This is a genomic window from Streptomyces sp. SAS_272 (assembly GCF_052543235.1).
In genome coordinates this window covers 1-89,171 of record NZ_JBMNDR010000028.1, presented here as the reverse complement: position 1 = coordinate 89,171, position 89,171 = coordinate 1, and the positions used below count along the sequence as shown (strand labels likewise).

Here is an 89,171-nt window from a genome sequence, read left to right as displayed (position 1 = left end):
GGGGGGCGGAGAGCCTGATGGCTCTTCAGTTGGCCTGACGGCCAACTACGGGCCTGACGGCCCGTAAGGTGACGCGCCGTCATGCCTGGCGGCATGACTGTGTGTTGGCTGGGTTGGCCCTGACGGGCCAACAGGGAAAGAGGAGCGGGGCCTGGCGGCCCCGCTGTCGCATGTTCAGGTGTCATGCCTGGCGGCATGACGGTGGGGTGCCGGGTGAGTTCGGTCCCTGCCCTGCCGGGCAGGTTCGGGGACAGTGCGGGCTTGGCGCCTACGGCGCCGTGATGTCGTAAGGGTTTTTTAGACAGTTATCCGGTTCCTCTCCCCCTCTGGCCTACCCGGGCTGGTGGGCTTTGGCCCTGACGGGCCGACAGGGCGGGGCTCCGAGTCACGCCTGCCGGCGTGTCCGGTTTCTTGTAGCGCCCCGCTGCCGCGGGGGATGTCTTCGCCAGTTTTGGAGTGCGTTGTCAGTCCCGGCCTGTATGTTCCGGAAGCTGTTGGCCCGTCTGGAATGAGCCCCGAATACCACTGGTGGGGCGTGGAGGGGTGGTGAGCTGTGCCTGTCAGTCAACACGTTGCCGCTCGGAGGATCATTACCGCTGTTCTGCGAGTCGGTGCGGCGTGGATCAACCGGGTTGAGGAGCCTCGCGCGTGGCGGGAGCTGTCTCGTATGCACGGGGTGCTCTTGTCGAGTCTGCCTGTGGGGGCAGGCCCTTCGACTCCTGCCGAGATGATCGATTTACTGCCGGTGCGCTTACGGGAGTGGGTGCCGTTGGCGTGGGACGAACTGCCTTCTGGCATGGGCGATTTGGTTGTCCTGACGGACAACGATGAGCTGACCGAGGAGGCCTTCAAAGCGGGGATGAACTATCTGGAGGCCCTGTACGGGGACGACGGATACTTCGATCTGGGCGGGACGTGGCTTCCTGCATGGGTTCGGCAGACGGCTGAGCAGACGGAGCGGGCCGCCTTCCGCCACATCCGCTCCAATGGACAGGCCGGCTATGTGGCCGCTCGGACCATGCTGACCGAGGTGCCCTACGGCACGGAGCGCGCGTTGGTCGAGGAGTACTCACGCCGTAGCGCGGCCCGGATGGACGTGTATCGGCCTGTTCCCTCAGACCGGGTGTGGGCGGCGGGGGCGTCGTCATGGTTGTGGCCGTGCCCGCAGTGCCGGTATCCGATGGTGCTGCGGGGTGGGCAGTTGCGGTGTGAGTATCCGCCGCATCAGAGCCGGCTCGGCCTTGTCCTGGACGGTGGCAGGCGGGGTGGGCCGCCTGCGGTGACTGGTGAGCGGGGCCGGTTGGCGACAGCTGCGGAGCCGGCGGAGGGCGTGTTCTGCCTGGACTGGGGGGTGTGGCGGTACATCACCTGTCCCGGACTGAGTGAGGTGAGCCTGATGCAGTGGCTGGAGAAGCAGCAGGGGGTGCGCGTCGAACGCTGGGAGAACCTGGACGAGTGGGATGTCGGCGTCTACCTGGCGGACGGGCACCGCTGGCGGGTGGACGTCAAGGACCACCAGGACGCGCAGACGATCATCGACCGGCCGCCTGCTGGGGAGACGGTGGTCGTGCCCAACTACCGGCGTAGCCAGGTCAATCAGCTGCAGTCCGGGCTCGATGCTCTGCGGACTGCTGACGGGCAGCGCTACAGCGTGTTCACGGTCAGCCGTTTCAAGGCTGCCGTGACCCGGCGGTTGAAGGGGGCGGGCGCATGACGTCGCCGAAGAACGCGAAGTACTCCGTCAGCGTGCCGCTGACGCTGCGGGCGGCGATCATGCTGGCCGCTCGGGTGTTCCCCAACCGGGCGCTGGAGGATCAGGCGGCGTGGCGGCGTGTGGTGGATCTTGCTGATGCGCACTTCCTGGCTACGGGGCAGATGCATCTGTGGGACGGCTGGCCTGCTCTGGCGCTGGCCGATCAGGTGCGGATCACGCGGATGCTGCGGCAGCGGCCGGCGGTCCTTGCCCACCATTCGGTGTTTGTCACGGAGACGACAGCGGTCCTGGACAGTGGTGAGGCGGTTGAGTTCGCCCCGGCCGACGGGAAGGAGCAGGTGCTGATCCTTCCCGTCGGCGACGACGAAGTCCTCATTGATGCGTTGCTGGACGAGCTTGAGGACAACGCGGCCAAGGGGCAGGTGCTGCCCAAGCCTGCGCCGCCCGGCTCCTACGTCAGTGACCTGCGGATCAAGGATCCGCTCAGCCCGTCCGGCCGGGTGGTGGACGTCTTCTACGACCTCGATTACCAAGGGTCGCCGGCTCCCAGCGTCGTGCAGGAACTGGGTGACGCCCCGGTCGCGGACGAGGTGGTGATCCCCTTCGCCGACCTGGAGGAGATCGCGGGCCGGCTCGATGAACTGCGCGGGCAGAACTACCGGCGCAAGGCGGTCGCGGACATCAGGCGCCACGCCCGCGGCCGCAACGGCACGGACGTGGGCGAGCTCCTGCGCGTCCAGGCCGGGCCGCTGCAGGTCTTCCACGCCCCCACCGGCATGGGCAAGAACGTCCTGAGTGAACTCGTCGCAGTGTGGTGCGCCCAGCAGGGCCGGGTGATCTCGCTGGTCGTTCCACAGAGCGCGCAGGTCCTGGCCACGGTGTACCGGCTGCGGCAGGATCTGGCCGACTTGGAGGTCTCCGCGCAGGTCACGCCGGTCGTCTCCCCCGCCTCCATGATGGATCTGGCCGAGCAGACGGCTGGCAACCCGCACGACGATGCGGACTTCAGGACCTGGGTGTACCGGGAGATGTCCTACAGCTGCCCCCTGACCGGGCATGCCACCACCTCCTCCGAAGCGGTGGACGCGTGGACGCCGGGCCAGGAGCCGTGTGACCAGCTCAAGCCCAACGGGCCGAGAGCGGATAAGGCTCTGGCCTGCCCTTGGCGGGGAGGCTGCGGGAAGTTCCGCCACCACCGTGCCGCGGCGTCGGCGGACATCCTCGTCACCAACCATGCCAACTTCCTCACGGGACACATCCATGCGCCGGTGGCGGGCCGGGCTGCCCCGGGACGGCGGATGACCACCGAGCAGTTGCTGCTGCACCGCAGTCATCTGGTCATCATCGACGAGGCCGATGCGCTGCAGGCGCAGGCTTTCGACCAGGCGGCCCGTCAGGTGCTGCTGGCCCAGGACGGTGCGGAGCGCACTCCGGTGCGCGAGCTCGACAGCCAGTTCCGGCGGCACTGCCACCGGCTGCCTATGAGCCTTGAACAGTACCTGCGGCCGCTGATCAACCACCTGGTGTGGCTGGCCGAGTCCTACGTGTCCCACCTCGTCGGCGGGGTCATCCATCCCGACCGGGAGCGGCGCAGCATGGTGGTGCCGCGTCGCTGGGACGGGATGTTCGCCTCCCGGATCTTCGGGCTGGAGGCTGGGGAGCGGCCCACGGAGCAGCAGATGGAGGCGGTTAACCAGCTCTACAAGCGGGAGGGGCCGCTGGAGTTCGCCGATGAGGTCGAGGGACTGGCCGAGCTGCGGGAGCTTTTGTCCTCGGTCACGGATCTGGTCGGCGGGTCGGACCGGCTCACCCACGCCACCTTGAAGCGCATCGGGGAAGCGTTTTCGGCGATCACTGGTGAGACGGACGAGAAGCGGCTGTCCTCGCTGGCGCTGCTGGCGGCCCGGCGCGCGTATCTGGAGGAGATGCGCAGCATCCTGCACCGCATCGTCGGTGTCGCTGCACCGTTGCAGGGGGCGGGGATCTCCGCCGGCAACGGCCTGGTGGACGCGCTGGCCTCGCACGTGCCGTGGCGGGCTGCCCCCTACGGTCCTTTGGGGCGTGCGCTGTTCGCATTCTCCGAGACGTTCGATCCTGGCGACCGGCACCAGACGGCGCTGCGACTGAAGTCCTATGTCGGGGACCCGCACGCTCACCTGGCCTACCTGGGCGAGGTGACCGCGCTCGCCCATACCGGCGCCCGGCGGGCGGTGATCGGGATGTCCGCCACGGCGTTCATGCCGTATGCGCCGCGTCATCACCTCCTGCCGGAGCCGGCCTGGTACGTGCCGGACGACGTCAACGGAAGCCTCACCGTCGAGCTGCAGGCCGGCCAGGACAACGGGGCGGGCATCGTGGTGTCCGGCACAGACGGAGTGAACCGGGAGCGGGCCTATACGGCCATGGGGCGCAGCGTCGGCCAGGACCTTCCATCGCAGCTCGACGCGGTGGCCGCCGACCCTGCCACCGCGCACCGGGCGTATGCGCTGCTCGCGCCGACCGCCTACGACGCCGGTCCCGCGCTCGCCCGCGGCATGATCGAGGTGGGGGTGGCAGCGTCAGAAATCTGTGTGGCGGTGCGGCCGCAGGAGATGGCGTCGCTGGAGCGGATGCCACCTGGCTGGGTGCCGATCCCGAGCAACCGGCTTGAGCAGTTCCCCCACGCTGTGGGGCAGGGCCGGTGCCGGTATCTGATCGCCCCTATGGCGCGGGTCGAGCGTGGTCTGAACATCGTCGACCGTGACGGGCGCTCTCTGCTGCATGTGGCCTGTCTGGTCAACCGGCCCATTCCGGTGATGGAAGACCCTCCGGTGCTGCTGTCTCTGGTCAACTCTCTGGCCTATCGACGGCGGCGGCCCGGTCCGGAGCCCGCTGCGGAGCTGGAGCGGCTACGGATCGTGGCGGGGCAGATCTTCGATGACATCCGCAGCGGACAGGGCTACTTTAAGTCGCTGGGCGAGGACGTCAAGCTCGCCGTGGTCGCGGAGATCTTGACCCGGCTGATCCAGCTGGGCGGGCGCACCCGGCGCGGCGGGGACCCGGGGCGGCTGCGGCTGCTGGATGCCGCCTTCACCCAGACCGCCGCCGACTCCACGCTGCCCGGCCTCCTGGAGCAGTTGCGCGGGAAATGGCAGGCCGAGGACCACATGCCGCTGATCGACGCCGTCTACCGCACCACCATGACCGATGCCCTGCTGGGGCTCACCGAGCACTCCCCCACCGGATATGAGGAAGAGGAGATGGGCGAATGGTGAGTGACGACCGCGGCCGCCTGTTCACCCTGTCCTTCGAGCTGGACGACCGGCTGCTGGGCGGCGTGTACGTCTATCCGCAGGATGAGGCGTTCGCGCCGGCCTGGCGGCGGCTGCCGAAGCCGCGGGGCAAGGACGCCGTGCAACCGATCGTGTCCCTGCAGACGGCGGCGCGTGCCGTGACCGGGGAGCGGCTGGTGTTCACCAACCCCGACCGGCCCGCCAGGACGGGACAGTGGGCCGGGCGGAGTGTGATCGTCACGCCCGGGGCGCTGGACGGGGCTGTGGTGCGCACTTTGATGCGGGAGTGGGAGACGCGGCTGGAGGGGCATGACGGCCGTGACACCCTCGCCGCCCTGCTGCAATTGTCCGACGACGGGCCCCAGCCGCTCGGTTCGCTGCTGCACCGCGACGCCATGGGGCGGATCACCGGTCCCCGCTGGGCGTTTCGGGTGGCCGGGTGGCGGCTGGCGAGCATGCTGGCCGCCCAGCCGCTGCCGCTCGACGAGTCGCTGCCCGCGCTGCGGTTCCACCTCGACAGTGAGGGCGACCTGCTGGCGTGGCAGGCCCCGCTGGTCCACGAGCGAACGTGGATCGACGAGGAGAGCGGCAAACGCCGGCGCATCGCCGGCTACGCCATGGAGCGCATCCACATCGAGGTCGAACCCGCCCTCGGCGGAAAGACTCTCATCGCGCATCTTTCGGCGCGTATCTCGCGCGTCGCCACCCATTACAAGGGCATCCGCAACGTCCTGCTGCGCCATCCCGTCAACCCGGACATCATCCTCAAGGCGCCGATCTCCACACGGTGGGAGAAGGGTCCGGACGGATTCATGCAGCCTTCGGCCGTCCTCTACCGCGGGGCGGCGGCACAGATCGTCGAGGCTTGCGGTGTCGGCCGCCTGCCCCAGCCGCCCCTGACGGGGCTGGACGAACTGGCAGAGGTGCGCGGGGTGCACCGCACGGGCAAGCACCCGATCGACAAGGGCGCCGGCGCGATGTTCCACGCTCGGCTCGAGGAGCACGCCGGGCAGGTTCTGGGCAAGGAGCCGCTCGTCTACTCCGGGACCTCCGTCAAGATCAGCAAGCCGGGCGGGAGCCTGCCGCCCTACGTGCCGGCCGACAAGATGGCCGACGCCATGGTCAGTGCCTGCCTCGATACGGTGCGCATCGTCGTGCTGTACGAGTCGGCGCAGTGGCACACGCGGGTGATGGGGCAGTTGGCCCGCGACTACGCGCGGCCCGAACTGGCCGGGCTGCCCGATGAGCAGCCGGTGGTCCTGTCGCCCGGGTATGAGCTGGTGGCGGTGCGGCTACCCGAACTGGTCCGCCACGGCAGCCACGACCGCAGCCTGATCCTGAACACGCTGCCCTGGTTCAAGCCCGGTGCCGGGCGGTCCCTGGTCGCGGCCCTGTGCGAGACGCGCTACCCCAGTGAACAGGAGAAGGAAGCGGGAGTGACGGATGCCAAGCACGCGCTGAAAGGGCTCTTCGCCGAGCGCGGGATCCCCTCGCAGTTCATCACCATGGACTCCGATCCCGGCGACCCCTTCCGGCTGAACACGCCCGAGAAGGTCGCGCGGTCCAGGGCCCTCAAGGCGGGTCTGCCGGAGCCGGACGTCGCCTACAAGGACGATCATGCGGTGCAGATCGCGCTCGGCAGCCTGCACTCCGACTCCGGCATCATCGACAACCGTCTGGCCGCCACCGCCTTCCACCGCAATGCGAAGGACACGGCTCTGGACCGGGAGGCTGTGGCGGTGGGTCTGTGGACGCGCTACCACCGCTTCGACCAACGTCCCGGCCGTCCCCACAAACCGGCCGTGCTGGCCATCACGCTGGTCGCCATGCGGATCCCGCTCGGCGAGGACGCTTACTGGCCCACGCTCATGTACGGCGACCGGGGCTGGCTTCCCCTGGCCCAGGCCCGGGCCCTGCATCATGCCGGTCCCATCGGCAAGAGAGGGCATCATCTGCGGGAGGACCACGGCGGCCCGGAGAACGTGCGCATCTACGTGGACCGGGCGCTGGCCGCTCTCAGCAACCGGTATCCGATCATCCTCTTCACCGAGGAGCGTGAGCGGATCTGGCCCGGGCTGTGCAACGACCGGCTCGGGGACGGTGCGCTTCCCGGGCAGAGCCTGCTCGCCCAGGGGTGGGATGTGGCGATCGTGCGGGTCGGCAACGGGCAGGGCACACCCCAGCCGTCACGGCGCACCGGCGGCGTGAGCAGGCTGCCGGCCAACCCGCTGCAGCCGGTCATGCCGGAGAAGATCCTCTACCGTCACGATCACGGGGATGTGGTGTCCTGGCTGTTTTCCGGGCAGTCCCGCCAGCACGCCGGCGGTCAGCGCACCGGTACCCAGTACACGCGTCGCACCCTGCCCAGCGGGCAACTGGCCCAGATGGGCGCTCCCTTCCACGCCATGACCCGCACCGAGTACGTGGTCGCCCACCGTGGCGGCTGGCGCGAGGAGCAGCTGGCCGGTCTCGCCGCGCGGGCCTCGGAGCAGGCGGCGATGTGGGACGGGCGCACCAACCTTCCTGCGCCGCTGCATCTGGCCAAGAGCGCCGATGACAAGCATCCCGGCTTCATCGATCAAGAAGGATTCGGCGGGTAGCGCGTAGGGCGTGGGCGTCGCGCGGGCTGCGGCCGGAGCGCCTCGCGGCGGTGCGGGACTGGCTCACGTCAGCCAGGCCCTTACAAACCGCGGCTTGATGACCGCCGCACGCCTCTACCTCTCGGCTTCCGCAAGCGCGAGCAGCCGCCCAACGGAGATCTGCGCCGCGTCAAAGGTCTCCTTGTAGCCGCCGACCGGCATCTGTGCGTCGCGGAGGAACACCGGGTGCCCCTCCGCTCTGATCAGCTTGATCACCTTCTGCTCCACGCGGTAGGCCTCCGCGCCCGTGGCGAACTGGATCTGAGCGAACGGCACCCAGCCGTGGCTCTGGAACCGAGCGACGCGGTCCTCGCGGGTCCGCAGTCCAGTGATTCCGATCTTCACGGCGGCGTACTCGGCGTGGGAGAGGATGTATAGGCGGGCCGGGGCGCCCGGGTCCAGCCCATAGCGCGCGCAGTGCTGGCAGCACTCGCCTCTGTTCCGGACGTTGTTCAGTCTGGGGGTTGAGATCTTCTGGCACCGCTCACAGAGCGAGAGCCAGGGCGAGGAAATGTTCTTGAACGGCTCCAGGGGGCGGAAGCCGACGGCGCGCATGTCGGCAACCGCCTCGTGCGGGTCTCCTGGACCGTACCGCTTGCAGAACCGGCAGCCGCCGGCGCGGCCGGTGACGTTGTCGTACCGGGGAGCCACGATGTGCCCGGCCTCGACGCACTGCGACAGCCACGGCTTACCGGTCCCGAGGAAGTCCACCAGCACGATGAGGCCGTGTTCCAGCATCGCCGCCGCAGCCGCTTCCGGGTTCTTCGGGGCATTGGGCGCGCACCAGATGCAGGCTCCCTGCCCGTTCATCACGTTGTTGCGGTTCGGGTAGATGATCTGGTTGCACGGGATGTGACGGCACATCCAGGGGTCGCGGGCCCGGCCCGGGTAGGGCTCCAGGGGCTCGGCGTTGCCCAGCCGACGCATGTCAGCGGCCGCGACGTTGGCAGAAATCGAAGGGGGCATCGCCATCCTTCTTCTGGGGGCTGAGGTGGTCTTGATCGGCGGCGGGCGGGCCGCTGTCAGGGGCGCGCTCTGGCTTGGCCTACTGTTTTGGGTAGGTGGCGAGGTATTCCAGGAGGGCGGAGAACGCCGTGACCATGTCGTTCAGGTCGACCGCGTCCTGGAGTACTACAGAGCTCCCGTGCCCGCCACCCTCGTATCCGTAGTACTGCGGATGGCCCTTCGCTCCTGGCTTCTTCTTGAATCCGTCGTCCTCTGGATTCACCACCAGTGCATGCACGCTGTGGCCTGCGTGCTGGACGAAGCTGTTGCGGGCGAGCCATTTCTGATGCCGGTCCGCGAGGGATCCGTTGGCGGCGGAAGTGGCCTCCGGCGTCTGCACCATGATGCGGATCTCGAAGGGGCTGTCCGTTCCGCGTCTGGGCTGCAGGCGCTGGATCTCGGTGACGACATAGCCGTCTTCCGTCTCCCGCCAAGCGCAGATGTTCGGAGTTCCCATCTGAGAGTGCTGCCGCAAGTTGAACACTGTGCCTTCTGGGGCGGCAGCCTGCGTGCGGCGCGCCAGTCGCCGCAGCCGCAGTGCGTCGCTGAGCGCAGTCGAGGCCTGGTCCGCCGGGCCGGTAGCCTCGGCCTCCAGCGCCACGAGCTGCTGATGCGCCCGGGCAGCCAGCAGTCGGGCGAGGTCGTCCGAGGAACTGTTCCAGCCGTTGAGGAGAGTGTCGAAAGTGAGCCGACGGGACCAGGTATTCGGGCCGTCCGGGATCGGATCGGCATTCGGGCCCACCAGGTAGCGGTCAGCTGCCGGTATGCCCTTCGTCTCCGCCCAGGCGTCGTACACCGCGAACTGTTCGCCGTGCGCACCGGCGCCGAGCTTCATCTCCATCAACGCGCGCTCGACGCCGTCCAGCAGGATGACGAAGTCGACCCGGCCGGTAGGCGCACCTTTGCGTTCCTTCACCCGAACCTCGCGCCGTACGGTGATCGTGCCCTGAGCTAGGCGCAAGGCCGACCTGAGCGGCTCGGGATCAAGCTCGGCGAGGAAACACAGCAAGTCCGACCAGTCGTCTTCGGTACGCAGCAGACGCGTCAGTCCGTAAGTCACGGCCGGACGCTACACGCTGCCTCTGACAACGGGTCTTCTGCATGATCGGGTGATATCTGAACTGGCTTGCTCTGCAGGGCGGGTGGGAAGGATGTCGCTGTGCCCAAGCCTTGTCCGGAAGAGTTCCGCGAGGACATAGTGCGGGCAGGTCGCGACTTTGAGGCTGGGTGGGCCGCGGGCCTCGGGCGGCCCACCCAGTTCCTCGCTCAGACTTTCCGTCTCGCCGCTCACGGGCCCGGTATGAGGTCACTTGGAGTAGGTCTGTTTCCAGCGTGACCGGTGGCTGGCTCCTCCTTGTCCGCGTCCGTTGACTTCGGCCAGCGACAACAGGGGTGTCCCGTTGTTCCACAGGCCGAAGAAGTCACGGTGCAGGGTGAGGATCTGGTGGCCGACGGCGAACGCTTCGGCCTGGCGGCTGAAGCGTGTGGTGGCGACGAAGATGGCCACATCGGCAGCGAAATGCACCTTCGCTCCGAGCAGATCGCGTACTTCGCGGCTGGCGATCGTTCGGTGGGGTGCGTATCGCTTGCACTGGATCACCATGCTCCGGCCGTCTGGCAGTCGACCGAGTACATCGGCTCCATTGTCTCCGGTACCGCCGACTGTGCGTACCTGTGTGCAGCCGTCACGGCGGCACAACTCTGCGACCACTTCCTCGAACTGAGTTCCGGACAGTGTGTCGATCACAGCCAGCGTCCGCTGTCCCGCTGCGATCTGGTCCTGTCGTCTCCACGTGGCGTCCTTGCTGCGCAGCAGCCTGTCGGTGCGCCAGAGCCGCCAGGCCATCCAGCCGACTCCCGCGGCGGCAAGGGCTGAGCCGATATACAGCCAGATCATGGGGCGCAGCAGGGCCAGCAGGATCAGTGCAGCAAGCGCGCCTGCTGCCGCCTTGTACCGGGCGGTGCGGAGTCTGCGGGCAGTTCTGCTGTTGCGTTTGGCCGCCATGTACGCCCCCTCTTGCGCCGAGCTGGACCGGTTCCTCCCTCCTGTGCAGTGTGGGCATGCTGAGCAGCTTCACCAGGCCGCGGTTCTGGCCATTGGCTTGAACTTCTCGTCCCATGTAGGCGCCGGTCGTTGTCCTTGGTGGTGGGCTCGCCCTGTTTACAGGCCGAGTTCGGCCAGTGCTGCCTGCTTGTGCTGGCTGAGGCCGGAGCGGCGGCGGCGCAGGTTGCTCAGCCACTGGCCCAGGCGCACGGGGTCGCCTTCGATCTTCTCGATGTGGCGCTGGGGAACGTTGAGGTGGCCTTCTCTCGCGCGGAATGCCTGTGCGGCAGCCAGTCCGCGCTGGAAGGCACGTTCTCGTGCCGGCAGGTGGCTCTCCCCGGCCGATGGGGCAGACGTGGCGGGCAGGTCGGCGAGTCCGAGCTCCTTCAGCAGGCTCTTCTGGTCGGGGTGAAGACGGTCGGATCGGGTGTGCTGGGTCTCGAGCCACTTCTCTTCCTCGGTGGCCGTCCCGTTGTGTTCCAGGCTCTGGCGGGCGGCGTGGTAGGTCCGCTGCCAGGTGATCGGCCAGGGCGGGTTCCACCAGCGGTCCAGAGCGATGAGGGCGGCGGCACGCTGGTCGGTGAGCGCCCCCGCGCGAGTGCGCTGGGTGGCGAGCCAGCGGCCGAGGGGGAAGCCGTCGTGGATTTCCTCGACGGGGGCGGCGAGGTGGCCGTGGCGGGTGGCGTAGGCGGTGGCGTGGGCCAGGGCGCGGTCGAAGGCCTGCTGGCGGGGGTCCCAGATGATGCCGAGGCGTTCGAGGGCGTGGACGCGTACAGGGTCGAGGGTGTTCTTGGCGTGGAGGTGGCGTTGCCAGGTGAGCCAGCGGCCCAGGGGGTAGCCGGTGGGGTCTCGGTAGGTCTGGGGGACATCGAGGTGGTGGTGGGTGTGGCGGTAGCTGCGGGCTGAGGTCAGGCCTCGCCGCCATTCGGCGCTCTTGGGGGCAAGGACGCGTAGGGAGAGGGCGAGGGCGACTTCTTCTGTTTGGGTGGGGCGGTCGAAGCGGAGCCAGGCTTCGGGGTCTTCGCCGGGCATGGTGGGGCGGTGGGTGCGGGGGTCTGACAGGCGGGCGTCGAGGCGGTCGTCGTGGGCGCGCAGGGCTTGGATGGTGCGCCACAGGGGGGTGTAGGCGTCGGCGCCAAGGAGGTCGTCGGGGTCTTCGTCGGGGGTGAGGTAGACGGGGACGACGAGGGTGGCCTTCTTGCCTGCGCCGGGTTTTTGGCGCAGGGCGCGGCCGACGGCCTGGACGGTGTCGACGGGGCTGTTCTTGGGGTCGGCGAAGACGACGGCGTCGATGTCGGGGACGTCGATGCCCTCCCCCAGGACGCGGGCGTTCGACAGGACGGCTGGAGTGTCGGGGCTGGTGTGGGAGGTGAATTCGAGGAGGAGGCGGCGGCGGATCTGGGGGGCGTGGCTGCCGCTGATCCAGTCCGCCCACAACCCCTGGGGCCGCAGGTCGGCGGGGAGGGTGGCGGCGGTGTCGGTCAGGGTGGTGGCGAAGGCGCGGGCGTCGGCGACGCGGTGGTGGAAGGTGAGGATGCGGCGTAGGCGGTGGTCGTGGATGGCGCGCAGGGCGGCGACCTGGCGGCCGGCCAGGCGCAGTCCGTCGACGCCGGCTCCAGCTCCGGTGGCGAGCCAGTCGCGCAGGTCCGTGTCGGTGACGACGGGGACGAGGATCTGGTAGTCGGCGAGCAGACCGAGGTCGATGGCGTCGGAGAGGTTGAGGTGGTAGGCGACGGGACCGAAGAGGTCTTCGTCGTCCATGGAGGCCACTGCCTCCGCCCCGTCGCCGTCCGAGGCGTCGTCGGGGTCCCAGATGCGGGGGGTGGCGGTCAGGTAGAGGCGGCGGGCGGCAGGGACCTGGTCGTCGTGGTGGACCGCGGCCCACGCCTTGCCGAGACGGCCGGCCGTGCGGTGCGCCTCGTCGATGACGATCAGGTCCCAGGAGGGCAGTTGGTGGTCACGGTGCGCGGTGACCACTGCGGTCAGGGAGGCGTAGGTGGCGTAGACGGTGACCGGTCCCGTCGTGCGGATGTGGGCGGCCAGTTCGCCGGGGTCGGTGGTCATGGGGACGTCGGCGCCGACTGGCTCGTGGTCGAGGGCCTGCCGGGCGGAGCAGACTGCGATGGTGGTGCCTTTGCGTCCCGCAGTGCGCCAGGAGCGGATCGTCTGGGACAGCAGGTCCAGCGTCGGCAGGAGCACCAGCACGCGGCCGCGCGGGGCGATGCGGGCGGTCGTGCGGGCGGCGATCAGGGTCTTGCCCGTGCCGCAGGCGGCGATCACGCTCGCGCGGGCGTGATCGCGGAGCGTGGCGGTCGTGGCGGCGACGGCCTCCTTTTGGTGGGGCCGTAGCTCGATGTCGGGGGCCATGGAGGTGTCGGACTCCGTGGGGTCGGCTGGGTGCTCCAGGAGGGCGGGGGCTCCGCTCTCCTGGAGTGCAGGTTATTCGGCTGCTTCGGTCAGGTGGGCGAGGGTGGAGCCGGTGGGGCCTTTTCGGACGTGCAGTCGCTGGGTGATGCGGCGGCGTAGTTCGGGGATGTGGCTGATAACGCCGACGGTTCGGTCGTGGGCGCGTAGGGAGTCCAGGACGTCGAGGACGTTGTGGAGGGTGTCGTCGTCGAGGGTGCCGAAGCCTTCGTCGATGAAGAGGGTGTCCAGGGGGTTGCCGCCTGCTTCGTGGGTGACGACGTCGGCCAGGCCTAGGGCGAGGGCGAGAGAGGCGAAGAAGGATTCGCCGCCGGAGAGGGTGTCGGTCTTGCGGGGGCGGCCGGTCCAGGAGTCGGTGATTTCCAGGCCGAGGCCGGAGCGTGCGCCGTGGGCGGCTTGCTGGTCGGAGTGGCGCAGGGTGTAGCGGCCTTCGGACATCAGGCTCAGGCGGGTGTTGGCAGCGGTGACGACTTGTTCGAGGCGGGCGGCCAGGACGTAGGCCTCCAGTTGCATGCGGACTCGGGTGCCGGAGGCGTTGCCGGTGGCCAGGTCGGCGAGGTGGCGGGCGGTGCTGTGGGCCTGCTCGAGTGCTTCCAGGCGTTCGACGACCCCGGCCAGGATGGTGATGAGGTCGGTGAGGTCGGTGGTGCGGGCTCGGGTGGTGCTGGCGGTGGTGACTGCTTGCGCGTGCTGGTCGTCTGCGGCCGTACGCAGGGCTGTCGCAGCTTCGACGTCGGCGGCCGGCTGGGCTGCTGCTTCCTGCAGGACGGGGTCGTTAAGGACGGTCTGGTGGGAGGCGCGGGCCTCGCGCCATTGGTTGATCTCTTCCTCGAGTTCGTGGAGGTCCTTGTCGCTGAGCACGGCTCGTTCGGCGACAGCAAGGGTGTCGAAGCCCTGGGATGTGGCGGCGACGGAGACTTCGCCGGTACGGGTGTGCAGAACCTGGGTGGCGACAGTGGCAGTGCGGGATGCCTCGGCTGCCTGCTCGAGGTGGTCGGCGGTGCGGGTGAGATCGTCGATGCGAGCCGCCAGGGTCAGGGCGGTGCCGCGGGCGGCATCGAGTTTCTCGGTGAGCTCTGCTTGCCGCTGGGACAGGGTGTCGTAGCTGGCGTTACGGGCGGACAGGCCGGCGGTGGCGACACTGTCCTGCTCGGTCATGGTGGTGTGTTCGCGGTCCAGCGCGAGGAGTTCCTCCTCGACGGTTCCGCGGTCGGCTGCACGTTTGAGGAAGTCGGCCAACTGCGCGGCGAGTGTCTTGTGTTCGGTCTTGAGGGCGGCCAGCGGGGTGTCGCCGGCTTCGCCGGTGGCACCGGCGGCGTTCTCGCGAAGCTGTTGTAGTTCGGCCGCGATCTTGTCGCACTGTTGCTGGGCGCGCTGGTGGGTTTTCTCGGCGGCTTGTTCGTCGTCGCGGGTGGGATGCCCGTCGGGAGCCTGGGCGGGTGCCGGGTGGGAGCACGAGCCGCAGACCGGGCATGGTGCGCCGTCGGTGAGGCCGGCGGCGAGTTCGGCGGCCATGCCCTCGGTGCGTCGGCGGCGGATGTCGATGTGGGCCTGGGCTGCCTGTTCGGTTTCCTTGTGAGCGGCGGTCAGGCGCTGCTCGGTGGTGGTGATCTGTGCGAGGTGGGCGTCGCGGCGTTCGGCGGCCGCGACGCGGCCGTTGAGGTTCTCCAGCTGGGTCTGGTGGCGGCGGCCTTCTTCCTCGGCTTCGCGGGCGGCCTCGCGGCGGGCCTGGAGGGTGGTGCGCCGGATGGTCTCCTGCTCGAGCCAGTCGCGGGCGTCGCGCTGCTGGACGGTGAAGTCCTGCCGCTCGGTGTCAATGCGCTTGAGGTCGGCGGTGAGCTGGCGGAGGATGGCTTCCTCGGGAAGCAGGGTGTTCAGCACGGCGATGTCGTCGCGTGTGCGCTGTCCGGCCGCGGCGAGGTCGGCGGCCTGGAGCGTGGCGTGTTCGGGCAGCAGCCGGGTGCGGGTGGCGGTTTCGCTGTCCTGGGCTCGGGTGTGGTCGGTGCGGGCGGTGCTGACGGTGTGGAGCAGCGGTGCCAGCTGCTGGGCGCGTCGAGCTTGTTCCCGGCGCTGGCCGAGGGCTTCTTGGTGGGGGGTCTGCTCGTCCAGCCGGTTGAGCTGGGTGCGTGCGGTGGCGTAGGTGGTCTGCTGCCTGTGCAGTTCGCGGGTGTCGGCTTCGTGGTTCTGGTGGGTGAGCTGGTTCTTCTTTGCCTTCTCAGCCTCGGCCTGAGCGGTGGCAGCGTCGGTCTGGCTGGCCTGGATGAGGTCCTGGGCCCAGGCCAGTGCGGGGCCGGTCAGGGCGTGCGCGGCGTCGGGAGTGGGGGCGTCGTACTGGGACTTCAGGTCCGGGCCGGCGGCCTGGTGGATGCGGGCCGCCAGATGCAGCACCTCGTCGCGGGCGGCGTCGCGGTTCTTCTGGGTGGTGCGGCTGTGGTCGTTCAGCCAGCGTTCGATGAAGGCGTACCGGTCGCTGTGGAAGAGCTTGCCGAGGAGTTCGCGGCGCTTGCCGGCATCGGCGTAGAGAAACTTGGTGAACTCGTTCTGGGGTAGGAGAACCACCTGGCAGAACTGCGTTCGGCTCATGCCGAGCAGGTCCTTGATCTCCTTGCCAGCCTCTTGGTGGGACTTGCTGGAGGCCTCCCAGTGGCCCTGTCCCAGGGCATCGGTCGTGAACCGGCTGAGCCGGGTCTCGGCCTTCTGGACTGTGTCACCCGTGCTGTTCTTCTTGGGGCGCGTCTGCTGGGGGACGCGGTCGATGAGCAACCTCTGGCCAGCGATGGTGACGTCCAGGGTGACCTGGGTGAGCAGGTCGGCCGGGGCGTGGTGGCTGCGCAGCATCAGATCGCGGTCGACCGGGGGTTCGCCGTACAGGGCGAAACAGATGGCGGTGAAGAGGGTGCTCTTGCCGGCGCCGGTGTCGCCGTGCAGGAGGAAGAGGCCGTCGGCGGTCAGAGCGTCGAAGTCGACGGTGTGGGTGCCGGCGAAGGGACCGAATGCCTGCAGGGTGAGGCGGTGCAGGCGCATCAGACGGTTTCCTTCTGCAGTTCGTTCACGCGGGCGGCGTCGACGGCCTGCTGGAGCAGGGCGTGTTCGTCAGGGGTGGGGGCGGTACCGCGCATGTCGGTGATGAAGTCGCTGGCGATGTCGAGTTCGCTGCGGCCGCGGAGGCGCTCGGTGTAGGTGGGGGTGCCGGTGGCCTGGGCGGGGATGAAGGCTCGCTCGTGCTTGAGGCTTAGCGTGTCGGGGAAGCGGCGGCGCAGCCGGGCCATGGCCTCGAAGGGCAGGGCTGTGTCGGTGAGCGTGACCTCAAGCCAGGCGTCCTTCAAGTGTTCGTGGGCGGGGTGAGTGAGGAGGTCCTCGAGGAGGCCTTCGACGCGTTCCAGGCGGTGTGGGGTCGGGCAGTCGAGGCGCCTCACGCCGGGAGCCGTCTTGGCAGAGGTGAGGTCGACCAGGGTGAAGGATTTGGTGTGGGTGGCTTCGGAGAAGGAGTAGGGCAGCGGGGAGCCGCTGTAGTGGACTCGGTCGGTGACCTTCTGGGGGCCGTGGAGGTGGCCGAGGGCGACGTAGTCGATGCCGTCGAAAATGTCCGCGCCGACGTGGGCGACACCGCCGACGCTGAGGTCGCGTTCGCTGTCGGACTCCGTCACCTGCTGGTTTTCGCTCTGGCTGCTGCCGGGGGTGACGAAGGCGTGGGCGATGACTACCGAGCGGGTTCCGGCCGGCTGGCGGTTGGTGAGGTCACTGTGGATCCTGTCCAGGGCTGCGGTCAGCACCGCGTGGTGGGAGGTGGCCTCTGCCTCCAGCTGGGTGCGGACCATCGACGGCTCGAGGTAGGGGATGCCGTACACGGCGACCGGGCCGTCGGCGTCGTCGAGGAGGACCGGGACGTCGCAGGTGGCGGGATCGGTGCGCAGATGGATCCCGGCGCGGGCGAAGAGGCCGGATCCGACACCGAGTCTGTGGGCCGAGTCGTGGTTTCCGCTGATCATGATGATCGGTACGTCGAGGTCGGCGAGCTGGTGCAGGGCGCGGCTGAACAGGCGCACGGCGTCCAGACTGGGGATGGCCCGGTCGTAGAGGTCGCCGGCCACGAGGATGGCGTCGACGTTCTCAGTCCGGGCTGTGTGGACCAGGTGGTCGAGGAAGGCTTCCTGGGCGGGGATCAGGTCTTTTGTGTGGAACCGGCGGCCCAGGTGCCAGTCCGAGGTGTGCAAGAACCGCATGGGCACAGACCGTAACCATTGCGGGGGCAGCTGCGGGAGGTTTTCCTGATAAACGGTGCCTCGGGTGGGAGTGCGGCGACAGGCGATGAATGGTTTCTCTCCCGTTGTCGCCGGGCCTTCCGGACGAGACGGCGCCAGCGGGTGATTGTCAGTGGCAGGGGGCAAGATGGTCGGTAGGGGGAAGGAGGATGTGATGTCGTTATCGCGTTCTACCAATACTGAGTCTGCCGTGGCGCCGAACGGTTGCCGCTGGTGCGGGATCGAGGCCCGAGGTCACGGCCGGCAGCATGTGGCGGAGGCGGGCTGGCACGCGTGGACGGCTCCGACGCTGCAGCAGCGCAAGGAACGCATGCTGCAGCGCCGTGCCGGCAAACCGGTCAAGAAGCCAGGTCCTGGATGCTCCTGAAAGCGCTCCTCAGCTGTGGCGGGACGTCCTCGGCCCTGGCGAGGGTGGTCACCAGCGCGTAGAGCATGTCGTCCTTGCCGTCGGGGCTTGTCTGCGCCGCCTGCTCTTTGATCATGGTCAGGACGCGGCCGCTGAACTTCCCGCCGCGGTGTGCGGCGAAGTGCTCGGTGGTCCACTGCGAGCCCGTGGGCTGGGGCCAGTGCGCGTTGGCGGCGGTGGCCCACTGGGCGTCGGTGAACAGTTCCTCGAGTTCGTTGAATCCGTCGGCCTCACCGACGTAGGAGACCTGGGTGGCCAGGTCGAGCCCGGTCCGGATGAGCCGTTCGGTCTTGAAGTGCTTGTTGGTGCGGCTGTCCGCGTCGACCATCAGCATGACGGTACGGCGGTTCTTGACGAGGTAGCCGGCCAGGTGCAGGGCTCCTTCGTTGTTGCCGCAGGCCCACAGGGCGATACCGGCTGCCTGGAGGGAGAGTCCCTGGGAGAGGCGGAACAGCAGTGGCAGGCACTGCTGTTCGGTGGGGCCTTCCACGGCGAGGAAGCACCGCTCGTGCAGGAGGACGGAGTTGCGCAGTCCCACCGCGGCGGCGATCTGGCCGAGGTGGAAGTCGACGCCGTCGTGGGACTCGTCCTCCAGACGCTCGACGATGGTGCGGCCGCTCTCGTTGAGGCGGAGGTGGACCACGTCGGCGATGTCGACGCCGTCGATGAGATTCATTGAGTGCGTCGCTACCACGACGCTGACGTGGGGCAGAGCGCACTGCTTGCGGATGATGTCCATGACGGTGCGCTGGTGGCGGTAGTCGAGGTGGGTGTCGGGCTCGTCGTAAACAACGATGGTCTGGGTCGGCTCCTGCTCGCTCCTCTCCCCCGCGGTCAGTTCGCCGTTCTCCAGCAGGTTGCTGGTCCACTCCCACACGGCGAGCGCGATCCGGCGGTTGCTGCCCTGGCCGGAGCGTGTGAGGTCGACGGGTTCCCCGTCGGCCTTGGACACCTCCAGCGGGGCGCGCTTGAAGCCGCCTTTGAAGGAAACTTCCGGCTTGACCTGTACACCGACGAATTCACCGCAGTGCTGGCGGATGTGCTGGCACAGGGAGTCGGCTTCCTTCTCCAGGCGCTGGGTGACTTCCGCTTCGATCTCCCGCACGCGTCCCTGGAGGTTCTCGTCTTCCAGGTATGTCTCGTAGCAGTTGTTCAGCGCGGTGCGGACGGCGGCGTCCGGGCTCTCGTCCCTGCCTCCGAATGACAGCAGGCGGGGCAGTCTCTCCTGGAGCTCCTTGGCGAGGGGCTGCCACTGCTCGACCTGGGGTGCCGTGGCCGCGTAGCCGTTGAGGGCCTGCACCAGGTCGTCCTTAAGGGGCCCAGCCGGGATCAGGGAGAACTCGGCCACCAGTTCGGCCAGCTCAGTCTTCAGCTTTCTCCCGACGTCGTGCAGACGGCTGTCCGCGGGCCGGGAGCCGTAGTACTCCCACCGGGCTGTCTGGCCCTCTTCGGCGATGCGGCGGATCCGGGAGGTCTGCGGCAGGTCGGTGGCCGTCTGCTCGCCTGCATCGAGGGTGAAGACGCCCTCAACCCAGGTCTGGGGGCAGCGGCCGCCCGCGGCACCCTCGGTCTGGAGGTATGTACGGTCTTCGTCCGTCAGCCGGTGGTCTCCCAGGAGGAAGGCCAGTGCTGTCAGTACAGCACTCTTGCCCCCGTCATTGCGGCCGGCCAGGATCGTCGGGCTGCTGACGGGAATGTTCTCCACCTGCGCTAACGAGCGGAAGCCGCACACGGAGAAACGGGTGAGGTACACGGTCGAACTGCTCCGAATCTCCCCCTCCGGACGGAGAGGGTGTGACGTGCGGGAGTGTCTGTACGGGCGGGGCGGATGACCACCCGTAACGGGCCGCCATCCTAGAGGGGCTGTTGGCAACATCCGGGCGGTTTGGGTCAATTCAGCGATCTCAACCTGGCGGGACAGACAGCGGCCGACAGACCGGGTAAAGGGACTCGGCGCTGCTGCAGGATCGCTCCGCAACCAGGCAGCCCTGCCCCTGTAACGGCTGCCGGGGGGGCAGGCCTGCTTCGCTGGCAGGGTGGAGGAAGCGTAGCTGTGTGCCGCGACTGGTTCGTCTCTGATCCGAGCGATGCAGAGCGAGGAAGGGCAATGATCTGTGCCAGCGCCACTCTCGGGCCTCGGCAGCCATTCGGGGCGGACCTGGTCCACTGCCTTGCTGACCTCCTCGGCACCGTTGGGGCTGTGCCAGGCCCGATACCTCGCGGAAGTTCGGGAAATCCTTATGAACACCCGGCTCGGAACTCAGACAGGGCAGGGCCAGATCTGGTGGCAGGCGGGCCAAGGTCTTTCCAGCCGCTACCCGAGGTAGCCATCCGAGAGCCTGTGAACAGGCAGTTCACGTCTTTAAGAACTCGAACCAAGATCGCAAGCTGTGCCATTGGATCGAAGACGCAGTGGCGCAGCAGCGTCTGGGAATCTGAGAGTGTCTGCCAGTCCAGCCCTCACTTCGTGTCGGCGACGGCTTGAAAGGGGACCGCCTTGCGCGCTCGCGCCAGCCGATTGCACGACTCGTTGCTCGTTGTCGTCACGGCTCGGCCGTACCTGTAACACCGCCGTCCTGCACCCGCCTCCGAGCACCCGAACAACCCCGCCATCAGCACATATACCCAAGGAAGGAGGAATTCAGCATTAGGGTCCGGGCACTCTGCCCGAGACAGCCGCCGCCCCACGGTCGACCTGGAATCGACCGACTGAGGGGTCAAGGGCTCGTAGAACTGGCATAGTCGAGGCTGTGGGGGAATATGTGGAGTTCACCTTCGACGACGGCCAGGCGGTACTGCTGGAAGTCTTTCCCAGTCCGCTCGCCAGCTCTGCGGCAGGCAGCTCGGCACCCGGTTCCGCACCGCTCGTGCCCGTTGCGGGCGAGAGGAACGGCCGGGTAGCACGTGCTGCCCACGGCGCACTGCGGCAGGTCCTCAAACCACTGGTTCCCGTTCTGCAGTCCGTACACGACACGGTGTCCGCCATGGACCGGCGGCCCCAGCAACTCACCGTCGACCTGGGCGTCAGGATCGGCAACGATCTGACTCTCGGTATCGTCGCCAACAAGGGCGAGGCGAGCCTGACGGTGTCTGCAACCTGGAATCTCGAAGCACCCGCGCCAACGGAGTAGCGGTGCGCTCGCCGTATGACAACGACCCGGACGCGCCCATCCGCCGGGCGTGGGCCACCGTGCACGCCCGTGGCGCGGCAGGGGCCGGGTTGGGCGCGGGCCTTATCGTCGCGGACGGGTTCTTGCTGACCTGCGCCCACGTGGTCAACGCGGCTCTCGAGCGTCCCAAACTGGCCGCCGCTCAGCCGTCTGCGCAGGACATGCTCCAGGTCACCGTCTCGTTTCCGGGCCTCGGCAGTGAGCAGCGCACTGTGGAGTTGGTCAGCTGGCTGGCCCCGCAGCCGGCGAAGAACGAGCAGTGGTGGAACGGCGATCTCGCCCTGCTGAGAGTCGAGACGGAAGGATGGGGCACCTTCCCTCCCGTGCCGGTGCGGGAGACGTCCAGCCGGCACCTGTCGACCTGGTACGCACACGGCGCTCCGCGCTCCCTCGTGGACGTCTATGTCCAGACCTCCATGGGCCCGTGGTACATCCTGGATCCCGGGCGGGCCCCGCTGGAGATCCTCCCCGGGCACAGCGGAGCGCCCTTGTGGGACCGAGAGCACGGTTGCGTGACGGGTCTGATGGTGTCCACCGAGCCCGACAATTCCCGCTCGTACGCCATCAGGGCGTCCGAGCTGGTGAAGCTGCTCGCCGAGACCCACGTGTTCCCGGCCGTGATCACAGAGATGTCGGACCCACGGACGCGAGCTCGCCGCCGTGAGCTGGTTGACGCGCTCGAGGACCTCGACGAGCAGAAGCTGCAGCGATGCACTCAGCGTTTCGCTCGTGCTCTGCGGCTGGCCTGGACCCCGGGCTCCTGTACGGACCTTGTCGACGCTGCCATGCGCCATCAGCGGGGGCTGCCGACTCTGCTCAGCACGCTCATGGCGCACGGGCCGGTGGCGCAGCGGGTCGCCGATGTCGCGGCGATGCTGGGATCCCTGCGCCTTTTCACCCAGGAGGAGTACGACGAGCTCTGCGCGTTCCTGGGCCCGGACACGTTCCCGGAGGTGCGCGCGGCCGCCCGCCGCGCCGTGCCGCACTTCTCGCTGTCTCAAACCGGGCCGTTCGACGTGGGGGCTCTGATCGAGGACCTGGAGGACCGGGCCAGCGAACCCGGCGTCGTACCGCCCGTGATCCAGGTGATCGAGGAAGTCGCCGCAGCACGGCAGACCAGCGGCGACGGTCTGCGGGAGTGGTCGAACCGCGTGACCGCCCGGCTGGGCGTAAGCCTGGAGGCGATGCGCCAGTGCCGCTGGTCGGCTACGGCCCGTGCTTCTGCTCAGACGGTTCCGCCGGTGCTGCGGGTGTGGCTGTGGACAGCGGACCCCGATGCGGAGACCTTCCACTACATGTTCCGTCTCTACGACGATCATGGGAACCAGGTCAGGGTCTGGACGGACGGGAATGCTCTGTGCAGCCGTGCCGACCTTTGTGCCGCTCTCTCCGAAGCTGTCGACGACCTCGATCAGTATGAGGATTCGGCCGGTGTGGAGTTCCTACTGGAGGAAGGCTTCTTCGGGCTGGCCGTGGACCGGCTGCCCATCAGCGCGGGCCCGTTGGGGACGCGGCCCGTGGGGCTGGACCGGGTCGTGGTTCTGCGTGGGCAGAAAGAGATGCGGGGCGGCGAGTGGAAGACGCGCTGGAAGCAGGGACAGGGCTCCGCGGCAGCGCCCTATGTGCTGCGCGACCTGCATACGGGTAATGGCAGTCTGACGAACAGCCGGGAGATTGCGTGCGTGGTCGCCTGCTGTCCGCCCGGGCAACACGACAGCACCCTGGCCCTGTGCCGTTGGCTGGGGGTTCCCGTGATCTTGTGGCAGCGCGGTACTCACGGTCCGGACACGGCCGAGGCGTTGCGAGACGTCGTGTCCGGGGACTGGCCGCACACGCTTCGAGAAGCGGTCAGACAGCAGCGTGTCCAAGCGATGTTCGACAGCACGCACATGGGCGCTCATCTGGCGCTGATGTGGGAGGACCCGGGCTGGACACCGTCCCGGCAACGGCTGGCCAACCCGATGAAGCGGGAAGGAGGCGCCGTGTGAACAGCGGGCGCCCGCAGGAACGGCTCTTCCGCGGCGGCGGAGGCACATACGACGCTTCCGTCCCGCTGCCGGAACCGCCGCCGTGGCGGCGGCCGCGGCCGGACGGTGAGGCCGTGCAGCGGCGGCCGTATCTGATCGGCGAGAAACAGGTGGAGGTGGTCAACGCTGCTCTGCGTCTGCGCCGTCCCCTCCTGGTCACGGGGGCTCCCGGCACGGGCAAGTCCTCGCTCGCCCACGCCGTGGCAGCGGAACTCGGACTCGGGCCGGTCCTGGTGTGGCCGGTCAACACCCGCGCCACGCTCACTGATGCCCTGTATCGCTACGACGCCATCGGGCGGCTGCGGGAGCGGCAGGACGGCAGTGCCGACATCGGCAGTTTCGTACGTCTGGGGCCCTTGGGCACCGCGCTGGCCACCCGGCATGAGGAGCAGCCTCGGCTGCTCCTGATCGACGAACTCGACAAGAGCGACCTAGACCTGCCCAACGATCTGTTGTTCGTGCTGGAGGAGGGTGAGTTCTCCATTCCCGAACTGGCCCGCCTGCCCGAAGACCAGGCCGAGGTCGCTGTGCATGTGCAGGGCTCGCAGGAGAAGGTGCGGGTGCGGCATGGCACGGTCCGCTGCCGGGACTTCCCTTTCGTCGTGATCACCAGCAACGGTGAACGGGAGTTCCCGGCCGCCTTTCTGCGCCGCTGTATCCGGCTGGAGCTGCCGGAGCCCGGCCCGGATCAGCTCGAGGGCATCGTGCGGGCGCACTTCGCCCAGGACCTGGATCAGTTGCAGGCGCAGTGGCCGCGCGTGCAGGACCTCATCCGCACGTTCACCGACCGGCGCAGCCTCGGCGGCCTGGCCACCGACCAGTTGCTGCACGCCGTCCATCTGCTGCAGCAGGGCATCCGTCCCGAGGCGGAGCACCTCAGGGAGGCGGTGCTGCGTGAGCTCAGGAACGGCGGAGTCCGGTGAAGCGGACGAGCCCTGGGTCGGTGCCCTGCATGCCGCTCTGCGCAGCGCGGGGGTAGATCTCTCCCCTCGGGAGCTGAGCGACGCCCTGTGGCTCGCCCTGCACACTCCGCCGAACCGGGATGCGGCCGTTGTGACGGAGCTCCATGCCAAGCGCCCGCCCGCCTCTCTCCCTCAGGCGGAGCACCCGGACGGCGACGTTGCCGAGTCCTCGTCGGGTGAGAGCCGGCGCGGTGTCTACGCCTTCACCGGTGCCCGTGGCGGCGGGGCTTCCGGTGCGCCGGTCCGTATTCCTGGCGTACGGGGCCTGCGGCATCCGCTGGGCGTCGTGCGGGGTTTACGCGCTCTCAAGCGAAGGGTGCCGTCCGCGCACCGGTACGAGCTGGACGAGAGCGCCACCGTCGGGGCTATCGCCGACAGCGGCGTCCTCGATGCCGTGCTGCGCCCCGCTGCGGGCCGCTGGCTTCACCTCGTGCTCGCCGTCGACGGGGGTCCGTCCATGCGGGTGTGGCGCGACACCGTCAGCGAGCTGACCGACGCGCTTGCGGGCTCGGGTATCTTCCGCTCCGTACGGGTGGGCCCGCTGGAGGAGCCCGTCTCCCTCGTCAGCGATCGAACCGCCGTGCTCGTCGTGACCGACGGGGTAGCTGACCACTGGTACACAGGAACCGCTCACGGGCGTCTGGCCACGCTGGCTCGCAGCGTGCCGACCGCGGTGCTTCATGTGTTTCCTCTCCGGCTGTGGGGCGAGACGGCGTTGGCAGCGGAACCTATGATCGTCCGCACGACCGGCCCGGCGCCGCCCAACCGTCTGCTGACCGCGCACGACCCCTGGCTCCCTGCTGCGTTCGGCCCTCGACCCGGCCTTCCGGTGCCTGTCCTTGAGCTGGACGAGCTGAGCCTGCGTCCCTGGGCGGAGCTGATCGCGTCCCACGGCGGCTTGACCGCTCTGCGTGTCATCGACGCGGAGAGTCCTCCCGGCGCGGCGCTCTTCGACGAGGCGGTCGCGGATGAGCCTCCAGCCGCCGCGAAACGTGTGCAGGCCTTCCAGGCGGCAGCCTCTCCGCACGCCTACGACCTCGCAGGGCACTTGGCAGCCGTCGATCCGCTGACGCTTCCCGTGATGCGGCTCATCCAGGCTGCCGCCCTGCCCGACAGCAGCCCGGTCTGTCTGGCGGAGGTCCTGCTCAGTGGTCTCATGCATCTGGACAGCTCGCTGGAGGGGCAAGACGTCTTCGCCTTCGCACCAGATGTGCGCGCGCTGCTTCGCACAGTGATCAAAGCCAGCTCGGCTCAGCGCACGGCTGACGCCGTCAGCGACTTCATCGCACCACGCCTTGGCCGTACCCCGGACTTTCCGGCGATCATCGCCGACCGTTCGGGGACGCTGGCTCTTCCCCAGGGCAGCGAGCCTCTCGCGGAGCTGGAGGCGGAAAGAGAGGAACAGGCGTATTCCCGCCGTGAACATCTGCTTCGAGTGACCGACGCCCTTTCCACGCTGGCCTGCCTGGCGAACGCGGCGGGGCGTCTGCGGTTCGCTGCCCTGCTGGCGGAGATATTGGGCCGGCCGATCGAGTTGCGGGGCCTCAGGCTGCGTGAGGATCTCGTCATCCTGTCACGGACCGCGTTGTACACGGACGGCGGCGAGCGGGCCCTGCTCGATGTGGTGCGGACCCTCGAAGGTGCCGTGATCTCTGCAGAGTTCGAGCGACTCCTGGCTCCCATGGGCAGCTCGAGCAGCATCGCGAACTCACCGGGCGAAGCCGACAGCTCGGCCGGGATGCCTTTGGAAACGTCGGCCAGGGGCCTGCCGAGAGCAGAACTGGCGGTGACCGGCGCTGGTTATGCCCCGCCGTCACGTGCAGAGGCCGCCCGTGTGCACGCATTGATCGTCGGCATCGAGCGCTATGACGCCGGGCCGTCCTGGGACCTGCCCGGGCCCGCCCCGGATGCGCTCCGCTTCTATCGGCTGCTGCGGGCCGCCGGCGTGCCGGAGGCCCACCTGCGCCTTCATCTCGCTCCCCTGCCGTCACATGTCCCTGACGTACCGTACGAGCCCGCAGACCATGCGACCTTGCTCCGCGTCCTCGTCAGCGAACTAGGGTCGGCAGAGGGCAACGTGCTCTGGGTGTGGTGGGGAGGGCACGGTTGCACAGACCGAGCCGGCCGCCAACGGCTGTTCTGCGCGGACGCGACCACCGCGAACAAGAGGAACATCGATCTGGATTCTGCGCTCAGCCGATACGCCGGGGAGGCCGTCCCCGGCCTCCCCGAGCAGCTGTGGATCGTGGACGCCTCCGCGCAGTTCGAGGACGATTTGGCCTTCCAACAGCCGCTGCCCTCAGGCACCCTCCCAGCCGGACGGTCCCCCCTGCTCCACCGGCAGAGCGTGATCCGCGCTGCCGGGGCCGGCCAGGCTGCCAGCAACGACCCCGCACAGCCCAGGGGTCTCTTCTCCGACGTCGTGCTGGACCTGCTGTCCGACCGAGACGCCGTCCTGCCCGGACTGCCCGATCCGCAGAACCTGTTCGACGCCGTAAAGGTGCGGTTTGCTGCCCTCAGGGAAGCTGACCGTGCATGGCAGCATCCCGCGATCATGCTGCGTGGCCCCGGCGGCACCGTGGAGTCGGCTCTGTCCACGGCGCGGCCGGTCTCACTCCTCCAGCGGGCCGTAGAAGCCCTGCTGGCCTATCCGCTGATCGCCGACCTCGCCGAACGGCAGACAGTGATCAACGCGCTGGAACCGCACGTCACCGCGGCTTTGCCCCGCCACACCAAAGCGCGCACCGATGTCATGGGCATCATCAACGGGATGATGCGTCACCACCCGGAGGCGTTGCATGACCTGTATGACGTCATGGTGTCTGTCGATGACGATCCCGAACGTGAGAGGGCACTTCGCAAGGCCATAGACGACCTCGTGGCCTCGGTGGGCAAAGGCGAGCGGCCGGGCGCCGTGTGAAGCCCGTCGTCGACTGCTGGCCTGACCACGCCTGACTGACTCGCCGCCGGGCGGTATCGATAGCCAGGCCGGAAAGCGCACCGTGAGCCTGACCAACCGTGCAGGCCGCCGCGAGATCCCGCCATGCCTGCGCGGGCGCGGGATGTTTCAGAACTGCACGATGGCCGGTGAAAGGATTTGCGTCGTGGTCGCCTACTCATGCCGGTCGTCGTTGCCTGGGGGCGCGGGAATGGCGGTCACGACCGCAACTGCGTTTATTTCAGGATGGTTTGGCCGAAAAGTCATCACCCTGCTTTGTGACCCCTGTCACGCTTAACAGTGCCGCAAGGGGGGTCCCGATGTCCCCGTGAGGACAGATGTCGCAGCTCACGCGGGGAGTTCCTCAACCGCGCGGCACTCACCGTGCGCAACTGTTGAATTTCGGACGGTCATATTGAGGGTCGCGTGCATGCGTGTTCGGGGCGCTGGGCCGGTTGAGTGATCGTCACCGGCGCACGCCGGGCACCCGACACCTCAACGAAGAGGATCCATGCACGAAGACGTCTTCCGTGCCAACGACGGCTACGGTTCCGCCACGCAGGCGCCGCTCCCTCTGCCGCTGGACTTCGAGGCGCACTACGTGATGAACCAGGAGGCGTGGCACTCCTATGCGCTGTACCGGCTCGGTGCCAACGACATCGCCGAGCGCGCGGTGCACCGCGCGTTTTTGGAAGTGCTGCGGAACTGGGAGGCGCTGCTCGCCGAGGCCAACCTGCCGCAGCAGACCTGGAGCATTCTGCGGCGCGTCGTCGGTGACGAGGCGCTGTGCAAGGCCCGCGACGGGATCACGGCGATGCCGAGCACTATCGGCCTGTACTCGGCGCTGCTGAAGCTGCCGCAGCGTCAGCTCGACGTGATCATCTTGCGGTACGTCCTGCGCTACAGCAGCCGCAAGGCCGGCTGGTATCTCGGCATCACCGCGAGCACCGTGGACCACCACTGCCGCAAGGCACGCGAGCGCCTCGCCCCGGTCTACCACCACCACCGCGGCACAACACCGGAGCAGAAGGAGGAGAGCCAGTGACATCTGTGGGGAACAAGCGCCCGGCCGAAGCGGAGACGACCTGGACCGAGCGGCTGCGCGAGGCGGACCCCGTCGTGCGTGAGCCGCGCCGTGCGTTCGACGTCGGCGAGGGGCTGCGTCGGCTGGCCGCGGAAGCCGGGTATTTGCGGCCTGCGCCTGCCCGGCCCGCCGGTGCCGGCGCCCGCCGCCAGCTCGATCTGATCTCCCGGTGGACCGTCACTGAGGCCGGTGCCGCCGACCACGTCGAAGAACTCGCCACGGTCATCGGCGACGACGGGATGGGCAAACCCACCCCGGACGACTTCACCGAGTGGATGCCCGTCGATGTCCACGGCATCCACGTCTTCGCCTGCATCCTCCACCTCGCCGACCATCCCGAAAGCGCCATCTTCTGGTGGCAGATCGCCGCTGGAGCTGAGCACACCGGCGCCGCCTACTGCCTGCACCTGCGTCACCTCAGCCAGGGCGAGATCCGCGAAGCGGCGCTGTGGAAGCGGCAGATGAGCGCCATGCGTGACCGCACCGCACAGCAGTGGTTCGACGGCCCGTCCAACGACTACACCCGCGACCTGGTCGGTGCCGTGGATGCATTCACCGCCTACTGCGCCCGCCATCGCGAGCCGACGCCGATCCCCACCCGCCACCTGCAAAAACGCTACGAGGCGCTCGCCGACCGGCATGACGAGGACGGACTGGTCTGCCGGCCCGACAGCCGGCTGCCCGACCGCATCCATGAACTCGCCACCACGCGGTGACCCCGCACGGGCAAAGGCCCGGCAGGGACGAGAGTTCTGCGGGCATTCGGGACGATGTGCGTTCTGCTGCCTCACGGGGCTCTCTCATGTGGGTGCTGCTCGTGAGTCCGCTGGGGCAGGCGGCCTGGAATGGCGCTGCTGCGGGGTGGTTTCGTGCGAGTACGGGACCGAAGTGGCCGGGTGCTGCGCTGCACACGGACGGTGCGGTTACTGGCCTGTCTGGGCGACAACGGCAATCCGGGCGCAGACCAGCGGCGCTGCCTCGACGCGATGCGCAAGGCCACGCAGCCGGCGCCGTCGCCGCTCTCCCTCTCGCCACGGAGTCTCGCGGCGGTGCCGCACGTGGAGGAGCCCGCCGACCTGGTGGTCGGCGGGCTCTGAAGACGATGGATGTGATGCCCCCGCACAGCCCCCTGGGCTGAGCACTTCGTCGACTCGCGGTCGGGCGGTCGCGCCCCGCCGCACTGCTGGCGCAAGCAGTTATGCGTGGGTAGATCCGCTCCGTCGCCGCGTGCAGCCTAAAATCGGCCGAACGACAGCGCCCCGTGTGTCCGGCCCGCCTGAGCGGCATGGACCACAGGATGGCGGCAGTAGGAACGTCACACCGTCGGTGGCGCCGTAACGCCACTCGACGAGCTGCTCGAACCCCGCCGACGTGGGCACTGGAGCACGAGTTACGAGCAGTTCCACCGTCTACCTCCTCAAGCTGGGCGCGGCACGCAGGAACCCCCACGCACCGCGTTGTCCCGAGGCCGCGGCAACGGCCAGATAGGACGGGATACCTGCCTGGGTCAGAGACAAGGCACCTCTCGGCCGCACTGCGAGGAGTCCCCTCCCCGAAGAGCTGCCAGGTTGAGTGTGCCCAGACCTGGCCTTGCCTACCACCCGACCAGCCCTTTTTGTCACAGCACCGTATGCCTTTGGAAAACCTATCCCGCCCGGCGGCTCTGACCTTGGGATTCCGGTTGTTTTTTCTCTCGACATTTTGATCTTTAGCGCACCGGGAACTATCTTTTTACGTCCCCTTCCGCCCAGGATAGCCGGTAATTCACCAAGGGGATCGGGTTCAAAATTCGCGACCGCTCAACCCCTTCACGCGCAGCCCCTACCCGCCGGTTCATTCCCGGTATAAAGATCTTCCAACGCCGCTATGAACGAATGTTCGCACATAGAGCATGCGTTCACCTTACCTTCCGGTCAGTATGCACCACCTGGTCCGGACCAATCTCAACTCCGTTGGCACACAACGCCACCAGGCGAGCCCACCCGCGGTGATCACCCTGACTTAGGGCTGCCTATGTGTATTCCTTAAGAAAATAGGCGTGCATGATCTGGGGTTGGAGGGTGATTAGTCTTCGGACGAGTGCCTGACTGGACTCGCGGTTCCTGTGGTAAAGCGCAGGAATATCTTCGCTTGATGACGCGCGTCGCGTAGGGCATTCTTTCTAAATCCGGGCGGCAACCCGGATGCGTTTGCAGTACCCGCACCACCAGCACCACCAGCACCACCAGGACGGAAAAACAGCCTGGGTCACATGCACCACGAGACAAGGCACTTCTTAGAAAGGTTCAAAGATGAACCGGTTTTCTCGCCTCGGGGCCGAGGGCCCCTTCGGCCCGGGCTGCGTGGTCTCCCCGCAGCAGAGCGGATCCTTCGGGCTCCAGGCAGGCGCACTGCCCGCTCCCGGCAGCCTGCGCCGTTCCGTGGGCCTGAGCAAGATCAGGCTGAACCTCGCCGCCTTCACGATCGCCGCGGGCGCGACGTTCGGCTTCATTCAGACCGGCTGCGACGCTCCCACCGCGGCAAGCGTCTCCCTGTCCTGCACCCTCGCCGCAGAACGGCTCGTCTCCGGGATGACCTCCCGTAAGCCGGGACCCTCGCGCGCCGAGGCAGCCGACACCCAGGAGACGCAGGGCTGACCGCGCACCTGGGTGGGGGAGGCTGTCTGCCTCCCCCACCCAGGTGCAGCGGGGCCCGGAAGGGAGACCGCCGTGAATCACAGGGAGCCCGGACGGCCGACCACACAGGTCGACCCGAGCAAGGGTGCACTCGAACAGCTCGCCGTGGACCTTCTGCGGCTGCGCAAGTACAAGGAACTGACACTCGAGCAGTTCTCCGACGTGTCCGGCCTGTCGCGGGCGACCCTTTCCGCTGCGACACAGGGAACCAAGTGCCCGTCCTGGGACACCATGAAGCGCTACCTGGACGCGGCCGGCGAGGACCCTTCCGCCTGGCGTCCGCGCTGGGAGATGATCGCCGACCCCAAACAGCGTGAAGCAGCCGGGCTCCCCGATGCCCCCGAACAGCGAGCCGCGGTCAAACGGCTTCTGCCGTCCGAGGTCATGACCGTCCACGCGTTCGCCGTAGCCCTGCGCCAGCTCAAGGTGTGGCAGCGCAACCCGACGTATCAGAAGATCGCGAACGTGTCAGCGCGGCACAACCTGGCCGTGGGTCAGACCACCATCTGCAACGTCTTCCGGGGAGCCAAGCTCCCCACCGAGAACGCGCTCACGGGGGTACTCATCGGCATGGGACTCTCGCCACGAGATCCGGAGTTCTCCGAGTGGGTCGAAAAGCGCCGCGAGCTTGAAGCCGCTCGCGTCGAAAGCTCCCTGGAACCGCCGCCCAACGACGACACCTCACACACGGGCGGCTTCACTCCCCTACACAGGAAACGGGCCCCCATCCCGAGACAGCGGCCCTACGGAAGCCGCAATCGCCTGCTGCACCGCCGCCGAGAACAGATCATCTCCTGAAGCACGACCGGACCTCGCAGGTCAGCCCTGATTGGGCGGCTTGGTGCCAACCCCGCCCAATCAGGGCGTCCGCCTGCTCGCAAGCCTTGGCGCGGACGGCGTGCAGCGGGCGAGCCGGGTCGGTGGCGAATTTGCCATGGTCGGCCGCCCGTAGCTGGCGTATCTTCCCTCAGCGCGCGCTCTTCCGCGGGCGATTCCAGTTCCGTGCCTGTGGGGGCCCACCGTAATGTCCGCATCCAGCGATCTCCGTCCGCGGCCCGCGCTGCACAACCGGGTACCGCGGTCGCCGCGCGGCCTCCTGGCCGGTCTGTCGGCGCTGCTCGCGGCCGTCGCCCTCAGCGACCTGTTCGCCGTCTAGGCCGGCGTCCGGGCATACATACACACTGATCGACGAGGACCGAGGCCTCTTTCGCCTCTCAGCAGGAGCTGGACGGTGCCGACGCGCCGTACCAGACGGCAGGACAGCTCCAGAAAGTCACCTTCCTTGCCTGCGCAATCGTCTTCATCGTCTGGTTCCACTGGATGCGCCGGGTCGCAGGGGTGCTGGGGCCGGACCGGTTCCGCAACGGCCCCAGCTGGGCGATCGGGGCATGGTTCATCCCGCTGGCGAACCTCTGGATGCCTTATCGTCTCGCCGTCGACATGTGGGGGGCCAGCACGCGACTGCCGGCCGACGGTGAGCCGTACAAGGTCCCTTTCTGGCCGGTGAACCGGTGGTGGGGCATGTTCGTCACCACGACCCTGTTCAACCGGTACGCCTGGCAGCGCTACCAAGACGCCGAAACCCTCGCAGAGGTCCGGGACGCCGTGCTTCAGGTGATAGCGGCTGACATCCTGGACATCGCCGCAGTTGCGGCCGCGGTGCACTTCGCGGTCCGGCTGACGGCCATGGAGCGGCTGAAGGAGGCCGAGGGGCCGTACGGCTCGGCCTGAGCCGATCCGGGGTAGATCCAAAACTCAGATGATACCGAGCGCTTCTGCTTGCGAGGCCCGCCAGCAGAAGCGCGGCCACCGCAATGGGCTATTGCTTGGTACCTCGAGTCATCCGACTCTCGGTGCATTGGCAGCTGTGACGGGGAGGCCGATGTGCCGACGGAACCTGATGTTTTGGCACCGCCGCAGCGGATTGCCGCGCGGCTCTCGCGCTGGGAGGAAGCCCTCGATGCGCTGGTGCCACCCAGCCATGGGACGAGTCTGCGGATCGCGACCTGGAACCTGCGGGCATTCTCCGGCCTGACCAAGGCGTGGACGAGCCCTGAGGGCGCCTCGCCGAAGCGGAACTTCACCGACGTGCACCTGATCGCCGCGGTGGTGCGCCGGTTCGACGTGGTCGCGGTGCAGGAGGTGCGCGGGAACCTGAGGGCCCTGCGGCACCTGATGAAGGTGCTGGGCGAGGACTGGGCGTTCATCCTCACCGACGTGACCGAAGGCAAGGACGGCAACGACGAACGGCTGGCGTTCCTGTTCGATACCCGGCGGGTCAAACCGTCCGGGCTGGCCTGCGAGCTGGTGGTGCCCCTCGAGAAGGACGCGGGCCTGTCGGCGGGCGGACTGGACCGCCAGTTCGCCCGTACCCCGTATGCAGTCAGCTTCCTCTCACGCGGCCAGACGTTCACCCTGGTCACCCTCCACGTCCTTTACGGAAAGGACGCTGACGAGCGGGTTCCGGAACTGCAGGCGATCGCGAACTGGCTGGCCGACTGGGCGGAGCGGGAGTTCGGCTGGGACCACAACCTCATCGCGCTCGGAGACTTCAACATCGACCGCGCCGACGACCCGCTGTTCAAGGCCTTCACCTCCACCGGCCTGGTCCCCGCCCCGCAGCTGGCGGGACTTCCGCGGACCGTCTTCGACGACCTTGGAGCGGAGCATTTCTACGACCAGATCGCCTGGTTCACCAAGGGTCAGAAACGGCGGCCGGTGCTGACCTTAGAAGCCGGCGCCGGCGGCCACGTGGACTTCGTGCCTGAACTACAGGGCGATTTCACCCTGACCGAGTTGTCGTGGCACATCTCCGACCACTACCCGATGTGGGTCGAATTCGCGATCCCCACCCTCTGACCCGACAGCCGGGTGCCAGACATGAACATGTTCCGGGCGGTGTCAAGCATTCGCCCTCGCAGTGCTGGCCGGCCGGCTGTCGGTGAGCGCACTCAGTAGCGACGAGGCAACCCCGAAGTGGATTCCTGCCAGGTGGTGGTGCCCAGGTCGTCGCGGCGGAGCCGGGGAGCAGCGGGTCGACGGTGCCCTGGCTGCGGCCAGGGTGCCGAAGTCCTCCAAGGCGCGGAGGAGTTCAGTCGTAGCGGGGGCGGTCCCGCAGGCGAGTACGCAGTACCCCAGGACGCCCTTGCGTAGCTGGGCGGCTGCCCTGGCCTGCTTGGTCGAAGCACCTGATTCCATGCGATGAGCCTGGTGGGGCAAGCGGACGGGAAGGAGGGGACGTGGGCCCCCTCGACCCGCCAATCTGGCAGTGCCGGCGCCCACCGACCTTCTGCTCGTCACCACACCGTGATCCGGCGCGGGGCTCCAGTAGGCCTGCCGATCGAAGACAACTTCGGCGCGGGTAGGAGGTAGAAGTGACCTCGGCGCTGCGCCGCCTGTTGCATCGGTGGGGGCCGACGATCCAGACGTGCGGCCCTGAGACCGGGGGTTGCGGATGACGTATGGGGACAGCGCCGTCACGATGCTGGCAGTAGTGGCCGAGCGGCAGGAGGCGGCCGGCCACGGTTGGGCCCTGGACGGGGACCTTCACCCGGTCAAGCAGCGCGTGTTCAACCTTGCCGCGCGGGGCCTTGTGGAGTTGGCCGGCCGGGAGGACCGCGCCGAGCTATCGGCGTGGGAAGGTCGTGCCGTGCGATGGGCCGCCCGCCCGACCCCGTACGGCCGCGACCTCCTCCTCTACAGCCACTTGTGTCCAGAGCCCGCGCAAGATGAGCCTGAACCAGGCATGCATCGGGTGGAACTGATCCCCTCGCAGATGACGGCGCTGCCCTGTTCGTCGCCCTCGACGGCCGGCTTCGGGTGCCGCCCGCCGACGGCCTGGCGGAGCGGGTGCGTGCGGCCCGGCGTGAGACAGGGGTGAACCGGCATGTTCTGCACCTGTCGCAGGAGCAGATGGAGTCGGCGGCGTACGGGTTCTGGCTGCATAAGATGTCCGGCTCGGCGCTCGAGGCCAACCGCTTCGCCCGCGACTACGGCATTACCCACCAGCCTGCCCCCGCGGCGGCGGGCTCGGCTCGGCCGCGCAACGGCGTCGGGCGGTCCGGTTCTGCGTAAGCCGCGCCCAGGGCCTTGGCCACCATGCATCTGGAGATCACGAAGCTCCAGGAGCCACAGGATCTCGGGGTACAGGAGACTCGCTCCCGACTCGCACCGCTGGCGTCTTGGGGCGTTACTCACTTTCGGGTGACGGCCCGCACAGTGCCGGGGTGGCGTGGCGTGGCGAACCCAAGGCCTCGGCCAGCGCCCGCAAGGAGGCAGGAGCTGTCACTCCGTCAACCTCGTGCACCATCGTCATAGATGGAGAATACAGCCAAGAGTCACAGGAATATGGGCAACAGGTAACACAAGCCATGTTTCCCTCTCAACTCCAGCACGAGGTGGACAGAGTGTGAGTGCGCGGCCGGCCCGGCCGCCACCCGCACACCGCACCCGCCCGTGGCAGCCGCGAAGGCCGCCTGCGAGGGGTGCCCGCACCATCTGGGGGACTCTTGTCCGCTTCTGCTTCCGTCACCGCCCGTCGTCTGGCTGCCGCCGCGCTCGCCGCAGGGGCCCTGGTCTCGGTGGCGGCGCTGCCGGCCACCGCCGCCGACCACGCCCGCCCGGCCCGCGCGAAGGTGGAGATCTCCGCCGTCCAGTACGACTCCCCGGGACGCGACGACCGCTCCAACCGCTCGCTGAACAAGGAGTGGGTGGAACTCACCAACACCACCCGCAACACGGTCAACCTCGACGGCTGGGTCCTGCGCGACGAGTCCGGCCACCGCTACACCTTCGACCACTACCGCCTGGCCGGCCGCGCCACCGTCCGCGTCCACACCGGTGTGGGCCGCGACACCCGCACCGACCTCTACCAGGGCCGCCGCGCCTACGTGTGGAACAACGACCACGACACCGCCACCCTGCGCGACGACCGCGGCCGCTTCGTCGACGACGAGTCCTGGGGCCACCGCCGCGGCGGCCGCCACTGACCCGCCCAACAACAGGCCGGTGGGCGCCGCGCCGCAACCACTTGCCGACGCTACCCTTTCGGTGGCGGGCTACCCCCGAGAGGGGTAGCGCGCCGCTTCGGCGTCTGCGGACGCGGTTCACCCTGCCGGGATGCGATGACATCCGAAGGTGGTCAAGACGGCCGCGCCTCGCGGCGCGCAACCCTACGGTCCAGCGTGACCGGCTCTGTTGGTGCGCGGGACGCGGTGGTGCTATGCGGCCAGGTGCATCAACAGTTCCCTAGCACGGGACTCGGCGGCCGTGAGGGCCTCAGCGCGGGAGGCCTCGAAGAGCGGGACCAAGTTGGCCATTGCGGGAACGGTCGGGACCAGGGTCAGCTCGGAGAAGATGAAGGTGACGTCCAAGCCGAGACCGGTGGCGAGGGCCTGCTGCAGATAGCTCTGCACATAGTCGTTGCCGTTTCATGACCGAGATGACCGAGGCCGATCTGCGGGAGACCAAGGCCGGAAAGATTGTCGTCAAGCCGGGTTGCGGCATGAAGTCGCTGCAGGAACTTTGGTCCGATCGTGTCGAGGCCGAGGCGCTGAAGGTGCGACTCGACGATCTGCACCGAGCGAAGATCAGGCTCGTTGATGAGGTACTCGTAGTCGACGACTACATTGGGGACAGCACCGAGCCGAAATCGCCTACGCCCGGTCGCTGGGCAAGCCCATGCGGTACACGCACCACGAGGTAGACCCCGACGCCTGACCGCCTTTCCCCATACCCTCCGCAGCGGAGCCCGGTTGACGCCTACCAGGTTGCACGGCAGATCAGCCTCGATGACGGGCGTGAAGTCCGGCCGGTGGCCGAAGCGGCCATCGACCGCGTTCGTGGCAGGTTCGGCCCCGGCGCCGTCGGTTCGGTGACCGTCTTCCGGCGCTCCTCGTGACCTGACCCGCTCCTGCTGCCGTTGAGATCGCGGGCCCTTCAGGGGCTGGCCGACTGATCGGAGGGCGGTCTTCATACAGAGTCCTGTCCGGCCCCCGACGGATACGTCCGGGCCGTCGACCGGCGGTCTCGTCCGCGTCCGCTAGGCAGACGTCTCCTCAAGGCCGCAGCCTGACTGGGCCTCCCGTCCAGCGCAGCTCCTCGTGCAAGGCTGGGAGGATGATGGGTGGACAGCCGGAGAACCCAGAACTCTGGGCGTTCCTGGAATCACTGCACTACGGTGAGCTCCTTTCAGGCACCGTCACAGCGATCGAGTACTTCGGCGTATTCGTAGCGCTGGACAACGGCCCCGACCACCCGGTCTTCCCAGGCGTCGGGTTCATCACGGTCCCCGAACTCTCCTGGCGCTTCGCAGTCGCCTCCGACGTGGTACGGGTCGGCCAGCGGGTCTCGTGCGAGTTCCTTCAGTTCGACACATGGAACCTGGAGGCCAGACTGTCCTTGCGGGCGACGCAGCCGGACCCCTTCCAGGCGTTCGCCGCCGCCATCGCGGTGGGGCAGAAACTGCGCGGGCGGGTCACAAAGCTGGTTCCGTTCGGCTTCTTTGTCCGGGTCGCGGACGGAGTCGAGGGACTGGTTCACCTGCGAGAGCGCACCTGGACGTCCGTGCAAACTCCGTCGGATGCCGTCCAGATCGGCGAGGAGGTCACGGTCGTAGTCACCGAGATCGATCGAGAACAACGCAGGCTGGCACTCTCCCGACGGCACGTCTCATCCGAGCACCAGTGACCCTTCCGTGTTCCAGCGACGGTTGCCTTAGCACCAGTGTTCCCGAGCGCCTGCTGGGTGAAAGGCAGGCACACGCCCCAACCTGGATGCCCCGTGACTCGCCTGGAAGATCGTGCCTGCTGGCGCATCATCCCTGAGTCCGCCTGTTCTTGACCGGCTGCGCGAGTAGTCCGCTGTCGGCCTGGATCCGCGCGGAGCGCGCCGTGCCCTGGCCGTCGTGCTCACGCTGACTGCGTGCCCGGTACCGAATGCCGTGCCCTGCTGGCGGTCGGCGAGTGGATCGCGGATATGCCCCTGCACGTGCTGGAACGACTCGGTGTACTCCTCGACACGTGTTGCCCTGGAGACTGCTGGCTCGACGGCGGCGGCCCGCCGGCTGCTCGCCCGTATCGACGACGTGGCCGTGCGATGCGCTGGGCGGTCGTCCCATCGGAGGCTGGACAAGGTCTCGCCCGAGCTGGCGTCCGCCCGGATCCGGCGCGGCAGTGACGGAACCGAGCCAGGACAGAAGCTGGAGGAGTTGGCGTCGTCGCAGATGGCAGCGCTGGGGGTGCTCGTCGGGGAATCACTGGCGATGACACTGCGCACGTGCGGTCGCTTCGTTGCGGTTGTTGGGCGGCGTTCAGTGTTGCGTGTCAGCTGCGAGAGGGGCGGTGTCGTCGGCCGGTGGGGCTTTGATAGTGGTGGGCTGGTTGATGTCGAGGAAGGTGACGGTGAGGTCGAGTGGCGTGTCTGCGGCGCTGGCGGTGGGCGGGTCGTCGTGGTGCTCGGCTTGCAGTCGGAACTGTTTTACCCGGTCCTTGCTGTCGATCCACAGGTCCATGGTGAGCTGGTCTGACACTTCCAGTTGCATGAATTGATCGAGGCGTTCACCGCTCAGGGCGTCGTAGTTGACCGTTCCTTTGTAGTGCGCAGTCGGGACGCCGTCGACTGTCTCGGTTCCGACCGCTCGCAGGTCTTTGGATCCGTTGAGGAGCGTGGACAGCGAGGCCGGGTTTGCCTGCAGTTGACTGGGAAGCACGCCGTAGGACTGGTTGTCCGCTGCGCCATGTCCCCAGACGGCAGGCGCAGCGCTCAGCCAGTGTTTGCCTTTCAGTTTCTCGGAGTGGATTGCGCTGCCGCCGACGTACATGGTCTTGTCGGTGAACAGGATCCGCAGTTGGCCGCCCCTGCCCTGGGAGGCCGCTGTGTTGAGGTCCATGCTCATGGCCAGCGGTTGCGCGGTCATGGATGCGTCGGCCGTCAAGCGGCCTTTCGCCGGCACCGTCCCGCTGAGGCGGTAGTGGAGCGACGTGATGCCGGCGGCGTTCGTGGCAGCCTTGGCCACAGCTGCTGAGGATGCCTCAGAGGTGTCGGTGGTCACTGCCCCATCCGTGGAGGTGCTGGCGCACGCCACGGGCGCGCACACGAGTAGCGCAGCTGCGCAGACTGCTCTCGTCGCTCTGTGCGGTGCGTAACGGTCGATGTTGATGCTCATCGTGTTCGAGAGTTTCCATTCCCTTGGGTGGCTCGTGCATCCCTTGTCGATGCCGGGCGTGTTAGGTGTCCTGAAGTGAGGACGGTGCAGGGGGTGCAAGACAGGAAAAGCCCGGGGTAGGGGGTCGGGGCTGTCGGGCATGGTGATTCCGACAGCCCCGGGAGGTTAGTGGGTTGGTCTACCAGCCGCTGCCGATCTGTTGGCGGGTGCCGAAAGCGGCGGCGGTGCGGGGGTAGAGCCACAGGATGCCGGTGGCGTCGTCGCGGGCGATGACGTCGGGGGTGCCGTCGCTGTTGAAGTCGCCGATGCCGGCGAAGGTGTAGCCGTTCCAGCCGGTGCCGATCTGGCTGCGGGTGCCGAAGCCGTTGCTGCCGTTGCCTGGGTACAGCCATAGGGTGCCGGTGGTGTCGCGGACGATGACGTCGGGTTTGGCGTCGCCGTTGAGGTCGGCGACGCCGGCGAAGGCGAAGCTGCTCCAGCCGGTGCCGATCTGCACGGTGGTCCCCAGGCTGGCGCCTGTGCCGGTGCCGGGGAACAGGCTCAGGGTGCCGTCGGGGTGGCGGCCGATCACGTCGGCTTTGCCGTCGCGGTTGAAGTCGGCGACGCCGGCGAAGGCGTAGCCGCTCCAGCTGCTGGGGAAGTTGCTGACGGGTGTGAGCAGGTCGTGTCCGACATCGCCGGGGAGCAGGCGCAGGGTGCCTGCGGGTGTCATGGCGACGGTGTCGGCGTAGCCGTCGCTGTTGAAGTCGCCGATGCCGGCGAAGGTGTGGGTGGACAGGCCGGAGCCGATGTAGGTGGCGGCGCTGGACCAGCCGCCGTTGCCGTTGCCGGGGTAGAGCCACAGGCTGCCGGTGGCGTCGGCGGCGACCAGGTCGGCCTTGTCGTCGCCGTCGGCATCGGTGACATCGGCGAAGGTGTACGGAGCCTTGGGAAGAGTGACGTTGGCCATCGTGGCGACCTGGACGGCGCTCAGTGCGGCGCCGTTCCATACCTTGACGTCGGCGAGGTTGCCCTTGAAGTACGAGGTGCGCGTGTCGTTGGCGAGGATGTTGCCCAGGGTGAACTTGCCGGTGAAGCCGGAGACGGCGGTGTGGGAGCCGCGGGCCACCGCGCGGTCGTCCATGTAGAGCGTCGTGGCTTTGGTCGTGGGGTCGTAGGTGGCGGTCAGGTGGGTCCACTGGCCGGTGATCGCGCTGCCGCCGGAGATGCAGTCGTAGCTGCGGGTGGCATCTGAGGTGGCCAGGCAGAACGCCCATTCCCGGTTGGCCTGGGGATAGAGGAAGAATCCGGAGTTGTGCACGCCGTCCTGGGAGGCGATGACGCCGCCCAAGGTCGAGGGGTTGACCCAGGCCGAGAGAGTGAAGGCGCTCGAGGTCGACAGCGCAGCGTTCGAGGTCATGGCGCCGGTGCCGTTGAGGGCCAGGCTGGAGGAGAAGACGTCGTCGGTGTCCCAGGTGGTGCCCGTGCCGTTGCCGGTGAAGTTCACCCCGCCTGCGGTATCGGCTGCGCTGGCAGCGGTGCCGTCCGTGCCGTCGGCGAGCGGCCAGGCGTGGCTGGGGGCGATTAGGGCCTGCGCCGTCTGCGCGGTGAGGGTCCCTGCCGCCGCGTTGAAGATCCGCGCGGTGATGACGCCGCTGGCGGAGACGGTGCGCAGGTCCACAGTGCCGTCGTCGTTCACGTCAGCGGCCTGCAGAACCGGCAGTGCTGCCGTGCTGTAGCCGCTGCTCGCGACCTGCTGCGGTGTCACCGAGTTACCCATGGCGAGGTCTTGCAACTGCTGGGGGGTGTAGTAGTACAGCGCGCCGGTGACGGCGTTGCGGGCGAACAGTGCGGGCAGCCCGTCGATGAGGCTGCTCGTGATGCTCCAGCCGGTCCAGTCACCGGAGCCGGTGGGATTGGTGCCGCTCAGCGGCATCGCGTTGTCGACGCCGAGGAAAGTGCCTGCAGAGGTGAGGCCGGGCTCGTCCACAAGCTGCCCGTCCACGATCATGAGAAGGTCGGGGTAGTAGACGGTGGCGGGTTCGTCGTACACGGTGCGGTAGAGGTTTCCGCCGCTAGCGATATTGGTGGCCTTGGCTCCGCCGCTGTTGGTGAAAGCGGTGGAGTTGACGGTGGCATGGGTGCCACTGTCGGCTGCGAGGGCCGAGCCGTCGCCGCTGCCGTAAAGCACCGTTCCGCGACCGGTGACGGGGTCATAGTCCAAGACGTCGTTGAAGCCGGCACCGGTGTTGAAGTGGCCGCTGATGGCCTGGGTGCCGTTCCAGTCGGCGGGCGAGCCGGTCGAGTTGACCCCGGTGCCCTGTGCGCCCAGGTTGGTGGCGCTGGTCGTGAGTTGTCCGTCGATGGTGCCGTGGGCCAGCCACAGTCCGCTGGACAGGCCTGCCTGGGCGCCCACGGCGGTCAGGTCGGGGATGCCGTCGCCGGTCACGTCGCCGTCATCGGCGGTGGCCGCGGGGGCGGCGGTCAGAATGCAGTTCGCGGTGTCGCCGATGTTGCCGCCGGCCGAGACCGCGGTGACGGTCAGCACGTTCGTGCCCCGGGTGGGGGTGACGCTGATGGTGGTGCTGGATCCGGTGCTGGCCAGGGAGACAGGGGTGGCACCGTTGACCTGGTAGAGGTAGCTGGCCGTGCTCGAGCCCAAGGCGTTGGGCGCCAGGGTGAAGCTGGCCGGACTGCCGACCTGGTACGTAACCGAGCTGCCTTCGTCGCCGCAGCTGTACGTGGAGGCGTCGGCGATGGTCGGGGCACCGGGCCGGTTGGGGTCGAACTGGAATTTGCAGGTGGTCGAGGCGGCCGAAGAATAAGTGCCGTCGGAGGTGGTCACGTTCCATGACACGCCAAGGACTGAGCCGCCGGCAGCTGCCTCGAGCACCGCCTTCTTCAAGATGGAGGTTGCGCTCTTCCCGGACGCAGCGAGGACGGTCGACTTGGCGATCTGTGCGCCGCCGGACGTCTTGGTGACGTTAAAGGTGGTGGACAGAGTGCCGCCGTCGGGGTCGGCGACCTTCGCGTACAGGGTTACGTCGCCGTCACCGGTGGTCTTGATGGTGCTGGTGCAGGTGGTGGCCGGCGAAGTGACCAGCGATGTGGGTTTGTCGGGCTGGTGATTGTAGGTGGTGGACATCGAAAGGGTGGCGTGGTCGAACTTTTTCCAGCCGTACTTGTCCAGCTCGTCACCGGCCTGCAGGCCCAGTGTCAGGCTGCTCAGCTTGGCGTCGTTGGCCACGCCCTGCATGCGTGAGGTGATGTCGAAGCCGAGCGACTTCGCCGGGCACGAGGATGAGTAGCCGTACGCCACACTTTTCGTGCCCCACTGGGCCTTCCAGGCCGGCTGGTCGTTCCAGGTGGTGCCGGAGTCGATCGGATCCGTCTGCCACAACTCCACCGGAGTCGCGGTGCACGAGGGGGCGTAGGTCTCGGTGGCGTAGAAATGCGAATCGATGACATGGGCCTTGAAGAGCCGACTGTCCACAGAGAACTTCGCGTACGCCCGGGACTTGTGATAAGGCGTCTCCCAGCCCTCGTAGCCCACATGAAGCCCGGTGGAACTGGTGTCCTTCCAGAAGCTCGTGTTCGGGTACGCGGAGTTGACCCACGTCCAGCTGCTCACTGCGCCGCCCGCGGCACTGTAGGTGGGGTCGATGTAGACCGGGTACACCGTGGAAGGCGACGAGAGCAGCCCCGCATCCGGGGTCAGGCGGATGCCGCCGGAGGCGTAGGCGGCGGCGACCGGCGCGATGTGCGCGCCCGCGCCCGGCTCGTCGGTATCCGAGGCTGCGGCCTTTGCGGCGGACAATGCAGTCGGGCCCACTACTGCTTTGGCGAGGGCGGAGTCCCACATCAGCGGGGCGGGTGCGGAGAACACGGTGCGCTGCGCGGTGTCCCTGACAGCGATGTTGCCCACCTTGTCGACGGCGAGCGTCGCGTTCTTCGTCTCGGCGGGGAAGACCAGCGTCGTCAGGGCCGGGTCGGCTGCCGCTGCCGAGTTCTTGACGACGAAGACCTCGGAGAAGCCGCCCTGGGCGTCCGCCGTGACCTTCAGGTCCACCCCGTCCAGTACGTCACGGTAGGTGGCGCTCGAGCCGTCCAGGGTCGGGCTGGGCAGCTTGCCGATCGATGCCGGCGCCGCCAGAGACAGGGACCGGCCACGGTCCTTCATGACGGCCAAAGGTCCCTCCCCACCCCCCGACAAGGCCAGATCCGCAGTGGCAAGTACCGGGGCGACCGTGTTGTCGGAGCGCTGGACCAACGTGGAGTCCAGCGGCTTCCAAGTGCCGGAGGCGTACTTGCGCACCGGCGCGACCGCCTGCGTCATGGTGAACGTGCCGTCCGGATTGGCCACCTCCGACACCGTCGGCGTGGTCGCCGTCGCTACGGCCACCGTCTTGCCGGACGCCTGCGCCTGAGCCGAAGCCCGCGCCTCGTCCAGCGGCAGCTGCGGTGACGAAGCCTCAGGCGTGTCATCGGCGCGGGCGGCCGCCGCGCCGCCGGCGATCGACAGCGTGCTGAGCGCGGCAGCCAGCGCCGCGCTCAGCAACCTGCTGCGCAGGGTGGATCTCACCGTCAGGTACCCCCATGTCTGCTCGGACCGGATCGGCCATGCCGGTCGGCGCCTAAGTGCACAGGCTTTTCGGCTCGGTTGGCAGAGCTGATTGCTGGCGAGATGGATCACCATGTCCGAAACGAGAGTAAGATTTTGTGAATTCTTGGCATCTGATTGTGGAGAGTTGTCGGAATTGATCACTGTCCCGTCGCTCGCTGCTTCTGCGATAGTCGCCCGCGCAACCGCGGTTTGATCAAACCGCGGTGCGCCGTCGTGCCTGCATACGGGGCAAGTGGGGGGATCGATCATGGCCAGGACAGCTTGGCTTGCACACAACGCACGCCATCTCGGCGCCCGGAGACGCATCGTCGACGTCCTGGTGGCCCTGGCGTTGGCCTCGCCGACCGCGGTCCCCGCAGCCGCGCAGACCGCGGACCGAGCCGGAGCCCCGGCGGTCCAGCAGACCCCGTCAGTGAAGGGGGTGAAGACACTCGCCCCGCGCAAGCTGACGGTCAAGGACCAGACCAAAACGCCGTTCCACCCCGCGAAAGCCCACTGGCCGACCGCCAGCTCCGGCACGGCCACACTTGCGGCCCCGCACGCCGGTGCGAAACAAGGAGCGAAGGCACCGGTTGCCGGCACACCGGTGTGGGCCCGCGCGATAACACCCGCCAAGGGCTCCTACCAGGGACCGGACCACGTATCGGTGCGCGTCCTGCCCCGCCAGGACGCCGCCAAGCTCGGCGTGGCCGGCGTCGTCCTCACCGCCCAACCAGCAGCCGGCGGCCGAGGCAACGTCCAACTTGGCCTGGACTACAGTGCGTTTGCGCAAGCCTACGGTGCCAACTACGCCGACCGCCTGCACCTCGTCAAGCTTCCTGCCTGCGCACTGACCACCCCGCAACGGGTTGCCTGCCGCACCCAAACTCCACTCGCCACCGAGCAGGACCCCGCAACCCACGAGCTGGCAACCACGCTGACCCTGCAGGGCTCCCAGCCGAAGGCCTCTCCCTCAAAGACGTCAGCCTCCGGCCACGCAACCGCCCGGCCCGCCTCCTACTCAGCCGTGACCGGTGCAGCGGGCGGCGCCGAACCGATGGTGCTGGCGGCTACCGCGACCGCCGCCTCGGACAGTGGATCAGCGGGCAGCTACGCGGCGACCACGCTGGCCCCGTCCGGCTCATGGACGGGCGGCGGCTCGTCCGGCTCCTTCACCTACAGCTACCCCATCGCGCTGGCACCCTCGTCAGGACTGCTGAAGCCGGCGGTGGGCCTGAACTACGACTCCGGCTCGGTGGACGGACAGACCTCCTCCACCCAGGCACAGGCTTCCTGGGTGGGCGACGGCTGGGCCACACCCGACCCGTACATCGAACAGAGCTTCACCTCCTGCTCGGACGATCCAAAAGGCAGCGCCTCTCCGGTCTCCACCGGTGACAAGTGCTACGACGGACCGATCCTGACCCTGTCCCTGAACGGCTCGTCCACCTCCATCATCAAGAACGACGCCGACGGCGCATGGAGACTCGCCGACGGCAGCGGCGCCACCGTCACCCACACGACGAACACCAACAACGGCTCGGGCACCTACAACACCGACTACTGGATCGTCACCGAACGAGACGGCACCCAGTACTACTTCGGCAAGAACCAACTGCCCGGCTGGACCTCCGGCAAGGCCACGACCAAGTCGGTGGACAGCGTCCCCGTCTACTCCGCCCACTCCGGCGACCCCTGCTACCACTCGACCGGGTTCACCGACTCGGTATGCACCATGGCCTACAAGTGGCACCTGGACTACGTCGTGGACGCCCACGCCAACGCCATGGCCTACTACTACGCCCAGGACACCAACTACTACGGCCAGCAGAACGGCGCCCGCAACGTCTCCTACATCCGCGACTCCTCCCTGACGCGGATCGACTACGGCTTCCGCGACGGCGGCGCCTACGGCACCGTCCCCAACCAGATCGCCTTCACCACCGCCGCACGCTGCACCCTGACCACATGCGCCCCACTGTCGGCCAGCACCGCCGCCGCCCAGTACCCGGACGTGCCCTACGACCTGGTCTGCGCCTCGGGGGCTACCTGCACCGCACAGTCACCGTCGTTCTTCTCCACCGTCCGCCTCGCCTCGATCAAGGTGCAGCAGTACAGCGTGGCGACCGCCAAATACCAGGCGATCGACACCTACACCCTGCACCAGAGCGAGCCGGCCACCGGGGACGGAACCTCGCCCACCCTGTGGCTCTCATCGATCACCCGCGAAGGCGACGACACCACCGCAGGCGGCTCCGCCTCCCCGATCAGCATGCCGGACGTGACCTTCGCCGGTATCGACCTGAAAAACCGGGTCGACACCGCCAACTTCCCCGGCCTGTACCGCTACCGCATCTCCGGCATCACCAACGAGCTCGGCGGCCTGACCACCATCAGCTACGACCTTCCGGACGCCTGCACCGCCGGCTACGTGGCAACCGCGGACCCCAAAACCAACACCAAGTCCTGCTACCCGGTCTCCTGGACCCCCAAGGACTACCTCAACCCGATCACCGACTGGTTCGCAAAGTACGCCGTCACCCAGGTCCTGGAGACCGACAGCACCGGCGGCGCGCCGGCCGTGCGCACCAACTACACCTACAACGGCGGCGCCGCCTGGCACCACGACGACAACGAAGTCGTCAAAGCCAAGTACCGCACCTGGGGCCAGTTCCGCGGCTACGCCAGCGTGGAAACCCGCACCGGCGACGGCTCCAACGACCCGCAGGCCAAGACGGTCACCTCCTACTACCGAGGCATGGACGACGACTGGCTGTCCTCCTCGAGCCGCCGCTCGGTGAACGTCACCGACTCCCAAGGCGGCGTGCACCCCGACAGCGACCAGCTCGCGGGCAACGAGCTGGAGACCACCGACTACACCGGCGTCGGCGGCAGCATAGACAACTCCACGGTGACCTCGTACTGGATCTCCGCCGCCACCGCCACCCGCGCCCGTACCGGCCTGCCGGCTCTGACCGCCCGCACCACCGACGTCGCCGAGACATGGTCCCGCCAGGCTGTCACCAGCACCGGCAACACCACCTGGCGCGTCACGCAGACCGACAACACCTACGACGCCACCCCCGCAGACGACAACTTCGGACTGCTGACCTACAGCTACACCCACACGGTGCCAGCCGACCCCGCATACGACCAGTGCACCGCCATCACCTACGCCAAGGCCAACACGAGCGCCAACCTGGTCGGCTTCCAAGCCGCACAGGAGACCGACTCGGTCGCCTGCGCCGGCTTCAGCCCGAACACCCCGGCCACCGTGCCGAAAACCCTTAATACCCTTAACACGCCCAGCAGCGTCTCCCGCCCGGACCAAGTGGTCTCCGCGACCAGGACGTACTACGACGACACCAGCTTCGCCACCGCCTTCCCGCAGACCGCCGCCCCCACCGAGGGCGAGATCACGATGACCCGGCAGGCCTCGGGCTTCAGCGGCGGCGCGTTCACCTGGCAGACCCAGAGCCGTGCCACCTACGACACCTACGGCCGCCCCTCCGACAGCTACGACGCAGGCGGCAACAAAACCATCGCGGGCTACACCGTGGACAGCGTCGGGCTGACCACCGGCACGACGATCACCAACGCGAAGGGCCATACTGCCAGGACCACTTCGGACCCCACCCGAGGGCTCATCCTCACCACCACTGACCCCAACGGCATCACTGACACGGTCCGCTACGACGCGCTCGGACGCACCACCGCCGTGTGGCAGCACAACCGGCTCACCACCGCCCCGGCCGACGCCAAGTACACCTACACCGTCACCCCCACCGGACAGTCCGGCACCACCACCCAGACACTGAACGACAGCCTGGGCTACGTCACCTCGCACGCGCTCATCGACTCGCTTGGCCGGCCGCGGCAGACCCAGACGCCGACTCCGCAGGGCGGCAGACTGATCACCGAATCGTTCTACGACTCCCACGGCTGGATGTGGAAGAGCAACAACCCCTACTGGGACCCGAACGCCCTACCCGCCCTGACAACGGCTTCTGTGCAGGACTCCCAGATCCCCAGTCAGGACCGCTACACCTTTGACGGACTGGGCCGTGTCGTCGTGGACGACTCCCAGCAGTACTCGGTGCTCAAACAGAAGACCACCACCGTCTACAGCGGAGACGCCACCACCGTCATCCCGCCGACCGGAGCCACGGTCAAAACCACCCGCACCGACCCTCTCGGCCGCACAAGCGAGATCGACGCCTACAGCACCCGCCCCACTCTGACCGTTCCGCTCAACACGTTCACCGGCGCCTTCTCCGTCACCGGCGGCACCGCCAACGCCATCGCCTACGGCTACGACGGGCACGGCAAACAGAACACCGTCACCTCCAAGGGCAGCACCTGGACCACCGTCTACGACCTGCTCGGCCGCGCCACGTCCAAGACCGACCCGGACGCCGGCACCAGCAGCATGGTCTACGACGCGGTCGGCAACCTCACCCAGACCACCGACGCCCGCAACAAGAGCGTCTCCTACACCTACGACGTGCTGAACCGGAAAACCGGTCAATACGCCTCCACGGTCGCAGCCCAGGCTCCGGGCGCGAGCGGCAACCAGACCGCCGCCTGGACCTACGACAACGACAACACCGTCTCGGGCGTGACCAACCCGATCGGCCGGACCACCACCGCCACCTCCTACAACTCCGGCAACACCTACACCACCCAGCAACTCGCCTTCAACGCCTTCGGCGAATCGCTCGGCCAGTCCATCACCATCCCGGCCGTACACGGTGCACTGGGCGGCAAGACCTACACCTTCCGCCACACCTACAGCGCCGACACCGGCCTGCTCTACACCGACAACTACCCCCTCGGCGGCGGCCTGCCCAACGAAATCGCCAGCCACGGCTACTCCACCGCCCTGGACCTGCCCAACGGACTGGGCACTCTCTCCTACGGCTACGCCCAGAACACCACCTACAGCGCCTACGGCCAGGTACTGCAGGAGACCCTGGGCATGAGCACCAACCTGGCCTACCTCACCAACACCTACGACCCCCACACCGGCGCCCTGACCGACCAGTTGGTGACCCGCTCCACCACCACCCCCACCTCCAAGGTCGACGAGCAGAACTACACCCACAATCCCGCAGGCAACACCACCAAACAGGTCACCACCCGCATGGGCGCCACCACGGCCCCCGAAACCCAGTGCTACCAATACGACGAACTCAACCGGCTCAACCAAGCCTGGACCGCCACCGACGACTGCACCACCACCCCCACCACCAGCTCCCACGCCCAAGTCGGCGACCTACTCGCCGGAGGAACCGCCTACTGGACCAGCTGGGACGTCGACGACCTCGGCCAGCGCCAGCGTCAAATCGAGCACTCCACCACCGGCGCCAGCGACACCACCACCAACTACACCTACGACTACAACGGCAACGGCACCCTCCAGCCCCACGCCCTGGCCTCCACCCAGGCCAGCGGAGCAAGCACCGCAGCCACCAGCTACACCTACGACAAGGCCGGCAACACCACCACCCGCAACACCATCGCGTCCGGCAACCAGACCCTGAACTGGAACGACGCCGGACAACTCACCCAGGTCAGCGGCGCCAAGAGCGGCACCACCAGCTACATCTACGACGCTGACGGCAACGTCCTGCTCCAGAGCGACCCCAACAGCACCACCCTGTACCTCCCCGGCGAACAGCTCACCCTCACCGGAACCACCACCACCGGCGTCCGCTACCTGCCGCTGCCCGGCGGCGGCACCGTGATCCGCACCGGAACCGGCACCAACTACAAGTTCCAGATCAGCGACCCTCACGGCACCAGCAGCCTGTACCTCGACTCCACCGCACAGACCCCCACCTGGCGCCAATTCACCCCCTACGGCGGAACCCGCGGAACCACCGTCAACTGGCCCGACAACCGCGGCTTCCTCAACGCCCCCGACAACACCAACACCGGCCTCACCCAACTCGGCGTACGCCAATACGACCCAACCCTCGGCCGCTTCATCAGCCTCGACCCCCTCTTCCTACCTACCGACGACCAACAACTCACCGGCTACGCATACGCAGGCAACAACCCCATCTCCTATTCGGACCCCGACGGCCGCAAGATCTTCGAAGGAGATGGCGGCGGCTATGTCGACAGCGGCGGCAAGGGCGGAGTCCACACCGTCAAGAACCGTGACGCGGCCCGCAAACGCGGAGATGGCGGCCTCCGCGCCCCCAGCGCATCCTCTGTTCACGATGCCTGGGTCGAAAAGACCACCCTTTCGTCGAATGACGCAAGGCGGGTGGGAAGCTCATACTACGCTTTTGGAAGCAATAAGCTCTCAGCCACCGCCGGCGGCTATTGGTCCCCTCAAACAAACATATTCGGTAAGCCAGAAACCGTCTGCTATGGCCGCCTCGCCTGCAATCATGCCTACAACTACTACCTCCATCACCCGGACGATGTAGCCGGAGCAAAAGAAATTGCTGCGACCTACTGCAAAACCAACGCATCAGAGTGCGAGGCAGACGCTCGTATCTGGGAACGGTCGATCGAGATAGGCGACGAATTTGTCGCCGCTTTGGGTGCTGGCGAAGGCATAAGGATCGGAGCTGGCGAAGGGGCGGGATTCGGAAGGGGGGCCGTCAGTTCCCGGGGGTTGGAGTGCAGCTTCTCGCCAGATACGCCGGTACTCCTAGAGGATGGCGAGACTAAACCTATTGGGAAGATCGACGTTGGCGACAAGGTTGAAGCAGCCGACCAAAAATCAGGAAAGCATGTAGGCGCTCGAACGGTTCAACACGTTCTGATCAACCACGACACCGACCTGCTTGATCTCACTATTCTTGGAGAGGATGGTAAAGAAGCCACTCTCCACACCACCGCCAACCACCCTTTCTGGGATGAGTCCACTCATTCGTGGGTGCCCGCCGGAAAGCTCCACCGTGGCGACGTTCTCAACACGGCGACCAACCATCATGCATACGTAGTCTCCTCACACCCCACACCAGGTACCGCCAATCGGTGGAATCTCACGGTCGACGACCTCCACACGTACTATGTACTGGCGGGCGAGACTCCGGTACTCGTTCACAACCGTGGCTGCGAAGGGCCGATTCTAACCAGGGCTCAGTCCAACCAGGTGCTTGATCGCCTTGGTTACACGGAGACCAAGGTTAGGTCGGCAGGTCGAGGGGCGGCGAAGATTTGGGTGAACAAGAAGGCGCCGGCGTCGGAGAGGTACGTGACTCAAGATATGACTGGACACGGGGGCGGCCTTTACAAGGCCGGTCCTACCGCTGAGTCGCTCCAGACAACCAGTAGTACACTACGGAGCGGTTCCTACGAGCTAGACGAGTTCGGTGGACTGAAACGGCTTCGCAAATGACCCTTTGTTTCCTCGTCTCCAAGTATGACGAGTCCAGGCGTAGTGGTCGGATTGCTGACTGGAGTTCCTTTGGAGATATCGGCAAGTCTTTCAATGGCGAAGTGCTGACGGCTGCTGAGTATCAGCGAGTGGAGGATTTGTACATCTCCGCCGTGGAATCTCTAGCCGACGCGATACAGGCGGACAGATTTAAGTTGAGAAACCTAGTTCTCAACGAGCCGCAGCCGCCCTGGCTTGGTGTCATTTACGAGGGCCGCTCTGTTGAGCGGCGCACTGCCCTCAGGCTGTTTAGGAGGATGCTCCGACATGGTTTGATTTCTTGCACTTTGGAAAGTGGAGATGCCCTGCGAGTGACGGTTGAGACTGACTTCTACATCTCGGTAGAGATCCAACCGGAGGCGGTGCACTGTCTGGAAGAGGTGAAACGTCTGGGGTTGCATTTGGTTTCTGTGTCTTGCGGCGAAGAAGAGCGGGACGCAACAACGGTGGTCTACCGGCCAGCAGATGGAAAATTCTGGGAGGAGGTGGCGCACGGCATCAAGCTATCGCGAGGCGCAACTGCAATCCTTGAGCGCTGGGCGGAAGGATGCTATGGCTACCGATGGCATCTAATTTCCGATGGGGATTTCTCGATAATTGCCAGATCTGTTCGACCATACTCCTTGGTTACGGCATATCTTGACGTAAACGTTCAGTGGGCCTCCCGGCGAGATCTCGTGCCTGAAATCGCATCGGCCGTAATGGCCGAAGCATTGCCGGTAGTGATCTTCTCTCGGTCGATTGGCGAAATCGCGCCTGAAATTCTAGTAATTAAAGAAGGGGGCGATCTGCCAACCGAGGCAGACGTGCCTCCCGGCGATGATTTCGGATTCTTCCTTTGGCCAGCCGACGATTCGACATCCATCCAGGCGGTAGTACGGGGCGATGGATGTCAATCTGTCCAGTGATTCAACTCGTCCGTACTATGTGATGGCGGGGCAGAACCCGGTCGTCGTTCATATCGGTGGTGGATGCCTCCGATTTGTCGGTGGTGATGTCTGGGATGACGCATTCGAGATATCTGGCCAAAAGGGTGAGACTATGGCAACGGCGCGTATATCCGGCGACATGCTGCATCTAAGGTAATACTCCTGTTGTAGATCGTGATCCTCATATCTGAGACCGTGAGCTGTTTCAGAGTGGCCACTGATTCCCAATGATGTTGTCAAGCGGCGGTAGCGACCCACTGTGGTCGGGTCATATCGCTGTCGCGCCTGCGCGGGCCGCAGCGGTCTCGAAGAGCTTGTGGTCGCGCAGGAGGGCCCAGAGCACGTTCAAGCGGCGCCGGGCGAGTGCCAGGACGGCTTGCTTGTGGGACTTTCCCTCCGCGCGTTTGCGCTGGTAGTACCGCTTCGATTCAGGGCAGTACACGGTGGCGACCTGGGCAGAGAGATAGAACATTCGCAGCAGTCGCCTGCTGTAGCGCCGGGGCCTGTGGAGGTTACCGCTGACCTTGCCCGAGTCACGGGGGACCGGGGCCAGGCCGGCCACACCGGCGAGCCGGTCGGAGCTACCGAACACAGACATGTCTCCACCGGTAGCGGCGATGAACTCGGCTCCCAGCGTCATGCCGATGCCGGGCATGCTGGTGATCACCTCTGCGTCGGGATGCTCCCGGAACCGGGCCTCGATCTGGGCTTCGAGCTCCGAGATTTCCTCGTCGAGGGCCGTCACCGCCGCGGCCAGCGTCTGGACCATCCGCGCGCAGGTCCGTTCCCCGGGAACGACGGTGAACTGGGCTTCTCCGGCGGTCACCGCGGCCTCGGCCGTGCTCCTGGCAGCGATGCTGGTGCGCACGCCGTGGTTCTTCAACCAGGTGGTGAGCCGCGACCGGCCGATCCTTCGCAGGGCTGCCGGGGTTTGGTAGCCGGCCAGCAGAATCAGTGCGCTCTTGGAGGTGCTCAGATCGAAGGCACGCTCCAGGGCGGGGAAGTACTCCAGCAGCTGCGCGCGGAGGCGGTTGATTGCGCGAGTGCGGTCGGCCGCGAGGTCGATCCGGCGCGCGGTCAGAATCCGCAGGTCTACTGCGATCTCACCGAGCTCCTGCAGAGACTGCAGGTCGCGGCGCATGCGGGCGGTATCGGCGATGATGAACGCGTCCTTGGCGTCCGTCTTCCCGCTGCCCCGGTAGGCCGCTGAGGCGTGGTGCACGGTCCGGCCGGGGATGTAGAGCAGCTTCTGGCCGTGGCTGAGCAGCAGCGCGATCCACAAGGAGGCCCCGCCGGCGTTCAGGTCGACGGCCCAGGTGACCGGGCTGCCGTCGGCTATCCCCAATACGTCACCAAGGAGTTCGAGCAGTTCAGTCTCGCTGTTCGGCACACGCCGCGACAGCAGCGTCGTCCCGTTGGCGTCGATGACCGTGCAGTGGTGCTCGGCCTTCCCCGCGTCCGTCCCGGCCCACAATTCCGGCACCGATCCTCCTCCGACGTGGTGTTGTGTCCCAGCAGACGACCTCGCCGACGCATCCATACGAGCGATTCAGTTCGCGTATCCCAATTAGCGGCCGAGTCGTCGCGGGGTGCCGGGCGGCCAATCAGTGGAAGCCACATCATCGGCTATCGGGTGACAGCCATACCCAGCACCCCTGGGTGCTCCGATCCTACGAATGACCGGAACGGCCCACGACGAACGGTATGGATCGGGTGATGCCGGCGGTGTGCGCAACGCACGAGGCTCCCGTGCCGTTGGGGGAGATTTTCGAAGTCTCAACCCACAGGCACAGGAGCCGCGTTGGTTCCGTATTCTGCCGCACTCGATCTGCCTCATGCCCTTGTCGAGTGGGTCACCATGCTCATCGTCACCCGCGAGGGTGACCGCCGCTGCAAGCTCCCGCCGCACCAGCGTGCCCTGGTCGGCCTGGTGTACCTGCGGCAGCACGACACTCTCGCCCAGCTCGCTGCTGGGTTCGGCGTCTTCGTCGGCACCGCGCACGCCTACGTGGCAGCCGTCACGGGGCGCAGGACCGAAGGACGGCTCACATCGAGCTGTTCAGTCGGCGAGGCCCGCCATCTGAAGTGCTCAGTCACACTAGCAAGATCACGATCTGCAGTTGGAGTGTTAGGAGATCGAAGGAACAACAGCCGCTCTCGGCTTACCAGATTCCTTCGATGATCTCGTCGATTATGAGATTCCATTGCGACTGATCGTGCTCGAAGGGCGTCGCGTCGAAGTCTTGAATCCGTGCACGGAGTTGCTCCGCCTGCTCCTCGATGTCGGCGTCGCTTCGTTCGCGTTCGTCGAAACGCTTCAGCAGGTTGAGGGCATATACGAGGGATTCGACGTCTCGGTGGAGGTGTGTGTAGGTGTTCAGGGGTTCGCCTTCGCCGAATGCGTACACCTTGCCGGTGGGTGGATCGAGGGCGATGACGGAGGCTGCGAAGTAGCCGAGGATGAGCCATGAGTGACATTCCTCGGGCAGGGTTCCGTCCTCGGGTCGAAACCATTCGGTCAGCAGGATCGACTCTTCTTGACCGACACTGGCCTTGGACTTGAACGTCTCGTCGTGCGGGAGGCCGACGCAGCTGAGGAAGTCGGCCGTCCGTGTGTCGAGTCGGTTGTCGGGGGACTCGTATCGGGGGAAGTGCACGACGCCCGACAGGCCGAACGTGCTGAGGAGTTCGTCCGGCGTGACAGCGAAGCTCATTCTGGGACCTTTGTGTTGCGTGCCTGGGACGGGAGGCCAATGTTAGCGGCCGTGTGCTTTGCGGAGCTCTTCCATGTATTGCTGGTGTTCTGTGTCCCGGCGGTGGCGTGGGACCGTCTGATCGTAGTCGTTGGTGTGGTGGACGGTCTTGGCCTGGGGGAAGTGGCGGTCGAGCCAGCGCTCGCAGCTGGGTTTTAGCTGGCAGGGCTCTCGCTCGGTGAAGACTTCTTTGAGGCCTGACTGTTTCCCGTTGTGCAGGAGCGGATAGCCAATGGATCTTTCGGAGTGCATGCTCTTCTCGCTGTAGCCGACGAGGATGCTTTCGCCGTTGCCGTCGGGGTCGATGTAGCGGCCGGCGGCGTAGTTGTTTCCGCTGTAGTCGTAGCGGGCGTAGCGGGCGAGCTGGGTGGCTTGGCCGAGTTCGTCGGTGTAGGGGTCGACTTTGGTGGAGCTGACCTTGCCGGTGTGGGTGTTGGGCACGGCGGTGTCGGCTTGGTCGCGTCGTGTCTGGGGGCGCCAGGCTTTGCCGTTGTCGAGGATGCCGTCCAGTCGATCTTTGTCGGTGTTGTCGAGGTGGTGGAGTTGGCCGTCGGGGTCGAGGCGTTGGACGGTGCCGTCGGTGCTGAGCAGGTAGGTGCGGACGTCGACACAGCCGTCGATGTCGCGTTTGGTCTTTTCGTCGGTTTTCTTGTGCTCTTTCTTGCTGTCGTCGATCTTGCCGCCGTGCTTTTCCAGGACGTGGATGGTCTCGTCGGCTTTCTTGTCGACGGCATCCTCGGCCTTGTCCATGACGGTGGCCAGTTTGTGGAAGCGGCTGTCCTTCTTGACGGAGCTGCGCCGTTTTCCGCCTCCGGTGTTGTGGGTCTTCTTCTTGGTGTCGAAGTTGCGTTTGGTCTCGTCGTAGCCGCCGGAGGCTTTCTCGAACTCGTCGAACTCGATGGCCAGGTCGTAGGCCATGTCTGCGCTGCCGACGGTGTAGCGGGCGAGGTCGTTGTCGTCGTGTGCGTCGAGCTGGCCGGTGAAGAGGTCTTCGATCTTGCCGAGGATCTTTGCCTCGATCCTTTCGGTGACGATCGAGGTGATCTGGTCGATGGCGTAGTCGATGGCTTCGTGCAGGGCGATGCGGCAAGCGGCGATGGCTGCGGCGCTGAGCAGGCCGCTGAGGCCGGCGGTGAAGAACATGCCGATGACGCCGACGGTGGCGGTGGCTGCGGTGGCGGAGAGTTCGGCGATGCAGGCGATCTTGCAGCCTTCGATGAAGCCGGCGCAGTCCTCGAGGGCGTCGGCGAGCTCGTCGAGGGCTTTGATGAAGGTGGCGAGGTCTTTGCTGGTGAGTTTGCCCCAGCGGCGGTCGATAGCGTCGACGGTCTTGCCTTTGCTGCGTCCGGCGACGATGTGGGAGCAGGCCGTGTTGCCCTCGTTGATGACGTCGCGGAGGCCTTCGGCCAGATGGCGGTAGTCCTTGGCGCCGTCGCGGACCTCGTCTTCGTCGATGTTGGGCCATTGGACACCGACGAGGTCGAGGACTTCGACGAGTTCGTCGGGCAGCTTCTTACCCACGTACCGTTCCCCCGTTGAGACGTCAACTGGGCAAGAGTTCAGGCAAAGTAAGAGATCGTCAAGTTGCAGGCGAACAGATCCGGCCCCGTGCGGGTGTCAGCAAGGGCGCAGGCAGGCGACCATGTCGTCGCAGCCCACGACGAGGTCTCCGTTCGCAGTTGCTGCGAGTGAACGCACGGGTGGTCCCGGGCTGAAGGTGCGCACCGTGCCCGGGTTCCAGGTGTGGTGTTCGACGAGGCCGTCCGCCCAGCCGACGGCCAGTACCGGCCCGTTGTCGGTGTGCGCGGCGGCCAGCGCTGTGACAGGGACTGGCCGCTGCATCACGGGGGTGGTCAGGGCTGTGCGGCCGGGTGACCAGGCACGGACGCGTCCGTCAGCCCCGCCGCTGTACAGCAGAGAAACGGGCGTGCCGTCTTCCACGACGTCGAGGTCCAAGGCGGCAAGCGCGGTGACGGGTCCTTCATGGAGGGCTGTTGTCTGCGGGCGGGCCGTTGGCCGGTGCAGAGTGGCAGCGTGGACGGCGCCGGAGTCGTCCGCGGCCGCCAGCAGGTGGGCCGTGGCGGTCAGCGCACTGGCGGCGACCTGTGCCAGGTGGTGATTCATGGTGTCGATGAGCTGCTCGACGGGGGTGGGACCGTCGTCGAGGAGTGCGCTGAGACCGGAGGGCTTACGTACGGCGGCGCTGTGCTGCCAGGACAGCCGCCCATGGGTGTCCAGCGCGAGCACGGTTCCGTCCGGCAGGGCCGCCAGTGACTGTGCCGAGGCGAAGGGATGGGGAAGGCGGCCTGAAGCGCTGGCGCTGTCCGCGCTGATGATCCTTACGACGCCCCGGTGGTCTCCTGCCAGCAGGGTGCCGGCGAGCGCCTCGTGTCCGGCTGCGAGGGCGAGCGCTGGCCCGGGCCAGGGCGGGCGGATGTCGCCGGTGACCCGGTTCCAGAGCAGGCTCCAGCCTGTGTCGTCGGCCAGTGCTGCAAGGCTCTGTTTCAGCCGCGGGTCGGCAACGTCGCCGAGGGCGGAAAGCAGGGTCAGGGCCCTGGCTGCTGGCCGCCGCTCGCGCTGGAGGGACTGGCCGGCGCGCAGCCAGGCAGTGCGCAGTCCCCCATGGTCGCCGTCGCTGCTTTCGTAGCGGGCGGTGACCGTCATGGGGTCGGCAGTGCAGACTTCCTCGGGCTCGTCCAGGTGGATGGCGGGCGCCGCGTCCAGCGGAAGGAGGGGTGCAGGCTCGTTATGTGCGGCGCGCCAGGAGGCGAGCCGCTCGGAATCGGTCCACTGGTCGTGGTCGAGGTTCATGACCGCCGGTGCCTGGTCCGCAAGGTGTGCGGCCGCAGGGCTCGAGGCGGTGGCTTCGACGATGATGCGCACGTGCTCCAGGCGGGCCAGGAAGCCGGCCATGTCGGCGAGCGTCAAGGCGTCCGCAGCGTCTTGCAGGTCTGAAAGCACGATCGTGATGGGCCGGTGGTCGGCGGCCAGTGCTGCCACCAGTTCGGCAGGGGCCCGGGCGACTACGCCCAGTTGATCGGCCAGGCTCCACACGGCGCCCCGGGTGCCGAGGCCCTGCAGCGGTGCAACCGCGTGTATGCGCCGTTCCTGGGGCGTTCCGGGGCGCACGCCGTGCGCCACCAGCCAGGCCAGCAGGGCTGATTTGCCGCAGCCTGTGCTACCTGTGACCAGACACATGCGGGGGGCGGCAGGATCGGCCAGCCAGGCCAGCAGAGCGGCGGCTGCCGGTTCCCTCCCCGCGGAGGGCCTGTCCCATCGTGTGCTCGTCACGACCGAGACTGCCGGGCGGCTTGAGTGATCAGCTCTTTCAGGCCTTCTTCTCGGGAGGCGGCGTCGGATCCGTAGTCGAAGCTGTGGGTGAACTCGGCTTGCGGGAAGACGTGGTGCAGCCAGACTGCGCAGTAGTGGCCCGGCATCATGCATGGCTCGAGCTCGCAGTACACGCGGCGGACCTGTCCGGGTGCAATGCCCTGCGCCTTCAGTCGCTCCCAGAGCAGTTCCTCCGGATGAGCGCGCCCTGGGCCGGTGGCATCGGTGGCGATCTGCTTGTTTCCGACGTCGTCGACGTATTCGAAGGCCGAGGAGAACGGGAAGTTCAGCGTGTGCCGTACGTCGTCCAGGATCCGCGGCCACCAGCTCTCGCGCTCTTGGAAGGCCAGCTCGTCGTTGTGCCGCAACTCGGCGTTGAGTTCTCGGAAAGCGGCCGCGGCGACGGATAGTCCTGTTGAGGCTGCGATCACCGGCAGCCTTCTGTCCAGGATGGTGAGCGCTGAGGTGAGCTGGACGAGGCTCGATGACACGAGCATGTCGTCCTCGCCGTAGTCGCCGAGGAACACCGCCTGCACAGCTCCGTCGGGACGCACGCAGAGATGGGCCAGCCCGTCGGTGCCGATCCGGAGCCAGTTGGCCATCTGAGCCGGCGGCCGTGGGAGATCGTGATGGCTGGCGAAGAGCCCCAGCGTGGCTCCATCGGCTGGCGCGGCTGCCCGGAAGTAGGGCGCCGCGTTCAGCGGGACGCCTACGCCCTCCAGGTGTTCGCGAGCGGCTTGAGGCAGCCGGATGCCGAACGCCCCAGGGATCTGGAATTGCCGCATGCCGTCCGCACCGAAGTGATCGAAGGACGCGTCCCGCACGGGGTCGGACATCGAATGGGCCTCTCCAACAGCAGTGATCTGTGTACGTCCCACTCTGTCAGGAACAGCGACTTGGATGAAAACGTAGGTGTGGAGCTGGCCTGGGCGCTGCGTGGTCAACTGATCGTTTCAAGATGAGGTCCGAAGGCGGCGGAGGGATATGAGGCTGCAGGCCAGTTCGAGCAGACCCAGGTGGAGATCGGCGCGTCGTTCGTAGCGGGTGCGGAGCCGTTCGAACTGGTGCAGCCAGGCGAATGCAGGCTCCACCACCCGGCAGACCTTGCCCAGTCCTGAGCCGTGCGCGACGCTGCGTCGGGCGCTTACAGGCTTGATGCCGGGTTTCCACAGCAAGCGGCGGTACTTGTCGAAGTCGTCGCACCGGTCGGCGTACAGACGCCAGGTCTTGCGGCGGTGTCGTTCGGGAGTGTGCGGCAGCAGCGGGGCCACCCGCTCCCACAGGTCATCCAGGACAAGATCAGCATGCACTTTGGACCGCTGACCAAGATCATCGAGTCCAGGCCCGCGGCTCGTCTCATTGTGATTTGAGCGCAAGCTCTGGCGTCGTTTCGCCAGATCGACCGCTCAGCATGAGGCACCCTCCAGCGGAAGGTGGTCTCGGAAGTACTGCGAATCCAGCCACTCCTCCTTCACGAAAAGCGGACGTGTCAGGCGAGCTTCCCCGACTTCCTGCGAACGCAGAAGAACCCCGAGATCAGTCAGGGACAGCGAGTCAGATCGCGTGTAGAGCACCCGGTTCCCATGCTCCGCAGCGTGGTCCAGCAGGAACTGCCGACCCTGCTCGAGATCGCTGCCCGCCAGCGGGAAGCCGGACAGGATGACCTGCCGACCGATGACCGCATCTAGCGCAACGCAGGCGAGCTTGCCCGCGTCGTAGAACGCTTTCACCCCAGCGGGGAAGTCCTCCTGCGCATACGGACCGCTAACCCGTTCCTGCGGTCCAGAGACCAACAGCGCCTGAGCGACCTCGGCTGGAGACATCCCGAACTGCAACGGCCCCACACGGGCTCCCGACCGCAGCTCCCAGCGCTCCCGCTCCGTACCCGCGCCCATCTACCCACTCCTACGTCCGACCGGTCCGGATCTGTTTCTCAGGCCGCATGCACAGGGCAAGGGGCCAAGGTGCCGACTCGGCTGTACAGGTGCCAACCGAAGCGCTGCTCTCGGCCAGAGTCATGCTGAAATGATCTGGTCTCACGTGGTGGTGGCAAGCGTGAGAAGGGGCTCCGCCTACATCGTCACGCTAGTGAGAAAGGTGAGCACCTCGGCGGCAAGGTTCGTCATTTCCTCGCCGGCAGCGTGCACCGTGGTGGTCTCGAGGTGCCACTCCTCGAACGGGGGTCGGTCGTGAATGCCCCAGTTCAGGTAGACGTGGCCGCCCGATCGGTGTTCAGCCGAGATCGTCAGGTCATATGCCAAGGAGTGCCAGGTGCGCGCTCCCTCCCAGCCCGGGAAGTCCTCGGCCAGTGAGGAGAGGAAGCTATGTAGGCCGTCGCCGTCCCAAGTCCGTACCGAGGTCTCGACACTCACCCACTGACCGCGTGCCTTCACGAGGAAGTCGAGCGCCGCTTCGTCGTCGTACGGGCGCCTCGGCTCGGAGAAAAACAGGTGGACGGGGCGAAGTCCGGGGTCTCCCAACTCGGAGCGTGGGGCTGCCGGATTCGTCGTAGTCGATCACGTGAGCAGGTTAGAAGGCCGGGCCGGGTAGTCCAATGTCGTTTTCTGGTGGGCGGGCAGCTGCGGTCCGACGAGGGCGCTCGCGCATCCCGTCAGGGTGGTCGTGGATCCAGGACAGCCCGTCCATGTCGAGTCGGCGGCGGGCCCGGGTGACGGCTACGTAGGCGAGACGGGCTTCGGCGTCGTCGATGGGGCCGGGCAGGACGCGGCCGGCCTCGTCGTGCTGGTCGCTGTCCTTGGGCGGGGTGAAATCATCGGCGATCTTCACGCGGGCCCATTCTCGGCCCTTGGCTTTGTGGGCGGTGGAAACGGTCACCTCGGCCTGTTGTTCGGGCACGAGCTGGGCGACAGCGTTGAGGATGGCGTCGGTGCCGTGGGTATCGACGAGGTCCACCAGGGGCTGTAGGTCACGTCCGGCCGGGTCGTGGGCGGCGTAGTCCTGAAGGGTGCCCCAAGAGGGGAAGAGGAGCAGTTCGGGGTGTACGGTGCGGCGGCCTTCCTTGAGGTCGCGAGCTGCTTGGGCCAGGGCACGCAGGGTGTCTCCTCCTCCGGCCAGTCCGACACGGCATCCGGTGGCGAGCAGGTCCATGGCTTGGGCCATGGCTCCGACGTTGGTGCGGCACAGCACTGCGTCGGGTCGGATGAGAGGGCCGAGTTCGGTGGGCACGGTGTCGGTGCCGGTGAGGCGGATGGGGGCGTCGGCGATGGCAAGCCACCGGTTGGCCTCTTGGGCTAGTTCGGGGCCGAAGCGAAAGGAGCGTGACAGGGCGAGCCGGGTGCCGTCGAAAGTGGTCATGACGTCTTTGGCGCCGCGCCAGTCGTAGATGGCCTGGGCGGAGTCGCCGACCATGACGATCTGGGCGTGGTTGCGTTGGGCGAGGACGATCTGTTCGACGACGGGGTTGGTGTCCTGGGCTTCGTCCAGGAGGAGGAAGTCGGTATTGATCTTTGGGTTGGTGAGGGCCCAGATCTTGAGGTAGTGGTCGTGGTCGAAGCGGACCGCGCCGTCATCGGGTTGCTGCAGGTCGGCCCAAGCCTTGCGGGCGAAGGGCACGACGTGTGCGGCGAGTTGTGCGTGGAGATCTTTGTTTTCGAGACCTCGCAGACGGGGGACGTGGTGGCGGGTGATGTCGGGGTCGGCGGTGTGGCAGAAGCGGGCTACGGTGCGCAGGGTGGCGTAGGAGAGGGCCTTTGGGGAGAGGTCGCGTTCGTCAATGCGGATGGCTTTGGTGATTCCGAGAGCGTGACCGGTCTGCCAGGCGGGGCGGCGGGGGGCTCCCAGGCGTGGGTGGTAGCGGTGGCCGATGGCGGCGTAGGCCAAAGCGTGGGCGGTTTTGCACTGGACGTTGTCGGAGAAGCGGGCGCTGGCGTCCTGGGCGATAGCTCGGTTGTAGGCGAGATAGCGGCCGCGGCGGGTGGTGGTGCGGGCGAGCAGGGTCAGGGTGGTGGTCTTGCCGGTGCCGGCACCAGCCTGCAGGGCAAGGTGGTGGCCTGCGTGAAAGGCATCGGCCGCAGCGGCCTGTTCGTCGGTCGGGTTCATGCTGAGGCTGCTCCGGAATTGCGGGCCAGGGCGTGGCCTACGGTGGCCAGGAGGTGTATGGAGGTGGTGCTGGCGTACTGGGTGCCAGGACGTGGCACTGGGCCTGTGCCACGAAATGTCGCGGGTCTATTCCTGTCGGGGCAGGCTGGGTCCGCCAGCGGGGCACAGACGACGTTGAGCAGCATGCTGCCGCGTACGTCCGCGTAATGGGTGGTGATCACGTCGATGGGAAGGCATCCGTTGAGTCGCCGGCGCAGGCGGTCGGCTCGGTCTGCTTTGTTGGCCTGGATGAGGGCCACCAGGGGGTGGTGTCGTACGAGGCGGCGGCATCTTGCGCTGAGCGGGGTCGAGTTCGGCCTGGCTCAGCCGGCGGGTCAGGGCGATCTCCAGCTCGTGGTGCGGTGCGGTCATCGTGAGCGTGGACGTGTGCTGGGGTGTGGTAGGCGGGGGTGGATGTGGGCGGTGTGCAGGAGTGCGTTGAAGGGCTGCCAGTCGGCCAGGGCGAGGTCTGCGGCGCCGGGGGCGGCGGAGTGGACGGTGCAGCGTTGGGTGCGCCAGCGCAGTTGTTCGCTGTAGGACAGGTGGCTTAGGTCGTACACGGCCATCAGTCCGTCGGGCAAAGCTAGTTGGGTGTGTTGGGGCTGGATGGGCAGCAGTCGCCAGCGTCCCGCGGGTTGGGCGAGGCTGAGTACGGGCTGGGTACAGCGGTGGCGGTGGCGGGTCTGGGCGATGCAGCGCACTTCTTGGATCGGGTGTGAGCTGAGGTAGGGGGTGAGGAGGATGCGCAGGACGGGGCGTGGCGGGTGCTCGTCTCCGGCGTGCGTGGGCGTCGAGGCGGGTGGGCGCGGCTCCGCGGTGAAGGTGCCGGAATCGCTCAGGCGGCGGGTTGTGACGGCGAGGCGGCGGCGGAGGGCGTCGAGTTGGGGGCCGAGGCGGTGGAGGGAGGTGCGGTGGGCGCAGAGCACAGCGTGGGGGATGCGACACCATCCGCTGCCGTCGTCGTGCGGGTGGGCGATGCCGCCGCTGAGGTGCCAGCGGCAGGGTGGTGGGACGTGATCGGCGGCCAGTTCTGCGGGGTGCAGGGCGATAGGGCGATCGTCGGTTCGCTGGTACCAGTCGACGCGGTTGCCGCAGTTACGGCAGCGGCTGGTCCGTCCTGCGCGCAGCAGGCGGCTGGGGCTGTGGTCGGAGATCCGCAGGGAGCGGCGGGGGTGGGCGCGTCGGAGGCTGCCGTCCCAGTTGCGGGGGGCGGGGTGGGGGTCCATGACCGGGAAGGTGTCAGGTGGCACGGGGCGGTGGGGAATGCGGCGGCAGGTGTGTCGCCTGGATGGCGCAGGGTGTTCGAACATGCACACCTGGGTGCGGTCCTGGGTTCGATTCCTGTTCGCCGGTTCGGGTGATTCGTTGCACCCCGCGCCGTGAGGGCGGCCGGGTTCAGGAGTTCCGGCCGCCGGGCGGGGTGTGGTCGGCGCAGAGGGTGCTCAGCAAGTGTTCGACGGGGACGTCGAAGGTGTGGGCAAGGGTGTGCCAGGTGGAGAGGCTGCCGGTGGTACGGCCGTGCTCGAGGTCGATGAGAGTGCGCCGGGCCAGGCCGCTGCGGCCGGCGAGTTCGTCGAAGGTCCAGCCGCGCTCGCCCCGCAAGCGCGCAAGTTCGACGCGCAGCGCGGTGAAGTCGGGGTCGGGCGGCAAGATCGTCACCCCACCATCCGACGGTGCAGGACCCTGCCCTGTCAGTGCAGACTTCTGCACTATCTGTCGGTGCGGGAGTGACGTTCGCGGTGCAGGAATCTGCACTACGGTGCGTGCTCTCGGGTGCCCTATGGAGCTGCCAGCTTGGCGGCATGGACAGACAGGAGGACGACGGGCGGATGAGGCTTGCCGGCGTGCATCCCGCGGTGCGGCGCATCTGGACAGTGGAACTGCGTTCACGGGTAGGCGGCCCGAGGCTCGTCTGCCCTCACTGCACCGTGCACTCCCCTGCCCTCCAGGGCGCCTCCGCACGGTCTGCCGCCCTGGCGCACCTGGCCCGCCATGCGCGTGCCGACGTACTGCCAGCGCATCTACGCACCTGCCAGTGCCGGGCGCAGGGCTGCTCCTGGCATCTGCGTCATCGCGGCTGCGCCGGCCCGGTACTGCTCGCCCTGACCTGCGACCGCAGCGGTCGCGTCTGGCGTCTCTCCGACACTTGCTCAGCCTGCGCAGCGGCAACCAGCCGCACCGCCGTCGTCCCTGCCACCCGGGTGCAGTCGCGCCCACTCGAACGCACCAGTCGCCGCCCCAAGCTGCTGGGGGGTCCTGGCGAGCGCACCCGCGTGCGAGAGATGCTCACCTACCTGGCGGCCGCGCTTCCGAGCGTCTCCTCCCCCGCCGCGCGTCTACTGGCCCTGCAGTGCGCGTTGCGCGCCGACATCGATGGCACGGTCTCGCTTCCCACCGGGCTACTGCGCGGGATGCGGCTGCACCGGCGTGGCGAAGTGTGGCGGGAGCTCGCGCGTGACGGCTGGCTGGAACCGCTCAGATCTCCGAATGCCCACATCTGGGTGCGGCTGCTCGACCCTGCAGTCCTCGACCAGTCACCGGGCCGGGGAGTCCGCCGCCGCGCAGCCCACTGGGCGCTGAGGCCGGGCAGTCTGGCCCCGCCCGCCGGCACGGGCGATGGAGAACGCCTGAACGCACTCGTACTGGCAGTACACACGAGCGCGTCCGGATCCGAGACTGAGATGGCCCTCGTGGCCCACCTGTGTGGGCACTCCCCTCGCCAGACCGCAGATCTCCTCGACCGCCTGGTCACCCTTCGCCTCCTCTCCTGCTGGCAGCACGATCGCGAGACTGACGAGGTGACGTGGGAGTGGGCCGTGGAGCTTCTGACGGCAGTCCCTCAAGACGCGAACATGCCGAAACGGTGATCACGTTATCAGCGACGCGCTGCTCTCCGCCTCGCCCGCAAAGGCGCTGGTGATCATCGAGGCTGGGCCTATCGCCCGTCCATGCCCATACGTCACCACTGAGCGTTCCTCTACCAACGGAAACGGCTCCTTAAGGGCGGACAACGTCGTCCGCGTGACGTACACGGCCAATCACGCCCTACCTGCCGAGAGGCCAGAACGGCTGCGTATCGCCGGATATCATGCAGCATCCGCCCCGGCCGATATGCGCCGCTGCTCACGCTGAAGGAGCCTTGGTGTCCAGCCGTATCCAGCCGGTGCAGGCTGGCGATCCCCGTCGCATAGGCCCCTACCGCGTCATCGGGCGGCTTGGGACAGGCGGTATGGGCACGGTGTATGCCGCGCTCGATGCCTCGGGGCTGCAATTGGCGGTCAAAGTCGTCCATCCCTCGCAGGCGGCAGACGAGGAGTTCCGGGCCCGCTTCCGCCGAGAAGTACGGCTCTCCAGGCAGGTGACAGGCCCCTGTCTGGTACCGGTGCACAATGCCGATACCGACAGCCCGACCCCGTGGCTTGCCACTGCCTATGTGCCCGGCCCCACTTTGGACCAGCACGTGGCTGCGAGCGGCGCTCTGAGCGGGGCGCCGCTGTACGCGCTGGCTGCCGGAACCGCAGCTGCCCTCGCGGCCGTGCACGAGGCAGGCATCATCCACCGGGATGTGAAACCGCAGAACGTTATCCTTGCCCCGGCCGGCCCCCGAATGCTGGACTTCGGTATCGCTCACGCTCTCGACGGCACCTCGGTGACGCGCACGGGAGTGATGACCGGCACCCCCGGCTGGATCAGTCCTGAGCACTACCGCACCGGGGACGTGGGGCCTGTCGGGGACGTCTTCGCCTGGGGTGCTCTCATCGCCTACGCCGCGACCGGGCGTCTGCCCTTCGGCGTCGGTGCCCCCGATGCCGTGGCATTCCGCGTCCTGTCCGCCGAACCGGACATGCAAGGCGTGCCAGATGCGCTGCATGCTCTGGTTACACAGGCGCTCAGCAAAGAGCCTGGTGACCGACCGAGCGCCGCCGAACTCAGTGATGCCTGTACGGCATTGCTCGCCTCCCAGGCAACGGCCCTCACTCCGCGCGGGCCCGAACCGACACGGGTGTCCGAGCTGGTGAGCAGCCACTGGAACCTGCCGATAGACAACGGCGCCGCCTGGCTCACTACTACACGATCCCGCAGTCGCCTTCGTTGGTCGCTCGCAGCCATCGTGGCGGCCGCAGTGGTGGGAGGCATAGCCGGAGCCGTTGCCGCATCCACCGCCTCCACGCCTGAACGAGGACACGTGGCGGCGCCACCGAGCAGCCGGAAACAGTCTTCCAGCGCTCCCACGACGGAACCGACCCACAACAAGGAGACCGTCAGCAGGTCCCCGGTGCCCTCCCCCACCACGACCACGATCGTGTCTGCGCAGTCGCGCCCGTCGTCTGCGACACCTGCCTCACCGCTGCAGGCTCCCCCGTTCACCTACCTTCCGGCCCAACTCGACTGCAGCCCACGCAAGCAGGCAGAGGTCGACGGTGCTTGGCAGATCTTCTCCGCGGGCGATGTCCGGGCGGGAGACGCAGTGGAACTGAGTCTGCGCAACAAGTACGGCAACATCGATCCTGTGCAAGCCGAGATGGAGGTCCTGGCCCGCGTCTACATGCCTGACGGCACCTCACGGCTGGCACGAACAGCCGTACAGTCCGATACGCCTGCCACCGTGGTCTGGCCCGGAGACTTCCCCGGGGCTGCCGCGCACTACCCACCAGGCACGTATACCGTGGTCTGGTCCGTCGGCGACGGCTCACAACGCTTCATCACCTGCACTGGGTTCGCCGCCCAATGACAGCTCCTCGTGACACCCAGGATGTAGCACCTGGGGGTGCACGCTGGTGAGGGGTGCCGGCCCGGGCCGGCACCCCTCACGAGCAGCGAGCGCCGGAAACCCTGCGCTGAAGCGACCGATGCTCGGAAGGGATCAGTGGGGATGATCTCTGCCTCGCCGAAGGGCTGCTCCAGCGCCTCGTGCCCGTGACGCCTGCGGAACTCGATCTCGGCGGATGGCTTTAATCACGAGTCCTGACGTCAGTTGTTCACGAGTTTGGGAGTCACCCCGAACCACGGACGGGTGATGTTCACGAGTTTCGACGTCACCGGGGTACTTGCCAGGCCAGCATCGGGAGTGCTCCTGGTGAAAGGCCCTGGTCATGCCGCAGATGTCGAAGGTCGAGCTGTACGCCGCGATCCGGCGCGACCACCGGGACGGCATGACGATGCGGGAGATCTCGCGCAAGTACAACGTGTCGTGGCGGACGATCAGGAAGGCCGTGGACTCGGTCTGGCCGGAACCGAGGAAGAAGCTCCCGCCCCGGGCGACCGCGCTCGACCCGTACAAGGCGACGGTCGACGGGATCCTGCGGGCCGACCTGGACGCGCCGCGCAAGCAGCGGCACACGGTCACTCGGATCTTTCACCGCCTGGTCGAAGAGCACGGCGCCGAGGTCTCCTACCAGCAGGTCCGCCGCTACGTCGCCGACCGCAAGCCGCAGATCCTCGTGGAGTCGGGCAAGGCTCCGATCGAGGCGTTCGTCCCGCAGACGCACCAGCCCGGTATGGAGGCCGAGGTCGACTTCGGCGACGTGACGGTGAAGCTCGCCGGCGAGGTGGTGACCTGCTATCTGTTCTCCTTCCGCCTGTCCTACTCAGGTAAGGCCGTCCACCGTGTCTTCGCCTCCTGCGGGCAGGAGGCGTTCTTCGAGGGCCACGTCCACGCGCTGCGGACGCTGGGCGGGGTTCCGCGGAGCAAGGTCCGCTACGACAACCTGAAGGCGGCCGTCGCCCGGGTGCTGGGGCTGAGCCGGGCCCGGGTGGAGGCTGACCGGTGGATCGCCTTCAAGTCGCACTTCGGGATCGAGAGCTTCTACTGCCGGCCGGGTATCGAGGGCGCCCACGAGAAGGGCGGCGTCGAGGGCCAGATCGGCTACTTCCGCCGCAACCACTTCGTGCCGGCGTGTTGACTGAACTACGGGAGGTTCTCTTCTTGTTCTTCGGACATGGCGGAGGCGGGCTGGCTACCGTCCCCTGACATGCTCGAACGTGAGGATGTCTCAAGGGACTTGGGTTCACTGGTGGTGTCCCGGGTGGGTGCGCTCGTGGAGAGTGGTGACCCGTGGGAACCGTATCGTCTGGTGGATCCTGCCGGGGCGATGGTGGGGGCAGCGGCTGCGTACATGAACGATCTGCAGGCGGCCGGGCGGCCTGCGACGACTCAGCGTTCGTACGGCATGGACCTGCTGCGCTGGTTCCGCTTCTTGTGGGCGGTCGAGGTGCCGTGGAACGAGGCGACCCGGATCGAGGCCCGCGACTTCTCCCGGTGGATTCAGATCACGGCCAAGCCTCCTCGACCGCACCGGAGTTCGGCATCAACCTCGTCGTCGGCTGTTCGGCCGGTCGCCCGGGGCACGAATCCGATCACCGGGAAGCGGCCGGTCGGGACGACGTACGCGGCGTCGACGGTCGCGCACAGCGAGACGGTGCTCCGCAGCTTCTACGCCCACCATCTGGAGGCCGGGACTGGTCCGCTGGTCAACCCGTTCCCGCTGGCCAGGGCTCCGCGAGTGAACGCGCATCACAACCCGATGGAGCCATGGCGCCCGCAACGGGCAGGACTGTTCCGACCACGGCAGCCGCAACGTATCCCGCGTCAGATCCCCGATGCGGTGTTCAACGAGCTGTTCGCCCAGCTGTCCTCGGACCGTGACCGGGCCATGGTCGCCTTCTGGATCTCCACCGGGGCCAGGGCTTCCGAGCTGCTCGGGGTGCTGTGCTCCGGCACGGACCCGGGGCGCCAGTTGGTCACGGTGGTACGCAAGGGCTCGCGCGCCCTGCAGCAGCTCCCGGCTTCGCCGGACGCGTTCGTCTGGCTGCGGCTCTACCAGCAGCAGATGCACGAACTGGTGCCCACCGGCCCCGACGACCCGCTGTGGTGGACGCTGCGACGGCCGTTTCGTGCTCTCAACTACCATGCCGCGCGAGCGATGTTCGTCCGCGCGAACAGCACGCTGGGGTCGGATTGGTCGCTGCACGACCTGCGGCACACAGCGGCCTACCGGCTCGCCCGTGACCCGCTGATGCCGATCACGGACGTCCAATGGGTCCTCGGACATGCACGTCTATCCACCACTCAGCGGTACGTCACGCCCACCACCGAGGACGTCATCGAAAGCGTCCTGGCCCACCACCGTCGCCAGGCCGAGGAACCGGCGGAGCCCTCGGAGCCGACTCTGCACTACCGGCCCGAGAGCCTGGACGTGCTGTTCGGCCGGGGGCGACCGTGACCACCGGCGCCATCACCGAGGCGGTGGCCGCCCGCCCCTGGCAGCTCAGCGCGGAGGCCGTCGCCCTCTGGAAGAAGTTCCCGCCCCGGACCAACCCGAAGAGCTGGCCGGCGACCCGGCAGAGCCGGGCCGCCGTGGTGTCCCGGATGCTCAAGCCACCGTTCCTCGGGAACGACTCCAAGACCCGCTGCAACCGGAAACTGACCCTGCTCAAGGTGCTCGACTGGCTGGAGATGCAGCCCGGCACCACCTGGCAGGAACGGTGGGACGCCAGCGGCGTCGGCGTCGACGGACGTGTGGACTGGCGGACCCGGCTCATCAGCGACCTGAAGAGCGTCGACAATCTCGGCCCACGAGGAGAGCGGATCTTCAGCATCCTCGGCATGGGCCTGGTCCAACTGATCGGAGGTGACGTCCTGCGGCCTGACCTGGGCTGGCTGATGGCCACGGCCTCGCCGCTGCGGATCGCTAACGAAATGGAGCGTGTCCGCGACGGCGAGGCCATCGCCTCGCTTCGGGCCCTGCGGAAGGCGAGCACGGTGGGCGACTCCACCGTGCTGCCCGCGATCGAGAAGATCGCGCTCATCATGGCGGCCAAGGGCGGCACGGTCGCCGATGTCACCCCCGGCGACTGCCTCGAACTGCTGAAGACTAGCCGGGAGGTCTTCCCCGGACCGGCCAAGGCCAGCCGGCACAGCCCGTTCTCCTACCAGCTGCTGCACTCCCTCGGCGTCTTCCCCGCCGACGCCCCGACCTCGGTCCGCATGTTCAGCACGCGTTTTCCCGGCCAGCTCACCGCCGAACAGCTCGTCGACCGCTACGACCTGCCCTGCCGTCCCGTCCGCGACCTGCTGGTCGACTACTTGATGGAACGTCAGCCATCCGTCGACTACAACACGCTGACCGGCCTGGCGACCGCGCTGGCGCTGTGGTTCTGGAAGGACCTGGAAAAGCACCATGCCGGCATCGACTCGCTCCGGCTTCCTCCCGACATTGCCGCCAGCTGGAAGAGACGCCTGCAGACCCGCACCGTCCGCACCACCAACGAGCACGGCGACGTCGTGGAAACCACGGTGGAAAGGGCCACCGCCTCCGAGACCTTGATGACAGTACGGGCCTTCTATCTCGACCTCGCGCAGTGGGCGCTGGACGAGCCGTCCCGCTGGGGACCTTGGGCGGTCCCTTGTCCGATCCGAGCCGACGACGTCCAGCACCGCAAGATGAAGTCCCGTCAAAAGGCCCGGATGGATCAGCGCACCCGCGAACGTCTGCCCGTCCTCCCGGTGCTGATCGACGCAGTCGACCGGAACCGGAAGGCAGCCGCCGCCCGCTTGGAGGCCGCCGGACACACCCACCCCGGCGAGGTGTTCACCGCCGACGGCACGACGCTCCGACGCGCGGTTCTCAAGCGACACTCGCCGCACTTGTGGGGAGAGGAACTCGACACCGGGCGGCGCCGGAACCTGGCCCGTGAGGAAAGCAACGCCTTCTGGGGCTGGGCTGCGGTTGAGGTCCTGCGGATGACCGGAGTGCGCATCGAGGAGCTGAGCGAGATCTCGCACCACAGCCTGGTCCAATACCGGCTGCCGAGCACCGGTGAACTCGTCCCGCTGCTGCAGATCGCGCCTTCCAAGACCGATGAGGAACGGCTCCTGGTCGTCTCCCCGGAACTCGCCGATGTGCTCTCCGCGATCATCTGCCGCATCCGCACCGCCGACGGCAGCGTCCCCCTCGTGATCGCCTACGACCACCACGAGAAGGTCTGGAACCCGCCCCTGCCCCTGCTGTTCCAGCGCAAGATCGGACTGGAGGACAGGCCCATCCCTATCGACGGCATCCGCACCCTCCTGCAGGACGCCCTCGCCGCCACCGGGTTCACCGACACGACCGGGAGACCGCTGCGCTTCGCTCCGCACGACTTCCGGCGAATCTTCACCACGGACGCCGTCATGAACGGGATACCACCGCACATCGCCCAACTGGTTCTGGGCCATCGGGACATCAACACGACCATGGGCTACAAGGCCGTCTATCCCGAGGAGGCTATTACCGGGCACCGGGCGTTCATCGCCCGCCGCCGGGAACTACGTCCGAGCGAGGAATACCGCAGCCCCACCGAGGAGGAATGGGACGATTTCCTCGGGCACTTCGAACGCCGCAAGGTCGCGCTCGGCGACTGCGGACGAGCCTACGGCACCAGCTGCATTCACGAGCACAGTTGCATCCGATGCCCGCTCCTGCGGGCCGACCCAGCCCAACGGTCACGACTCGTGGACATCCGCGACAACCTCCTCGCCCGCATCACCGAAGCCGAACACGAAGGCTGGGCCGGCGAAGCCGAAGGACTCAAGGTCAGCCTGGCCGCGGCGAACGCCAAACTCGCCCAGCTCGACAACCTCATTGCCAGCCGCACCGCAGCCATCAACCTCGGCATGCCCGCCTTCCCCGACATCGCGGGACGCCAGATCACCACCAGCCCCGACTCGAAGACGCCGAGTTCCTTCGTGTCCGATGGATGTGCCTCTGAGGGCATCCCCAAGGGCGAATCAGCAGGTGGTACCCCAGACTCCGTCTGGTCCGAGGGTGACAGGAGTGGTGCTGATGCTTCCGTCGTCATGGGCGGTCACTCGCGTCGCAGGTCCGATGAAGTAGGCGTGGCTGGAGACCTGGGCCACCTGGAAGTCTCCGAGCCCGCCGTTGGGGTCGACTGTCCACACCAGAGTGGCGGTAACGCACAGCGACCTACCGATTCGTTCACCGAAGGCATACCTTCGCCCCCGCGTGAGCCGGGCGTCCGTTGAAGGTTCCGCGTCTTCGGCAGGCGGCAGGAAACGCCACGAGCCGGTTCCGACCACAACGGTCTGGCCAGGCTTCTTGGACGCAATCGGCGGTTCGTTGAACCCCTCGAATAGGACGGAGGCTGACCGCAGAAGATCGCCCATAGTGAAGACCTGGCTGTTCCCTTCACGGTGACCAGCGCTCACGGCCTCGGGGACGCCCGGAAGCGCCCCCTCGACGACAGCTGTGATGATGCGGTCACTGACCTCCCGGCTGCTGGTGTCGATTACTAGGCTGGACGGTTCTGCCGGGTCGCTAACCTCCGCAAAGGCGGCGGGAAGGCTGCGGCAGAACACCACATCCAGACCGTCTGGAAGATCATCGCGGAGAGCTGGGTGCAGGCGCTCCACATCGGCGGGGTCAGTGAATCCCTTGTCACGCGACACGAAGATCAAGGGCAGAGCCGTGCCGGTGTCTGCCTGCTCATTCGTGGCAGCCCTTAGGGCTGTGAGCCAGATGGATGTGTCACGTCCGCCCTCACCATTGGGCTTGCAGGGCGGGAGCTTCAGGGCTTCGCGCCGAAGCGCCTCAACTGCGGCGTCAGGCGGGGTCGTCAGGACCTGAAATGCCTCCCGCAGCCGGAACTCATATCGGCGGATCACCGCATCGATTCGACTGTTAGATATGTCCACCTCGGCGACGGTGGGCACGTCGGCGCGAACCTCGTAGGACCGGAGCCTGCCGTTCAACTTCTGAAGCGCCTTGCTCGCTGCCTGGCTGTCCGCCGCTATGAGCTCTCGTGCCTTGTTTGTGGCTTCCCAGAGCGACACATCACTGATCGCGAGCGAGTGCCCAGTCTGCTCGCCTACAGCCTTGAGAAGCAGCCACACAGGGCTGCCTGGCTGAGCCTGGATGAGCTGGTTACTGTCGATGACGATCACTCGATGAAGACTACGGCGCTGGCCCCTGGAGGTGGAGGGCGTTTTCTTCGACCGCCGACCTCGGCAACACGCTCAGACTTGACAGAACGAAGGTGGCCTCATCTCGGTAGTTCAGAGAAGGTTCCGGAGGTCGAGTCGCTGGCGGAGCTGAACGAGCTGGTCGAGCAGTGGGACCGGCACGACGGGCGGCGCCGGATCGGGGCCAGGGCACGAACGATCGACGAGTACTTCGAGGACGAGCGCCCGCGGCTGCTGCCACTGCCGGAGGATCCGTTCGAGACGGGGCGGGTGTTCACTCCGCGGGTCGACCGCTACGGCCAGTTCGCGGTCCGCACCAACCGCTACTCGGTGCCGGTCCGCCTGATCGGCAAGCGGGTCCGGGTGCTGCTGCACGCCTCTCACCTGGTGGTCTACGACAGGAACGTGGAGGTGGCCCGGCATGATCGGCTGATCGCCAAAGGCAGCTGTCGGCTGGAGCTGGATCACTACCTGGAGGCCCTGATCCGCAAGCCAGGTGCCTTTCCCGGCGCGACCGCGCTCGACCAGGCCCGCTCGGCTGGGAAGTTCACCCCGGTCCACGACGCCTGGTGGGCCGCGGCGGTTCGGGCCCACGGCGACACCGAGGGCACCCGGGCTCTGATCGAGGTACTGCTGCTGGGCCGCCACCTCGCGCACGAGCACATCGTCGCCGGCCTGGCCACCGCCCTTCGGGCCGGGGCCCTGACCGCGGACGCGGTCGCGCTGGAGGCCCGCAAAGCCGCTCAGGCCGAGGACGAACCCGCTGCCGCCGAGGCCCAGACGCCGCGGCCGACTGCCGGACTGGAAGGGGCGAGCGTGACCTTCCTGCACGAGTGGAAGCTGAACCATCTTCCGCCGGACACCAGGCCGCTGCCCTCGGTGACCCACTACGACCAGTTACTCCGACACCGCCGCGCCGGCGGCGGTGACCTGCGAGAGGGAGAAGCCCCATGACCACCCGGCCCCGCCAGCGGAACCTGACCGAGCAGGCCGCGACCACGGCCATGGCCAGACCAGACCCGGCCACCGCCGGTGCCCGTATGGCGGAACCTGCGCTCCGGCTGCAGCCGCGGCGCAAGACGTTCCGCGGCAGCCGGTCAACTCAGCTACCGCTCAGATACGGCCACCGAGACGCCGACACCCCGCTCTGCCGGACCCGGCCCCTACAGTCTCAGCTGCCGCTGCCGACAGAGAGCTGTCACTCTGGGGGCGACGCTGGCGGCTGCCGCAGCATGCCGATCCTGTCCTCAGCGCGGCCGCCACGTACGGATCTCCAGATGGATGATGTGCGCATCGGGGCGAATGCGGCCGGTCTCCACCAGCCATTGACGGACGGCCGCGGTGACGTCTCCGCCTGCGGCGTCGACGCGCTGGGCAAAGCCGGCGGCATCGTGCCCGCCGGTCTGGGCGGAGCCATAGGAGCGCTCCTCGGTGTGATCGGCGCGCTGGATGACGTCACGGCGGATGCCGGGTGAGTCGGTGCGACTGCCAGACGGGTGCACGTAGCCGGTCTTGGCCAGGCGGACAGTGAAGGCCAGGCGCAGGCCGCGGCGGGCGGCTTCTGCGATCAGGGGGCGCAGCCGGGAGGAGCCGGAGGCGATCGCCTGGGCGCCGACGCGGCCGGTGCCGGAACCGGTGGGGGTGATCAGGACGGCTTTGCCGCGCACCCGGGCTGTGGCACCAGAGGCGGTGGTACGGCGGGTGATGTACCGGCCCGCGATGGAAGCGAGGTCGGGGAGGTCGGTGATGCCGCCGGTCTGGACGGCGGCCAGGACCTGGCGCAGGGCGGGGACGAAGGCAGCGCCTTTGTTCTTTGAGTAGAACTGGGACACCAAAGAGGCGTCGCGGTTGATGATGCGGGCGATGTCGCGCTTGGAGTAGCCGGCCGTCTGCAGCTGGTCGGCCAACTGGGCGGCCTCGTTCAACTCGCCTTGACCAGCGGGACGGTTACGGCGGGGGCGGGGCGGCATCAGGCCTCTCCTGCGCTCGGGGTGAGGGCGGCGCGTCCGGCGTCCCGCAGGGCAAGGAGTTCTCCCTCGGTGGTGGGGGCGGCCACGGGGCCGGTGAGGTGGCCCTTGAGGAGGTAGTCGCCGGGCTGATGGTGGTGCGGCCAGGCCTGCGGCTGGGTGAGGTAGAGGGCGTCAGTGCGGAAGGCGACGACGCTGCCGGGCTCGGTATGCAGGGCGCCGGCGTAGATGTTGTCGTCGCGGTGGCGCTGGGTGAGCAGGGCGGCGCGGGCGCCGGACCAGATCGCGGCGGCCCATTCGGGGTGGGCGTTGGGGTCGCGGCTGAAGCCGGTGGGCTTCTGCCAGGTGATCTGCTCGTCGTCGAAGCCGATGATTTCCGCATCCGGTGGGACGTCGCGCTCCAGGGTGCGGGGGGTGGTGCCGGTGACCATGCGGGGGCGCTGGGCGAAGGAGCCGATGCCGTACAGGAGGATGGCGCGCACCGCGCGGGAGGCGAGGTGGGCGGCGCGGGCCTGCTGGGCGTCGCCCTGGAAGTGGGCCTGGGCGGAGAGGTTGGTCCAGGTCTCTTTGAGTTTCTTGGCCCAGTCGTCGACGGGTTTGCCGTCCTCCCACAGGATCCCGTCGAGAATCTCGATCTTCCACGGGGTGATGGGGTTGGACAGGGTGGTGTGGATTTCGGGGCCGCCGGCCCAGGTGGTGAAGGTCGTACCTGGGGTTGCCGGGTAGTGCCAGGCGCGCTCGCCCGGCGCGGGGGCGGGCAGCAGGCCGACGTGAGTCCAGGTGTCAGGGACGGTCACGCGTACCTGCCAGTGCCCGCACCCGTACAGGGCCCGGGTCTGTTCCTTCTCGCTCCAGGAGGCGAAGGTGGCGGCCGTGATCCGGCGGGGGGTGCCGACCGGGGACTTCCAGGTGTGTTTGGCGTAGGCGAAGGTGCGGTCGTACTCGACGAGTTGGGGCAGTTGTTCGGGCACGCGGGGCGGGAGGATGAGTTCGTTGCGTCCCTGGCCGGCGGTGGCGTGCAGCAGGCCGCGCAGTTCCTCGGACAGGACGGGGAAGCCGTCGGCGTGCTGGCCGCGGGTGGGGATGGTGCGGGTCCACAGGTCGCGGCCGGTCTGGGAGGGGGAGCCCATGATGACGGCGTCGGTCCAGTGGCGGCGCAGGGCCTGCCACAGCAGTACGAACGCGTCCCGGATGGTGGCCGGGTCGTCGCCGCTGGTCTCGAACCACTCCCCCACCGAGCGGATTTCGACGTGGCTGTCGCCGTTGTCGCGCTGGTAGCGGCCGACGGGGTTGCGGGCGTGGACGAAGTGTCCGGCCATCCGGTCTTTGCCGCGGCCGGTGTCGGTGCGCCAGCCCGGGGTGGGGGCGTTCAGCCAGGCCGCGACCGCATCCCTCAGGTAGGGGTAGCGGTCGGCGTCGCGGTGCCAGGGGTCACCGGCGGTGATGTAGATGCGCTCCGTGCCTTCGGGAAGGGTCTGGAAGACGGCGGTCAGGATGGCGGCGACCGAGGTGTCGGCCAGGTCGAGGCGGTGGGTCTGGCTGCGGTGCACCAGCACGCCCGTGTCCGTGTCCAGGAAGACGGTGGAGCGGGCCTGCTGGGTGAAGTTCGGTGGTTTGGAGAGCAGGTTCGGGGTGTGCGTGAACCAGCTGTTGCCCGCTGCCCCGTCGGGGATCGACGGGAGGGCACGCGGCGCGTCGGGGGCTTGGGGCTTCCCGGAGGCAGAGTCCTCGGCAGGAGCGGCCGGCGGCGAGGCGGCGACGGGCTGCGCTGCTGTGACGGCGGCCGTCGCGGGCGCCACGGCTCCCGTCTGGGTGGCGGGGTGGGGCGGACTCTCGGTGCTGTCGTCGGCGGCGATGGCTGGGGCGTCCGGCTCGGGGCGGGGCGGGGTGGTCTCGGCTGTGGTGAGGCGGTCGGGGGCCAGGGCGGGGGCCAGGGTGACGATGTGGGTCAGGCTCAGTCCGGCCGCCGGGGCGATCCGTTCCGCCTTCGCCTTCTCGTACCCGGCCAGCTGTGTGATCTGCCGGTCCCGCTCGGCCTCCAGCTTCGCCAGGGCGGCCCGGGTCTTTTTGATCTCGTCCCGTACGGTGCGCAGTTCGGCGAGGGCTGCGGTGTAGCGCTGTGCGTCCATCAGGCTTCCTTGTCCGGACGGCGGGCGGCGGCGGGTGCGGGGACGTAGGCGATCGCCCCGCCCGAGTGGGAGACAAGCCGGCTGCCCAGCAGCAGATCAGCGAGCATCCGGTCGGCCTGCGAGGAGGCAGTCACGTGATGGACGGGCGTGGCCAGGTCGGTGACGTAGCCCGCCAGCCGCGCGTGAGGGAAGGCATAGCGGCCCTGGGCGTTCTTCTCCCAGACTTCCAGGCCGGTCAGCACGGCCACCACGTAGCCCGACAGGGTCACCGGCAGGACTCCGGCGGCCGCCACGCTCGGCGCATCGCAGCGCCACCAGCCGCGCAGCGCCTTGAGGAGGTCCTCGGAGGCGAGGGAGGCGGCGAAGCCGATCCAGTTCCGGTCCGGTTCCTGTACCTGCTTGGCCGCGTCGACCCGCAGGACGGCGATCTCTTGAGCATCCAGCCGGTCCAGCGGGGCGTGCCGGCGCTGACCGAGTGCCTGGACCACATGGAGCGGAACCATGACGCGCACGCCACGGCGGGACAGGCCCGGCAGCAGTCCGGCGTGCACGAGACGGCGGAAGGTGGTGATGGCGCAGCCGAGTTCCTGGGCTGCCTGCCCGGTCGTCAGCAGCATCCCACCCACTCCCTGCATGCAAACTCTGATATCTGATTCGGCATGAAGATTAGCGGAGTCCTGAGCGACCGTCAAAGACCGGCTGACCGGATACCGCCCATGAACCCCAGGCCTCCTCCCACCGTCGGCTCCATGACGGAGGCGGACGAGGCAGCCGGTCGGGTCATCACCGCGCAGATGGGAGCGAAGAATCACCCGGGGGTAAGCGAATGGGGACGAGGCGGCCGACCCGTCGGGCTGTTTCCGCGGCAGACTCGCCGGGGCATTCTGCCGGAGGGGGTCGATCCGGTGGCCGACGCTCTTCAAGCAGGACGGTCCGCTCCCCCAGCGGCTGGTACGCGGTCTTTACGCTGAACGTCGTTGCGCACACCATCTGTTACCAGGGGATGCGACTGGCACGCGCCAGCCGCCGACCGTGGCGATCCTGAACAGGGGGCACGGATGGGCGTCTTGTGGAAGCTGGAGCCGGCGACCGCGGCCAAGCACCGGTTGTACCAGCGGTACCTGGACGCCTGGTGGCCGATCCTGCTGCAGACCTCCCAGAGCACCGGCTACTCCCGGCCCCGGGTCACGCTCCTGGATGCGTTCGCCGGCCCGGGCCGCTACGAGGACGGCGAGCCGGGCTCGCCGGTGTTCATCCTGGACCGCCTGCTCGGTCATCACGCGGTCGACCGCATGCACCTCAGCCCCCGGCGGGTGCATTTGATATTCATCGAGAAGGACCGCGCGCGCCACGAGCACCTCGTGGCGGAACTCGTCTCCCGCTTCGGACCGCTCAAGGATCTGCCGGTACGGGTGGAGGTCCGGCGCGGTGAGGCGGGCCGCGACAGCCTCACGGTCCTCGATGAGCTCGGAGCCTGGGGCCACCCGATCCTGGGGATCTTCGACAGCTGGGGCAGCGTCAACGTGCCGCTGCACGTGATGTCCCGCATCGCCCGCAACCGCTCCAGCGAAGTCATCACCACCTTCGGACCCAACTGGTTCAGCCGCCGCGAGGAGCTCAACGCCGACATCCTCGACACGGTCTTCGGCGGCCGGGGCTTTTGGACCGCGGCCGCCGACGAGCTGGGTCCCGACGAGAAGTGGCGCGTGTGGCTGCGCACCTACCGGGACGCGCTGCGGCGGGCCGGCTTCGGCTACCAGCTGCAATTCGAACTCGTCCCCCGTACCGGGCAGCCCCTCTACCTCGTCTTCGGCACCGGCAGCACCGCGGGCCTGAAGGCGATGAAGGACGCCATGTGGAAGGTCGACGACCTCGACGGCGAGAGCTTCCGCGATCCCCGCACCCGAGGTGCCAAAGCGGACGGCCAGCTCGACCTGTTCCAGGCCGCGGGTCTGATCGACGACGAGCTGGCCGAGCTGGTCGCCCAGCGCCTGAGTGCCGGGGCCACCACTGTGGAGGCGATCGGCGAGTGGCTGCTGACGGAGACCGCCCGCTGGATGCCGAAGCACGCCTTGCAGGCGGCCCGGCAGATGCGGCAGGACGGCGTGATCGCCGTCCAGTCGCCGGGCAAGCTCACGACGAAGAGCCGGATCAGCCTGCAGGCACAGGTTCGGGCATAGGCATCTGGTCCCAGGTCCGGCCCTGAAGATGCCGGCCGGATGCCTTCGGGGTCCGACCGCCCCACTGCTTGAAGAAGAAGGCCACATCGGCCTGCAGGCAGGCGTCCCGGATCCCCGTGACCCACTCCTGCTCCATCGGGCGGAAGCGGGGGCCGGACTCGCCTCCGGCGATCACCCAGTGAATGCCCGTCAGGTCCAGCCCGTCCAAAGACCCGAGCAACGGCTCGCACGACAGGAACCGCACCGCGGCCGGAACCTGCCGCAGGTCATCCACACGCGGCAGTTCCTTCGCGCTCTCCACGGACACACCCATCCACAGGTTGGCCGGCCACTCCAGCCGGTCGGCGACCTGCCGCAGCCGACGCGCCCGCTTCGTGAGCACCTGATACGTGTGCTGCGGGGTCTGCGCGATGACGTCGAAGACCTGCTCGACGTAGTCCAGCGGGACGCGGGCGTGGAAGAGATCCGACATCGAGTTCACGAACACCGTGCGCGGCGCCTTCCAGCCCAGTGGCACCCGCAGCGCGTCCGGGTGCACGGTCAGGCCGAAGCCGGGGCCGGAGGTGCGGGGATCGCCGTCGTTCTGGTACTTCGCCGACCCCATGGCCTTGAGCCGCTTCGCCAGCGTCAGCGCGTAGCAGTTGTCGCATCCGTCCGAGACCCGGTCGCAGCCGGTCGTGGGATTCCACGTCGCCTCGGTCCACTCGATCGAACTTCGGTCACTCACCCGTCGGCTCCCCATCCTTGCGGTCACGGCTGCCCGCAGGCCTGGCCGTCCAGCCCGTGGCGTGTCCAACGAACCATCAAACCGCTAGACACCGGCATCCAACCATCCGTCACCGCAGCCCGTCACAGCTTCCCTTAAATAGAACATGCGTACCCTTTCCTGCGGTGGTGTGCGCGGTACAAACCAGCCATTCGTCTCCGGCGGCGCCACCTTCTGTGCGGGGGCAGCGGTCAGAGTGTGTCCGTCTGTGAGCAGGCCCTGCCTGGGGGCATGGTCCGGCAAGACGGTCTGGGCCAGGCCGTGTGCGGCGCAGTGTGCACGAGGGGGAAGGAGGGCAAGTGATGCCTGTCGTCTACCGTTTCGAGGGGCGCCTGAAGTGTGGGGCCGCGAGGACCAGACGACCCACAGCCGTCTGGCGGGGCCCGCTTGACGTCCTCGAGACGACAGGTCGAAGTCAAGCGCCTGCCCTGAGTTTCAGAGAGGACAGCCCGACGGGCGCTCCCGCTTGCACGGAAACGCCCACGGTGTGCAGCTCATGCGCCAACATGAAGTCTGCGAGTGCCCCCTGGTCACCGATTGGTTGGAGCCAGTAGCAATCAAGGAGGCGACAGCGTCACTGTGAAGGATGCTGTCATCCTGTCGACGGTCTCACCGGTGCACCGGTGAGACAAGCGCAACTGGGACAGCGCCGAGCCAACCTTCGCCCGCAAGCGGCGAAACTCCCGGCGGGCGACCCCATTGCCGCTGCTCGCAAGGGACGTCGCCAGCAAGCCGCGAAGGCGAACAAGTCCGGGCCGTCGCACACTGCTGAGCCAATCCCCGCTGGGGGTCATTCCGGGCTATCTACAGATCGGCGGGGAGCTGCGATGCTCGCGATGGCGAGCATCGCACGGCGGCGCCAACCGCCCGATGCCCACAGCCAATTGGAGCCAGTAGCCCGTCCGCCGGTCCGACCGACCGCCGGACGGTTCGATCAGGGAGTGCACATGCATAACACCGCTTCGCCCTCGGCCGCCGCACCACCACGCGAGGGCCCGCCCCGGTTCGGGTTCCCTCACGCGTGCGTCATCATCGCCTTCCTTGAAACCGCCGTTTTGCTGGCAGCGCTGAAGATGCCAGTCCCCCAGGTGCTGTGGCTGATCGGCGGTGCCGGATCGATCGGCTCCGGCGTCGTTGTGCTGACTGTTGCCGGAGGAACACGGCGGATCAGCTCAGCTCTCCGCGCCCTTCTCGGACCCGAGCGGTAGGCCGCGGTCATGGGGCGCCCCGACAGGCCGGTGGATTACACAGTTCCCGAGTTTGGCGATCTCGCCGCATTCCTGCGTACCCGCAAGGCAACAGCACAGATGACGCATCAGGCTCTGGCGCAGCGAACCGGTCTGTCCACTGCCACGCTCAAGCGGGCAGCATCAGGAACTGTCGTACCCAAGCTCACCACCGTCGTTGCGTTCATCCAGGGCTGCGGGGCGCCCTTGGGGGAAGATCTTGACCATTTTCTGCACGAGGGGCGCGAGTTGTGGAAGTCGGCCCGGCACGCCTCATTCGCACCTCGGCATGCTCGCCGGGTTCCCCAACCGCAGTTCTTCGGTGCCGTCCCCGAGTTCTGCAGGGGACTGGCCGATCTGCATCTGCGGGCCGGAGCTCCCACCGTGCGAAGCATGGAGGACCAGGGCGGCGGCCCCGGTGTGCTGCCGCGCTCGACGGCTCATCGCATCAGACGGGCCAGCTCACTGCCTGCCGATGCCAGCCAGCTCCGCGGATACCTGATCGCTTGCGGTCTGCCTCCGGACCTCCACGAACCATGGATAGACGCCTTCGAACGCTTGCGCCCGCAGTCCACGCCCGGCTGTACGAAGACGGCGAAGTCGTCCGCACCGGGCCGCACCAGCCCTCGCAGAGGCCGTCCGTGGAAGCCTGTGCGGGCGGGCACCGCACCGGCCCAGGCCCTGTCGAAGTACTTGCGCGACTGCGTTCTCCAGACGGGTAAGCCCCTGTCTGCCCTGTGCGAGCCCTTGGGTTACTCCAAGACACAGACTGCTCTCTATTTGGGCGGTACCGTTCCGCCGCGACAGTTTGTCGAGAGCTTGATCTACATCACTGTGCCGCCTCCGGCTCGGCAGAACGTCCATCAGCAGGCCATGCTTCTGTGGAACGCCGCGCGTGCGGCGTCCGCACCGCAGCCATCGGGCACGGTCGACATCCCGCGTACACGCCAGGTCCAGACGTACCGACTACTCACCCAGGTCTTGGTACAGCAGAACCAGCTGCGCGAGGCCGAGGCCAACTCCACGAAACTGATAATGGTGCTCCTTTCCATGGTCAACAAGCTGGAACAGCGCATCACGGACCTGAACTGCGAGTACGAGCAGCTGCGTACCTCGAGTTTCGCTCCCGACGCCATGCTCCAGGCTCAGGAGCAGCTCCTCCGCGCTCAGGAGCAAGAGCAGCGTGCCCGGCAGGAACTGCTGCGTGCCCAGGAAAAGCAACGCCAGGCCGAAGAACTAGCCGCTGTCGTCGAGGACCAGCTCTGCAAACTCATTGAGGAACTCGACCAGCTCCGCGATGCGACGCCGAACGACACCGCCGCGCAGATCCCGCCCGCCTCCTTCGCGCAACCCGCCGTAATGGTCGATCCCGTCGGTGACGACATCGAGCAGGCCCTGGACCGGGCCGCAGCGGTCAACGATCAGGACGATCAAGTGCTGAAGCGCATCACTTACGACCTCCTCTCGACCCCTTCCGCCAACGGAGCCGTGCGGGGCAACCCTGAGGACGACCTTTTGCCCGCCGCCGTGACCACGGACGGCCCCGCCTTGCAGCCGGCAATCCAGGCCACCGACCACAGCGGCACACATGCTCTGGTCTTCGTGGCCCGCAAAGAGAGATCTGATCGGACAACGTCTCGGGGCGGGGATGGGCCGACAGCAGCCACAGGAGACAGACGGCAGGCGTCCTGACTGTAACGACACGGCCCGGCAGTACGCGCCTGGCCTCTCCGGCTGGTTCCGGGCGATTGCCGCCTGCTGTTGGAACTGGACTGGCTTGTGCGATCCCCGGAACTGCTGCGGGAGCGCACAAGCCAGTCAGTGTCAGTTGCTCTTGGGTGCAAGCTTGGCGATGTACTGGTGCGAGACGCCCAAGATGGCTCCAGCGTCCCTGACCGTTACCTTCGCGGTGAGGGTACGGGCGGCGGTGGCGAGGGCCTCGGCTGCCTTCGTGGCCGCTCTGTCTGCTTCCTCCCTTGCTTTTTCCGCTTTGCTCACCAGTTCGGCAAGCTCCGGATCCGCCGGCCGCAGCTCGACCTTGAAGGACTCTTCTGAGACATCGAGCAGCGCCGAGACGACATCGGCGGCCATCTTTCTCGCCTCGGTCCAGGTACGCCCCTGAGTGACCCCGACACAGCCGTCCGGCAGGTCGGTGATACGCACGGCCCAGTAAGCGCCATCCCGTCTCGCGACAGCGTGAAACGTCGGTGTGTCGACCATTCTCCTTCCCTTCCCTTCCTTTTCACCTTCCTTGCGTGTACCGCCGAGGTGGTGAGAACGTGGTCGGCGTGGGGGCCGACTTGCGCTCGGCCCCCACTACTCGTTCACGCTCCCTCCGCCGCCTTGATCAGCTCATCGGCGACCCACTCGGCGATCTCTCGTCTCCGTGGAACGGGAAGGCGGGTGCCCAACAGCTCGTAGACATCGTGCCTCGGCCGCTCCGTCACGAAAACGAGATCCGCCCCTTTTTCCCCGGCTATGCGCCGCAGTTCTTGGAGCAGCACTCGCTTCAACATCACCCTTACAGTCTACAGCATGCGACAGGATCTGTCGCATGAAGGCGACGCGCGATGTCATTGTCTGCTCTTTCTGGGGGTGTTGGGCCGCTTGCGGGTGGGGGCCGGGGTGAGGCTGCAGGTCTCGCTGGCGCGGGCGACGTCGTCCTTGTCCCAGCTCGCGAGGTGGAAGGGTCTGTCAGCTCCTGACAGGTGGGGAGGCAGGTCGCTGCGGATGTGACCCTGCAGTTCGGTGTAGACGCGGGAGGCGTCCAGGAGGGGGATAACCCACGTGGGCAGATGCGCAGGTAGGTGGGCGCGCGGGCGTTGCGGTGTGGGGATGGTGACCTGGGGCAGCTGGTCGGTGTCGTAGCCGGTCAGGACACGGACGGCGACGGCCGCGGCATGCACGGGATGGCCGATGCGTGTGTGGATGCGCTGGGCCACGGCTTCGTGGCTGGTATCGGGGCGGCCGGTGGTGGCGCGGTCGACTGCGGGGCTGTCGTGGGTGAGGGGAGCCGGTCGACGGGGGCGCGAGGGCAGCTCGTACCAGGGTTCGTCGGGTGGGGCGGGGAAGGGGGCGGGGTGCCACCAGGAGTAGCGCTCTGAGGGAGCGACTAGGGGCTGGTGGGCGTGTGGCAGATGTCGGCGCGTGCCTTCGAGGGTGTCGGTGTGGTGGTGGGGGACGGTTTTGCAAATGGTGGCCAGGGCGGCCGGTGTCGGACCGCTGACGACGAGGGTGAGTTGGATGCGGGTATGTTCGCGCAGGGCCATGAGGTGTTCGAGGTGGCGGGCGGTGATGCGGTGGGCGCGGCAGACGACGTAGTGGCTGATGCCGAGAGCTTTGGTCCATGCCACTGCTGCCCGCCAGGAGTCGTCGGCGTTGGTGGTCCACCAGGGCGGTTCGGCATCCGGTGGCGGGAGATGTTTGCCGAGGGCGCGGATGAGGTCGTGGGCCAGGTAGGCGGGTGCGGTGGCGAGGGGGGTGGGGTGGACGGTGATGCGGCCGGCGGCGGGCTGGTGGGCGGCTAGTGCGGTGGTGGTGTAGTCGGGGTGGTCGTTGGGGTCGGTGATCACGGTGATGGGTGGCAGGCCGGGGTCGGTGTGATCCGGTGACCAGTTGGGCTGCCACTTGGGGAGGGTGTTGGCCGGTGTGGTGGGCGGTGATGTCGGCGTCATGCGGTGCGGGCCAATCGGGGCTTGAGGCGGCGCAGGAGCGTTTCCGGGTCGGCCGGGTGGTCGGGGTGGCGGTGCCGGATGGCTTGAAGCTGGTGGGTCAGGGCGGCCCAGCGCCGGAGGTTGCCGTGGGCCCAGAGGCCGTCCAGGCGGGTGAGGGTGTGGCTGGGGGTGGTCTGCCACAGTGCGTGGAAGGCGGGCATGACGGTGAGGACCTCGTCCGGGTCGAGCGGCCCCATGAGGTGCCAGGCGGTGACCCGGTTGATCAGCGGCTGCTTCGAGCGCAGGGCTCTGAGGCGGGGCTGGCTGGCCAGCAGCACGATGGTCACCTGCGGGTCGGGGTCGTCGTGGAGGTAGCGCAGGTATTCGATGCAGGCGGCGGACAGCTGGTGGGCTTCGTCGACGGTGACCATGCGCGGCGGCTGCGTCAGGGCGTGGCGCAGGTAGTCGTCGCAGATGCCGGGGTCGTGGGGTGGGTGGCCGGGCAGGTTGAGGGCGCGGTAGAGGCTGTGGCGCAGGTCGTCGGGGCGGGCCTGGGGCCGTGGCAGGAGACGCAGGGCGGGCAGGCCGGGACGTTGCTCGCACAGGGTGTGCAGGGTGAAGGTCTTGCCGATGCCGGGGTCGGCGGTCAGGCAGATCATGCTCTGTTCGCGTACGGCGTGGTCCAGGGCGTGGGCGGCTGCCCGCACCGCCTGGGTGGTGACGGTGCGGGCGCCGGGCAGGTTGAGGTAGTGAAGCGCTGGCGAGGTACCGGACGGCTGGGTCACCCGGCGTCCTGCTGGGGGCGGCGGGACTTGCGGCGGTGGGGCAGGGCGCGCCGCAGTGCCCAGCGGGCGATGGATTCGTCGACTTCCTCCAAACCGCGGCGCTTCATGCCTTCGATGACGTGGTAGGTGATCTTGGACCAGACGCGGAAGGTGCCGCCGGCTCCTTCTTCGTAGACGTAGTCGATGAGTTCGGGGGTGGCGTTGGCCCAGACGGGGTGGAAGAGGGGGATGTTCTTTTGGACTTCGTCGGCTTCCATGGGGGCGAACTCCTGCCAGATGTAGATGCGGGAGGCGAGGGCGGGTTCGCTGTAGAGGGTTTTGTAGGCCTCTTCGCCTCCGACGAACAGGACGGCGGGGCGGTTCTTGCCTTTTCCGGTGTCCCACAGGTGGCGGACGAACTCGAAGCATTCCCGGCTGAACTGCTGGGCTTCGTCGCAGACCAGGACGTAGGGCTTGCGGGCCAGGGTCCGCTTGAGGAGTCGGTCGAACTCGCTGGGGTGGGAGGGCGGTTCGCCTTCGAGGTGGAGCTCGTTGAACAGTTCCTGACGGATGTCACGGGGAGTGGGGCGGGAGCGGAACTGGAGCAGCAGAACGCGTTCGGCGGAGACTTCTTTCAGGGCGGCCAGGACAGAGAAGGTCTTGCCGAGGCCGGCGTCGCCGTAGATGCAGGACATTGCGCGGGCGTCGATGGTGTCGGCGATGTTCTCGCTGGCTTCGAGGAGGGCTTCGGTGGCGACGATGCGGGCGTCGGCGAGGTTGAGGTAGAAGTCGGGTTCTCCGACGACCTCGTCTTGGTCGCGGTGGGGTGTCGTCTGCGTGGTGTCGGTGTCGTTCACGTCGGTGTCCTTCAAGGCCAAGGCGGCGTGGGTGTCGCCGGATGCGGGGCGGAGCGATGGGGTGTGGGTGGTTCGAGGTGTTGTCCGGTGGCGTCGTCGTAGACGTCGACGGTGTCGGGGCTGCGGGAGCGGATGCGCACTGGGCGCTGGGCGTGGGCGGCCGTCCAGACGGCTGTGTAGGGGCGGCCTCCCCAGCGCACCTCGTGGCCGCGGATGATCGGGGTGGCCCGGCCGGCGGGTGGCTCGGGGGCGGTGAGCGGGGTGGTCAAGGGTGTGCCTCGGGTTGGGTGGATGTGTCAGTACCCGGGACGGCCCAGCGGCCTGGGGGGATGATCCGGCGGGGCATGTAGTCGGCGGGCAGGTCGTCTGCGGGCCGGCTGGAGCGCAGGGTGCGAAGTTCTTTGGCGGCCTCTTTGCGGGTCATCGCTGTGCTTGTCTGGGCCGGTCCGGCGGTGGTGTGTGCTTTGAAGCGTCGGCGGCGCAGGGTCTCGGCTCGGCGCATGTCGCGGCGCAGACGGCGGGCACGTTCGGTGCGGGCCTGGTAGACCTGTTCGATCTGTTCGTCGGTGGCCTGGTCGGCCAGGTAGGCGGTGCCCAGATGCCGGCGGTTGTCGTCGTCGAAGACTTCGATCTGGTCGAGGTGGTGGGGCTGGAAGCGGATGTGGACGCGGGTGCCGGAGCGGCCGGTCATCCAGCCGGCCATGTAGTCGCGTCCCTTGAAGCGGATGCCGTGGCCGTGGATGACGCGGGTGGAGCGGTCGCCTTCCAGGAGGAAGGCGTGCAGGTCTGCGGAGCTGACCTCGCGCAGCGCGGTGTCCTCGCTGTTCCACCACTCCAGCGGGGTGAGACCGCCGTAGTTGGCCATCTGGTGTTCGGTGTTGCGGGCGTGGACCCACTGCGCGAACAGTTCGACGAAGCCTTCGAAGGTCAGGGCTGGGTCTTTCTCCCCCGAGCGGCGGCGGGTGTCGAGTTTTTGGGCGTGGGTGTAGCGGGGCAGGGTGGAGAAGAACATGCTGGTGGCGGCTCGGTTGAGGTTTTCGATGCTGCCTTTGAGGTGGGGGGTGTAGGAGGGCAGGACGTCAACCTGGACGGCGAAGGCGCCGAGTGCGTCCTGGACGGCGTGGGAGAGGAAGTCCCTGCCGCGATCGATGCGGATGCGGGTGGGCAGGCCTCCTGCCGGGCCGTAGGTGTCGCCGTGGAGGATGCAGGATCTGAGGGCGGCCAGGATGGATCCGCGGTGCGGGAAGTGAGGGGTGACGGCCCAGCCCATGATCATGCCGGTGTGGCAGTCGCAGAACCAGGTCACCCACGGTTTGACCAGCCGTCCATCGACCCAGACGTGGACGGGGGCTTGTTTGTGGTCTCCTTCCCATTCTTCGTTGCGGGCGGTGGGCGGGCGGCGCAGGTGCGGGTCGTGGCCGCGGGAGGCCGGGATTCCTCTCTTGAGTCCTGCCCGGTCGCCGGGTGGCAGGTCGCGTTTGACGGCGCGGTGCAGTGTGGACAGGCTGACCGGGGTCGCGCCGGTCTTCTGGGCGTCTTGGGTGAGTTCTTTGTGGACGGCTTTGACGTTGCCTCGGTGGTAGGCCAGCAGTGTGCGGATGTCGTCGGTGATCTCGAAGCGATCCCGGTCGCGTCGCAGGGGTTCACCGAGCCGGGCGCGGGCCAGGTTGCGCCACACTGTTCTGACGTGGACGCCGAGGGTGTGGGCGGACAGCTCGACGTGGGCGGTGGTCAGCTCGCCACGCTGCGACAACTCCAGCAGGGCGCGTACGGCCGGGCCTAAGAGTTCACGGTGTGCTTGTTGCCGGCGGGCCAGTTCTTCGTCGATGAGGTCGTCGGGGCCCGGAGGCTCCATGGAGGCGTCCCTTTGGTGCGGGGGCGACGAGAGGTTCAGGCCCAGAAGCCGAGGTGGGTGACGTGCTCGTACATGCGCCAGTCGGAGTCGAGGTCGGTGATGACGTCGTGCCACTGATGGGTCAACTCCTGCAGGTCGCTGCGCGACCAGGCCGCGACGATGGGGTCCCAGCAATAGACGTTCTTGTGCCGCCACCGCGAGGTACGCCGGTGCTTGTCGTCGACCTCGCTCTGGTCGACGGGGTAGATCTCCACGCGGGTCCCGCCACCGGCGTTGAGCCGGCGCGTCATGCTGGGTGCCATGTTGCGGCGCCGCAGCAGGCGGAAGGCGTCTTCCAGGCGTCGCTGCTGCTCACACCTCGGACACCGTTCCTCGGCGAGCCAGGCACTGATCATCCGCCGGTCCATGCGGATGCCGCAGTCCTGCATATAGATGTAGCCGGTGCGGGAGCGGGTCAGGTACAGCAGGTTCCGTCGCAGTCGCTCTGGTGCTGTCATATAGGGGTCAGTGACCTGGGCGATCTCATCGAGTGTGGTGCTGAGGGCTACTGCCCCGGGCACGCCCTGGGCTCCTAGCCGTCCGAATCCCATTTGAGGTCTTCTCCGAGGGTTTTATGATCATGGTGTGGGTTCTTTTCGAAGGGTGCCTCCTCGCGAAGTAGCACCGCATCACCGCTTGGTCTGCGCGATGTCAGGCCCAACGTGTCTGCCAGGTGGGCGGGTTGGGGGCCGGGCTGGGAGCGGGGTGAGCTCCGATGCACGGCACCCTAGGTCCTGTCTGAAGTTCGGATCATCTGTGCGGTGTGATGCTGCGGAGCCAGAGCATGGCACCGCACAGATGCAGTCCGGCCGCGTAGCTCTCCGGGGTCTTGTCGAAGCGGAACGCGATGCCGCGCCAGTTCCGCAGCCGGTTGATGCACCGCTCCACCGTGTTGCGC

General features: G+C 67.5%; 61 protein-coding genes and 6 pseudogenes. 31 read left to right on the top strand and 36 right to left on the bottom strand.

The window, feature by feature from the left end:
* Window positions 1-553 precede the first annotated feature (553 nt).
* The 3 genes from ACN6LD_RS18075 to ACN6LD_RS18065 are packed head-to-tail and all read left to right on the top strand — an operon-like array spanning window position 554 to window position 7,586.
* Window positions 554-1,714 (top strand): restriction endonuclease-related protein, encoded by a 1,161-nt coding sequence (locus ACN6LD_RS18075; protein WP_445043734.1) that lies wholly within the window; start codon window positions 554-556, stop codon window positions 1,712-1,714.
* On the top strand, window positions 1,711-4,968 hold the full coding sequence (locus tag ACN6LD_RS18070) for a hypothetical protein (RefSeq protein ID WP_445043733.1): 3,258 nt from the start codon (window positions 1,711-1,713) through the stop codon (window positions 4,966-4,968). The genes ACN6LD_RS18075 and ACN6LD_RS18070 overlap by 4 nt, the downstream gene beginning before the upstream one ends.
* A complete protein-coding gene (locus ACN6LD_RS18065) occupies window positions 4,962-7,586 on the top strand; it encodes an RNaseH domain-containing protein (RefSeq protein WP_445043732.1) in 2,625 nt (874 codons plus the stop codon). The genes ACN6LD_RS18070 and ACN6LD_RS18065 overlap by 7 nt, the downstream gene beginning before the upstream one ends.
* 114 nt (window positions 7,587-7,700) lie before the next feature.
* Here ACN6LD_RS18065 and ACN6LD_RS18060 read toward each other — a convergent pair whose 3' ends face one another.
* The 7 genes from ACN6LD_RS18060 to ACN6LD_RS18030 all read right to left on the bottom strand — a co-directional run bounded on the left by ACN6LD_RS18060 (window position 7,701) and on the right by ACN6LD_RS18030 (window position 19,519).
* Complete coding sequence (locus ACN6LD_RS18060; protein ID WP_445043731.1) at window positions 7,701-8,591, bottom strand: hypothetical protein; 891 nt, start codon at window positions 8,589-8,591, stop codon at window positions 7,701-7,703.
* 79 nt (window positions 8,592-8,670) lie between these two features.
* Entirely contained in the window at window positions 8,671-9,690 is a 1,020-nt protein-coding gene (locus ACN6LD_RS18055; protein ID WP_445043730.1) for a hypothetical protein, read from the bottom strand.
* A 246-nt stretch (window positions 9,691-9,936) separates the two neighbouring features.
* Window positions 9,937-10,635 carry a restriction endonuclease gene (locus tag ACN6LD_RS18050; protein WP_445043729.1) on the bottom strand — a complete coding sequence of 233 codons (699 nt, stop codon included), beginning with the start codon at window positions 10,633-10,635 and terminating at the stop codon, window positions 9,937-9,939.
* Between the two features lie 156 nt (window positions 10,636-10,791).
* Window positions 10,792-13,041, bottom strand: coding sequence for a Helicase associated domain protein (locus ACN6LD_RS18045; RefSeq protein WP_445043728.1), 2,250 nt, complete (start codon window positions 13,039-13,041; stop codon window positions 10,792-10,794).
* A gap of 72 nt (window positions 13,042-13,113) precedes the next feature.
* Window positions 13,114-16,122, bottom strand: a complete 3,009-nt coding sequence (locus ACN6LD_RS18040; protein ID WP_445043727.1) for an AAA family ATPase — start codon at window positions 16,120-16,122, stop codon at window positions 13,114-13,116.
* Entirely contained in the window at window positions 16,122-17,321 is a 1,200-nt protein-coding gene (locus tag ACN6LD_RS18035) for an exonuclease SbcCD subunit D (protein ID WP_445043726.1), read from the bottom strand. The genes ACN6LD_RS18040 and ACN6LD_RS18035 overlap by 1 nt, the downstream gene beginning before the upstream one ends.
* A 377-nt stretch (window positions 17,322-17,698) precedes the next feature.
* On the bottom strand, window positions 17,699-19,519 hold the full coding sequence (locus tag ACN6LD_RS18030) for an ATP-dependent nuclease (protein WP_445043725.1): 1,821 nt from the start codon (window positions 19,517-19,519) through the stop codon (window positions 17,699-17,701).
* Between the two features lie 997 nt (window positions 19,520-20,516).
* Between ACN6LD_RS18030 and ACN6LD_RS18025 the strand changes: the two genes are divergently transcribed.
* From ACN6LD_RS18025 to ACN6LD_RS17970, 12 genes are all read left to right on the top strand, one after another.
* Window positions 20,517-20,897: a CU044_2847 family protein gene (locus ACN6LD_RS18025; RefSeq protein WP_445043724.1), complete on the top strand. Its 381-nt coding sequence runs from the start codon at window positions 20,517-20,519 to the stop codon at window positions 20,895-20,897.
* Window positions 20,898-20,899: 2 nt separating this feature from the next.
* Complete coding sequence (locus ACN6LD_RS18020; protein ID WP_445043723.1) at window positions 20,900-22,924, top strand: VMAP-C domain-containing protein; 2,025 nt, start codon at window positions 20,900-20,902, stop codon at window positions 22,922-22,924.
* Window positions 22,921-23,886, top strand: coding sequence for an AAA family ATPase (locus tag ACN6LD_RS18015; protein ID WP_445043722.1), 966 nt, complete (start codon window positions 22,921-22,923; stop codon window positions 23,884-23,886). Before ACN6LD_RS18020 ends, ACN6LD_RS18015 begins: the two co-directional genes overlap by 4 nt.
* Entirely contained in the window at window positions 23,858-26,845 is a 2,988-nt protein-coding gene (locus tag ACN6LD_RS18010; protein ID WP_445043721.1) for an SAV_2336 N-terminal domain-related protein, read from the top strand. Before ACN6LD_RS18015 ends, ACN6LD_RS18010 begins: the two co-directional genes overlap by 29 nt.
* 529 nt (window positions 26,846-27,374) lie before the next feature.
* Window positions 27,375-27,908, top strand: a complete 534-nt coding sequence (locus ACN6LD_RS18005) for an RNA polymerase sigma factor (protein WP_445043720.1) — start codon at window positions 27,375-27,377, stop codon at window positions 27,906-27,908.
* Window positions 27,905-28,663 (top strand): hypothetical protein, encoded by a 759-nt coding sequence (locus ACN6LD_RS18000; RefSeq protein WP_445043719.1) that lies wholly within the window; start codon window positions 27,905-27,907, stop codon window positions 28,661-28,663. Before ACN6LD_RS18005 ends, ACN6LD_RS18000 begins: the two co-directional genes overlap by 4 nt.
* A gap of 153 nt (window positions 28,664-28,816) precedes the next feature.
* The gene (locus ACN6LD_RS17995) at window positions 28,817-29,044 is read left to right on the top strand and encodes a hypothetical protein (RefSeq protein ID WP_445043718.1); all 228 of its coding nucleotides are present in this window, start codon (window positions 28,817-28,819) and stop codon (window positions 29,042-29,044) included.
* Window positions 29,045-30,238: 1,194 nt separating this feature from the next.
* Window positions 30,239-30,583 carry a hypothetical protein gene (locus tag ACN6LD_RS17990; protein WP_445043717.1) on the top strand — a complete coding sequence of 115 codons (345 nt, stop codon included), beginning with the start codon at window positions 30,239-30,241 and terminating at the stop codon, window positions 30,581-30,583.
* A 72-nt stretch (window positions 30,584-30,655) separates the two neighbouring features.
* Window positions 30,656-31,420, top strand: coding sequence for a helix-turn-helix domain-containing protein (locus tag ACN6LD_RS17985; protein ID WP_445043716.1), 765 nt, complete (start codon window positions 30,656-30,658; stop codon window positions 31,418-31,420).
* A gap of 226 nt (window positions 31,421-31,646) precedes the next feature.
* Window positions 31,647-31,778 (top strand): hypothetical protein, encoded by a 132-nt coding sequence (locus ACN6LD_RS17980; protein ID WP_445043715.1) that lies wholly within the window; start codon window positions 31,647-31,649, stop codon window positions 31,776-31,778.
* 68 nt (window positions 31,779-31,846) lie between these two features.
* On the top strand, window positions 31,847-32,353 hold the full coding sequence (locus ACN6LD_RS17975; protein WP_445043735.1) for a DUF4328 domain-containing protein: 507 nt from the start codon (window positions 31,847-31,849) through the stop codon (window positions 32,351-32,353).
* Window positions 32,354-32,590: 237 nt separating this feature from the next.
* Window positions 32,591-33,481, top strand: a complete 891-nt coding sequence (locus ACN6LD_RS17970) for an endonuclease/exonuclease/phosphatase family protein (RefSeq protein WP_445043714.1) — start codon at window positions 32,591-32,593, stop codon at window positions 33,479-33,481.
* A gap of 95 nt (window positions 33,482-33,576) precedes the next feature.
* On the opposite strand, the pseudogene ACN6LD_RS17965 reads toward ACN6LD_RS17970, so the two are convergent.
* Window positions 33,577-33,820: pseudogene (locus tag ACN6LD_RS17965) on the bottom strand (PadR family transcriptional regulator); the annotation flags it as partial.
* Window positions 33,821-34,498: 678 nt separating this feature from the next.
* Here ACN6LD_RS17965 and ACN6LD_RS17960 point away from each other — a divergent pair.
* Window positions 34,499-34,696, top strand: a complete 198-nt coding sequence (locus tag ACN6LD_RS17960) for a DUF6417 family protein (RefSeq protein WP_445043713.1) — start codon at window positions 34,499-34,501, stop codon at window positions 34,694-34,696.
* Between the two features lie 434 nt (window positions 34,697-35,130).
* Window positions 35,131-35,610: a lamin tail domain-containing protein gene (locus ACN6LD_RS17955; protein WP_445043712.1), complete on the top strand. Its 480-nt coding sequence runs from the start codon at window positions 35,131-35,133 to the stop codon at window positions 35,608-35,610.
* A 231-nt stretch (window positions 35,611-35,841) separates the two neighbouring features.
* On the opposite strand, the gene ACN6LD_RS17950 is transcribed toward ACN6LD_RS17955, so the two are convergent.
* Window positions 35,842-36,036 (bottom strand): hypothetical protein, encoded by a 195-nt coding sequence (locus ACN6LD_RS17950; RefSeq protein ID WP_445043711.1) that lies wholly within the window; start codon window positions 36,034-36,036, stop codon window positions 35,842-35,844.
* 11 nt (window positions 36,037-36,047) lie between these two features.
* On the opposite strand from ACN6LD_RS17950, the pseudogene ACN6LD_RS17945 reads away from it, so the two are divergent.
* Both ACN6LD_RS17945 and ACN6LD_RS17940 read left to right on the top strand, forming a co-directional pair.
* Window positions 36,048-36,340, top strand: a pseudogene (locus ACN6LD_RS17945) (hypothetical protein); the annotation flags it as partial.
* Window positions 36,341-36,739: 399 nt separating this feature from the next.
* A complete protein-coding gene (locus ACN6LD_RS17940) occupies window positions 36,740-37,309 on the top strand; it encodes a S1 RNA-binding domain-containing protein (protein ID WP_445043710.1) in 570 nt (189 codons plus the stop codon).
* 622 nt (window positions 37,310-37,931) lie between these two features.
* Here the strand turns inward: ACN6LD_RS17940 and ACN6LD_RS17935 are convergent.
* A complete protein-coding gene (locus ACN6LD_RS17935; protein ID WP_445043709.1) occupies window positions 37,932-38,672 on the bottom strand; it encodes an LppX_LprAFG lipoprotein in 741 nt (246 codons plus the stop codon).
* 292 nt (window positions 38,673-38,964) lie between these two features.
* Window positions 38,965-43,347 carry an FG-GAP-like repeat-containing protein gene (locus tag ACN6LD_RS17930; RefSeq protein WP_445043708.1) on the bottom strand — a complete coding sequence of 1,461 codons (4,383 nt, stop codon included), beginning with the start codon at window positions 43,345-43,347 and terminating at the stop codon, window positions 38,965-38,967.
* A gap of 289 nt (window positions 43,348-43,636) precedes the next feature.
* Between ACN6LD_RS17930 and ACN6LD_RS17925 the strand changes: the two genes are divergently transcribed.
* A complete protein-coding gene (locus ACN6LD_RS17925) occupies window positions 43,637-50,728 on the top strand; it encodes a polymorphic toxin-type HINT domain-containing protein (RefSeq protein ID WP_445043707.1) in 7,092 nt (2,363 codons plus the stop codon).
* On the top strand, window positions 50,725-51,675 hold the full coding sequence (locus tag ACN6LD_RS17920) for a hypothetical protein (RefSeq protein WP_445043706.1): 951 nt from the start codon (window positions 50,725-50,727) through the stop codon (window positions 51,673-51,675). Before ACN6LD_RS17925 ends, ACN6LD_RS17920 begins: the two co-directional genes overlap by 4 nt.
* A 289-nt stretch (window positions 51,676-51,964) precedes the next feature.
* Here the strand turns inward: ACN6LD_RS17920 and ACN6LD_RS17915 are convergent, their stop codons facing one another.
* Complete coding sequence (locus tag ACN6LD_RS17915; RefSeq protein WP_445043705.1) at window positions 51,965-53,179, bottom strand: IS110 family RNA-guided transposase; 1,215 nt, start codon at window positions 53,177-53,179, stop codon at window positions 51,965-51,967.
* Between the two features lie 318 nt (window positions 53,180-53,497).
* Between ACN6LD_RS17915 and ACN6LD_RS17910 the strand changes: the two are divergent.
* Window positions 53,498-53,734 (top strand): annotated as a pseudogene (locus ACN6LD_RS17910) (helix-turn-helix domain-containing protein); the annotation flags it as partial.
* 124 nt (window positions 53,735-53,858) lie between these two features.
* Here ACN6LD_RS17910 and ACN6LD_RS17905 read toward each other — a convergent pair.
* The 10 genes and pseudogenes from ACN6LD_RS17905 to ACN6LD_RS17860 form a co-directional block, all read right to left on the bottom strand.
* A complete protein-coding gene (locus ACN6LD_RS17905; RefSeq protein WP_445043704.1) occupies window positions 53,859-54,410 on the bottom strand; it encodes an SUKH-4 family immunity protein in 552 nt (183 codons plus the stop codon).
* A gap of 42 nt (window positions 54,411-54,452) precedes the next feature.
* The gene (locus ACN6LD_RS17900) at window positions 54,453-55,970 is read right to left on the bottom strand and encodes a nucleic acid/nucleotide deaminase domain-containing protein (RefSeq protein ID WP_445043703.1); all 1,518 of its coding nucleotides are present in this window, start codon (window positions 55,968-55,970) and stop codon (window positions 54,453-54,455) included.
* 96 nt (window positions 55,971-56,066) lie between these two features.
* The gene (locus ACN6LD_RS17895; protein WP_445043702.1) at window positions 56,067-57,740 is read right to left on the bottom strand and encodes a hypothetical protein; all 1,674 of its coding nucleotides are present in this window, start codon (window positions 57,738-57,740) and stop codon (window positions 56,067-56,069) included.
* On the bottom strand, window positions 57,737-58,615 hold the full coding sequence (locus ACN6LD_RS17890) for a nucleic acid/nucleotide deaminase domain-containing protein (RefSeq protein ID WP_445043701.1): 879 nt from the start codon (window positions 58,613-58,615) through the stop codon (window positions 57,737-57,739). The genes ACN6LD_RS17895 and ACN6LD_RS17890 overlap by 4 nt, the downstream gene beginning before the upstream one ends.
* A 117-nt stretch (window positions 58,616-58,732) precedes the next feature.
* Window positions 58,733-59,020 (bottom strand): annotated as a pseudogene (locus ACN6LD_RS17885) (IS5/IS1182 family transposase); the annotation flags it as partial.
* Between the two features lie 165 nt (window positions 59,021-59,185).
* Complete coding sequence (locus ACN6LD_RS17880) at window positions 59,186-59,674, bottom strand: hypothetical protein (protein ID WP_445043700.1); 489 nt, start codon at window positions 59,672-59,674, stop codon at window positions 59,186-59,188.
* A gap of 177 nt (window positions 59,675-59,851) precedes the next feature.
* The gene (locus tag ACN6LD_RS17875) at window positions 59,852-60,259 is read right to left on the bottom strand and encodes a DUF6228 family protein (RefSeq protein WP_445043699.1); all 408 of its coding nucleotides are present in this window, start codon (window positions 60,257-60,259) and stop codon (window positions 59,852-59,854) included.
* A 49-nt stretch (window positions 60,260-60,308) separates the two neighbouring features.
* Entirely contained in the window at window positions 60,309-61,838 is a 1,530-nt protein-coding gene (locus tag ACN6LD_RS17870; RefSeq protein WP_445043698.1) for a UvrD-helicase domain-containing protein, read from the bottom strand.
* Window positions 61,839-62,245: 407 nt separating this feature from the next.
* On the bottom strand, window positions 62,246-63,103 hold the full coding sequence (locus ACN6LD_RS17865; RefSeq protein ID WP_445043697.1) for a DUF6083 domain-containing protein: 858 nt from the start codon (window positions 63,101-63,103) through the stop codon (window positions 62,246-62,248).
* Window positions 63,104-63,272: 169 nt separating this feature from the next.
* The gene (locus ACN6LD_RS17860; protein ID WP_445043696.1) at window positions 63,273-63,536 is read right to left on the bottom strand and encodes a helix-turn-helix transcriptional regulator; all 264 of its coding nucleotides are present in this window, start codon (window positions 63,534-63,536) and stop codon (window positions 63,273-63,275) included.
* A 623-nt stretch (window positions 63,537-64,159) separates the two neighbouring features.
* Between ACN6LD_RS17860 and ACN6LD_RS17855 the strand changes: the two genes are divergently transcribed.
* From ACN6LD_RS17855 to ACN6LD_RS17835, 5 genes and pseudogenes are all read left to right on the top strand, one after another.
* Complete coding sequence (locus tag ACN6LD_RS17855) at window positions 64,160-64,744, top strand: hypothetical protein (RefSeq protein ID WP_445043695.1); 585 nt, start codon at window positions 64,160-64,162, stop codon at window positions 64,742-64,744.
* Between the two features lie 275 nt (window positions 64,745-65,019).
* On the top strand, window positions 65,020-66,609 hold the full coding sequence (locus ACN6LD_RS17850) for a serine/threonine protein kinase (RefSeq protein ID WP_445043694.1): 1,590 nt from the start codon (window positions 65,020-65,022) through the stop codon (window positions 66,607-66,609).
* Window positions 66,610-66,970: 361 nt separating this feature from the next.
* A complete protein-coding gene (gene istA, locus ACN6LD_RS17845; protein ID WP_445043693.1) occupies window positions 66,971-67,780 on the top strand; it encodes an IS21 family transposase in 810 nt (269 codons plus the stop codon).
* Window positions 67,781-67,993: 213 nt separating this feature from the next.
* Window positions 67,994-69,100, top strand: a complete 1,107-nt coding sequence (locus tag ACN6LD_RS17840; RefSeq protein ID WP_445043692.1) for a tyrosine-type recombinase/integrase — start codon at window positions 67,994-67,996, stop codon at window positions 69,098-69,100.
* 146 nt (window positions 69,101-69,246) lie between these two features.
* A pseudogene (locus ACN6LD_RS17835) lies at window positions 69,247-71,124 on the top strand (tyrosine-type recombinase/integrase); the annotation flags it as partial.
* A gap of 522 nt (window positions 71,125-71,646) precedes the next feature.
* Here the strand turns inward: ACN6LD_RS17835 and ACN6LD_RS17830 are convergent.
* A complete protein-coding gene (locus ACN6LD_RS17830; RefSeq protein WP_445043691.1) occupies window positions 71,647-72,819 on the bottom strand; it encodes a PIN domain-containing protein in 1,173 nt (390 codons plus the stop codon).
* 78 nt (window positions 72,820-72,897) lie between these two features.
* On the opposite strand from ACN6LD_RS17830, the gene ACN6LD_RS17825 reads away from it, so the two are divergent.
* The gene (locus tag ACN6LD_RS17825) at window positions 72,898-73,791 is read left to right on the top strand and encodes a Mu transposase domain-containing protein (RefSeq protein ID WP_445043690.1); all 894 of its coding nucleotides are present in this window, start codon (window positions 72,898-72,900) and stop codon (window positions 73,789-73,791) included.
* Between the two features lie 293 nt (window positions 73,792-74,084).
* On the opposite strand, the gene ACN6LD_RS17820 is transcribed toward ACN6LD_RS17825, so the two are convergent.
* Genes ACN6LD_RS17820 through ACN6LD_RS17810 form a run of 3 tightly spaced genes read right to left on the bottom strand, consistent with a single transcriptional unit; the run spans window position 74,085 to window position 77,550 of the window.
* Window positions 74,085-74,807 carry a helix-turn-helix domain containing protein gene (locus ACN6LD_RS17820; RefSeq protein ID WP_445043689.1) on the bottom strand — a complete coding sequence of 241 codons (723 nt, stop codon included), beginning with the start codon at window positions 74,805-74,807 and terminating at the stop codon, window positions 74,085-74,087.
* Window positions 74,807-76,933, bottom strand: a complete 2,127-nt coding sequence (locus tag ACN6LD_RS17815; protein ID WP_445043688.1) for a hypothetical protein — start codon at window positions 76,931-76,933, stop codon at window positions 74,807-74,809. The genes ACN6LD_RS17820 and ACN6LD_RS17815 overlap by 1 nt, the downstream gene beginning before the upstream one ends.
* The gene (locus ACN6LD_RS17810) at window positions 76,933-77,550 is read right to left on the bottom strand and encodes a helix-turn-helix domain-containing protein (protein WP_383649229.1); all 618 of its coding nucleotides are present in this window, start codon (window positions 77,548-77,550) and stop codon (window positions 76,933-76,935) included. Before ACN6LD_RS17810 ends, ACN6LD_RS17815 begins: the two co-directional genes overlap by 1 nt.
* Window positions 77,551-77,991: 441 nt before the next feature.
* On the opposite strand from ACN6LD_RS17810, the gene ACN6LD_RS17805 reads away from it, so the two are divergent.
* The gene (locus ACN6LD_RS17805; protein WP_383649227.1) at window positions 77,992-79,113 is read left to right on the top strand and encodes a three-Cys-motif partner protein TcmP; all 1,122 of its coding nucleotides are present in this window, start codon (window positions 77,992-77,994) and stop codon (window positions 79,111-79,113) included.
* Here ACN6LD_RS17805 and ACN6LD_RS17800 read toward each other — a convergent pair.
* Window positions 79,085-79,840: a DUF5131 family protein gene (locus tag ACN6LD_RS17800; protein WP_383649226.1), complete on the bottom strand. Its 756-nt coding sequence runs from the start codon at window positions 79,838-79,840 to the stop codon at window positions 79,085-79,087. The two genes, ACN6LD_RS17805 and ACN6LD_RS17800, sit on opposite strands and share 29 nt — an antisense overlap.
* Before the next feature lie 986 nt (window positions 79,841-80,826).
* On the opposite strand from ACN6LD_RS17800, the gene ACN6LD_RS17795 reads away from it, so the two are divergent.
* On the top strand, window positions 80,827-81,087 hold the full coding sequence (locus ACN6LD_RS17795) for a hypothetical protein (RefSeq protein ID WP_383649224.1): 261 nt from the start codon (window positions 80,827-80,829) through the stop codon (window positions 81,085-81,087).
* Between the two features lie 9 nt (window positions 81,088-81,096).
* The gene (locus tag ACN6LD_RS17790; RefSeq protein ID WP_445043687.1) at window positions 81,097-82,797 is read left to right on the top strand and encodes a helix-turn-helix domain-containing protein; all 1,701 of its coding nucleotides are present in this window, start codon (window positions 81,097-81,099) and stop codon (window positions 82,795-82,797) included.
* A 132-nt stretch (window positions 82,798-82,929) separates the two neighbouring features.
* Here ACN6LD_RS17790 and ACN6LD_RS17785 read toward each other — a convergent pair whose 3' ends face one another.
* The 9 genes and pseudogenes from ACN6LD_RS17785 to ACN6LD_RS17745 form a co-directional block, all read right to left on the bottom strand.
* Window positions 82,930-83,325 carry a type II toxin-antitoxin system HicB family antitoxin gene (locus tag ACN6LD_RS17785; RefSeq protein ID WP_383649220.1) on the bottom strand — a complete coding sequence of 132 codons (396 nt, stop codon included), beginning with the start codon at window positions 83,323-83,325 and terminating at the stop codon, window positions 82,930-82,932.
* A gap of 104 nt (window positions 83,326-83,429) precedes the next feature.
* The gene (locus ACN6LD_RS17780) at window positions 83,430-83,621 is read right to left on the bottom strand and encodes a hypothetical protein (protein ID WP_445043686.1); all 192 of its coding nucleotides are present in this window, start codon (window positions 83,619-83,621) and stop codon (window positions 83,430-83,432) included.
* A gap of 57 nt (window positions 83,622-83,678) precedes the next feature.
* Window positions 83,679-84,779, bottom strand: coding sequence for a hypothetical protein (locus ACN6LD_RS17775; RefSeq protein WP_445043685.1), 1,101 nt, complete (start codon window positions 84,777-84,779; stop codon window positions 83,679-83,681).
* Complete coding sequence (locus ACN6LD_RS17770) at window positions 84,776-85,543, bottom strand: AAA family ATPase (RefSeq protein ID WP_445043684.1); 768 nt, start codon at window positions 85,541-85,543, stop codon at window positions 84,776-84,778. The genes ACN6LD_RS17775 and ACN6LD_RS17770 overlap by 4 nt, the downstream gene beginning before the upstream one ends.
* Window positions 85,540-86,379, bottom strand: a complete 840-nt coding sequence (locus ACN6LD_RS17765; RefSeq protein ID WP_445043683.1) for an AAA family ATPase — start codon at window positions 86,377-86,379, stop codon at window positions 85,540-85,542. Before ACN6LD_RS17765 ends, ACN6LD_RS17770 begins: the two co-directional genes overlap by 4 nt.
* A gap of 11 nt (window positions 86,380-86,390) precedes the next feature.
* Entirely contained in the window at window positions 86,391-86,648 is a 258-nt protein-coding gene (locus tag ACN6LD_RS17760; protein ID WP_383649215.1) for a hypothetical protein, read from the bottom strand.
* Window positions 86,645-88,234 carry a transposase gene (locus ACN6LD_RS17755; RefSeq protein WP_445043682.1) on the bottom strand — a complete coding sequence of 530 codons (1,590 nt, stop codon included), beginning with the start codon at window positions 88,232-88,234 and terminating at the stop codon, window positions 86,645-86,647. Before ACN6LD_RS17755 ends, ACN6LD_RS17760 begins: the two co-directional genes overlap by 4 nt.
* A 35-nt stretch (window positions 88,235-88,269) precedes the next feature.
* A complete protein-coding gene (locus ACN6LD_RS17750; RefSeq protein ID WP_445043681.1) occupies window positions 88,270-88,794 on the bottom strand; it encodes a transcriptional regulator in 525 nt (174 codons plus the stop codon).
* A gap of 229 nt (window positions 88,795-89,023) precedes the next feature.
* Window positions 89,024-89,171: pseudogene (locus ACN6LD_RS17745) on the bottom strand (IS5/IS1182 family transposase); the annotation flags it as partial.

Bases quoted from the DNA above. Each gene is read 5' to 3' on its own strand.
- ACN6LD_RS17865 (WP_445043697.1), bottom strand. From the start codon at position 63,103: ATGGACCCCCACCCCGCCCCCCGCAACTGGGACGGCAGCCTCCGACGC.
- ACN6LD_RS17780 (WP_445043686.1), bottom strand. From the start codon at position 83,621: ATGTTGAAGCGAGTGCTGCTCCAAGAACTGCGGCGCATAGCCGGGGAA.
- ACN6LD_RS17840 (WP_445043692.1), top strand. From the start codon at position 67,994: ATGAACGATCTGCAGGCGGCCGGGCGGCCTGCGACGACTCAGCGTTCG.
- ACN6LD_RS18060 (WP_445043731.1), bottom strand. From the start codon at position 8,591: ATGCCCCCTTCGATTTCTGCCAACGTCGCGGCCGCTGACATGCGTCGG.
- ACN6LD_RS17775 (WP_445043685.1), bottom strand. From the start codon at position 84,779: ATGACGCCGACATCACCGCCCACCACACCGGCCAACACCCTCCCCAAG.
- ACN6LD_RS17890 (WP_445043701.1), bottom strand. From the start codon at position 58,615: ATGTCCGACCCCGTGCGGGACGCGTCCTTCGATCACTTCGGTGCGGAC.
- ACN6LD_RS18005 (WP_445043720.1), top strand. From the start codon at position 27,375: ATGCACGAAGACGTCTTCCGTGCCAACGACGGCTACGGTTCCGCCACG.
- ACN6LD_RS17905 (WP_445043704.1), bottom strand. From the start codon at position 54,410: ATGAGCTTCGCTGTCACGCCGGACGAACTCCTCAGCACGTTCGGCCTG.
- ACN6LD_RS17755 (WP_445043682.1), bottom strand. From the start codon at position 88,234: ATGGAGCCTCCGGGCCCCGACGACCTCATCGACGAAGAACTGGCCCGC.
- ACN6LD_RS17790 (WP_445043687.1), top strand. From the start codon at position 81,097: ATGGGGCGCCCCGACAGGCCGGTGGATTACACAGTTCCCGAGTTTGGC.
- istA (WP_445043693.1), top strand. From the start codon at position 66,971: ATGCCGCAGATGTCGAAGGTCGAGCTGTACGCCGCGATCCGGCGCGAC.
- ACN6LD_RS18035 (WP_445043726.1), bottom strand. From the start codon at position 17,321: ATGCGGTTCTTGCACACCTCGGACTGGCACCTGGGCCGCCGGTTCCAC.
- ACN6LD_RS17925 (WP_445043707.1), top strand. From the start codon at position 43,637: ATGGCCAGGACAGCTTGGCTTGCACACAACGCACGCCATCTCGGCGCC.
- ACN6LD_RS17805 (WP_383649227.1), top strand. From the start codon at position 77,992: ATGGGCGTCTTGTGGAAGCTGGAGCCGGCGACCGCGGCCAAGCACCGG.
- ACN6LD_RS17855 (WP_445043695.1), top strand. From the start codon at position 64,160: ATGCTCACCTACCTGGCGGCCGCGCTTCCGAGCGTCTCCTCCCCCGCC.
- ACN6LD_RS18040 (WP_445043727.1), bottom strand. From the start codon at position 16,122: ATGCGCCTGCACCGCCTCACCCTGCAGGCATTCGGTCCCTTCGCCGGC.
- ACN6LD_RS17810 (WP_383649229.1), bottom strand. From the start codon at position 77,550: ATGCTGCTGACGACCGGGCAGGCAGCCCAGGAACTCGGCTGCGCCATC.
- ACN6LD_RS17880 (WP_445043700.1), bottom strand. From the start codon at position 59,674: ATGGGCGCGGGTACGGAGCGGGAGCGCTGGGAGCTGCGGTCGGGAGCC.
- ACN6LD_RS17785 (WP_383649220.1), bottom strand. From the start codon at position 83,325: ATGGTCGACACACCGACGTTTCACGCTGTCGCGAGACGGGATGGCGCT.
- ACN6LD_RS17920 (WP_445043706.1), top strand. From the start codon at position 50,725: ATGACCCTTTGTTTCCTCGTCTCCAAGTATGACGAGTCCAGGCGTAGT.
- ACN6LD_RS17980 (WP_445043715.1), top strand. From the start codon at position 31,647: ATGTCCGCATCCAGCGATCTCCGTCCGCGGCCCGCGCTGCACAACCGG.
- ACN6LD_RS17795 (WP_383649224.1), top strand. From the start codon at position 80,827: ATGCATAACACCGCTTCGCCCTCGGCCGCCGCACCACCACGCGAGGGC.
- ACN6LD_RS17820 (WP_445043689.1), bottom strand. From the start codon at position 74,807: ATGCCGCCCCGCCCCCGCCGTAACCGTCCCGCTGGTCAAGGCGAGTTG.
- ACN6LD_RS17940 (WP_445043710.1), top strand. From the start codon at position 36,740: ATGATGGGTGGACAGCCGGAGAACCCAGAACTCTGGGCGTTCCTGGAA.
- ACN6LD_RS17815 (WP_445043688.1), bottom strand. From the start codon at position 76,933: ATGGACGCACAGCGCTACACCGCAGCCCTCGCCGAACTGCGCACCGTA.
- ACN6LD_RS17870 (WP_445043698.1), bottom strand. From the start codon at position 61,838: ATGAACCCGACCGACGAACAGGCCGCTGCGGCCGATGCCTTTCACGCA.
- ACN6LD_RS18070 (WP_445043733.1), top strand. From the start codon at position 1,711: ATGACGTCGCCGAAGAACGCGAAGTACTCCGTCAGCGTGCCGCTGACG.
- ACN6LD_RS18065 (WP_445043732.1), top strand. From the start codon at position 4,962: ATGGTGAGTGACGACCGCGGCCGCCTGTTCACCCTGTCCTTCGAGCTG.
- ACN6LD_RS17990 (WP_445043717.1), top strand. From the start codon at position 30,239: ATGAACCGGTTTTCTCGCCTCGGGGCCGAGGGCCCCTTCGGCCCGGGC.
- ACN6LD_RS18050 (WP_445043729.1), bottom strand. From the start codon at position 10,635: ATGGCGGCCAAACGCAACAGCAGAACTGCCCGCAGACTCCGCACCGCC.
- ACN6LD_RS18045 (WP_445043728.1), bottom strand. From the start codon at position 13,041: ATGGCCCCCGACATCGAGCTACGGCCCCACCAAAAGGAGGCCGTCGCC.